This window comes from Methylobacterium oryzisoli (assembly GCF_046557895.1).
GTDB lineage: Bacteria > Pseudomonadota > Alphaproteobacteria > Rhizobiales > Beijerinckiaceae > Methylobacterium > Methylobacterium oryzisoli.
Window position 1 is genome coordinate 1 of the sequence record NZ_JBKIBX010000017.1, and the last position, 110,553, is coordinate 110,553.

Genomic DNA, 110,553 nt, shown 5'->3' on the forward strand with positions numbered 1-110,553 from the left:
GGTGTCGACGCACACGACGTCGTGTCCGAAATCCGCGAAACAGGCTCCCGACACCAGGCCGACGTAGCCGGCCCCCACCATCGCCACGCGCATTGCGACACTCCGTCGACCCGTCGGCACGCTCTAATCAGGTTTGCGCCGCCTTGACCACGCCCGCCCGGACCGATTTGCGGGCAGCGCAGCATTTTTGCCGGCCCGCCGCGGGCCGGGGCTCACCAGAGGCGGAACTGCGCCTTCGCGCGGGCGAAGTTCGGGTTGTAGTAGGGGTCGTTGCGCAGCTGCGGCCCCCAGCGTTCCAGCATGGTGGCGACCTCCGCCTCGAAGCGGGCGCGCTTGGCCGGCGTGTCCTCCTGCCCGCGGCTCTTCGATTCGTGGTGGATGAGGTGCGCGTGCGGCGTCCAGACGATGACGTAGCCGGCCGCCCGGATGCGCAGGCAGAGATCGACGTCGTTGAAGGCCACGGTGAGGCGCGCCGCATCGAAGCCGCCGACCTCGTCGAACACGGCCCGGCGCATCAGCAGGCAGGCGCCGGTGACGGCCGAGACCTCCTGGGCGATCATCATGCGGCCGAAATAGCCCGGGTCGTCGGGCCCGATGCCGAGATGGCTGTGGCCCGCCACGCCGCCCGCGCCCAGCACCACGCCGCCGTGCTGGAGCGTCCCGTCCGGGTAGGACAGCTTGGCCCCCACCGCTCCGACCTGCGGCTCGACCGCGATCGAGACCATCTCGGCGAGCCAGCCGGGCTCGCGCACCTCGATGTCGTTGTTGAGGAAGAGGATCAGGTCGCCGCGCCCCGCCCGCGCCCCCTCGTTCGACAGGGCCGAGAAGTTGAAGGGGCCGGGGCTCGCCAGCACCCGCACGCGCGGATCGGCTGCCATCTCGGCGAACAGGGCGGCGGTCTGCGGCTCGCGGCTGTCGTTGTCGAGGATCACCACCTCGATGGCCGGGTAGGCGGTGCGGTGGAGGAGCCCGTCGAGGGCGACGCGCAGCAGCTCCGCCCGGTCCCGGGTCGGGATCACCACGGTGACGAGCGGGGCGGGATCCGGCAGGGCGCGCACCAGCCGGTTGAAGCCGAGCGGACCGCGCTCCGCCCGGTGCGGCCAGCCGCGGCGGGCGATCAGGTCGGCGAGCGCCTGGAGGCGCGCGGCCTCGGCCCGCGCCAGCGCCTTGTCGGAAAAGGTCCCCGAGCCGATCGCGGCGCGCCAATGGTAGAGCACCTGCGGCAGGTGCCGGATGCGCCCGGGTTCGAGCCGGTCGGCGAGCCGCAGCAGCAGGTCGTGGTCCTGGCTGCCCTCGAAGCCCGGCCGCAATCCCCCGACCGCGCGCACCAGCGCGGTGCGCACCACCGTGAGGTGGTTGACGTAGTTCTGCGAGTAGAGGAGTTCGGGGTTCCAGTCGCTCTTGAAGTGCGGTTCGAAGCGCCGCCCCTTGGCGTCGATCTTGTCCTCGTCGGTGTAGATCAGATCGAGATCCGGCTGGCGCTGGATCGCCGCGGCGACCTCGAACAGCGCGTGGGCGGGCAGCACGTCGTCGTGGTCCATGAAGGCCACGAAGGGTCCTTCGGCGAGTTCGAGCGCCGTGTTGGTGGCCCGGGCGATGTGGCCGTTCTCGGGGCGGCGCACGGCCTTGACGCGGGGCTCCTCCTTGGCCGCGCGGGCGATGAGGCGCGGCACCGCCGGGTCCGTCGAGGCGTCGTCGGCGAGGCAGAGCTCCCAGTGCGGGTAGAGCTGCGCCCGCACGGAGCGGATCGCCTCCTCCAGCACCGCCGGATCCGGATTGTAGACCGGCATCACCACCGAGATCAGCGGCGGCGCCGACATTCGGGCCGCCTCGTCGCGGATGCGCGCCCGGTCGGCCTCCGACAGCGTATCGAAGCAGCGCACCCAGGTGTCGTAGCCGGTGAGGCCTGGGGGCGTCAGCGCTCGGGTGAGGCGGTTGCGCGAGCGCACCTTCTTGCCGAGCGCCCGCCACAGCACCGCCTGCGCGGCGAGGTCGGGCCGGCGCAGCGCCCCGCGCCCGAGGAGGACGAGGCGGCGCTGCACCCGGATGGAGAAGCCGCTGAGGCTCAGATCGGTCTCGCCGAGCATCGGCGTGAGGCGCAGGGCCATGAGGCCGGCGGGCAGCCGCCCGAGCCAAGTGAAGCGGCCGTTGCCGTAGGCGCGCTCGGCGAGGCTGGTGCTCTCGGGCTCCCCGGGCGCGTTCGACAGGGCCGCCAGTTCGACCCGGCTGAAGGAGCCCCGGCCCTCGTCGCGGAACCCGATCTCGACCCAGCGGCCCGCGAGGCCGGTGCCCTGGAGATCGAGGACCAGCGCCGCGGCGTCGTGCGGATCGGGCACGAAGCGGCGCACGACCGGATCGCCGCCGAGCGGCACGATGGATGCCTGCAAACCCGCCACGCTGTCTCCGCGCCCGCTCCCGGCCCGGGGGCCGCCGCCGCGCTCCTACCCCAGCCGCCGCGGCGCGGAAAGATCCGGGCTTCCCCCGAGAACCGGCTTGCCATTCCGGCCGCGTCCCCCTATACGCCCCTCCACACCGGAGCCGCTTCCCGCAACGGCGGCCTCCGCGGGCGCGTAGCTCAGCGGGAGAGCACTACGTTGACATCGTAGGGGTCACAGGTTCGATCCCTGTCGCGCCCACCATCTCCCTCCCGAACAATCGGCAGACATCCTTCCCCGCCAGGGGAAAGCGCCTGCACGGTCGCACCGGAACGAGGCGCGAACCGTGCCCACTTGCCCCGACGAGAGGGAGCGATTCTCCGTTCAATTCAGGCACGATCGCTCGACATACCGTTCGACACGCGCCACGGGCAACCTACAGGATGGCGTCGATTCCCTTGTGGGCAGCGAGCGACAGCAGCTTGAGGGACGGCCCGCCGGGCTTCGCGTCCCCGCGCTCCCACTTGCTCACGAGCGATGTCGTGACGTTGAGTGCGCGGGCGAAGATGGCTTGGCTCATGTGCGCCTTCTCGCGGATCTCGCGGATGGCGCCGGGAGCCATCGGCTCGACCGGTGTGAGGCAGGTCAGGTCGAACCGGCGCATGGTGGCCTTGTCGATGGCGCCAATCGCGTAGAGGTCCTCGGCGCCCTCGTGAAGGGCGCCGAGCAGGTCACTGCGGTACGTCTTCTTCCGGTTCGTCATCCCTGACCACCTTCCATCCCTGCTCGCGTGAGACGCGGTCGAACGCCTCGTCCTCCAGATTCGCCAGGATCCCCGCGAATGTCCGCCCAATCGGCCTTGGCCCTGACGGGGCAGGCGCTGCTTGATCAGGCAGAGGCCGAGTTGGGCATCGATCAGCCCGCTTTCGGCGCGGTGAACGGCCTCCCTCAGGAGATCATCCCCGATCCGCTTCGCCCGATCCCCAACCTATGGGCCGGGCGGCCGGACCCCGCTCTGCATGATCGAGCGCCACGCCAGCGTGAGCGCTCGGCACCGCGCCGAGGCGATGCGGGGCTGATTGGGCACTGGTTGGGCGATTCGCGAATCGGACGAGAGAAACCTGATGCGCGCGGTCCGGCGCGGCCACACTGGCACCGCGCCTTCGATCTGCTACGCCGCGCCCATGCGCGGTGAGCCCTCGGCGGGGCGGGGCGCTGCCGGCCGGTCCGGCGCGAGAGGGCGATCAGAGGGGCGAACGAATGTCCGATGCACCCGATTCGGCGATCCTCGCCCGATTGCTCGCCTTCGCGGACGAGGCCGGCCCGATCGCGCTGCGTCAGCGCGACGCCGGCCTCGCCGTGACCTACAAGGACGGGGGGCTCGGGCAGGCGCTGACCCAGGCCGACCTCGCGATCAGCCGCCTGCTGCACGAGCGGTTCGGCCCGCGGCTGATCGAGGAGGAGACCGCCCCCGATCTCGGCCACGCCGCCGCGAGGCGCCTGCTGGCCGAGGACGACTGGACCTTCGTGGGCGATCCGATCGACGGAACGAAGCCCTACGCGGGCGGGCTGCCGAGCTGGGGCACGATGGTGGCGGCCTGCCGCGCGGGCCGGCCCCGCGCGGGCGTGATCAGCCTTCCCGCGTGGGGCGACGACAAGACCGACCCGTTCCGGACCCCGCCGGTCGAGGAGCAGCGCGGCCTGCTGCTCGCGGCCGTCGACGGCGCGGCGTGCTGGGCGCCGACCCGCGGCGGGCGTCGCGCCGAGGCGCTGCGGCCGCTGGTGCGGCCGGACCGGCGCACCTCCCACGTCGGCTGGCTGCCGGTCGCGGCGCAGCGCTACACGCTCGACTACGATCGCGGCGTCTTTCCGTGGAGCGAGAGCAGCGCGATCGCGGACGCCGCCCTGGTGGCGCTGGGGCGGCTCGACGCGACCTTCCTGAACCACATGTTCTGGGACGCGGCCCCGATCCTGCCGGTGCTGGAGGCCCTCGGCTTCGGCCTCTACCGCTGGCCCGATCTCGCGCCGCCGCCCGCGATGCTGATCGACCTGTTCGACGACCGGTTCTCGGGCCACGACGCGCTCTGGATGCTGTGCCGCGACCGCGAGCAGGCCGAGATCCTCGCCCGGGCCGTGCAGGCGGGTAGGGCCGGAGCGCGGTGAGCGGCCGAGATCCGGTGGCGCGTCGCGGTGCGCGGCAGCGTGCGGGAAGGGCACTGCGCCCCAGGCCTCCTCCGGCAGGACGCCGTGCACGGCCCACCGCCACGCTGGCGCCGAGATAGTTCTCATGTAAACTATCTCGCATGGCCACGACCTCGCCGCGCCCCGCTCCCGACCCGTCGCCCGCGCCCGATCCGATCCGGGCGTGGTTCCGCTTCCTGCGCCTGCACCGGCGCGTCTCGGCGGCGATCGCCGCGGAGCTGAAGGCGCTCGGCCTCTCGATCCCGCAATTCGACGTGATCTCGACCCTCTCCGAGCAGGAGGGCCTGACCCAGCAGGATCTCGCCGAGCGGCTCTACGTGACGAAGGGCAACGTCTCGGGGCTGATCGACCGGCTGGTGGAGGCGGGCCTCGTGGAACGCCGGCCGATCCCGGGGGACCGGCGCTCGCACGCCCTGCACCTGACGCCGGCGGGGCGCGACCTCGCCCGGTCCGGCATGGCGGCCCAGAGCGCCTACGTCACCCGCACGCTCGGCAGCCTGCCGCCCGCGGACGTGGCGGAGCTGGAGCGCGTGGTGATGGCGTGGCGCGCGGCGGCGCGGGCCGACGAAGCGGCGCGGACCTGAGCCCATGTTCGATGCCGTGGCGTTCGCGGGCGGCGGCAACCGCTGCTACTGGCAGGGCGGGTTCTGGGTCGCGGCCGCCGAGCGACTCGATCTCGCGCCCGCCCTCGTCGTCGGCGTGAGCGGCGGAGCCTTCGCGGCCTGCTACAGCCTGCTCGGGCAGGGGCGGGCGGTGATGGAGCGGGTGGCGCAGGGCTGCGCCGAGGGACGCCGCAACATCGACTGGGTGGCCGCCTGCCGCGGCTGCCGGCCCTTCCCGGTCTCCGGCATGTACCGCGACCTCATCGACGCGGTGCTGGGGCCCGCGGGCTTCGCGGCCCTGCGCGGGGGCCGGACCGAGGCGGTGATCGCGCTCTCGCGCCCGCCGCGGCGCCTGCCGCTGGCGCTCGCGGTGCCGCTCGGGATCCTGACCTACCAGGCCGAGAAGAAATGGCGCGCGCCGGTCCACCCGCGCGGCGGCCGGGCGCTCGGCTTCCGGGAAGACTTCGTCGCGGTGCGCGACCTCGCGGCGCCCGAGGAGCTGACCTCGGCGCTTCTGGCGAGCGCGAGCGTGCCGCCCTTCCTGCCGGTGGGCCGGGTCCGGGGCGAGCCCGCCCTCGATGGCGGCCTCGTCGACAACGTGCCGGTGACGCCGCTCGTCCCGGTCGAGGCGGCGGGCGGGCGCACGCTGGTGCTGCTCACGCGCCGCTACCGCGCGCTGCCGCAGCATCCGGGCCGCACCTACCTGCAGCCCTCCGCACCCGTCGCCATCGGGCAGTTCGACATCACGAATCCGGAGGGCATCCGCCGGGCCTTCGCGCAGGGGCTCGAAGACGGCGCGGCCTTCGCGGCCGAGCAGCGCGCCCGCCGGGCGGCCAGCCGTGCGGCCGAGCCGGTGGTCAGGCCGCAGCCCGCACCTTCTCCACCTCCAGGATGATCCCGGCCGGCGTGACCCGCTCGCGGGAGACGAGCCGGTCGCCGGGCACGAATTCGCCGAGCGGCACGTCGCGGTCGGGCAGCACCACCGTGGCCTGCCGGTTGACGAAGACGAGGACGTGGCGCTGGCGCTGCAGCGAGGCCGCGGCCCAGCGCTTGAGCTGCCCGTAATAGGGCTCGCGCCGCCACGCCCCGGCCTGCCCGGGATCGACCTGGACCTGCAGGAAGCGCGTCACGGGGTCGAGGCTCAGCACCATCTTGGCCCTCTCGGGCTTCCATTCCGGCCCGAGCCAGCCCTCCGTCATCCAGAGGCAGTGGAAGGCCCGGCAATGCACCGGCCGCTCCGCGTGGATGGCGCAGCCGCGCCCGCTGCGCGCGTGGCGGCACCATTCGCCGGTGACGCTCTCCACCGCCGGCACGTCGTAGACCTTGCAGCACAGCGTGCAGGTGCCGCAGGTGCGGCCGGGGGCCGGCTGGGAGACGATCTGGGCGGGGTCGATCATGGACCGGAGACCTGAGCAGGGGGCTTGCATGCGCGGGGCCGCCTTGGTGCGGGGGCATCGCGCCGCTAATGTGACGGCGGCCCGATTTCTCCGGTCGGGCTCCCCGGGACTACCGCCCCTTCAGGAAAGCGCTGAGCCGATGCTGTCGAACCTCGCCGTCCGCGACGTCGAAACCCTGATCCACCCCTACACCAACCTCGCGCTGGTGCGCGAGACCGGGCCGCTGGTGCTGGAGCGGGGCCACGGCGTCTGGGTCTACGACACGGATGGGCGGCCCTACCTCGAGGGCATGGCGGGCCTGTGGTGCACCTCGCTCGGCTACTCCAACGAGGAGCTGGTGGAGGCCGCCCGCGACCAGATGGCCCGGCTGCCCTTCTCGCACCTCTTCTCGGGGCGCAGCCACGACCCGGCGATCGAACTCGCCGAGACCCTGAAGGAGATCGCGCCGATCCCGGTCTCGAAGGTCTTCTTCACCTCCTCGGGCTCGGAGGCGAACGACACCCAGGTCAAGCTGACGTGGTACCTCAACAACGCGCTCGGCCGGCCGCGCAAGAAGAAGATCATCGCCCAGCGCAAGGGCTACCACGGCGTCACGGTGGCCTCGGCCTCGCTCACCGGGCTGCCGGCCAACCACGCCGACTGGGACCTGCCGCTGCCGGGCTTCCTGCACGCCGCCTGCCCGCACCATTATCGCGGGGCGGAAGCCGGCGAGAGCGAGGAGGCCTTTTCGGCGCGGCTCGCGGCCGAGCTCGACGCCTTCATCCAGCGCGAGGACCCGGACACGGTGGCGGCCTTCATCGCCGAGCCGGTGATGGGCGCGGGCGGCGCCATCGTGCCGCCGAAGGGCTACTTCGCGGCGATCCAGCGGGTGCTCGCCGCCTACGACATCCGCTTCATCGCCGACGAGGTGATCTGCGGCTTCGGGCGCCTGGGCACGTGGTTCGGCGCGGAGGCGATGGAGGTGCGCCCCCACAGCCTGTCCTTCGCCAAGGCGGTGACCTCCGGCTACATGCCGCTCGGCGGCGTCACCGTGGAGGAGCCGCTCTACCAGGCGATGCTGGACGAGAGCCGCAAGATCGGCACCTTCGGACATGGCACGACCTATTCGGGGCATCCGGTGGCCTGCGCGGTCGCCATCAAGACCCTGGAGATCTACCGGCGCGACCGCATCGTCGAGGGCGTGGCCGAGAAGGCGCCGCACTTCCAGCGCCGACTCTCGGCCCTGGCCGAGCACCCGCTGGTCGGCGAGGCGCGCGGCGTCGGCCTGATCGGCGGGCTGGAGATCGTCGCCGACAAGGCCTCGAAGCGCCAGTACGACCCGAAGGCGGGCGTGGCCGCGCGCTGCGTCGCCTTCGCGCAGGCCGAGGGGCTGATCGTCCGCTTCCTGGCGGGCGACCGGGTCGCGCTCTGTCCGCCCCTCGTCATCGCCCCCGACGAGATCGACACGCTGTTCGACCGCCTCGGCCGCGCCCTCGACCGTACGGCCGAGTGGATCCGCCAGGAGGGCTTGCAGGCGGTCTGAGCGGAGTCGCGGAGAGGGCCGGCGCCGCCGCGCAGCGGCCCCGGCGGCCCTCGTTCATCCCTCGTCCACCTCTGCGGCGGGGGCGCCCCCGTCTCGCCCCGGCCCCGTCGCAATGGCGCCCGACCGCCGACCCGATCGGCCGCTTCATCGGTGCGACCGGCCGCGACGGGCCGAGGTGAGCACAGGATCGAACGTGATGGTGTCGCAAGCGCAGAGCCCGAACGCCACGGCCGAGCGCCGTCCGGCCGCGGCTGGCGTCGCGGTCTGTTTCCGCCCCCTGGCCCTGCCGGCGCTCGCCGCCGCGGTCCGCGCCGCCGCGGGCAAGCCGCGCGGGCCGGCCGGCACGGCGAGGACGCTTCGCCCGGCGGCCCTGCGCTGGGAGCCGGCCGGCGAATAGGAGCCGGCCCGGCCGGGCGGCCCGCACGGGCCCGCCCGGCGATGTCTCCGGATTCCCGTCCGCCCCCTCAGGAGCGCAGCCCCGCGATCCGCAAACCCCCGAGCCATTCGCGGCGGCGCGCATAGGCGATGCCGAGGAGAAGGGCCAGGAGCAGGGCGGCCGGCAGCGCCATCGCCAGGGGATCGTGCGCGCGCAGGTGGCTGCCCACCGCCCCCACCATGATCGCCGCGAGGAGCAGCGCGCCCGCGCCGGCGAAGCCCCGCGTGAGCAGCAGCGCGGCGCCCGCGAGCTGGCCCGCGCCGACCACGTACATGAACCAGGGTGCGTAGCCGAAGCGCGCGAAGCCGGAGACCTCGAATTCCAGGGCCGCGAGCTTCATGCCCGCCGCGATCACGAACACCGCCGCGATCGCGACCCGCAGCGTGCGCTCCGCCCGCTCGAAAGCTCCCGTGCGATTCGTCATCCCGATCCCCTCCCGCATCGGGCCCCGCGCCCGCGATCGAATGGCCTGCCCTAGCGGGCTGCGGTGTCGGGGTGATTGCGTCGGATGTTGCGAGCCGGGCCGCGCGCCACATGCCCTTCCGGACGGCAAGGCGGGCGCGTTAACGCGTCACTAACCACGCATCGGCAATTTTTGCCTACGGGGCCGATCGGCCCCGGGATTGGGTTGGACGCGTCGTGAAGCCGGTTCTCGATCTGGTGACGAAGTTCGGGCCGGCGCGGCTCGCCGCGATGGGGGCCGTGACCCTGGCCCTGATCGGGTTCTTCGCCTTCGTGATCCTGCGCGTCTCGCGCCCCGACATGGGCGTGCTCTACGCCGACCTGTCGATGCAGGATGCGGGCGCGGTGATCCGCGACCTCGACGCGCGCGGCATCCGCTACGAGGCCCGGGGCGATGCCGGGCAGACCATCCTGGCGCCGCGCGCCGACCTCGCGCGGCTGCGCATGGACCTCGCCGGGAAAGGTCTGCCGAGTGCGGGCGGGGTCGGGTACGAGATCTTCGACAAGGGCGACGCCTTCTCGACCACCACCTTCGTGCAGAACGTCAACCACCTGCGGGCGCTCGAAGGGGAGCTGGCGCGCTCGATCCGGGCGATCGGCCGGGTGCAGGCGGCGCGCGTCCACCTCGTCATCCCGGAGCGGCGGCTGTTCGTGCGCGACCGCGAGGCGCCGAGCGCCGCCATCGTGCTCAAGCTCGCGGGCGACCTCGATGCCGGCCAGGTGCGGGCGGTGCGCCACCTCGTCGCCTCCTCGGTGGAGGGGCTGAAGCCCGAGCGCATCTCCATCGTGGACGAGCGCGGGCGCCTGCTCGCCGACGGCGCCCGGGGCGAGGAGAATCAGGGCCAGATCGGCCTCGACGAGCGGCAGGCCAACCTCGAACACCGCCTCCGGGCGCAGGTCGAGGGCATCGTGGCGGGCGTCGTCGGCGCGGGCCGGGCGCGCGTGCAGGTGGCGGCCGAACTCGACGTGAACCGCGTCGAGAGCCGCTCCGAGACCTTCGATCCCGAGAGCCGGGTGGTGCGCTCGACCCAGACCCGCTCGGAGACGCAGCAGAGCCAGAGCGCGCCCGAGGCCGGCGTGAGCGTCGGCAACGAGCTGCCGGGCGCCCGCGACGGCGCGCCGGCCCCGGGTCCGCGCGAGGCCTCGAACAAGAACGAGGAGACCACCAACTACGAGATCTCCCGGGTGACCCGCACCGAGGTGGCGGAGGGCGGCCGGATCAAGCGCCTCTCCGTGGCGGTGCTGGTGGACGGCGCCTACGCGCCGGGTCCGGACGGCAAGCCGGCCTACGCGCCGCGCGCCAAGGAGGATCTGGAGCGCATCGCCGCCCTGGTCCGCACCGCGGTGGGCTACGACAAGGCCCGGGGCGACCAGATCGAGGTGGTCAACCTGCGCTTCGCCGAGAGCCCGGCCCTTCCCGAGTTCCAGGAGGAGGGCTTCGTGGCCTCGCTCCTGAAGCCGAGCCGCGAGGACGTGCTGCGTCTCGTGGAGATCGGCGTGCTGGCCCTGCTGACCCTGGTGGTGCTGCTCGCGGTGGTGCGTCCGCTGCTGCGCCGGGTGATCACGCCCGACGAGCCGCCCGCCCTGCTGGTGGCCGGGGCGCCGGCGCTCGCGGCGCCGGGCGGGTCCGAGCCCGAGATGCTGCCCGACAACCAGACCAAGCGCCTCGTCGAGTACGCCAAGGTCAACGGCAAGGTGCAGGCCGAGACCATCGAGCGCGTGGCCGAGATCGTGCGCACGAACCCGGCCGAGACCGCCGAGGTGCTGCGCAACTGGATCAACGACCGCTGAGCCGGACCGAGAGACGCTGCGAGAGAGCCTGAAGGACCCAGCATGGCATCGACCGCCCAACCCGCCGTCCAGCCCGCCGCGCTCGCGGCCGCGCTGGCGAATTCGCGGCTGGCCGAGCTGCCCGGGCCGCAACGGGCCGCGGCGCTGCTGCTGCTGCTCGGCGACGATGCCGGCGCGCCGATCTGGAAGCTCCTCGAAGAGGACGAGGTCAAGAAGGTCTCGCACGCGATGGTCCAGCTCGGCTCGCTGGAGGTCGAGACGGTCGAGCAGCTCATCGTCGAGTTCGTCTCGAAGCTGTCGTCGAGCGGCGGCGTGTCGTCGAGCTACGAGCGCACCGAATCGCTCCTGCTCAAGATCTTCCCGCCCGAGCAGGTCTCGCTGATCATGGCGGAGGTGAAGGGCGCCTCGGCGCGGCGGGTCTGGAGCAGCCTGACCCAGATCGACCCCGAGATCCTCGCCTCCTTCCTGCGCAGCGAGTACCCGCAGACCGTCGCCGTCATCCTGTCGCGGGTGCGCTCGGACTACGCCGCGCGGGTGCTGACCATCCTGCCGGAGGATTTCGCCATCGACGTCCTCAACCGCATGCTGCGGATGGAGACGGTGCAGAAGGAGGCCCTGCGCCACATCGAGGAGACGCTGCGGAGCGAGTTCGTCTCGACCATCGCGCAGACGACGCGGCGCGACGCGCACGAATTGATGGCCGAGGTCTTCAACGCCTTCGACCGCCAGACCGAGGCCCGCTTCCTCACCGCTCTCGACCAGAACAACCGGGGCGCCGCCAAGAAGATCCGGCAGCTCATGTTCACCTTCGAGGATCTCCTGAAGCTCGACGCCGGCAGCGTGCAGACGCTGATGCGCACCGTCGACCGCGACACGCTCGGCCGCGCGCTCAAGGGCGCCTCCGAGCCGGTGCGGGCGTTCTTCTTCGGCAACATGTCGAGCCGCGCGGTGAAGAACCTGCAGGACGAGATGGCCTCGCTCGGACCGATCCGCCTCAAGGAGGTCGACGAGGCCCAGGCCAAGATGACCGAGATGGCCAAGGACCTCGCCGAGAAGGGCGAGATCATGATCGCCAAGAACAGCGCCGAGGAGGAGCTGGTCTACTGATCCCTCCAGCCCCCGACCTCTCCTCCACTCTCCGGTGACCGATGGCCGCGGCCCAGCGCTTCCTCTTCGACAACGACTTCCGCATCCCCGGCGGCAGCGCGACGCGCGCCCGCGAGGCCGCCGAGCAGGCGGCGGCGGCCGACCGCGCCGAGGCCCAGGCCACGGCCCACGCGCGCGGGCTGCAGGAGGGGCGCGCCCAGGCCGAGGCGCAGGTGCAGGCGCGCCTCGCCGACGCGCTGAACCGCCTCGCGGCGGCGGCGACCGGCATGATCGCGGCGACCGATGCCCGCGACGCCGAGCGCGAGACCCAGGCCCTTGACTTCGCGACGGCGCTCGCGCGCAAGATCGCGGGCGACGCGCTCGCCGCCCACCCGATGGAGGCGATCCTGGAGACCGCCCGCAGCGCCCTCCAGCACCTGCGCGGGGTGCCCCACCTCGCCGTGCGGGTGAACGACGCGCTGGTCGAGGAGACCGAGGCCGCCCTGAAGCGGCTCGCCCGCGAGCGCGGCTACGAGGGCCGGCTGATCGTGCTCGGCGACCCCGACCTCGCCCCGGGCGACGCCCGGATGGAATGGGCCGACGGCGGCGTGGTGCGCGACCGCGCCGCCATCGAGGCCGCCCTCGCGCGCGCCCTCGACCGCTCCTGATCCCCGTTCACCAAGGACCTCCGCATGGCCTCCGACAACGACCTCGGCCTGCCGCAGCTCAGCGAGTCCGATCTCGCCTTCGACCAGGGCGGTCCCGCCTCGATGCGGGACGCGCCCACCTCCGCCAAGAGCGCGGCCGACCTCGAACAGGTCTTCGACGTGCCGGTGGTGATCTCGGCGGTGCTCGGCGCCTCGCGCATGCCGATCGGCGACCTCCTGCGGCTCGGCCCCGGCACCGTGCTCGAACTCGACCGCAAGGTCGGCGAGGCGATCGACATCTTCGTGAACAACCGCCTCGTCGCCCGCGGCGAGGTGGTGCTGGTCGAGGACCGCCTCGGCGTCACCATGACCGAGATCGTCAAGGGCGACGGCTGAGCCGCCTCGTCTTCCTCCATATCCGGCGCCCCTGAGGCGCCGCGCCGCCCGAACCGGAACCCGCGATGCGCCTCCTCATCATCGGCCGCCTGAACGGCGAACTCGTCACCGCCTCCAAGATCGCCATGAGCCGGGGTGCCGCCGTCACCCAGGCGGACGGCGTCGAGCAGGGCCTCGGCGTGCTGCGCGCCAAGGGCGCCGACCTCGTGATGATCGATGTCGGCCTGCCGATCCGGGCCTTCGTGACGGCGCTCGGCGAGGAGCGCATCCGCACCCCGGTCGTCGCCTGCGGCACCGGCTCGGACGCGCGGGCCGCGGTGGCGGCGATCCAGGCGGGCGCCAAGGAATACGTACCGCTGCCCCCCGACCCGGAGCTGATCGCCGCGGTGCTGGAGGCGGTGGCGGCGGATGCCCGCGCCTTCGTGTGGCGCGACCCCGCGATGGAGCGGGTGGTGACGCTCGCCGAGCAGGTGGCGCGCTCGGACGCCTCCGTGCTGATCTCGGGCGAGAGCGGCACCGGCAAGGAGGTGCTGGCCCGCCACGTCCACGCCAAGTCGGCCCGCGCCCAGAAGCCGTTCGTCAGCGTCAACTGCGCGGCGATCCCCGACGCGCTGCTCGAATCCGAACTCTTCGGCCACGAGAAGGGGGCCTTCACCGGCGCGGTGGCGCGGCGCATCGGCAAGTTCGAGGAGGCGAGCGGCGGCACGCTCCTCCTCGACGAGATCTCCGAGATGGACGTGCGGCTCCAGGCGAAGCTCCTGCGCGCTCTGCAGGAGCGGGTGATCGACCGGGTCGGCGGCGCCCAGCCGGTGCGGGTGGACCTGCGGGTGCTGGCGACCTCGAACCGCAACCTCGCGGAAGAAGTCCGCAAGGGCACCTTCCGGGAGGACCTGCTCTACCGCCTCAACGTGGTGCACCTGCGCCTGCCGGCCCTGCGCGAGCGCCCGGCCGACATCCTCGAACTCGCCGGCCACTTCGCCCGCAAATACGCCGAGGTGAACGGCGTGCCGGCCCGGCCGCTCGCGGCGGAGGCGCGCCGCCTCCTCGTCGCCACGCCCTGGCGGGGCAACGTGCGGGAGCTGGAAAACACCCTGCACCGGGCGGTGCTGCTCGCGAGCGGGGCGGAGATCGGCCCGGAGGCGATCCGCACGCCCGAGGGCGACGCCCTCGACGGGCCGGTGGGGACCGCCGCGCGGGCGGTGCAGACCGCCGAGGCGGTGACGCGCAGCCTCGTCGGGCGCACGGTGGCGGAGGTGGAGCGCGACCTGATCCTCGACACCCTCGACCATTGCCTGGGCAACCGCACCCACGCGGCGCGCATCCTCGGCATCTCGATCCGCACCCTGCGCAACAAGCTCAACGAATACACGGATGCCGGCGTCGCGGTGCCGGAGCCCGGGCAGGCGCGGGCGATCGCGGCCTACGGCTGATGAAGGGCGCCGTACCAGCCGTCCATGCGATGGCAGAGGCTTGAAGCGACCGCTGCTGGCGATCGGCCAGCGAGTCTCGACAACGAAACAGGGGCCTTGCGGCCCCTGCAGGGCCGGGGCGTGGAGCCCCGGCCGGCGATGCGTGAAGATCCGATCGCGTCAGCCGCGATCGGTGCCCACCGGCTTGCGGGCCGGCGGCAGGTCGTCGTCGAGGCCGGCGTGGCGCTCGCGGGTGGTACCGGCGAGGCTGTCGCGGTCTGTCGCCTCGTCGAAGGCCCGGGCGGCCGGGGGGGCGCCCGCCGCGTAGGGCGTGCCACCGGTCGGGAGGCCGGCGCCGGTGTGGAGGCCGGTCGTGGTCGAGCCCGCCGCGCCGATCGCGGTGCTGCCGACCTCGCCGCTCGCGACCGAGGCCGGGTTGCTGTAGGACGGGCCCGCCGGGTCGTGGCGCCCGCTCCAGCCCTCGCCGCGCCAGCTCTGGGCGCGCTCATCCATGTCGACCGAGCCGTGCTCCTTGAGCGCGGCGGCGACGCGATCCGCCACGGCATCGTCGGCCCGCACGGTGACGAGGGTGCCGCCGCGGCGCACGCCCTCGGCGTAGGAATGGGCTTCCTCCTCGCTCAGGCCCGCGCCGGTGAGCGAGCCGAGGATGCCCCCCGCCGCCGCCCCAACGCCCGCGCCGGCCAGCGTCGCGACCAGCCAGCCCGCCGCCACCACCGGGCCGACGCCCGGGATGGCGAGGAGGCCGAGCCCCGTCAGCAGACCCGCGCCGCCGCCCAGCACGGTGCCGACGCTGGCGCCGGCCCCGGCGCCGCTCGACGCCTTCTCGGCGGTGTCGTGGTGGTCGGTGCTGTAGTCGGCGTGGCCGGGGGTGTGGCGCGAGTAGCGGTCGCCCTCGTTGTTGGCCACGATGCTGATGTCGGCATGCGGGACGCCGGCCGCCTCGATCTTGCGCACGGCGGCGGCGGCATCGTCGTAATTGTCGAACAGGGCCGAAAGGGTGCGAGTCGCCATCGGGGCGCTCCTCTCAATCGAGAAATCGGGCGAGAAATCAGGTTCTGGCGGGTGTCGGGGCGGCCGCGTTACTGCGTGACCGCGACGTTGCCCTTGAAGTCGAGGCCGACCTGGACCGTCTTGCCCGACTGCATGGCGCTGCCGCGCCAGATGCCCTGGTCGTCCTTCTTGAGTTCCTTGATGTCCGTGAAGCCGGATTGCTCCATCCGGCTGCGGGCCTGCCCCTCGGTGAAGCTGTTCGCGCCGGGCTCCAGCTTGGCGTTGGTCAGCGTGCCGGTGGTGTTGGGGTTGTTGCGGTCGACCGTGTCGGTGTTCGGCCGCGTGACGGCCTCCTGGCCCTGCGACTGCGTGCTGGGCTTGGCATCCCGGGCCGGGTCGCCGGTGACCGTGGTCTGGGCCTGCGCGATCCCGGCTCCCAGGAGGCTGAGCGCCGCGACGGTGATCAGGGTGGTGCGCATGATCTCCTCGACATTGTCCGGTTTGGATACCGTCTCAATCGTTACGCCGCCGCTTGGTTCCGCTTGTTCCGCTGCATCCCGCAGCGCAGCACGTCTTTCCCGGCGTCGTTGCTCAAACTTGACCGTCAAGCATGGCGGTCTGTGCTTCCATTCTGTTGGGAAGTCGGGCCGCGGGGCCGCCAGAATGCTGCACGGCGGCGCAAAGCAGCAAAAAAGATTTTGGCGCCGCGGGGCCTGCCCTTGGCCTATCCCTGCGGCGGCAATTGGCGGAACGGCTTAACGGATCCTTCACCATGCACCCGGCAGGATTTGCCGGGTCGAGGCCGGAGGGCGGGGCGGGATGAGCGGGGCGGGACCGGCGGGGCTGGGGAGCCTGCGCGCCTTCGCGGTGCCGACGCGGGCCGACCTCGTCGCGCTGACCAAGCGCAGCGACCTGCTGCTGGCGATCGCGGTGATGAGCATCCTCGTGGTGCTGATCTTCCCGCTGCCGGCGCTGCTGCTCGACCTGCTGCTCGCGGTCTCGATCATCCTGTCCGTGCTGATTCTGATGACGAGCCTGTTCATCGAGAACCCGCTCGAATTCACGGTCTTCCCGACCATCCTGCTCATCGCCACGATGCTGCGGCTGGCGCTGAACCTCGCCTCGACCCGGCTGATCCTGGGCCACGGGCACGAAGGCACGGCGGCCGCCGGCCACGTGATCGAGGCGTTCGGGCACTTCGTGATGGGAGGCAACTTCCTGATCGGGATCATCGTGTTCGCGATCCTGATCATCGTGAACTTCGTGGTCATCACGAAGGGCTCGGGCCGCATCGCCGAGGTTGCGGCCCGCTTTAGCCTCGACGCGATGCCGGGCAAGCAGATGGCGATCGACGCCGACCTCTCGGCCGGGCTGATCGACGAAAAAACCGCCAAGGCCCGGCGCCAGGCGCTGGAGGAGGAGAGCGCCTTCTTCGGCGCCATGGACGGCGCCTCGAAATTCGTGCGCGGCGACGCGGTGGCCGCGCTCCTCATCACGGCCATCAACGTGGTGGGCGGCATCATCGTCGGCACGATGCAGCAGGGGATGGGCTTCGGCCCGGCCGCCAAGGCCTACACGCTGCTCACCGTCGGCGACGGGCTGGTGAGCCAGGTGCCGGCCCTGATCGTCTCGACCGCCGCGGGCCTGCTCGTGTCGAAGGCGGGCGTGCGGGGCGCGGCCGACCGGGCGCTCGGGCGCCAGATCGCCAACTACCCGAAGGCGCTCGGCATGTCGGCGGCGGTGATGCTGCTGATCGCGCTCCTGCCCGGCATCCCGATGCTGCCCTTCCTGGCGCTGGCGGCCGGGGCGGCCTACATGGCCCGGCGCATCGCCCGGATGCCGAAACCCGTCGATCCCGACGCCCCGGCCGCGGCGGGCGCCGCCGAGGGCGGCGCGGCCGGCGCCAAGGAAGAAACCGTCGCGGACCTCCTCAAGCTCGACGACCTCAAGCTGGAGATGGGCTACGCGCTCCTCTCCCTGGTCAACGGCCCGGGCGGGCAGGACCGGCTCACCGAGCAGATCAAGGCCCTGCGCCGCCAGCTCGCGGCCGACCTCGGCTTCGTGATGCCCTCGGTGCGCATCCTCGACAACGTGCAGCTCGACGCCAACACCTACGTGGTCCGCGTCAAGGAGATCGAGGCCGGCACCGGCCAGATCTTCCCCGGCCAGTTCATGGCGATGGACCCGATGGGCGGCCAGGTGCAGCTCCCCGGCCAGCACCTGCTGGAGCCGACCTTCGGGCTGCCCGCCACCTGGATCGACGCCTCGCTGCGCGATCAGGCGCAGATCCGCGGCTACACGGTGGTGGACGCCGCCACCGTGGTCTCGACCCACCTCACCGAGGTGATCAAGGCCCATGTCTCGGAACTCCTGAACCACGTCGAGGTGCAGAAGCTCCTGAAGGAACTGCCCAAGGAGCACGGCGAGCTGATCAAGGAGGTGGTGCCGAGCCAGATCGCCACCACGGGCATCCAGCGGGTGCTGCAGTACCTGCTCGCCGAGCGGGTCTCGATCCGCGACCTCGGCACCATCGTGGAGGGCATCGCCGAGGTCGCCGGCCACGTGAAGAACCCGCGCGACATCGTCGAGCACGTCCGCGCGCGCCTGGGGCGCCAGATCTGCGCCCAGTACCAGGGACCGGGCGGCGTTTTGCCGATCATCACCCTCTCGCCCGCCTGGGAGGGGGCCTTCATGGAGGCGATCGTCGGCCAGGGCGACGAGCGCCACCTCGCCATGCAGCCCTCGCGGCTGTCCGAGTTCGTGAACGCGGTGCGCGACCGCTTCGAGGAGGCGGCACGGATGGGCGAGATGCCGGTCCTCGTCACCTCCGTGCAGGCCCGGCCCTTCGTGCGCTCGATCATCGAGCGCTTCCGGCGCGAGACCCCGGTGATGAGCCAGGCGGAGATCCACCCGCGGGCGCGGCTGAAGACCGTGGGATCGGTCTGAGTGCGTCACCGGCTCGGCCGTCCCTGTCGGATGAGACCACTGCGCGTGCCGGTGAACCAAGGCACTCGGCCAAGGCACTCGGCGACGAGCGCGGATCTTCTCCTCTCCCCGCGGGCGGCAGGCCTGTCCGGGGAAAAATCCTCGACAAGGATGGCGCGGGATCCCCTCTCCCGAGCGGGAGAGGGGCAGGGGTGAGGGTCCAGGTGGAGCCGCAGTGAAGCGTGGAGCGTCGTGAGGGGAGCGGAACGGTTCAGGCTCAAGCACGAAGCATTGTGCTGGTAGCGGCAGCGTCGTGTCTTCTTGCTGCACCCTCCCGGGACCCTCACGCGGGATCTCCGATCCCCTGCCCCTCTCCCGCACGGGAGAGGGGTTCCCCGCGCCATCCTCGTCGGGGATTTTTCCCGGACAGCCATGCCGCAAGCGGGGAGAGGAGAACGCGCACGAACCACTATGGTCATCCTCATATCCGGGTCCGAGCCTGTCCAGAATTCAGCTGCAGATACAGGCAGACAGATCCATTCTTGTTGAGTCTTCCTGGCCGCAGCGACCGCGGTTTCGGCGGAGACGATGATACGGGGCCGAGATCATCTTTCCTTGACGTAACACCGCTTCGTCGGCGATCATGATGCATCTCCAGGGACTCGGCGGGCCGGCCCCGGCGGGTTCGCGGCGGCCGGTGCGCCGCCGTACATCCGGAGGGCGGCGGCAGCCGCAGGGTAGGGGCCGGTCCTGCCCCGTCACGGCTCTCCCGATGCTCCTCAGCCGCCTGCTCCCCGACCGCACCCCGCTTCTGCCCGGCCCGATCCATCTCGGGATCCACCTCGCCCAGGCCGCCCTCTGCACCGCGCTCGCGGTCGGCCTCGGGCGGGCCTTCGCCGTCCCGGTCTTCGACCTGCCGCTCTCGGGGTTCCTGCGCTTCTTCGCGGGGTTCGTGGCCGGGTGCGGCCTCGTGGCCGTGGCCTTCGCGGTGGCGGTGCGGGCGCTCGCCCGGCGCCGCGGCCTTCCCTTCGTGCCGCGGGCGGAGGCCGAGGCCGGGTTCCAGGCGTGGGTCCAGGGCCTGTCGCGGGCGCGCTGGTGCGCCCTCTACGCCGTTCCGCACGCCGCGATCCTGACGCTGATGCTCACGCAGTTGCAGGAGCGCGAGAACCTGCTGACGCGGCCCGGTCTCGTCCTGGCGCCGATGCCGCTCCTCGCCTTCGCCCTCTTCGTGCTGGTGATCTGCCTCATGCGGCGGCGCCTGGCCGTGCTGGTCTGACGGGGATCGCGGCCATGCCCCGCCCTCAGGGCTGACGTGCGCGGCGCCCGGCGCGGCTGTCCCTGCCTGCGAAATGGTCTAAGTGCCCTCCCGGCGCGCATCGTGCGCTCGACGGTGCGCGGCACGCGCGGTCAGGAGGGCGGGACGTGGCGATCATCCGGGAGGCCGAGAGCGCGGGGCGGCAGGGGCGCGCCCGCACGGACGGCCTGCGCCGGCCGCTCTGGATCGCGCTCGGCCTGCTGCTGATCGCCTTCAACCTGCGCCCGGCGCTCTCCAGCGTCGGCCCGCTGCTGGGGCCGATCCGGGCGGATACGGGGCTCTCGGGCGCGCTCGCGGGCGCGCTGATCACCCTGCCGGTGCTGTGCCTGGGTGTCTTCGGCCGCCTCGGGCCGCCGGTGACGCGCCGGCTCGGGCCGGATGCCGGCGTGCTGGCCTTCCTGCTGCTGATCGCCGCCGGGCTGGTGCTGCGCGGGCTCGGCGGCCTGCCGGCCCTGTTCGCCGGCTCGGTACTGGCGGCCGGCGGCATCGGCGTGGTCGGGGTGATCCTGCCGGGCATCGTCAAGCGCGATTTTCCCGACCGGCCCGGCCTGATGATGGGCCTCTACACGGCGGTGCTGTGCCTCGGGGCGGCGGCGGGGGCGGGGTTCAGCGTGCCGGCCGGGCAGGCCCTCGGCTCGCCCTGGCAGGGACCGATGATGATCTGGGCGCTGCCGGCGCTGCTCGCCGCGCTCGCGTGGCTGCCGCTCGTGCGCGCAGCCCCCGCGGTGGCCGGCACGGCGCCGCGGCGCACCCTCGGGCGCCTGTGGCGCGATCCGTTGGCCTGGCAGGTCACGGGCTTCATGGGCGCGCAATCGTCGCTGGCCTACATCGTGTTCGGCTGGCTGCCCGCCGCGCTGATCGACCGGGGGGCCGACCCGGTCACGGCCGGGCTCGTCGCCTCGCTGTCGGCGATGGCGCAGACGGTTCTGGCGCTGCTCGTGCCGACGCTCGCCGCGCGGCGGCGCGACCAGCGCGCCTGGGTGCTCCTCGTGGTCGGGCTCGCGGCGAGCGGTTTTTGCGGCCTGCTCGTCGGGCCGCCCGGGCTGGTCTGGCCCTTCGCGCTCGCGCTCGGCCTGGGGCTCGGCGGCTGCTTCGGCCTCGCGCTCACGCTGATCGTGCTGCGCGCCCCCGACCCGCAGACGGCGGGCGATCTTTCGGCGATGGCGCAGGGGGTCGGCTACTGCCTCGCGGCGCTGGGGCCGCTCGTGATCGGGCTCGCGCACGACGCGAGCGGGGGCTGGGGCCTGCCCGCCGCGCTCTACGCGGGCCTCGGCATCGCGGCGGCCACGTTGGGGCTCCTCGCCGCGCGCGACCGCACCGTGCTGAGCTGACGGCTCACCCGCGCCGCAGTGCCTCCAGCACCTTGGCGCCGGGGCGCCCGGTCTGGGGCATGCCGAGGCGGCGCTCGACGTCCTTGATCGCCTCGCGGGTCTTGGCGCCGACGCGCCCGTCCGGCTCGCCGACATCGTAGCCGCGCTCGGTCAGCGCGGCCTGCAGCGCCCGGCGCTCGGCGCGCGACAGCGGCGGATCGTCCGTGGGCCACGCGGTCTGGATGCCGGCCCGGCCGCGCAGGCGGTCGGACAGGACCGCGATGGCGAGGCCGTAGGACTCGGCCGCGTTGTAGGAGTAGATCGCGTCGAAGTTCTTGGTCACCAGGAAGGCCGGGCCGTCCACGCCCGCGGGCGCGATGATGCCGGCCGGCCCCTCGCCGGTGAGGGGGCGCCCGTCGAGGCGCGTGACGCCCAGGCTCGCCCAGTGGCCGACCGGGCGCTTGGCCTTGCGCCCCGCCGCCGCGAGGTTGAAGCGCGCCGGCAGGCGCACCTCGTAGCCCCAGGGCTGGCCGTTCTGCCACTTGGCGACGCGCAGGAAGTTGGCCGTGGAGCCGACCGCGTCCGGCACCGAATCGACCACGTCGCGCCGCCCGTCGCCGTCGAGGTCGACCGCGAGGCGATGGTAGGTGGTGGGCATGAACTGGGTCTGCCCGAAGGCGCCGGCCCAGGAGCCGGACAGCCGGCTGGCGTCGATGTCGCCGCGCTGGATGATCTTCAGGGTGGCCATCAGCTCGCCCTTGAAGAACTCCCGCCGCCGCGTGCCGCCGCAGGCCAGCGTCGCCAGCGACTGCACCAGCGGCATCTTGCCGAGGTTCTTGCCGAAGTTCGATTCGACGCCCCAGACCGCCGCGATGGTGTAGCGGTCGACGTTGTAGCGCGCCTCGGCCTGGGCGAGCGCGCTCGCGTGCTGGCGCATGGCCGCGCGGCCGTCCTCCACCCGCTCCTCGTCCACCAGGGCGGCGATGTAGTCCCAGATCGGCGTCTTGAACTCGGGCTGGGCCTGCGAGAGTTCGATCACCTTCTCGTCGAAGGCGATGCCCGCGGTGGCGGCCCGGAAGGTCTCCGGGGACACGCCCTGCTGGGCGGCCTCCTGGCCGAGCCCGGCGAGGCAGGAGCGGAAATCCGCCTGCGCGGCGGCGGGCAGGGCGAGTCCGCCCAGGCACAGCAGGGTCGCGGCCGTGTTGCGCGAGCGGATCGTCATCGGGGCGGCACTCCGTGTGCGGTCAGCCAATCACCCGAATAGGGCAGCATCAGGGTTAACGAAGCCCTGACGTCCGGGTGCCCCGGCCGCGCCGCGACGCGCAAGGCTCCGGCCCGCGCGCCTACGCCCAGGGGCGCTCGGCGAGCTTCGCCTCGTAGGCGTCGATCGCCGGGGCCTTCTCCAGGGTGAGCCCGATATCGTCGAGCCCGTTGAGCAGGTTGTGCTTGCGCCCGGGGTCGATGTCGAAGTGCAGCACGCCGCCGTCGGGGCCGCGGATCTCCTGCCGTTCGAGGTCGACGGTCAGGGTCGCGTTCGACCCGCGCGAGGCGTCGTCGAACAGCTTCTCCAGGTCCTCGGGCGCCACCGTGATCAGCAGGATGCCGTTCTTGGCGCTGTTGTTGAAGAAGATGTCGGCGAAGCTCGTGGAGATGATGCAGCGGATGCCGAAATCGGCGAGCGCCCAGGGGGCGTGCTCGCGCGAGGAGCCGCAGCCGAAATTGTCGCCCACCACCAGGATCTTGGCGTTGCGGTAGGCCGGCTGGTTGAGGACGAAGTCCGGGTTCTCCGTGCCGTCGTCGCGGTAGCGCATCTCGGAGAAGAGGCCCTTGCCGAGACCGGTGCGCTCGATCGTCTTGAGGTACTGCTTCGGGATGATGCGGTCGGTGTCGATGTTGACGATCCGCAGCGGCGCCGCGACGCCTTCGAGAACGGTGAACTTGTCCATGACCTGACGCTTCCCCGGACCTCGCGCCGCCGGACCTGCCGCCGCCGGATTGGCCGGCCCGGCGCGGTGGGGCGGTTCGAGGGTTCTAGCAAGGCGAGGGGAGGGCGCAACCCCCGGCGGGCGGCGAGGAAACCCCTTGCCCGCCTCGCAACTTGTCGGCTCTGACGAGCGGGGTGCGTCCGGCACGCCGGGATCGGGGAAGCGGCCGTCATGGCGGGTGTGCGGGACGAGCGGCTCGGCGCGGTCATCGACCGATTCTACGAGGCCGCGACGCGGCCGGACCTCTGGCAGGCCGTGCTCGAGGAATACGCCGCCGCGCTGGGCGCGGACGGGGCGGTCCTGCTGCCCGCCCCCGCCGCGCCGCTCGCCCCGGCCAACTCGCCGGACCTTGAGGAGGTGGTCGATGTGGGCCTGCGCGACGGCTGGCTCGGGCAGAACCAGCGCATCGCCCGGGGCCTGCCGCTGCTGCGCGACCCGCAGCGCGTGGTCACCGAATCCGACATCTTCACGCCCCGCGAACTCGACCACCTGCCCTTCAACGCCGAGTACATCGGCCGGCAGGGGTTCCGCTGGTTCGCGGGCCTGCACCTCGTCCCTGATGGCCCCCGCAGCGTGATTCTCTCGGCGGAGCGGCGGCGGCAGCGCGAGATGTTTTCGCGCGGCGAGATCGAGGCCATCGCCCGGGCCGTGCCGCATCTCCAGCGCGCCGGGCAGATCGCCCAGGGCCTCGCGGCGGCGCGGGCGGCCGGGATGATCGACGCCTTCGAGACGATGGGCTTCGGAGGCATCCTGCTCGACCGCGGCGGCACGGTGCTGAGCATGACCGAGCGGGCGCAGGCCCATCTCGGGCGCGGATTGGTGGTGACGCGGGGCGCCCTGCTGACGCAGCATCCCGCGGCCGCGGCGGCGCTCGGCGCGCTGATCGGGAGCCTGCTGCACAGCGGCCCGGCGCACGAAAACCCGCCGCTCGGCCCGGTCGGGGTGCCGCGCCCGGACGGGCCGCCCCTCGTCGTCCACGGCGCCCCCCTGGCGCGCGGGGCGGACGCCATCTTCCAGCGCGCCCAGGCGATCCTGCTCGTGACCGACCCGCAGGCGGCCGGGCGTCCCGCGACCGCGCTGCTGCGGCAGGTCTACGGGCTCACCGCCGCCGAGGCACGCCTCGCGCAGACCCTCGCGGACGGGTCGGACCTCGCCGCGGTCGCGGACAGGCTCGGCGTCACCGTCGAGACGGCGCGCAGCCAGCTCAAGGCGGTCTTTTCCAAGACCGGCACGCACCGCCAGCCCGCGCTCGTGGCGCTGCTCGCCCGGTTCTCGCTCTGAGGCTCAGAAGCGCGGACCGCGCCGGGCACGCATGGCGTCGAGGCTGAGCGGCCCCGGCCCCGCGAAGGCGATGTAGAGGAAGACGAAGCAGTAGAGGATCGCCGCGTCGCCGCCGTTCAGGACCGGAAAAAAGTTCCGCGGCGCGTGGGCGATGAAGTACGCGAAGGCCATCTCGCCCGACAGCAGGAAGGCGACCGGCCGGCTGAACAGCCCGAGTGCCAGGAGCGCGCCGCCCACCAGCTCGATCAGGCCGGCGATGCCCGACAGCGACAGCAGGGCCGGCGGGTTCGGATGGGCCGGGAAGCCCAGGATCTTCTGGGTGCCGTGGGCCATGAAGATCAGCGCCGCGACGATGCGCAGGATGCTGAGGACGAGGGGCGCGTAGCGGTCGGCGGCGGCGTAGAATCTCGGGGACATCGGCTCTCCGGTGGGTGGCGCCCGGCACCGGCCGGGCGGATGACGGGTCGTCCCACCCCCTATCGGCCGGCGCGCGGCCGGCCTCAAGGGCGGCGCTCGTCCCCGCGCCGCCCCTGACCCGGCCGTCAGCGCGAACCGGACAGTTCCAGCACGTCCTCGAAGGTGCGCAGGCCCGCCTTCTGGGCGTTGACCAGCACCGCCATGTTGCCCGGCGCGTGCTGGTTCTTCCACATCTTGGTGTGGGCGTGCGGGATCTTGTCCCAGGGAAACAGCTCGCTCATGCAGGGATCGATGCGCTGATCCAGCACGAACTGGTTGGCCGCCGCCGCCTGCTTCAGATGCGCGAAGTGCGAGCCCTGGATCCGTTTCTGGCGCATCCAGACGTAGCGGGCGTCGAAGGTGATGTTGAAGCCGGTCGTGCCGGCGCAGAAGACCACCATGCCGCCGCGCTTCACCACCAGCGCCGAGACCGGGAAGGTCGCCTCGCCCGGATGCTCGAACACGATGTCGACGTCGTTGCCCTTGCCGGTGATGTCCCAGATCGCCTTGCCGAACTTGCGGGCCTCCTTCAGCCACTCGTTATACTCGGGCGAGTTGACCTTCGGGAGCTGGCCCCAGCAGTTGAAGTCCTTGCGGTTGATCACGCCCTTGGCGCCGAGGCTCATGACGTAGTCGCGCTTCGACTCGTCGGAGATCACCGCGATGGCGTTGGCGCCGCTGGCCGCGCAGAGCTGCACGCCGAACACGCCGAGGCCGCCGGAGGCGCCCCAGATCAGCACGTTCTGGCCCGGCCGCACCGTGTGGGGGGCGTGGCCGAACAGCATCCGGTAGGCGGTGGCGAGGGTCAGCGTGTAGCAGGCGCCCTCTTCCCAGGTCAGGTGCTTGGGCCGGCGCATGAGCTGGCGCGACTGCACCCGGCAGAACTGGCCGAAGGAGCCGTCCGGGGTCTCGTAGCCCCAGATCCGCTGGGTCGGCGAGAACATCGGGTCGCCGCCGTTGCACTCCTCGTCGTCACCGTCGTCCTGGTTGCAGTGGACGATGACCTCGTCGCCGACCTTCCAGCGCTTCACCTTGGCGCCCACCGCCCAGACGATGCCCGAGGCGTCGGAGCCCGCCACGTGGTAGGGGGCCTTGTGCACGTCGAACGGCGAGACCGGCTCGCCGAGACCGGCCCAGATGCCGTTGTAGTTGACGCCCGCCGCCATCACGAGGACGAGCACCTCGTCGTCGGCGATCGACCACGTCGGCACGACCTCGATCTGCATCGAGTCCTCGGGAGGCCCGTGGCGCTCGCGGCGGATCGCCCAGGCGTACATCTTGGCCGGCACGTGGCCGAGCGGCGGGATCTCGCCGATCTCGTAGAGATCCTTCAGGTGAGCCGCGCCACCCGCGCTCGGCTGCACCGCAGCGCCCGCACCCATGGCGGACCCTCCCTGCTTTGTTGCACTGCATCGATCCTAGCCCCGAACACCGGGGCGTCAAATAGACCAAAAGCAGGGCAGACACCGCCGAGTTCCTGGGCAACGCGACCAATGTCGTTGCGTCATGCTCCGAGCCGATCTCGCGGCCGGCCGGGGGCTGCTTAGGTCAAGGATGACGCGTTGCGGGAGCGCGTCTACGATGGCGCCCCGCGACGGGACCGGACCGGGACGAGAGGCGAGGGCGGCAGATGGGCCAGCAGGCAACCGAGGCGGCGCAGCGCGACAAGCCGTGGATCATCCGCACCTACGCGGGCCATTCCACTGCGGCGGAGTCGAACGCGCTCTACCGGAAGAACCTCGCCAAGGGCCAGACCGGCCTCTCGGTGGCCTTCGACCTGCCGACCCAGACCGGCTACGACCCCGACCACGAGCTCGCCCGTGGCGAGGTCGGCAAGGTCGGCGTCTCGATCGCGCATCTGGGCGACATGCGGACCCTCTTCCGAGAGATCCCGCTCGCCCAGATGAACACCTCGATGACCATCAACGCGACAGCGCCCTGGCTGCTGTCGCTCTACCTCGCGGTGGCCGAGGAGCAGGGAGCGCCGATGGCCGCGCTCCAGGGCACGACGCAGAACGACATCATCAAGGAGTACCTGTCGCGCGGCACCTACGTGTTTCCGCCCGCGCCCTCGCTCCGGCTCACCAAGGACGTGATCCTGTTCACCACCAAGGCGGTGCCGAAGTGGAACCCGATGAACGTCTGCTCCTACCACCTGCAGGAGGCGGGGGCGACGCCGGTCCAGGAGCTCTCCTACGCGCTCGCCATCGCCATCGCGGTGCTCGACACCGTGCGGGCCGACCCCGACTTCGACGAGGGCAGCTTCGAGGAGGTGGTCGGGCGCATCTCGTTCTTCGTCAATGCGGGCCTGCGCTTCGTCACCGAGATCTGCAAGATGCGGGCGTTCTGCGATCTCTGGGACGAGATCACCCGCGACCGCTACGGCATCAAGGATCCGAAGAAGCGCATCTTCCGCTACGGGGTGCAGGTCAACTCCCTCGGGCTCACCGAGCAGCAGCCCGAAAACAACGTCCACCGCATCCTGATCGAGATGCTGGCGGTGACGCTCTCGAAGCGCGCCCGCGCGCGCGCCGTGCAGCTCCCGGCCTGGAACGAGGCGCTCGGCCTGCCGCGCCCCTGGGATCAGCAATGGTCGATGCGCATGCAGCAGATCCTCGCCTACGAGACCGACCTGCTCGAATTCGACGACATCTTCGACGGCTCCAAGGTGATCGACGCCAAGGTCGAGGCGCTGAAGGCCGAGACGCGGGCGGAGCTGGAGCGGATCGGCGCGCTCGGCGGCGCGGTGGCGGCGGTGGAGACGGGCGCCCTCAAGCGCGCGCTGGTGGAATCGAACGCCCGGCGCATCGCCGCGATCGAGCGCGGCGAGCAGGTGGTGGTCGGCGTCAACCGCTTCGAGAGCGGCGAGCCCTCGCCGCTGACGGCGGGCGAGGGGGCGGTCTTCACGGTCTCCGAGACGGTGGAGATGGAGGCCGAGCAGCGCATCCGCGCGTGGCGCGCCGAGCGCGACGCGGCGGCGGTCGAAAGAGCCCTCGACGACCTGGAGGCGGCCGCGCGCTCGGGCGCCAACATCATGCCGGTCTCGATCGCCTGCGCGAAGGCGGGCGTCACCACGGGCGAGTGGGGCGAGCGCCTGCGCGCGGTGTTCGGCGAGTACCGCGCCCCCACCGGCGTCACGCCCGAGACCGTCACCTCCGGGGCCGCCGAAGAAGCCCGCCTGCTGATCGCGGATCTCGGCGCGCGGCTCGGCGAGACCCCCAAGCTCGTGGTCGGCAAGCCCGGCCTCGACGGCCATTCGAACGGCGCCGAGCAGATCGCGCTGCGCGCCCGGGACGTCGGCTTCGACGTGACCTACGAGGGCATCCGCCAGACGCCGGACGAGATCGTCGCCAAGGCGCGCGAGCGCGGCGCCCACGTGATCGGCCTGTCGATCCTGTCGGGCTCCCACGTGCCGCTGGTGCGCGAGGTGAAGGCGCGCCTGCGCCGCGAGGGGCTCGACCACGTGCCGGTCGTCGTCGGGGGCATCATCTCGCCCGAGGACGAGCAGGTGCTCAAGAACATGGGCGTGGCCGCCGTCTACACCCCGAAGGATTTTTCCATCGACACGATCATGGTAGGGCTCGCCAAGGTGGTGGAGCGGGCGCTCGCCAAGCGCGAGGCCGAGGGCGCGCCGCCGCGGCGGGAAGAGGTGTTCTGACGGGGGCGCCCGGCCCCGCGGCCTCTACTTCCGGCTCGCCGTCGCCTGCCCCAGCATGAAGGACAGGCCGCCCGTCAGCACCGACGAGACGACGAGTTGCGCCCAGCGCCTCGTGTCGGCGGAGGCGGACGGGTCGAACAGCGCGACATAGACGCAGAGCCCCGTGACCGCCGTCAGTCCGATGCAGAACATGGCGAGCGCCACGTAGCGCTTGGCGAGGTCGAACCGGCTGTCCGCCCGCTCGCGCCGCAGGCGTTCGGCCCGGTCGTCGGGGTTCTCGCGCGGCTCGATCCGGATGACGGCATCGCCGAGAGCCTCATCGAGCCTGATCTCGTTCGGCATGGCCGATCCGTCGCGTCAGAGCAGCCCGACGATCTCGGTATCCAGCTTGTCCGGATCGGTCACCAAGCCGATGTGCTTGCCTTTGACCTTGGCCTCATGCGCGACCTTCATGAGCGCAAGGGCCTGCCGGATGACTGCGCTGCGGTTCGTGCCGGTCTCATCCGCGATCTGCTCGATCATCTGATTCAGGTCGGGCGAGATCTGAAGGTTCAATCGGACTACTTCGCCGGCCATGACATTCCCCCTTCGCGGGTTCCTTCCGCGGGCGCGATGATGCGCCATCCATACAGACCCGCATACGGAGCGCAATCATGTACCGTAAAAAAGGCGCAGAAACTGCGTATCTGCTGCGTTGCCGCTGAACCTGCTTCCCGCTACCGTTGCGGAAAGTGGCGGCAAGCAGGTCCGATCGCCGGAAGCGGAGCGCCGGACGGCTTCCCGACCGGCTGCCGACGGCGTAGATCATCCGCATGCCGCCCTACTTCCTCCTCGCCGCCATTCCGCTCGCCGCCCTCCTGGCGGCGGGGCTGATCGTGGCCCTGCGCCCGCTGCTCGTACGCTACGCGCTCGCGCGGCCGAACGCCCGGTCGAGCCATCGGGTGCCGACCCCGCAGGGCGGCGGCATCGCGGTCATCGCGGCGGCGCTCGCCGTCGCCGCGGCGCTGTGGCCGCATTCGCCCGGCCCCGAGGCGCTGACGCTGGTGCTCGCGGTCGTGACCCTCGCCCTCGTCGGGGCCGTGGACGACATCCGCCCCCTGCCGGCGCTGCCGCGCCTCGCGCTCCAGGCGCTGGCGGTCGGCGCCGTCGTCACGGCGAGCGGCCTGCGCCTCGTCCCGGCCCTGCCGGGGAGTCTCGAATGGGGCCTCGCCGTGCTGGCGGGCGTGTGGTTCGTCAACCTCGTCAACTTCATGGACGGCCTCGACTGGATGACCGTCGCGGAGGGGGTGCCGGTCGCCGGCGCGCTCACGCTGTTCGGCCTCGCGGGCCATCTCGCGCCCGAGCCGACGCTGGCGGCGGCGGCGCTGCTCGGCGGGCTTCTCGGCTTCGCGCCGTTCAACCGGCCGGTGGCGCGTCTCTTCCTCGGCGATGTCGGCTCGCTGCCGCTGGGGCTCATTCTCGCGTGGCTGCTCTATCGCCTCGCCGGGGAAGGGGGCTTGGCCGCCGCGATCCTGCTGCCGCTCTACTACCTCGCCGACGCCACCCTGACCCTGGCGCGCCGGGCGCTGAGGGCTGAGCCGGTCTGGCAGGCGCACCGCACGCATTTCTACCAGCGGGCCACCGCCAACGGCCGCACGGTGCCGGAGGTGGTCGGCACGGTGTTCGCGCTCAACGCCGCTCTGGCCGTCCTCGCCGCGGTCACGCTCGCCTGGCCCGCCTGGCCGGTCGCTGGCGCGGCGCTCGCCGCCGGGTCCGTTCTGGTCGCGGGGGTGCTGCGGCACTTCGCGACGCAGAAGTCCGTCGCGGTGACCGCATGACCGGGCCCCTGATCGCGCTCACCGGCGCCACCGGCTTCATCGGCCGCCACCTGCTGCGGGACCTCACCGCGCGGGGCTACCGCGTGCGGGTGCTGCTGCGCCGCCCGGTGGAACTGCCGCCGGGCGCGAGCGGCGCGGTGGTCGGCGACCTCGCCCGGCCGCAGAACATGGCGGCGGCCCTCTCGGGCGTGCACGCGGTGGTGCATTCGGCGGGCCTCGCCCACGCCATGTCGGGCGCGCCGGAGGACGATTACCGCACCTTCAACACCGAGGCGACGCGCGGCCTCGCCCAGGCCGCCGCGAAGGCGCGGGTGCGCCGCTTCGTCTTCCTGTCCTCGATCCGCGCCCAGTGCGGCCCCTCCGCCCCGGCCGTGCTCACGGAGACGGACGCGCCCGCGCCCACCGACGCCTACGGCCGCTCGAAGCTCGCCGCCGAGGAGGCGCTGGCCGAGGTCGGCCTCGACTACGCGGCCCTGCGCCCGGTCCTCGTCTACGGCCCGGGGGTGAAGGGCAACATGGCCTCGCTCCTCGAGCTGGCGGCCTCGCGGGTCCCGCTGCCCTTCGGCGGGCTCACGGGGCGGCGCTCAATCGTCTCGGTGGAATCGCTCGCCGATGCGGTGGCCGCGGTGCTGCGGGCGGAGGGCGACCTGCGCCGGCCCTTCATCGTGACCGAATCCGAGCCGCTGACCGTGCCGGAGATGATCGCGGCCTTGCGCGCCGGGCTCGGCCGCGGCCCGGGCCTGCTGCCGGTGCCGGCGGGCCTTTTCGCCGCGGCCCTGCGCCTCGCGGGGCGCGGCGCGATCAGCGAGCGCCTGTCGGGCTCGCTGGTCGCCCGCGCGGACGCGCTGGCGGGTCTCGGCTGGACGCCGCCGCTGCGCAGCCGCGACGGCCTCACCGCGCTCGCCCGCGCCTCGGCTGGAGCATTGTCCGACGAGGTGGCCACCGGTTCGTCGTAGGAAATGCGTCAATATCGAAGACCGAGAGCAGGATCCGACGGCAACGCGGTCGGATCCTGCTCTGAGGCCGGCGCTCAATCCTCGTCGGAATCGTCCTGACGGATGCCGTAGCGCTGCTCCAGGCTGGCGCTGCGCACGGGCCCGCGCTCGCCGGCCTCCCGCGGGGCATCCGAGGAGGGCCGCAGCGGGCGCGTCGGGCGGTCGCCCTGGTCGCGGCCGATGCGCGGGATGAGCTGCACGATGTCGACGAAGTCGTCGGCCTGCCGCCGCAGCTCGTCCGCGACCATCGCGGGCTGGGTCTGGATCGTCGAGACCACGGTCACCCGCACCCCGCGGCGCTGCATGGCGGCGACGAGCGGACGGAAATCGCCGTCGCCCGAGAAGAGTACCATGTGGTCGATGAAGGGGCTGAGTTCGAGGGCATCGATCGTCAGTTCGATGTCCATGTTGCCCTTGACCTTGCGCCGGCCGCTGGAATCCGTGAACTCCTTGACGGGCTTGGTGACGACCCGATAGCCGTTGTAATCGAGCCAGTCGATCAGGGGCCTGATCGAAGAATATTCTTGATCCTCAACTAATGCTGTATAGTAGAAAGCCCGTATCAGGTTCTCGCGGGCCTTGAAGTCCGCCAGAAGCTTCCGATAGTCGATATCGAACCCGAGAGCCTTGGTGGTCGCGTAAACATTAGCGCCATCGATGAAGAGGGCGCTGCGCGAATGTGTCATTTGATAATCCTGACCGCACGATGGTCGTGCGTGAAAGCGCTTCGCAATTCCTCGAATTTCCGCGTTCGCAACAAGTCAGATGATCGTTGAAACGTCCACCGCTCCGGGTGCGTCGGCCGTCATTCTAGCAATGCGCAACAGCTAAGGACCGCACCCGCGCGGAGTCAAGGACGGATCGCGCGGTCCATCACGCCTTGGGCTGGGCGCGGCTTCCGGGCTTTACGGCCGGGATGGCGGCGAGGTCCGGGGGCAATTGGTCGGCGGGGTAATTGGGGATGTCGAGGGTGGCGAGCGCGACGAGCGGGGCGCCGAGGTCGGCCCGGCCGCCCGAGCGGTCGATGAGGCAGGCGGCGCCCACCACCTCGCCGGGCTGGTCCCTGAGGGCCGCGAGGCACTCGCGCGAGGACAGCCCGGTGGTGACGATGTCCTCCACCATCACGGCCCGGCTGCCGGCCGGGATCTCGAAGCCGCGCCGCAGGGCGAAGGGCCCGCCAGGCTCGCGCTCGACGAAGATCGCCTTCGCGCCGAGCGCCCGGGCGGTCTCGTAGCCCGGCACGATGCCGCCGACGGCGGGGGAGACCACGATGTCGACCGCGCCGTAGCGCGCGCGGATGAGCGCGGCGAGGCCGGCGCAGACCCGGGCCGTGCGCACGGGATCGCTGAAGATCGCCATCTTCTGCAGGAAGACCGCGCTGTGCAGGCCCGACGAGAGGATGAAGTGGCCTTCGAGCAGGGCGCCCGCGGCGCGGAACTCGTCCAGAAGGTCGTCGGGCGTCATCGGGGCGGGCTTCCTCGGCTCGGGCGGGCTGCGAGGCTTGTGGCAGCGGGCGGCCCGGGGCGCAACCGGCGCGGGCCGCTCAGCCGTTGACCCGGTCGACGCGGCTCACCACGCGCTTGGCCCGCAGTTCCGACACGATGGCGTTGAGGTGCTTCAGGTCCCAAACCGAGAGGTCGATCATCACGTCCGTGAAGTCCTGGCTGCGGCGCTTCATCGAGATGTTGTCGATGTTGCCGTCGTGGTCGGCGATCACCTGCGCGATCTGGGCGAAGCTGCCGGGCTCGTTGATCGACTGGAGCGCGAGCCGCGCGGGAAAGCGCTGGTGGCTGTCCCCCTCCACGTCCCAGCGCACGTCGAGCCAGCGGTCGGGCTCGTTGTCGAAGGCCGCGAGCGCGGGGGACTGGATGGGATAGATGGTGACGCCCTCGCCGGGGGTGAGGATGCCGACGATGCGGTCGCCCGGCACGGCGCCGCCGTTGGGCGCGAACCGCACCGGCAGGTCGCCGTCGAGGCCGCGGATCGGGATCGCCTCGCCCCCGTCGGGCGCCGCGTCGGCCCCCTTGCCCGAATCCCTCCCCGGCCCCTTGCCCGGCCAGGTGAGGCGCACGGTCTGGTCCTTGTCGAGGGAGAGCCGGCCCGCACCGTTGACGTGGGGGCGCGGCCCGGTCGGGGCGGGCTGGCTGCGGCGCTCGTCCTTGTAGTCGGGATAGACCGCCTTCACGACGTCGCCCGAGAACATCTCGCCCCGGCCGACCGCCGCGAAGACGTCCTCGGCGGAGGTGCGGGCGAGGCGGGGCAGGGCGCCGCGCAGCTTCTCGTCGGAAAAGTTCTTGCCGGCGCGCTCGAAGGCGCGGTCGAGGATCTGGCGCCCGAGCCCCGCATATTGCCGGCGCACGGCCGAGCGGGTGGCGCGCCGGATGGCGGCGCGCGCCTTGCCGGTGACGACGAGGGATTCCCAGGCCGCGGGCGGGGTCTGCCCGTCGGCGCGGGCGATCTCCACCTCGTCGCCGTTCTGCAGTTCGGTCAGCAGCGGGGCGATGCGCCCGTTGATCTTGGCGCCGACCGCGGCGTTGCCGAGTTCGGTGTGGACCGCGTAGGCGAAGTCGATCGGCGTGGCGCCCCGCGGCAGAGCGATCAGGCGGCCCTTCGGGGTGAAGCAGAAGACTTGGTCCTGGAAGAGTTCGAGCTTGGTATGCTCCAGGAATTCCTCGGGGCTGTCGCCCTCGGCCAGGAGCTCGATGGTGCGGCGCAGCCACTGGTAGGCGCCGCTCTCGGTGGCGAGGTGGGGCGAGCCGTCCTTGTAGAGCGCGTGGGCGGCGATGCCGTACTCGGCCACGTCCTCCATCTCGCGGGTGCGGATCTGGAGTTCGACGCGCTGGCTCTTCGGCCCGATCACCGTGGTGTGGATCGAGCGATAGTCGTTCTGCTTCGGCGTCGAGATGTAGTCCTTGTAGCGCCCCGGCACCATCGGCCAGGTCGTGTGCACGACGCCGAGCGTCCGGTAGCAGGTGTCGACGGAATCGACCACGACCCGGAAGCCGAAGATGTCGGAGAGCTGCTCGAAGGCGACCGACTTCCGCTCCATCTTGCTCCAGATGGAGTAGGGCCGCTTCTGGCGGCCGGTGACGCCGGCCGTGATGCCCTTGGCGGCCAGCCGCTGCACGAGGTCGCGCTCGATGCTCTCCACGAGGCGCTCGTTCTTGGCCGAGAGGTCGGAGAGCCGCTTGCTGATCGTCGCGTAGACGTCGGGCTTGAGGTTGCGGAAGGAGAGGTCCTCCAGCTCCTCGCGCAGCTCCTGCATGCCCATGCGGCTCGCCAGGGGGGCGTAGATGTCGAGGGTCTCCTGGGCGATGCGGGCGCGCTTCTCCGGCGGCATGTGCTGCAGGGTGCGCATGTTGTGCAGCCGGTCGGCCAGCTTGACGAGCAGCACCCGCACGTCCGCCGCGATGGCCAGCAGCAGCTTGCGGAAGTTCTCGCCCTGCGCCGCCTGCTTGGAGACGAGGTCGAGGCGCTTGATCTTGGTCAGGCCGTCGACGAGCGTGCCGATCTCCGGCGAGAAGGTGCGGTTGATCTCGTCGAGGGTGGCGGCCGTGTCCTCCACGGTGTCGTGGAGCACCGCGGCCACGATGGTGGCGTCGTCGACCCGCAGGTCGGTGAGGATGGCGGCGACTTCGAGCGGATGGGCGAAGAACAGGTCGCCGGAGGCGCGTTTCTGGGTTCCGTGCGCCCGCATGGCGTACACGTAGGCCCGGTTGAGCATCGCCTCGTCGGCAGCGGGGTTGTAGGCCTTCACCCGCTCGACGAGTTCGTACTGGCGCATCATCCGCCGGTGGTCTCCTGAACCCCCTCGCGCCGCCGTCGGGCGCGCCATGCGGGGTTGCGCGGGCTCGCGCAGCAGCACGGCACCGCGACGGTGGGGGGATGGACCGACTATCGGGCGGATCGCGCCGCCGCGCCAGACCCTTGTCGTCGCAAGTCCCGCACATCAGCCCCGCCCGAAACGCAAGAACCCGGCGCGGAGGCCGGGTTCTCGGGAAGCGTCGCTGGTGCGATCGGGCTCAGTCGCCCTCGTCGTCCGTCTCGGTCGGCGGCGCGAGGTTCTCCAGGCCGCGCAGGAGATCCTCCTCGCTCATCCGGTCGAACTGGATGTCGCCGTCGTCGCCACCCGCGGATTGGGGCGCCACCGCCGCGGCGGCGGGCGAGCTCGACAGCAGCGGCACGGCCTCGGCCTCCGGCTCGTCGACCTCGACGTACTTCTGCAGCGAGTGGATCAGCTGCTCCTTGAGGTCGTCCGGGGTGATCGTCGTCTCGGCGATCTCGCGCAGGGCGACGACCGGGTTCTTGTCGCGGTCGCGGTCGACGGTGAGGGGCGCGCCGGACGACAGCAGCCGGGCGCGGTGGCCGGCGAGCAGGACGAGTTCGAACCTGTTCTCGACCTTGTCGATGCAGTCTTCAACGGTGACGCGAGCCATGCGCGGCTCCTTCCTTCGTACGGACGGCGTGTCGGGAAAGCGCCTGTCTACACGAGACGACTTTTCTCAACAAGCACCGGGCGCCGCGCGGCGCCCGCCCTCCCGTGTGCGCGGCCTCACTGCGGCGGGGCCGCGCGCGCCGCAGGATCCGACCGTCCCCGAGGTTGGATCATGCCCCGCCGTTTCCGCTGCATCTTCGCTCTCCTGTGCGTGCTCGACGCGATCACGGTCCACGGCCGCGGGCCGCGCCCGGTCTCGCTGTCGCACCCGGAGGCGGCGGAGACGGGCCGGCTGATCCGCCAATCGGCGGCCTGAACCGGCGCCTCACTCCGCCAGCGGCGCGCGCCGGCAGCAGCCGACGTAGTCGCCGTGGACCCAGCCGGTCTCACCCGTGCGCAGGCGCACCTTGAGCCAGAGGCCCTGGCTGCCCTCCACCGTGAACAGCGCCTCCGGCCCCAGCTTGCGCAGGCGCTCGCCCTCCCGCGCGCTCGGCCGGCTGCGCAGCGCGAGCCAGTTGTCGCCCCGGGAATCGAGCATGATCGGGTGGTTGAACAGGGCGGAGCGCGCGTCGCGGGAGGCCGGCCCCTCGGCGGCGGGCGGGGCCGCGGCCGCCACAGGCGCGACCGGGGGCGGGGCGGGGCGCTCGGCCTGGGGCGGGGGTGGTGAGGGCGGGGGCGGCGCCGACGGCGCGATCGCGGCAGGGGCCGGGGCCGGGGCCTCGCGGCCCGCCTCCCCCGAAAGGCTGATGAAGCGGGCGCCGCGCACCTCGTTGTAGTAGGCCGGCACCTGCTTGTGCGGCACCGTCTCGGCGAGCTTGACCACCTCGTCGCGGACCGTCTCGCCGAGGTCGATCAGGTTGAGGCCCGGGCGCCGCAGCTGCTCCACGAAGACGCGGGTGAACACCGAGTTCGGGTTGGCGTCGCGGCCCGGCAGGCGGTCGAGGGCCTGCTGGCCGGCCCCTGCGGCGTAGAGCGAGAAGACGCCCTCGGCCGGTTCCGTGCGCGAGAGCCCACGGGCGAGGCCGAGGCTGCGGGTGCCTTTGCGCGGGAAGGGATTGTCGCGGCAGGCGTCGATCACCATCACGACCACCCGCGCGCCGCGCTCGCGCAGGGCCGCGCTCAGGTCCGCCTCGGCGAGCGCCCGGGTGCGGGCGAGCAGTTCCTGGCCGGGCTCGATCGCCGGGATGTCGGCGGGCAGCAGGTAGTTCGTGCCCTGGAGGGCGATGCCGTGGCCGGCGAAGTAGAACAACGCCGTGTCGCCGGGCTGGACCTGATCGGCGAAGCGGCCGAAGCGGCGCAGGAAGGCCTCCTGGGTCACCGCCGCGGTGAGCAGCGTCACCCGGTAGCCGAGGGCATCGAGGACCGCCCCCACCGCACCCGCATCGGCCACCGGGCGCTCCAGCGTCGCGCCGGCCCCGAGGTTCGGATAGGCGTCGACCCCGACCACGAAGGCGTGGCGGGTGGCCGCCCGCGCCGCCCCGCCCGCCGCGCAGGCGAGAAGCATCAGCCCCACACAGATCAGCCGCCGCACGCCCGCCCTCCGTCACCCGGACGATCCTCCCGCCCGCAGGGCTTTAGACAACGCCAGGAAAGTGGCGTCACGGTGGGGAAACCGCCTATGCTCGGCTCCTCACGACGGGGTGCCGCACCGACCATGACCGCCACCGCTGACCCGACCGACGCCCGCCCGAGCGGCGACCTCACCGTCCGCACCATCGCGATGCCCGCCGACACCAACGCCAACGGCGACATCTTCGGCGGCTGGGTGATGTCGCAGATGGACCAAGCCGGCGGCATCGCCGGGGTGGAGCGCGCCCAGGGACGCGTCGTGACCGTGGCGGTGGAGGCGATGAGCTTCATCCGCCCGGTGCGGGTGGGGGACGTCCTGTGCGTCTACACCCGGGTCGGCCATGTCGGGCGCACCTCGATGAAGATCCAGATCGAGGCCTGGGCGCGGCGGTTCCGCACGCAGCACCGCGAGAAGGTGACGGAGGCGACCTTCACCTTCGTGGCGATCGACGACGAGGGCCGCCCCCGCCCGGTGCCGCCCGCGCCCGCGCCCGACCCCGATTGAGACGGGGAAGGCGGCCGGCGGAGAACCTTTTACGGCTCCGCTGCATTGTCAGAGTCCCGCCGCGTTCCGCGGTCCCGGAGTCCGGCATGTTCGAGTTGTGGGTTCAATCGGTCCTGCTCACCGTCGAGGCGCAGGGCGTGGTCGCGCAGCGCCTCGCGCTGCTCGCGACCTGCGATGCGGCCGCGGCCGCGGAGGCGCACAGGATGGTGAACGAGAAGGTCGGGGCCATGTACGAGGCCTGCGGCACCCTGATGGGCGGCGGCGGGGCCGCCGCAGTGGTGGCGCGCTACCGCGAGCACGTGGCGGCCAACGCGCTTCGCCTCGCCGGGCCGGGTCCCGGCGCCGAGTGACCGCGGCGGCGCTCGACTGCCGGACCTGCGGGGCCTGCTGCGCCTACTCGGCCGAGTGGCCGCGCTTCTCCACGGAGGACGATGCGGCGCTGGCGGCGATTCCCGCCGGCTACGTGGACGATGCCGCCGGGCGGATGCGCTGCGAGGGCGACCGCTGCTCGGCCCTCGCGGGAAGGATCGGGGAGGAGGTCTCCTGCCGGGTCTACGCGGTGCGGCCGGAGGTCTGCCGCACCTGCGAGCCCGGCGACCCGGAATGCCTGATCGCGCGCCGCCGCTTCGGCCTTCCGGCCGCCGCGGCGCCCTGAGCCCTTGTGCGGGCCGGCTAGCGGCGGCACATCGGGCGCATGATCGATCATCCCACCCGAGACGTCGGTTTCGGGGTCTACCTGCACTGGCCGTTCTGCGCGGCGAAGTGCCCGTACTGCGACTTCAACAGCCATGTCCGGCACGCCCCGCCCGACGAGGCGGCGTGGCGCGCGGCCTTCGCGCGGGAGATCGCGCACGTGGCCCGCCTCGTGCCGGGCCGCACGGTCACGAGCATCTTCCTCGGCGGCGGCACGCCCTCGCTGATGCAGCCGGCCACGGTCGGGGCGCTGCTCGACGCGGTGGCGGGCGCCTGGAGCCTCGCCCCCGGCGCCGAGGTGACGCTGGAGGCCAATCCCACCAGCGTCGAGGCGGAGCGCTTCCGCGGCTATCGCGCGGCCGGGGTCAACCGGGTGTCGCTCGGCGTCCAGGCCCTCGACGACGCCTCGCTCAAGGCGCTCGGCCGGCTGCACAGCGCCGAGGAGGCGCTGCGGGCGGTCGAGACCGCCTCCCGGCATTTCGAGCGTTTTTCCTTCGACCTGATCTACGCCCGCCCCGGCCAGACGCCCGCCGCCTGGGCGGCGGAGCTGCGCGCGGCGATCGCGCGGGCGGCCGAGCACCTGTCGCTCTACCAGCTCACCATCGAGGAGGGCACGCCGTTCCACGGGCTCGCGGCGGCGGGCCGGCTCGTGGTGCCGGAGGAGGAGGCGGCCCGCGCGCTGTTCGACGTCACGCAGGAGGTCTGCGATGCGGCGGGCCTGCCGGCCTACGAGATCTCGAACCACGCCCGGCCCGGCGCGGAATCGCGCCACAACCTGCTCTACTGGCGCTACGGCGAGTACGCGGGCATCGGGCCGGGGGCGCATGGCCGCCTCGTCCTGCCGGAGGGCCGCACCGGCACGGTCACCGAGCGCCGCCCGGAGGCGTGGCTCGACCGCGTCGCCCGCGACGGCCACGGCCTCACGGCCACCGAGCCGCTGTCGCCCGCCGAGGAGGGCGACGAGTTCCTGCTGATGGGGCTGCGGCTGCGGGAGGGCATCGACCCGGCGCGCTACGCGGCGCTCTCCGACCGCACCCTCGACCCGGATCGCCTCGCCGCCCTGACCGGGGAGGGGCTGGTGGAGCGCAGGCGGACGGGCCGCCTCGCCGCCACCGCCCGGGGCGCCCCGGTGCTGAACGCCGTGGTGGCCGAACTGGCGGCGTGAGGAATCAGGTCCCGGACGGGCCGAGCGCCCGCGGGGCCGGGCTCACCACCGTGGCGGCGTTGCCGCGGATCTCGAACACCGCCAGTGCCCGGTCGCTCAGGCCCTCCGGCCGGAACCGGAAGGTGCCGTCGACGCCCGCGAAGCCCGAGGGGTTCGTCAGGGTGGTCTCGGCGAAGCGCTGCGACCCGTATTGCCGGTTGAGCGCCGCGGCGAGCGACACGGCGTCGTAGGCGAGCGAGGCGACGCGCACCGGATCGCTGCCGAAGCGGGCGCGGTAGCGCTGGCTGAAATTGGCGTAGCCGGCCGGATCGACGGCCGCGAACCAGCCGCCCTGGAGCGCCGGCAGGGCGAAGGCCCGCGGGTCGTTCCACAGCGCGGTGCCGATCGGCTTGACCCGCGCCGGGTTGAAGCCCGCGCGGGTGAGCGCCCCCGCCGCCGTGCCCAGACCCTCCGGCGTGTCGGGCAGGAAGAGCACGTCGGCCTGCGCGCTAGGCCCGGCGATCAACGGACCGAGCCGCGCCACGGCGGGACCCGGGTTGCCGGACGGGTAGCGTTCGAGCGCGACGACCCGCCCGCCGCGGCGGGCCACCGCCTCGCGGAACTGAGCCTCGACGGCGTTGCCGTAGGTGGTGTCCGGGATCAGCGCCGCGAAGGAGCGCCGCCCGGCCGCCGTCACCTCGTCGACCACGCGGTCGACCTCCGGCTGCGGCAGGAAGCTCAGGAGGTAGACGCCCCGGGCCGCCACGCTGGCATCGGTGGAGAAGGCGATCACCGGCTTGCCGGCCGGGCGCGCGGTCGCCGCCGCGGCCTGGACGCTGCCGGCGAAGAGCGGGCCGATGACGAGTTCCGCGCCCTCGGCCAGCGCCGCCGCGGCGGCCTCGCGGGCGCCCTCGGGCGAGCCGCGGTCGTCCTTGACGATGAGCCGCAGGTCGGGGTTCTGGAATTCCTGCACGGCGAGCTGCGCGGCGTTGCGCATCGCGGCGCCCGCCGCGGCCCCGGGCCCGGTGAGGGGCAGGATCAGCGCCACCTTCACGCTGCCCGCCCCGATCCCCGCGCCGTCCGCGAGGACGGGCGCCTCGGCGACCGGGCGGGTCGCCACGACCGGGCTCTCCATGCCGCCGCAGGCGCCAAGCGCCAGGACCGGCGCCAGCACCAAGCAGACTTGCATTGGCAAGCCAACGCTTCGTCCGCTTGGATTCTTGTTTTGCCGCAGGCTTTCATCGCAGAACCGGCGGCCACTTCTGCGAAGCCTGCTGAGGACCGGCGCCAGCCGCCGCATGCCGGCCACGACGCCGCCCAAGGCGCCGCCCACGCGCAATCCTGCCATCGTCCCGCCCCCCGCTGCGGCCCGTCGCCCCTCGCCGTCGCGGGAAAAAGGTAGCCCACGGCCGGAGCCGGCGCGAGGGGAGGCGGCGTTTCCGGCGCGAGTGCGGCCTGCGCGTCACAGGCCCGCTCCGCCTCCGGTCGCCGGCGCCGGTCCGCCCGCACATTATTGGTCCCGCCGCATGGATGGACCGTTGAGAACAGTTCTACGAAGTTGTTATTGGTCGAAACCGCCACGGCCGTGTAGCCGTCCCCTACGGCCGGCTACGGTCAGGACAGGGGGGACTTCGTCATGGGAACGACACGCATGCTGCGCGCCGGCGCGGTGCTGGCCGCCGCCCTGGCCGCACCGGCCGCGATGGCGCAGGACGCCGATCCGCAGGCCATCGTCGCGGGGCAGTTCGCGATCGGCGGCAACCATTCGGGCGTGCGCGCGAGCGGCGCCAAGGGCACCTGCGTCAGCGGCACCTTCACGCCGACGCCGGAGGCCGCCGGCCTCTCGAAGGCGCCGCACTTCGCCAAGCCGACGCCCATGACGGCGCGCTTCTCGATGGGCGGCAGCAACCCCAAGATCTCCGACAAGACGAAGCCGGTGACCCGCGGCTTCTCGATGCGCTTCAAGGACACCAGCGGCGACTTCGTGCTGGTGTTCATCTCGGCGCCGGTCTTCGGCTCGAAGACGCCGCAGCAGCTCTTGGACGCCCTCACGGTGCGCCTGCCCGGCCCCGACGGGAAGCCGGATGCCGAGAAGGTCAAGGCCTTCGTGGCGGCGAACCCCGAGACCACCCGGCAGGCCGCGTGGCTCAACGCCCGCCCGGTGCCGGCGAGCTTCGCGGGGGTCGATTACTGGGGCGTGCACGCCTACACGCTCACCGACGCCAAGGGCCAGCCCAGCGTGATGAGGCTCAAGGCCGCCGCGGCCGCGGGCCAGCTCGGCCTCTCCGACGACGAGCTGAAGGCCAAGCCCGACAGTTTTTACGCCGACGAACTGAAGGACCGCCTCGCCAAGGGGCCGGCGACGTTCGACCTCGTCGGCATCCTGGCGCAGCCGGGCGATCCCACCAACGATGCCACCGCCGCCTGGCCGGAGGAGAGCCGCAAGACGGTCAAGCTCGGCACGGTCGCGGTGGCGGCGATCGAGCCCGCCTCCACCTGCGACGCGGCGACCTTCGATCCCGTGGTGGACGTGCCGGACGGCGTCGCCGGCCCGGCCGACGACCCGATGTTCGCCATCCGCTCGCCGGCCTACGCGGTCTCGCTGTCGCGCCGCTCGCAATAGGCGGTGCGCGGGCCGCGCTCGCGGCCCGCCGCCTCTGGCCCGGGGTCATGCTTCCGTGCGAGGCTCGCGGCCGCGATGACCCAGCGTGACGATGCCCCCTCCCGCCGCCCCGAGGCCCCCGGCCGCGGGCCGGCCGTGTACACGGCCTTCGGCCTCGCCGCGGAGGCCGAGCCGCTGGCGCCCGGCCTGCACGTCGTGGCGACGCCGATCGGCAACCTGAAGGACGTGACCTTCCGCGCGCTCGCGACGCTCGCCGCCGCCGACGCGGTGCTGGCGGAGGACACCCGCGTCACCCGCACGCTGCTCGCGCATTACGGCATCACCACCCCGCTCGTCGCCTACCACGAGCATTCGGGCGAGGTGGTGCGCGAGCGGATGATCGCCCGCATGCAGGCCGGGGAGGCGCTGGCCCTGGTCTCGGACGCGGGCACGCCGCTGGTGTCGGATCCGGGCTTCAAGCTGGTCCAGGCGGCGATCGCGGCGGGGCTCGCGGTCACGCCGGTGCCCGGTCCCTCAGCGGCGATCACCGCGCTGATGGCCGCGGGCCTGCCCACGGACCGCTTCTTCTTCGAGGGTTTTTTGCCGCAGAAGGCGGGGGCGCGCCGCAACCGGCTCGCTGCCCTGGCGGGGGTGCCCGGCACGCTGGTGCTGTTCGAGGCGCCCCACCGCCTGCCCGAGATGCTGGCCGACGCCGCCGAGGTGCTGGGCGGGTCGCGCCGCGCCGCGGTGGCGCGCGAACTCACCAAGCTGTTCGAGACCGTGCGGCGCAGCGACCTCGCGGGGCTCGCTGCCGACTACGCCGCCTCCGGCCCGCCCAAGGGCGAGGTGGTGGTGGTGATCGGCGCCGCCGTGGAGGCGCCGCCCGGCCCCGAGGCCGATGCCGACCTCGACGCCCGCCTCACCGCCGCGCTCGCCCGCCACTCGATCAAGGACGCGGCGGCCCTCGTCGCCGACGAGACCGGGCAGAAGCGGCGCGACGTCTACGCCCGCGCCCTGGCGCTGACCCGGCGCGCCGATGAGGAGCCGTGAACCACAGGCATCGAGCCCGGAACGCCGACGCCGCGCCACCTACCTGCGCGGGCTCGGGGCCGAGCGGCTGGCGCTCCTGGCCCTGATGTTGAAGGGCTACCGCCCGCTCGCTCGGCGCTTCGCGGCGGCGGGCGGCGAGGTCGACCTCGTGATGCGGCGCGGGAGCGTCGTCGCCTTCGTGGAGGTGAAGGCGCGCCCGACCCTGGACGAGGCCTTCTCGGCGATCGACGCGCGCAAGCGCCGTGCCTTTTCCCGGGCGGTGCGCGCCTGGCTCACCCGTCACCCGGGAGCGGTCGCGCTCACGCTGCGGGCGGACGCGGTGTTCGTGGCGCCGGGCCGCTGGCCGCGCCACGTGGTCTCGGCCTTCGAGATCGAGACCCTGTAGCCGACGTCGCAGTGCCGTTCATCTGCTGTGCATCGCAGCATCGATAGGCTAGACGTCAAGCTCGGCAGGACATCGACCGGAGGTCCTGCGCCGTGGAGGCACCATGCGGAGTGGATTCGGTTGCGACGCCTGCGGCAGCCCGGCCGTGCGGCTGCCGCTGGACTTGCACGAGGATGCACCGATCCACTGCGACGGCTGCGGCTGCACGCTGATGGCCTGGGGCGCCTTCAAGCGCCGCGTCGAGGCCGAGATGTCCCGGGAGGCCGGAGAGCAGGGGACGGAAGCGGCGGCGCACCCGGGCGAGGGGCGCGACTGACACCGTCTACCGGTCTTACTGCCCGTCTTGGAGATCCGCGGGATGCGCCCGCAGCGCGGGTCAGGCGCCGGCGGCCTGGATCGCGGCGATCAGGGTGCGCTTGAGGTCCTGCTGGCTGAACGGCTTCTGCACCACCGGCCGGTCGCGGAACGGTTCGCGGATGCCCGCGCCGCCGTAGCCCGTCGAGAAGACGAGCGGCAGCCCGCGCCGCACCACCGCCTCGGCCACCGGATAGATCGGCTCGCCCGCCACGTTGACGTCGAGGATCGCGACCGCGAAGGTCTCCTTCTCGGCCATCTCCAGCGCGGTGCTCAGGCGGGCGGCTGGTCCGACGACGTCGCAGCCGAAATCGAGGAGCATGTCCTCCAAGAGCATCGAGATCGCCGCCTCGTCCTCCACGACGAGCACCCGGGCCCCGTTCAGAATCTGGTCGCTTGTGTCCGTGCTCACGCCGGAGGCTCTTTCCTCAACGCCTCGCACCGAGGCCAACGTCGTTACCCTGCCGATGTCGGGATCACCGATGACCGGCGGGGCGGCGAACCCGCTCGCCCGCGCCCGCAGTCGAACCGTGCCGTCCCGGGTCGGGAAGGCGGATGAGGCGTCGCCCGGAACGCCGGTCATGTCAAGCGTTGCAGGAGCGCTTCCCCGGCCGGGTCGGGCCGCAAGGTTGCCAGGGGACAAACGATGAACTCCGAACCTCCGGGACGAGGCGGGACGGGCGCGGAGCGGGGCGGCGTTTCGTCCCGGGGGCCGCGGCCGAGCCGGCGCGGATTCCTCGTCGGCGGGCTCGGCCTGAGCGTGCAGTCGGCCCGCAGCCAGGAGCCGGCCGGCCAGCCGGCGGGCCGGCCGGCGGCCGTGGCGGTCGCCTCCAAGGGCGACGCGGAGGGCACGCTCCTGGGCCAGATGATGCTCCAGACCCTGCAGCGCCTCGGCATCCCGACCCGCGACCGGCTCCAGCTCGGCCCGACCCGGATCGTGCGCGCGGCCCTGCTCGCCGGTGAGATCGACGCCTACCCGGAATACACCGGCAACGTCGCGTTCTTCTCCGGCACCGAGACGGACCCGCTCTGGAAGAGCGCGCAGGCCGGCTACGACGCCGCGCGGCGCTTCGACGCCCCGCAGGGCCTCGTCTGGCTCGCGCGGGCGCGGGCGAACAATTCCTGGCAGATCGCCGTCCGGGGGAGCCTCGCCCGGGCGCAGGGCCTCGCCACGATGGCGGATTTCGCCCGGGCGGCGCGGGCCGGGCTGATCCGGCTCGCCGCCTCGGCGGAGTTCGTCGAGAGCCCGGCGGCGCTCGCCGCCTACGAGGCCGCCTACGGCTTCCACCTGCCGCGGGAGGGCATCGTCACCCTGCCGGGGGGCGACACCGCCGTGACGCTGCGGGCCGCCGCGCAGGGCATCAGCGGCGTCAATGCCGGCATGGTCTACGGCACGGACGGGGCCATCGACGCCCTCGACGTGGTGGTGATGGCCGATCCGCAGGGCGCGCAGATCGTCTACGAGCCGGCCCCGGTCTTCCGGCAGGCGGTGCTCGCCCGCCACCCCGCCATCGCGCCGGCGCTCGACCGGATCTTCTCCGCCCTCGACCTGCCGACCCTGCGCCGGCTCAACGCCCGGATCGCCGTGGAGGGCGAGACACCGGAGGCGGTGGCGCGGACCTATCTCGGCTGATCCCGTCTCCGCTTGATCAAAGCGGAGACGGGATCAGCAAGCCGGCGCGGCGGAGCCGGAGGCTCCGCACGCTTGAGCGAAGCCCAAATCCGCCATCCCGAAGGGATCAAGCGGATGCGGGATGAGTCTCCGCCAACCACGCCTGCGCGCGCGCGAGATCCGCCTGGGTCAGGCCGTGGCCGGCCGGCAGCACCTCGTGCGTGACCGCCGCGCCCGCCGTCTGGAGCTGCGCGGCGAGGCGGGCGGCGTTCTGCGCCGGCACGATCGGGTCCAGGCTGCCGGAGAGAATCAGCACCGGCCGGCCCGCGAGGTCGGCCGCGGGCGGCTCGGCGAGCGGCACCATCGCGCGGATCAGCAGGGCGCCGGCCAGCACGTCGGGGTGGAGGAGGAGCATCGCCGCCGCGATGTTGGCCCCGTTCGAGAAACCGACCGCGAGGGGCGCGGCCAGGCCGTACTGCTCCCGCGCCGCGCCCACGAAGGCGGCGAGGTCCGCGGCCCGGCGGCGCAAGTCCGCCTCGTCGAACACGCCCTCGGCGAGCCGGCGGAAGAAGCGCGGCATGCCGTTCTCCAGGACCGGGCCGCGCGGCGAGAGCAGGGCGGCGCCGGGGGCGAGCATCCGCCCGAGGGGCAGGAGGTCGGTCTCGTCGCCGCCGGTGCCGTGCAGCAGCAGGAGCGGCGTGCGGTCCGGCGCGCCGGCCGGCTCGACGCGATGGATGAAGGACTGGATGCTCACGGTGTCGCCCTCTCCTTCGTCGCCTTCTCCAGGAAGCGCACCAGCGCCTCGCGGTCGCCCGGATCGCCGATCGTCTGCTCGGGCATCTTGGTGCCGGGGGTGTAGCGGGCCGGTCCGACCTCGAACAGCTTGGCGATGGTCTCGGCGGTCCAGACGATGTCGAGGCGCTTGAGCGCGGGCGAGTAGGCGTAGTCCGGCGCCGTCGCGATCGGGCGGCCGAAGACCCCGTGCAGGGTCGGCCCGGCGCGGTTGCCGCCGTCCGGCGTGAGGGTGTGGCAGGCGGCGCAGGCCTGGAAGATCTCGGCCCCGCGCTCTCCGGTCAGGCCGGCGAGGAGGTCGGGCGGGCGCGTGAGCGCCAGCGGTCCGATCGGCTCGCCGGTCGTCATGTCCCAGCGCCGCACGAGGCGGTCCGAGCCGCCGGTCAGCAGCTCGCCATCCGGCCGGAAGGCCACCGACCAGACCGGCAGGCCGGGCCCGACCAGGGTGAAGCGCACGGAAGCCGCCTTGCGGTCGATCACCGCCACCGATCCGGCGACCGTCGCGGCGGCGATCCGGGTGCCGTCGGGGGACAGTGCCAGCGCGATCACCGGCCGCGGCCCGAGCGCGATGGCCGCACGCTCGTGCCCGTCCGGCGCGACGAGCCGCACGGTGCCGTCCGCCCCCGCCGCCGCGATCTCGCCGTCCGGCGCGGTCGCCACCGCGTTGAGCGGGGTGGGCAGCGTCACCGCGAGTTCCGGCCCGTCCCCGGCCGGCCACACCCGCAGGGTCGCGTCGTACCCCGCCGTGGCCAGCCGGCCGTCGGGCAGAAACACCACCCCGTTCACGTTGCCCTTGTGCCCGGACAGATCCCGCACCGGTCCGCCCGCGAGCGGCCGCACCCGGGCGGTGCCGTCCCAGGAGGCCGAGGCGAGCCGCACCCCGTCCGGCGAGACCGCGAGTCCGACGACCGGCCCGGTGTGATCGGAAAAGACCTCCAGCGGCTCCGGACGGCCGAGCCGCCAGAGCGCGACGCGCCCGTCCTCGCCGCCGGTGGCCATGCGCCCGTCGGGCAGGGCCGCCACCGCATTCACCGCCCCGTCGTGGAAGCGCAGGACCGCGAGCGCCGCGCCCTCGTCGATGCCCCACAGGATCGCCGACTGGTCGAAGCTGCCCGAGATCGCGAACCGTCCATCCGGGGCCACCGCGAGCGCCCGCACCGGACCGCCATGCCCCCGCATCGGCGCATCGGCCCGCGCGGCCGGGGCGAGGGCGAGGAGGGCCGCGCAGGCGAGGAGGAGGGGACGGCGCATCGGGGACCGGAGGGCTTGAAAGGGTCCCCGCGCTGCCCGCGTCAGGGCGTCCGGCCGGGACAGAATCCGGGCGACAGGCTTAAGGAGGTTCGGCCACGAGAGCAAACCGGGCCGGCCGCGGAACCCCGTCGCGCGCGAGAGGGTCGCGGCCCGAAGGCTCATCCGCGTGGGAACCGGCCGCGCCGACATTCGTAGCCCCGGGGGAGTATCTTGCTCCCTCGGAGATCTGCTCATGTTCATGCGCATCGACCGCCTCCAGGCCGAACTGCCCGAGCCCAAGAAGCCGGATCCCAACGCGGCCGCGGCCCTGCAGGAGCTGCTCGGCGGCAAGTACGGGGAGATGTCGACGCTCGGAAACTACATGTTCCAGAGCTTCAACTTCCGCAACAAATCGAAGCTGCGGCCCTTCTACAGCCTCGTGTCGAGCATCTTCGCCGAGGAACTCGGCCACGTCGAACTCGTCTCGACCGGGGTGGCGCTGCTGAACAACGGCCCGGGCGACCCGACGCCGGACGTCGACGTGTCGAAGGCGCCGTTCGAGGACATGAAGGACATCCGGCTCGCCGGCAGCTTCTTCAGCAACGGCGGCGGCGCGATGCCGATGAACTCGAACGCGGCGTCGTGGAACATGGACATGGTCACGACGACCGGGAACATCATCATCGATCTCCTGCACAACTTCCACCTCGAATGCGGCGCGCGGCTGCACAAGCTGCGGGTCTACGAATCGCTGACGGCCCCGACCGGCCGCGAGGTCTGCGGCTACCTGCTGGTGCGCGGCTCGGTCCACGCCCACGCCTACGCGCTGGCGCTGAAGAAGCTCACCGGCGTCGAGATCGAAAAAATGCTGCCGACGCCCAACATCGACCTCAGCCGCATCCCCGAGTGCCAAAAATACCTCGACGAGGGCAGCCACCGGCGGCTCTACCGCTTCAGCCCGCAGGACTACGCCGAATCGGCGGGCGTCTGGTCGAACGACGAGGTGGCGCTGCCGGGGGATCCGCCGGGCACCCTCGAGGTGGTCGACGGCCTGCCCGAGGGCGGCAAGATCCCGGAACTCGACGGCAATTACGGGGCCTTCGCGCCGAACTACGCGCCCGAGGAGATCTTCGAGATCGCGAGCAAGCTCTACAAGAAGAGCCGCTGAGGCGGCACGCCCGCGGCCGGGGATTCCCCGGCCGCCCGGCCTTGATCGGCGGCCGGCGATGCCGCATCCGGGGCGCATCGGTGATCCATGCCTGACCCCGCTCGCCCCCGATGACGCCCCGCACCGCCTCCGCGACGCTGATGCCGCTCGCCGACGCGGTGGCGCGCCTTGCGCCCCCGCCGGTGCCGGCCCGGCGCCTCCCCGTCGCGGAGGCGGTGGGCGCGGTCGCGGCCTCGGATTGTTTGGCCCCGCACGCCCTGCCGCGCGGGCGCACGGCCCTGCGCGACGGCTATGCCGTGCTGGCCGCCGACGTGGTGGGCGCCTCGCCCTACGCGCCGGTGCCGCTCCCCTCGGCCCCGGACTGGGTGGAGGCCGGAGCGGCGCTCCCGCCGGGCACCGACACCGTGCTGCCGCCGGAGGCCCTGGACGGGGACGAGGCGGTAGCCGACGCGCCGGCCGGTGAGGGCACCCGCGCGGCGGGGGCCGAGGCGCCGGCCGGAAGGCTCCTGGCGGCGGGCGAGCGGATCTCGCCCCTGCACGCCGCCGGCCTCGCCCTGGCGGGGATCACCGCGGTGGAGGCGCGCCGTCCCAGCCTGACCCTGCTCGTCACGGGCGAGCCGGCGCCCGACGCGCTCTCGCCGCTGGTCGCCGCGCTTCTCGCCCGGGAGGGCGCGCGGGTCACGGCGACGGTTTCGGTCCCGGACGATCCGGCGGCGATCGCGGCGGCGATCACGAATGCGGAGGCGGATGCCGTGCTGGTGCTGGGCGGGACCGGCTTCGGGCGCCGCGATCGCAGCGCGGAGGGCCTTGCCCGGGCGGGCAGCCTCGCGGCGCATGGGATTGCCTTGCGGCCGGGCGAGACCGCCGGGTTCGGCGAGGCCGGCGGGCGGCCGGTGCTGCTGCTGCCCGGACGGCCGGATGCCATGCTGGCCGCGACCCTCGCGCTGGGGCGCCCGCTCGCGGCGGCGCTGGCCGGACGCCGGGCGGAGTCTGCCGACGTACGCGCGCCGCTGCGGCGCAAGCTCTCCTCGGTGATCGGGCTTGCCGAAATGGTCTTCCTGCAACGCCAGGACGAGGGCGTGATGCCGCTCGGCGGGGCCGAGATCCCGCTCCACCGCCTGCTGCGGGCGGACGGCGCCGTGCTGGTGCCGCCCGACGTTGAGGGGTATGCCGGGGGCACGATGATCGAGTTCTTGCCGCTGTGAGCGCGTTGTGAGCGACGCCCCGCCCGCCGACGACTTTTCGGCCCGCCTCGCCCGGGCGGCGCGCCAGGAGCAGTTCCTGAGCGTCGCCTCCCGCGAGGAGGCGCTGGCCCGCTTCTGGGCGGCGGTGCCGCACGCCCCCCTGGAGGCGGAGGAGGTGGCGCTGGCCGAGGCGCTGGGCCGGGTGCTCGCCGCCGACGTCGCCTCGCCGATCGACGTGCCGCCCTTCGACCGCGCCCTGGTGGACGGGTTCGCGGTGCGCGCCGCCGACACCGCGGGGGCGAGCGACGCCGAGCCCCGCCTGCTTCGCCTCAACCGGGAGATCCTGGCCTGCGGCGTCGCCCCCCGGCTCGCCGTGGCGCCCGGCAGCGCGACCCCGATCGCCACCGGCGGCGTGATGCCCCGCGGGGCCGACGCCGTGGTGATGGTGGAGGCGACCGAGTTCGTGGAGGGCGCGGAGCCCGCCGTGGAGGTGGCGCGGGCCGCCGGTCCCGGCCAGTTCGTGGGCTATGCGGGGGCCGACATGGCCCGCGGCGAGACGGTGCTGCGCCGCGGCACCCTCGTCACCGCGCGCGAGATCGGCATGCTCGCCGCCTGCGGCCTCGCGGCGGTCGCGGTGGTGCGCCGGCCGCGGGTCGCCGTGCTCTCGACGGGCGACGAACTCGTGGCCCCCGGCAATCCGCTCCCGCCGGCCGCGATCTACGATTCGAACGGGGCGATCGTGGCGGCCTCGGTCGCCGAGAACGGCGGCGTGGCGCTGCCCCGCGGCATCGTGCGCGACGACGAGGCGGCGCTCGACGCGGCGCTGCGGGCCGCGCTCGCGGAGAGCGACGTGGTGGTGCTGTCGGGGGGCACCTCGAAGGGGGCGGGGGACGTCTCGCACCGTATCCTGTCGCGGCTCGGCGCGCCCGGCATCCTCGTGCACGGGGTGGCGCTCAAGCCCGGCAAGCCGCTCTGCCTCGCCGCGGTGGGGACCAAGGCGGTGGTGGTGCTGCCGGGCTTCCCGACCTCGGCGATGTTCACCTTCCACGACGCGGTGGTGCCGCTGATCCGCGCCCTGGCGGGCCTGCCGCCGCGCGAGGAGAGCCGGGTCGAGGCGGTGCTGCCCCAGCGCCTCGCCTCCGAACTCGGCCGCACCGAATTCGTGATGGCCTCCCTGGCCGAGAGCGGCCGGGGCCTCGTGGCGCTGCCGCTGGCCAAGGGCTCGGGCAGCGTCACGGCCTTCTCGCAGGCGGACGGCTTCTTCGCCGTGCCGGCGGCGCGCGCCGGGATCGAGGCCGGCGAGCGCGTGGCGGTGACGCGGCTCGGCGCCGGCATCCGGCCGCCGGACCTCACGCTGGTGGGCAGCCACTGCCTCGGCCTCGACCGGCTGGTGGGGCGGCTCGCCGAGCGGGGGGTGCGGGCGCGCACCATCTGGGTCGGTTCGGCCGGCGGCCTCGCGGCGCTCAAGCGGGCTGAGTGCGACGTGGCGAGCCTGCACCTGCTCGACCCGAAGACCGGGCGCTACAACGAGCCCTACCTCACGCCCGGCCTCGCACTGGCGCCCGGCTGGCGGCGCCTGCAGGGCGTGGTCTTCCGCGAGGGTGATCCGCGGTTTTCGGGCGCGCAGGCCGAGGAGGCTGTGCGGCGCGTGCTCGCCGACCCGCAGACCGTGATGGTCAACCGCAACACCGGCGCGGGCACCCGGGCGCTGATCGAGGGGCTGCTCGGCGGCGCCAAGCCCCCCGGCTACTGGAACCAGCCGCGCTCGCACAACGCCGTGGCGGCGGCGGTGGCGCAGGGGCGGGCCGATTGGGGCGTAGCTATCGCGACCGTGGCCCGCGCCTACAGGCTCGGCTTCCTGCCGCTCTCCGAGGAGCATTACGACTTCGCCTACGCGGTGGAGCACCGGGACCGGCCGGCGCTCGCCGCCTTCCTGGCGCTGCTGGCCGCGCCCGAGACGGCCGCCGACCTGCACGACCTCGGCTTCACGCCGGCCGCGAGGGGGTGAGATGCGCGTGATCGGCTTCGCCGGCTGGAGCGGCGCCGGCAAGACGACCCTGCTGCGGCGCCTGATCCCGGCGCTCACCGGCCAGGGCCTGCGCGTCGCGACCCTCAAGCACGCCCACCACGCCTTCGACGTCGACCAGCCGGGCAAGGATTCGTACGTGCACCGGGAGGCGGGGGCGAGCGAGGTGATCGTCTCGTCGAGCCGCCGCTGGGTGCAGATCCACGAGGTCGGGGAGGGGCCGGAGGCGACGCTGCCCGAATTGCTGGCGCGGCTCACGCCCTGCGACCTCGTGCTGGTCGAGGGCTTCAAGCGCGAGGCGCATCCCAAGCTCGAAGTCTTCCGCGCCGCCAACGGCCGCCCGCCGCTCCACCCGGAGGACCCCCGCATCGTCGCGGTGGCGAGCGACCGGCCCTTTCCCGAGGCCCGCGTGCCGGTGCTGCCCCTCGACGACGTGGCGGCGATCGCCGCGGCGGTGCGGGCGGGGGCGGAGCCGCTCGGCCTCGTCATCGACAGGCTCAACGGCCATGGCGCAACTCTCTGACGATTGCTTCGCCTTCGGCGGGCCGCTGCTCTCGGTGGAGGCGGCCGCCTCCCTGATCGCCGAGCGGGTGCCGGTGATCGCCGGCATCGAGACCGTGCCGCTGTGGCGCGCGGACGGGCGCATCGCCGCCGAGGCCTTGCGCGCCGGGCTCGACCTGCCGCCCTTCGCCAATTCCGCGGTGGATGGCTACGCGGTGCGCTTCGCCGACCTCGGCGCCGAGGGCGAGACGGTGCTGCCGGTGCGCGGGCGCCTCGCCGCCGGCGGATCGCCCGCGGGTCTTTCCGCGGCGGGCGCGGCGGTGCGGATCTTTACCGGGGCGCCGATGCCGGCCGGGGCCGACACGGTGTTCATGCAGGAGGATGTGCGGCTCGCGGGCGAGCGCGTCGGCCTGCCCCCCGGCCTCAAGCGCGGCGCCAACAGCCGCCCGGCGGGCGAGGACGTCGCGCGGGGCGCCGAGGTGATCGCGGCGGGCCAGCGCCTCACGCCCCCGGCCCTCGCGCTCGCCGCCGCCACCGGACACGCCGCGCTCGCGGTGCGCCGCCGCCTGCGGGTCGCGGTGTTCTCGACCGGCGACGAACTCGCCGAGCCGGGCGAGGCCCTCGGTCCCGGCCGCATCCACGATTCGAACCGCGTGCTGCTCGCGACCCTGCTCGCGCGGCTCGGCGCGGAGGTGGCGGATCTCGGCATCCTGCGGGACGACCCTGGCGCGCTGCGGGACCGGCTGAGGGACGCGGCGCGGGACCACGACCTGATCCTCACCTCGGGTGGAGTCTCGACGGGCGAGGAGGACCACGTCAAGGCCGCGGTCGAGGCGGTGGGGCGCCTCGTGCTCTGGCGCCTCGCGATCAAGCCCGGCCGGCCGGTGGCGGTGGGGCTGATCGGGTCGACGCCGGTCGTGGGCCTGCCGGGCAACCCGGTCGCCGTCTACGTCACGCTGCTCTTCGTGGTGCGCCCGCTCCTCGCGCGCTTGGCGGGCGAGGCGTTCGTGCCCCCGCTGCCGCAGCCCGCCCGCGCCGCCTTCCGCTACCGCAAGAAGACGGGCCGGCGCGAATACGTGCGGGTGTCGCTCCGCCGCGCGCCGGACGGCACGGTCGAGGCCGTGAAGTTTCCCCGCGACGGGGCCGGCGTCCTGACCTCGCTCACCGGCAGCGACGGCCTCGCCGAACTCCCGGAGGACGCGACCGGCGTCGAGGAGGGGCAGCGGGTGCAGGTCTTCCTGCACCCGCTGCTGTGGTGAGGGCGCCGCGAGGGGCGCAGGCGTTCCGTGACGCAAGCATCCGAGACCATCCAGTCCGTGCTGACGCCGGCCTTTCGCCCGGGAGTTCGTTGATGCCGTCGATGGAAGACATTCTTGGCGCACCGATCGAGCGTGAGCGCCGGGTGCCCGGCACGCGGCCCGGCGAGAGCGAGACGGTCCGCTACGTAACGTTTCACGAGCCCCGCACGCCATCCGCCACTTTCAGGGAGGTGACCCGCGCAGTGACATCACCCCTGCCGAAGCGGGGCGGCGCGGTGCTGGAAGGCTGCCTCGTCACCCTGCCGGACGGCCAGCGGCTCTGCGCCCTGTCGTTTCACGGCGATATCGAGGGCTGGCAGAGGCAGATCGAAGAAGGCGCCCGGATGCTCGGCCTCGTCGGCGCCCGCCTCGAGGCGGACGTTCTGCACCTCTCCGACGGGCGATCGGTCCCGCTCGACGCCTGTACGATCGCGCTGGATTGAGTCAGGTCCGCCCGCAGGGGGTGGCGCGGGATCGGGATGCGGGCCGTGAGCGACGGATCAGGGCGATGACGAGCCAAATCGGCCGCGGGCCGAATTCCGATACGCTGATCTTCGCCGAGGAGGCTTTCAGCGGGGCGGGCACACGATGCCTCGATATCGGCAGCGGCCTCGACACGAAGGACGCGCTCATCGGTTGGTACGCGGGCGCGCTCCCGTTGCCGGGGTACTGGAGCTGCAACTGGGACGCCTTCGCGGATTTCCCGGAAGACCTGTCCTGGCTTCCCGATCGGGCCATCGACATCCATCACGACGGCCTGCCTCTTGCGGACCGTCCGGACGGGCTCGCGATCTACGTCACCATCCTGCACAGCACGGTGCGGCATTGGCGCCGATTCCCCGAGCACGACGTTCGGGTCGCTTTTCATCCTCGCTGGACGGCTGCGGTGTCCGGCATCACGCTCGATGAGCCTTGAGACGTCGTCCACGCATGGCGCACTTCGTCATCGAACCGGAAGTGGCCGGAGGTCTGGGCGCGAGGACGGTTCTGGATCGCAGCCGCCATCCTCCCGTGGTGCAGAAGCTGCACTACGAGTTCGACGGATGGCTCGGCGATGTCCTGCTGGAGAGCTTCCCGGCCTTCATCGTGACGCAGGAGGCGCAACAGGCCCTCATCGAGGACGGCGTGACCGGTGTTCGCTTCGATGACGTCGAGGTCTCGCTCTCCGCCACGTTTCAAGAGACGCGGCCCGGCGCGGCGCTTCCTCGGTTCGTTTGGTTGCGCCCGGAGGGCGAACCCGGGCGGGACGATATCGCGGTGGCTCGGGACGGACGTCTGGTTCTCTCGCAGCGCGCCCTCGACATCGTCCAGGCTCTCGGTCTGTCGCAGGCGCGCGTTGACCCCTTCACGAAGTAGAACGCCATGAGCGGGGCCGATCGAAACCCGTGGGATGCCCTGAGGCACGCGGTCGAACGGGGCGGTGCGCGCCCCCCTCACGCCGGCCGGTACTCGCCCTCCAGCGCGGGTTCCCCGTCGGTGATCGCACGGCCGCGCGCCACGAGGTCTTCGAGATGGGCGTAGACCGAGAGGGCGGCGGCCCCCGTCAGGGCGGGGTCGAGACCGCGGTAGATCGCCGCCACCAGGGCCGGGATGGTGCGCTCGCCCGCGCTCAGCCGGTCGAGGATCGCCGCCTCGCGGGCGCGGCGGTGGTGGGCGAGCGCCCGCACGAAGCGCTGCGGATCGCGCACCGGGCCGCCGTGGCCGGGCCAGTAGACCGTCTCGGGCCGGCCCTTCAGGCGGTCGAGCGAGGCCATGTAGGGGCCCATCGCCCCGTCCGGCGGCGCCACGATGCTGGTCGACCACCCCATCACGTGGTCGCCCGAGAAGAGCGCCTGGTCCTCGGGCAGCGTGAAGGCGAGGTGGTTCATCGTGTGGCCCGGCGTCTCCAGGGCGGTGAGGGTCCAGCCCGGGCCGTCCACGCTGTCGCCCTCGCGCATCTCCCGGTCCGGCCGGTGGTCGCGGTCGCCCGCGGCGTCGAGGCGGTTCTGCTCGCCGCTCTGGAGGGCGCGGGCGGCGCGGTGCGGGCCGCAGCCGAGGATCGGCGCCCCCGTGGCGGCCTGCAGGCCCCGCGCGCCCGGGGAATGGTCGCGGTGGGTGTGGGTGACGAGGATCGCCGCGACGGTCTCGCCGTCGAGGGCCGCGCGCAGCGCCTCCGCGTGGGCGGACGAATCCGGTCCCGGGTCGATCACCGCCACCCGGCCGCGGCCGACGATGTAGGTGCAGGTGCCGCTATGCGTGAAGGGACCGGGATTGGGGCAGACCAGCCGGCGGACCAGCGGAGACACGGTCTCCGGACGGCCGCTCGGCGGCGCGTCGCGGGTGAAGGCAGGCGCCTCCGAAACATCGGGCTGGCTCAACCGAAGGCCTCCTCTCGCACGGCGCCATCGGGTTAGTCCGCTTTCCTCCGCAGGGGAAGCGCGTTCGCGACGGCCGGCCCAAACTGGACCGTACGCACGGGCCAAGCTAAGCTGCGCGTGTCGGCATGGTTCCGCAGAGGACGGTGTCATGGCGTACCCGATCGACTCCATCGGCATCGGCCCGGTCCTGGCGGACCGGCTGCGCGATGCGGGCATCACCACCACGGACGAGTTTCTCGACCGGGCCGGCGACGCCGCGGCGCGGCGCGGCCTCGCGGAGGCGCTGCGCATCGATCCGGCGATCCTGCTGGCCTGGGCCGGGCGCTGCGACCTGTTTCGCATCCACGGGCTCGGGCGGGCGCGGGCGGAGCTGCTGGAGGCGGCCGGCATTCGCACGGTGGCGCATCTCGCCACTTCGACGCCCGACCCGCTCGCCGCGCGCCTCGCGGAGGTCAACCGCGGCGGCGCCTATTGCGCAGTGACGCCCGGCCCGCGGATCGTCGCCGACTGGGTCGCCCAGGCCGGGCAGCTCGTCACCCGCGTGCGCTGCGGCCCCGAACCGGTCGAGGCCTGAGGCGCGCCGCGGCGGCGGCACCGCGCGCCACTCACCGGAACGGCGAGGGGACGACCACGCGCACGGGCGGGAACGAGGCGTCCGTCGCCAGGACGGCGAAGCCGCCATGCGCGGCGACGCGGATCGGCCGCTGCTCGGCCCGGGCGGTGCGCAGCGTCCGGCGGAACGCCGCCAGGACCTGCTCGCGCCGGCTGACGTCGAGGACCCGGTCGAGGTCGCGGCGGGCACCCGCCGACAGGAGGGGGGCGCGGCGGAAGTCGACGAAGGCCGGCCCGGTGAACACCACGGCGCTCCCGCCGGTGGTCACGGCGTCGCCCGCGCGCAGCGTCCGGTCCCGGTCGATCGGCAGGGCGGCCGCCACCAGGGCGCCGCCGGGCCGGCAGGAGCAGCCCGCGATCGTCCGGGTGCGGTACAGGTAGGCGCCCGGCAGCCGCGCGTAGGGCAAGCCGGCCAGGCTCACCGCCCGGTCGAGTTCCTGGCCCGCCCGCAAGGTGAACAGGGCCGTCGGTGCGCCCGGGCAGGCGGCGGCGCAGGCCGCCTCGTGGTGCCGCATGTCATGGCGGGCAGCCTGGCGGGCAGCCTGCGCAACTCCCGGCCGCCCGTCGCGGCTCGCGAGGGGAAACAGGTAGCCGTCGCAGGTGCGCACGCAGACCGTGCGGTCGCCCGCCTGCAGCGCCGCGGGGCGCAGGCGGGCCGCCCGCACCTGCGCGGCGGTGGGCCGCGGGGTCTGCGGCCCGCGCAGCAGGGCAGGGCGGAGGCGGGGCCGCTCCGCCGGGCGGAGCGACGCGGCCTGCGGCGGCCTCGCCCGTGGGGCATGGGCGCGCGGCGCAGACTCGGTCCGCGGCGCAGGCTGCGGCAGGCCGAGAGCGCGTGCCATGCCGCCCAGCACGACATCGAGGAGGCCCGCATCGTCGGCGGCCCGCACGAGCCCGGTCCCGCCGATCACGCTGCCGAGGCCGATCGCCATCCCGAGCAGAATGGTCCGCAGCACGCCCCGGACAGGTCTGGACTGGCTCGTCATGGCGGCTCCGCGCGGGCAGACTCCCAGCTAGGCCGCCCACCCGATGCGGATCAATCGCGGCGGATCACGCAGACCCGTCCGTTCCGCGCAGCAAAAAGGGCGGCTTCCGGCCGCCCTTCATCCGTCGTCCACACCTATGTGCCAGCCCCCGGGAGCGGGCACCCGCGTCTGCGGGCGGCGGATCAGCGCCGGCCGCGGCGAGCCCGCACGGGGACCGGCACCGGCTTGGGGGCCGGACGCAGGGCGAGCAGCGCGACGCCGGCGGCCGCGAGGGCGATCGCCTGCGGAACGAGCGCGAATGTCGAGAGGCCGACCACGACGAGCCCGGCCAAGAGAGCGAGGGCGGCCTGCAGCACAACGGACCGGTTCATCGTTAAGCCTCCATTCCTGCACGGGGGCAACGTGCGTTGCGAAACACCGGTTCCGGCGCGGCCCGCTGCCCCAACCGAGAGATGGGGATGCACCCGCGGCTTGTCGCTGCGACAAAGCGGAACCGGACTGCAGGCTTGACGTTTATCCGCTCAAGATCGGCCGCGGGCCGATGACTTGATCGGAGAGAGGTTCGCGCCATGCTCGGTTGGGCCGTTACTTTCCTCGTCGTGGCTCTGGTGGCCGCGCTGTTCGGTTTCGGCGGCATTGCCGGAACGGCGGTGGAAGCCGCGAAGATCATCTTCTTCGTCGCCGTGGTGCTGTTCGCGATCTCGGCCATCGTCGGCCTGCTGCGCGGACGCTCGCCCACGCTCTGACGCGGGCCGACCCGCCGCCACGGGCAGACCCGTGGCGCGGCGGGCCTGAGGGCCGGATGTCCCGGCCCCCTGCCGCCCTCCTCGGGAGCGCGGCCAGACATGACCGGACGGCGTTTCGCGCATCCGTCAGGTATCGGCGGGCGGCGTCCTGGTGGCGCGGTCGAGATGGGCGATGAGGTCGACGAATCGCTCGGGGATCGGCTGCTGCATGAGTTCGTCGTAGAGCGCGCGCAGGTGCGAGCCGATGCGGCCCTGCGTGGTGCGGTCGAGGCCGGGCTGTTCGGGCTCGCCGGCCTGCCCGTGGTCCGCGGGCGTCGGCGTACCCTGACTCCCCTTGCAGTCGATCATGCAATTCCCCTGCGCCCTGTCCTCGACAAGCAGGCAAGGCGATGCCATGGCGCCCGTTGGCCGGGTCGCGCGCTTGGGCCGACAACGCGTTCGCGCGGGGTCGGTTCCACGCGCGCCCGGAACGAACGGTCAGGCGCAGCGTTGAGGCACCAAGGCCTTCGCCCGCGCGACAACGCGCGCCAGGGGAACTGCAAGGGGAACTTGATGTCGACAGCACAACTCGTCGTGCAACACCTGCCGTATCTGCGCCGCTACGCGCGCGCGCTCACCGGCAGCCAGGTGGCCGGCGATGCCTACGTGGCCGCGACGCTCGAGACGCTGGTCAACGAGCCCGAGACCCTCGGCCGCAGCGCCAACGTCAAGGCGGATCTGTTCAGGGTCTTCACCCGGATCTGGAACTCCCTGTCGGTGAACGGTCAGAGCGACCAAGTTCAGCACGATCTTCCCGCCGAGGTGCGACTCGGCCAGATCACGCCGCTGCCGCGGCAGGCCTTTCTGCTCTCCTGCCTCGAAGGTTTTTCGGAGGAGGACGCCGCCTCGATTCTCGGCGTCGACGTGTCGGAGGTGCGCGCCCTCGTGGACGAGGCGGGCCGCGAACTCGCCGCCGACATGGCGACCGAGATCCTGATCATCGAGGACGAGCCGCTGATCGCGATGGACCTCGAAGCGCTGGTGGAAGGCCTCGGCCACAACGTCACCGGCGTGGCGCGCACCCGCACGGAGGCGATCAAGCTCGCCGAGACCAAGCGGCCGGGCCTCATCCTGGCGGACATCCAGCTCGCGGACGGCAGTTCGGGCCTCGATGCGGTCAACGACCTGCTCAAGACCTTCGAGGTGCCGGTGATCTTCATCACCGCCTATCCGGAGCGGTTCCTCACCGGCGAGCGTCCGGAGCCGGCCTTCCTGATCGCCAAGCCCTTCCAGCCCGCCAACGTCTCGGCGGTGATCAGCCAAGCGCTGTTCTTCCAGCAGAGCGCACGCCGCCGCGAGGCGAAGGCTCCCGCCTGACCCTCTTCCGGGCCGGCGCTCCCCACCGGCCCCTCTCGCGCCCCGAGAACCGCGGCGCCGACAGTCACGACGCAAAGAAACGGGCCGGATGCGAATCCGGCCCGTTTTTAGTTTCCGGCCAATGCACAAGGGGAATGCGGGGAGGACCAGGTGGCCGGGTTATCGAGTCAACGTTCCCCTGCCCGAACCGGTTCCCGCCGACGCGATTTTTCCGGTACCTGTTGCGCCGATGCCGCACGGTGCGTGCGCTGCCACACCTCCGAAGAGTCAACGAAGCGTTACCGCGATCGCTTGAAACGATGCCCGAAACTGTGCCGTTCTCGCACGGCGGCACGGAACGACTTGGCCCTTCCCGGCGTTGTAAGATCGACGTGTCAAGCTTCGCAGCGGGGAACAGGCGTATGCTTCGCGCTCAGCTCTTCTTCGGCATCACCGTACCGGCGGCATTGCTTGCGCTGATAGCCCAGCCGTTGATCGAGCATTCGATCGAGGCGATGGCGCGCCCGGCCCAGAGCAGCACTCAACTTGTCAAGGGCGACCGCCTCGCGCCTCGGCTGCCGGCGAAGGCGCCGGTGACGCCGGTGGCCGTCGAGATCACCGGTCTCGACGCCGCGAAGGTCACCCTGCGCAACGCCGCGGGCGACGTCGTCTACCACGCCGACTCGACCGCCAACACGACCTGGGTGGCGCGCGACACGGCCGTGCCGCACGTCACGCTGCGCGCCCGGGAGGGCGCCCCGGTGGTCGAGCGCAAGCCCACGCCGCCCCAGCCGCCCGCGACCGAGATCGGCACCCGCCAGCGCATGCCCGAGGGCTGCGAGGGGTCGATCAGCGGGCTGGCCGGCCAGGAGGCCCGGCGCCTTCGGCCGAGCCGCTGCCTCGCCGAGGCCGCGCCGGCCGTCCCGACCCCCGTCGCGGGCTGAGCTCCATCGAGATCCGGAGGACGACCATGCTGGGATATCGCGAGCACGAGGACCCTACGCCGCCGCCCGCCTCCGAGCGGCTCCGTCACGAGGTGGCCACCACCCTGTCGGAGAACGAACGGCTGGAGCGGCTGCTGGCCGGACTGGTGGTCACGCGCCCCTCGGACGACGCGATCTGCAGCGCACTCGTGAAGCGCCAGCTGGTCATGACCGCCCGCGCGGCATAGGCCTGCGTCAGCCCCCCTGAACGACGACGGGCGCCTCTCGGCGCCCGTTCTGTTGTGTGCGGCGGATCTGACGATCAGGCGAGGAGCCCACCCGGATGCCAAGCAGATCGGGAGCCGAGCGGACGCGGATCTAAGGCCAAGTGAATCCGGCGTCGTGAATCCGGCTCAGGGGTGAAGCGGGCGCGAGCGGACACGGCTCGACGCCGCGGTCCGGATCCGGACCGCGGCGCAGCGTTGGTCAAGCCGCCGCTACTCCTCGCTGGAGCGGCCCGAGCCCGACGCCTGGCCGCCCTTGCGGCCGGCGGACGAGGCCAGTTCGCGGTCCTGCGAGAAGGAACGCTTCTCGGCCGGCACGCTGCGACCGCCCTTGCTGGCGATCTCGCGCTGCCGCTCCAAGTCCATCGAGGCGAAGCCTCGCTTCGACGTCGAATTTCCGGTTGCCATGATCGTCTCCTTGGCCGGTGTCCTCTGTGCACTCAACCTTCAGCGCTATTGATGGTTCCTGGGGAAGGCGGCGCCCGGACCGGAACCGGGCGGGCCGGGTGACGTTCGGCAGGGGCCGGCCCGGAGAGGAGCCGGCGCCAGAGGTGCCCCGCCCGGCCGTGAAGGAGCGGATCGGGCCGAACCGGAGCCGCCGCCGATGACCAACCGGGACATGATCAAGCGGGAGGCCGCTGCCCGGCCCGCCACCGCACCGGCCCCGAACTGCGACGCTTCGCCGCCGGTGCCCGCGACCGAGGACAGCCCCCAGCCGATCGCCGCGCACGAGCCGGAGGATTCGCCGCACCCGCAGCCGCCCTACGTCACGCAGCGGGCCGGCGGCCTCACCACGCGGAAGGATTGAGCGGCCGAACGCTCCAGCCCGGTTCCCACGCCCGCCGCCGCGCTCTAGACAGGAGCGGAGGAGCGGGCGCGGGCGATGGCGGAGGCGAGAGCGGCAGCAGGGGACGCAACGGCGCGGCGGCGCGCCGCGGATCTCGCGGCCAGCGACCCGGAGGCGGCCGATGCCGCCGGCGGCCTCGACCGCAGCCTCTTCCGCTACATCTGGCGGCATTCCAAGCGCGACCAGATCCTCATCTGCTGCGTGGTTCTGGCCTCGCTGCCGCTCTACTTCGCCTCCCTCGACCTGCCGCGGCGCATCGTCAACGAGGCGATCCAGGGCCACGCCTTCGAGCACGGCAACACCACCTCCAAGTTCCTCGTCCTGCGCCTGCAGACCCCCGACTGGTTCGGGGGCGCGTGGCCGCTCTTCGACGGCTTCGACGTCGATCGGTTCGAACTCCTGTTCGGCCTCTCGTCGATGTTCCTGGCGCTGGTGCTGATCAACGGCGCCTTCAAGTACTGGATCAACGTGGCCAAGGGCGCGCTCGGCGAGCGCATGCTGCGGCGCCTGCGCTTCCAGCTGTTCGCCCTGATCCTGCGCTTCTCGCCGGAATCGGTGCGCCAGTCGAAGGCGTCCGAACTCGCCACCATCATCCGCGACGAGGTGGAGCCGGTCGGCGGCTTCATCGGCGACGCCTACATCCTGCCGGCCTTCCTGGGCTCCCAGGCCGCCACCGCCATGGCCTTCATCCTGATCCAGAACGTCTGGCTCGGGCTGATGGCGGCGGGCGTGGTCGGGGTGCAGATCGTGGTCATCCCGCGCCTGCGCCGCGAGCTGCTGCGGCTCGGCCGCAAGCGCCAGCTCGCCTCGCGCCGCCTCGCGGGCCGGGTCGGCGAGGTGGTGGACGGGATCGAGGCGGTGCACGCCAACGGCGCCGAACCGTGGGAGCGGGCCGAGATCGGCCAGCGCCTCTACGGCCTGTTCGACCTGCGCCTGCGCATCTACCGGCGCAAGTTCATGGTCAAGTTCCTGAACAACCTGCTCGCGCAGATGACGCCGTTCCTGTTCTACTGCATCGGCGGCTACTTCGCGCTCAAGGGCCAGCTCAGCATCGGCCAGCTCGTGGCGGTGATCGCGGCCTACCGCGACCTGCCCCCGCCCCTGAAGGAGCTGATCGACTGGGACCAGCAGCGGCTCGACGTGCAGGTCAAGTACGAGCAGGTGGTGCAGCAATTCCTGCCCGAGCGCCTGCTCGCCCTGGATGCGAACGGGCGGGACGAACCGCTGACCGGCACCCTCTCGGTGGAGGACGTCTGGGTGCGCGAGGCCCACGGCCCCCTCGTCGAGGGCGTGAGCCTGTCGCTCCCGCTCCCGGTCCGGCTCGGCATCGTGAGCGACGGCAGTCCCTCGGCGAGTGCGCTCGCGCGCGTGCTGGCGCACCGGGCCGTGCCGTCCCGCGGGCGCGTGGCCGTCGAGGGGCACGATCTCGGCGAGTGGGCGCCCTCGGCGCTGGCGCGCCGGATCGCCTATGCCAGCGTCGAGCCGGTGCTCTTCCCCGGCTCGCTGCGCGACAACATCGTGTACGGGCTCCAGCGCCCGCCGGACCCGGAGGCCGTCCCGTCCTCGCTCGAGGAGCGGCGGCGCCTCGCCGAGGCGCGCCGCACCGGCAACCCGCTCCAGAGCCTCGGCGGGGACTGGATCGATTATGGGCAGGCGGGCGTCGCGGATGCCGCCGCGCTCGACGCCCTGATGCTCGACTGGCTGCGCCGGATCGGCATGGGCGAGGAGGTCTACCGCTTCGGCCTGCTGGGGCTGGTGGATCCGGACCGTCACCCCGCCCTCGCCGGGCGGCTGATCGAGGCGCGGGCGGCCCTGCGCGCACGGCTCGAAGCGGACGGCAGGGCGCATCTGGTCGAGCCCTTCGACACGGCCCGCTACAACCGCCAGGCGACGGTGGGCGAGAACCTCCTGTTCGGGGTGCCGACCACGCCGAGCCTGATCGGGCGGGCGCTGGCCGAGCACCCGGTGGTGCGCCGCGTCCTCGACCGCCGCGGGCTGACCCCCGCCCTGGTGACGATGGGCGAGCGCATCGCCGAGACCATGCTGGAGATCTTCCAGGGCCTGCCCATGGGCCACCCGCTCTTCGAGCAGTTCTCGTTCCTCTCGGCGGACGAACTGCCGGAATACGAGGCGATCCTCGCCCGGCGCAGCGCCACCATCGCCTCGGCGGAGAGCCACCACCATTCCTGGCTCACCCGCACCCGCCGCCGCTGGCTCGGGCTCGAACGCTACAGCCGGGCGGATGCGGCCCGCCTGATCGCGCTACCGCTCGCCTATATCGAGCCCCGCCACCGCCTCGGCCTCCTCGACGATGCCTTGCGGGAGGCGATCGTCGCGGCCCGCGCGGCCCTGCACGAGGCCCTCGACGCGGCGGGCGAGGGGGGCGTCGACTTCTACGAGCCCGACTCGGTCTGCCTCGCGGCGCCGTTGCGCGACAACCTGCTGTTCGGCCGCATCAACCATTCCTCGGCCGACGCCGCGCGCCTCGTGACGGCGGCGATCACCGCCACGATCGCGGCGATGGACCTGACCGACGCAGTGGCACGGGTCGGCCTCGACCACCAGGTGGGGCCCTCCGGGCGCTTCCTGTCGGGCGGGCAGCGGGCGAGCGTGAGCCTCGTGCGCGCCCTGGTGCGGCAGCCCGACCTGCTCGTCCTCGACGGCGCGCTCTCGCCGATGGGCGAGACCCGGGCGCGCGCCGTGCTGGACCTGCTGCTCGACCGGTTCGGCGAGACGGCGAGCCTCGTCGTCGTCCTGCCGAACGAGCGGGTGGCGCACCTGTTCGACAGCGTGCTGGAGGCGCGCGGCACGACCTTCTCGCAGCCGGCGCAGGAGGACACGAAGGCCACACCGGAACGCGAAGCCGCGCCGGAACGGGACAAGGCACCCCTCGACCGTTGAGCGGATCGCGGCGCACGGTATGAAGGTTTCGTGGGCCTCGACTGGACGGCCCGCGCGTCCCGGAGCGTTCTCGACAGTCATGCCTCGCTCAAGACCAGTCTCCAGACCGGCAGTCCGCCTCGCCCGGACCGCGGCATTGATCCTGTTCGCCGCCATCGCGGCGGCGCCCGCCCGGGCCGGCCAAGGAAACGGCCAAGGAAACGGGCAAGGAAACGACAAACAGAACGGACAGGAGAACCGGCAGGACAAGGCGCAGGGCAAGGAACAAGGGAACGGACAGGGGAACGGGCAGGGAGACCAGCAGGAACAGGTCGACACCGAGCACCTGTTCGGCTTCTCGGAAGGGGCCGAGACGGGCCAGAAGGGCGAGCAGGAGGTGGTGCTCGACACGGTGACGCGGATCGGCAAGCGGCGCACCGGCCCCGGCCCGTCGGCCTTCCGGGTGCTCGACACCAAGCTCAGCTACCAGTTCGATCCCACGGACGGTTTCAGCATCGAACTCGGCGTCTTCGGCGACCTGCGCCGGGTCCGCAACATCGCCGACCTCGACGATAAGGCGTTCGGCACCTTCGACGGCGTCTCGGTGGAGCTGAAGCACCAGTTCCTGCACGCCTCCGCCGAGCAGCCGGTCGGCCTCGCGCTGGAGCTGCGCCCCCGCTTCGCCCGGGTGCTGCCGGTCGAGGGCAACGGCGCGAACGTCTTCGACATGGAGAGCGTGCTCCAGCTCGACGTCCAGGTGGTGCCGGAGCGGCTCTGGTACGGCGCGAATGTCAGCTTCGAACCGGCGGCCGGGCGGCGGCGCGGGTCGGCGGAGGGATTCCGGTCCTCGACCTTCCTGGTTTCCCAGTCCCTCGTCGGCCGCATCGCCGAAAATACCTTCCTGGGTCCGGAGATCCGCTACCTGCGCGGCTACGACGGCACCTTCCTCAACCGCCTGCAGAGCGAGGCGCTCACCCTCGGCCCGGCCTTCCACCACCGCTTCACCAAGAAGAGCTGGCTGACGTTGGCCTATGCGGGGCAGGTCTGGGGCCGGGACACGGACCGGGCCTACGCGCGGCGCGCGTTCGGCCTGTCGCAGTTCGATCGCCACGCCCTGCGGGTGAAGGTCGGCGTGGAGTTCTGACGCACCGGGCCGGACGGGGCTGGCGCCGGGCGCGGGCCTGCGGCAGTCTCGGGGCCGGGAGCCGGATCGCGGCCGGGATGTGAGGCATGACGCTCGAGACCGAGGTGCAGTCGCTGCGGCAGGTGCCGATGTTCCGGGAGATCGACCCGCCCCGGCTGAAGCTGCTCGCCTTCACGAGCGAGCGCGTCCATTTCGCGCCCGACCAGAAGTTCTTCGACCAGGGCGACGCCGCCGACGCGGCCTACCTGATCCTCGACGGGGAGGCGGCGGTGACGATCGAGGGGCCGGGCGGGGCGAGGATCCGCCTCGCGCTGCTCGGCGCAAACGCCCTCGTGGGCGAGATGGGCATCCTGGCCGACCAGCCCCGCTCCGCCACCGTGACGGCGGTGCAGGCGACGACGGCGTTGCGCATCGACCGCCGGGTCTTCCTCGAACTCCTCACCCAGTTTCCGCAGATCGCCATCGCGGTGATGCGCGAACTCGCCCATCGTCTCGAGATGACGAACCAGCAGCTCGCGCAGCGGCGCGCGGTCTAGAGCAGGCTTCGATCAGGCTGAACCATGAAGCCTGCTCTAGGTTTTTGATTTTGCCGCATTGTCTGCGACGAACCGGCATCCACTTCGTCGGAAAATGCTCTGAAGGGCGCGCCGACACCGACACCACCACGGGGACACGTCATGGATCTCGCAGCCGGTCTCAAGGGCCGCCACGTCCTGGTGACCGGGGCGTCGAGCGGCCTGGGCGATCATTTCGCACGCCTGTGCGCCCGCTGCGGCGCCTCGGTCACGGTCGCGGCCCGGCGCAAGGAGCGGCTCGACGCCCTGGTGGCGGACCTGCGCGCGGCGGGCGCGCCGGAGGCCCGCGCCCTCGCCCTCGACGTGGCGGACGCGGAGTCGGTGGCGGCTGCCTTCGCCGACCTCGCCGCCGGACTGCCGGACGTGGTGGTGAACAATGCCGGCATCGCGGACGGCGGCGCGGCCATCGACACCGACATCGACACCTTCGATCGGGTGATCGCCACCAACCTGCGCGGCGTCTGGGCGATGTCGACGGCGGCGGCCCGGGCGTGGCGGGCGGCCGGGCGCGGCGGCACCATCGTCAACATCGCGTCGATTCTCGGCCTGCGGGTGACCGGCGGGGTCGGCCCCTACACGGTCTCGAAGGCGGGCGTGGTGCAGATGACGCAGGCGCTCGGCCTCGAATGGGCGCGCCACGGCATCCGGGTCAACGCGCTCGCCCCGGGCTATGTCGGCACCGACATCAACCGCGACTTCTTCGAGAGCCCGCCCGGGCAGGCGATGATCAAGCGCATCCCGATGCGCCGCCTCGGCCGCCCGGAGGACCTCGACGGCGCCTTCCTGCTCCTCGCGGGCGACGCCTCGGGCTGGATGACCGGGGCGACGATCCCGGTGGATGGCGGGCACCTCGTCTCGGGGCTGTAGGTCCCGGCGCTGCGAGCCCCGGGGCGCCTGCCGTCCTCACTGCGTGAGGCGGGTCTGGGCCAGGGCCTTGTCGAACAGCTTGTTCAACGCCGTGGTGATGTCGTCGCCGACCTGCACCTCCGTGTACAGGTCGGGCGAGGCGCAGGCCGACATGCGGGTCCCGATCGTCGGCTGGAACGGTGCGATCCAACTCCGGTACCAGTCGTTGTTGATCGGCCGATAGGTCGTGTAGAGCACCGCCACCTTGATGCCGCGGTCCTTGAGCAGCTTGCAGGTCGATTCCTTGATCGGCTCCTGGCAGCGCGTCTTGCCCGACAGCTTCTTCGAGCAGGTATAGGGCGTATTGGCATCCGCAACGCCGTCCGAGACGAAGAAGACCACCTTCAGCGGGCTGGTCTCGGTCGCGCCGTTGCCCGGGCTCTGGATCTTCTCGGACAGCTTGGCGAAGCTGCCGTCGAAATCGGTGCACTGGTCGTCGTAGTAGCCCTGATACGGGATCGTCATCAGGTCGATGTTCTTGGCCTTGTTCTTGTTGGCGTTATGTTCGCCGCTGAGGCCGGCGATCTCGGTCAGGCCGAGCTTGGTGCAGTCGGTGCCCGGCGTGTAGATCGCGGAGCGGAACTGCTTCTTGACCATGGCCTTCTCGTCCATGCGGTCCATCAGGCTCATCGCGGCGTTGCGGACGAGGTCGATGCGCATCTGCACGCCGAGCGTCTTGGCCTTGGCGTAGAGGTCGTTGCCCTTGCTCGACAGATCGTGGCAGGCGAAGGCGCAGCCCGTGTTCTTCTCCATCTTGGTGATGTCGGCCTGGGTCGCCGCGAGGCCCATCGACGGCGAGTTGTCGAGCAGGAGGTAGAAGTCCCGGTAGACCGGCGCCGGCGATTGCGCCTTCGCGATTCCCTCCAGCGGCAGGGACCTGAACCCGAGCAGACTCATGATCGAGGTCGGCGTCGCGGCCGTGAAGCGGATCTCCGCCGAGCGCACACCGTCCTTGTCCTTGACGTCGGCCTTGACGTCGACGGAGAGGGCGGCCTTTCCGCCGCTGACGGTGGAGCGGAAGTACTGCTCGGCGGCGACGCGGGCGTCCTCGGCGGACAGCGCCAGCCCGCTGCGCGTGACGACGGACAGGACCGCCGCGTCGGCCGCCGCGTCGAGTTCGGCGCTCGCCTTGGTGGAGGCGGTGTAGTCGATCCCGAAGCTGATCAGCATCAGCAGCGGCAGGAGGAGGATTCCCAGCATGAGGGCGACGGCGCCGGACGCGTCGCGCCCGAACGAGGCCGCGAGGCCCGACAGGCGGCCCCGGAGCTGGCTCCTGCCGGCCCGCCGAAGAATGCGCAGATCCATGACCCTGGTCTCGTCCCGACGTCATCCGTTCCGCCGCCGGCGGATGGCGCCGCGGCCCGGGACAGTTTTGTGCGCAGCCGCATTGCAGAAGGTTTAAAACGACCAGATAAAGCCTGCGTCTGGACTAGTCATTTTCATCTAAGCCGCTCGCAGTACCGAGGGATCATGCCCTTAAGTCAATCATGAATTGCCAAGCTGGATCGGGGAACCGCTGAATGGCGCCAAGCATCGGCTCGGATGCGAGCATTGAATCGCGGTCGCAGCGCCCGGCCATGTCGGACCCGGCCGCTCGGGTCTGGCGGCAATCCTGTGGTCCGGTGCGGAGGCGCCGCCCCTTAGGGAGTCGGATACGTGATGAATTCCATCAACGAGCCGTCCGGATCGCGGAAATAGACGCTGATGCCGGAACCGGCGGCGCCGTTGCGGGGCACCGGGCCGAGTTCCACCGAAACACCGTGGCGATCGAGGTGGTCCATGACCTCCTCGATCGATCCCGACCAGCGGAAGCAGAGATCGCTGCCGCCGGGCATCACTGGCAGCCGGGCGCGCGGCTCGCCGATCTGGCCGGGACCGTGCACGTTGAGCTGCACGCCGCCGAAGCGGTAGGCGAAGCCCCGGCCCACCGGCACCGGCTCGGCCCCGAGCACGTCCCGGTAGAAGGCGGTGGACCGCTCCCAGTCCGAGACGTGGATCACGCAATGGTCGAGGTGGATCGCCGGGCGCAGGGGCGTGTCGGGCAGCGCCTCGGCGAGTTCGGGCAGCGGCGCGGGATCGGGCATCGGGAAGAGTCCGGCGCCGGACCGCCCGGCTCCCTTCCGAGATAGCGCGTCTCCCGCAGGCGGGAAGCCGGGTTTCCCGCACGCGGGAAACCGGGAGGTCAGCCGACGACGTCGTGCTCGATCGCCCCGAAGATCGAGTGGCCGGCGCCGTCCTTCATCTCGATGCGCAGGCGGTCGCCGGCCGAGAGGTAGGGCAGGCGTGCCCAGCCGCTGCCCAGAACCTCGGCGGCGCGCGCCTCCGCCAGGCAGGCGAAGCCCGCGCCGCCCTCCGCCACCGACCGGCCGGGTCCGCCGTCGATGCCGCGGTTCGAGACCGGCCCGGCGCTGACGAGGCTGCCGGCCCCGAGCGGATGGCGGGCCGCCGCCGCGGCGATGAGCGCGGCGAACCCGGCGCCGAGGTCGGCCCCGGCCTCCGGCCGCCCGAGGAGGGCGCCGTTGCGGGTGACGCAGAGCGGGCGCTGCGGCATGCCGCCCTGCCACGCCGGCCCGAATTCGTCGGGTGTCACCACCACGGGACCGAGGCTCGCGGTCACGCCCGCCGCCAGCGGCCCGTCGAGGTCGAGGCCGTCCGGCCGCAGCCGGTCGCGGCGGATCACCTCGCCCACCAGGGTGACGAGGCGGATGGCCTGCGCGGCCTCGTCGGGTCCGGCGCCGGCCGGAAGGTCGCCCGTGATCACCGCAAGGCCGGCCGCGAGGTCGAGGGAGGCGGTCGGGTCGGCGGGGATCGGATCGCGGGGGCCGAGGAACCCGTCCGAGACCGCCCGCCTCAGGCGGTCGGCCGGGTCGCTGGCGGGCGCCTCCGCCCCTTCCGCCTGCCGCAGCAGGGCCGTGTGGCTCGGCCAGGCCGCCGCGTGCAGCCTGGCGAAGGCCCGCGGCAGCGGCGCCGCGCAGGCATGCTCGTGGAAGCGGAACGAGGGCACCGAGCCGTGTTCGAGCTGCTCGGCCAGGGCCTCCAGGGCCGGCGCGTAGCGGGGCCAGTCGTCGAGGGCCTGCTGCAGGGTCGGCACCACGATGAAGGCGTCGGTGGCGCGGGTGAGGTCCCGCGAGACGACGACGAGGCGGCCGTCCCGGCCGTGCGCGAGGCTGGCGAGTTTCATGGGCGTCGGTGTCCTCCCAGGCCCGGACCCGGCAGCGCCGATGGCGTCGGACGCGCTCCCGCGGGGCTTCGCCTCCCATCATGGACGCGTCCGCAGCGGGACGCTACGGGCTCGGACGCGCCCGGGGGGCCGGGCGCTTCGAGCCTGGAAGGACGCGCCCGGGGCCGGGCTTTTTGGGGCTCGGAAGGACGCGCCCGGGGCCGGGCGCTATGGGGGGGGCTCAGACCCGCCCGTGGACGAGGTCGTGGATGAAGCCGAGCTTGGCGATGACCGGCGGCGCGAGGACGAAGGGATAGAGGTCGTTGAGCCCCATCGCCCGGTTGACGCTGTTGAGGGCGAAGACGACCGGCAGCCACGCGTTCACGATCATCGCGATGTCCTCCGCCGCGTAGGGGTCGAACCCGATGCGGGCGGCGAGCGTCCCGGAGGCGTCGAGGAGCGGCTGCACCTGCAGCCCGAAGCTCGACGCCATCTCCAGGGTGTCGACGATGTGCAGGTAATGCGCCCAGGTCTCGGCGAAATCCTCCCAGGGATGGGTGGTGGCGTAGGCCGAGACGAAGCGCTCCTGCCAGTCCGCGGGCGGTCCCTCGGCGTAGTGGCGTTCGAGCGCCTGCCCGTAATCCTGGGAATCGTCCCCGAACACCGCCCTGCAGGCCTCCAGCTTGCCCCGGTCGCGCACCAGGATGTCCCAGTAGTGATGGCCGACCTCGTGCCGGAAGTGGCCGAGCAGGGTGCGGTACGGCTCGCCCATCGCGGCGCGGCGCTTCTCGCGCTCGGCGTCGTCCGCCTCCACGAGGGCGATGGTGATGACGCCGTTGTCGTGGCCGGTCATCACCTTCGGTCCGTCGGCGGGCGGATCGGCCAGGAAGTGGAAGATCAGGCCGTGCTCGGGATCCTCGGTCCGGGTCTTCAACGGCAGGTTCCAGCGCAGCAGGGAGTAGATCAGCCGGTGCTTGGCGACCTCGATCTTGCGCCACGCTTCGAGATGGGCCGGGTCCGCGATGTCGGGAATCGTGCCGTTGTGGCGGCAGGCGAGGCAGAAGGCGTCGCCCGAGCCCGGCGGCACCAGCCAGTTGCAGGCATCCGGCACGGCGTTGGCGCAGAAGCGGCTCGGCCGGTCCCTGGCGGCGAGCGGCGTCCAGTCCTCGCCCCCGGCCGGCTCCAGCGCCGAGAGCGTGCCGGTCTCGGGCAGGTAGGCGAGCCGATGGCCGCAGCGCTGGCAGGTCCGGTTCTCGAAGTACAGGATGTTGCCGCAGGACTGGCACTGGAACAGCTTCATCGGGGTCTCCTGGCGACCATCTCAGGCGAACGGCCTCTTGGCGAAGGCCTCTTGGCGAAGGCCTCTTGGCGAAGGCCTCTTGGCGAAGGCCTCTTGGCGAAGGCCTCTTGGCGAAGGCCTCTTGGCGAAGGCCTCTTGGCGAAGGCCTCTTGGCGAAGGCCTCTTGGCGAAGGCCTCTTGGCGAAGGCCTCTTGGCGAAGGCCTCTTGGCGAAGGCCTCTTGGCGAAGGCCTCTTGGCGAAGGCCTCTTGGCGAAGGCCTCTTGGCGAAGGCCTCTTGGCGAAGGCCTCTTGGCGAAGGCCTCTTGGCGAAGGCCTCTTGGCGAAGGCCTCTTGGCGAAGGCCTCTTGGCGAAGGCCTCTTGGCGAAGGCCTCTTGGCGAAGGCCTCTTGGCGAAGGCCTCTTGGCGAAGGCCTCTTGGCGAAGGCCTCTTGGCGAAGGCCTCTTGGCGAAGGCCTCTTGGCGAAGGCCTCTTGGCGAAGGCCTCTTGGCGAAGGCCTCTTGGCGAAGGCCTCTTGGCGAAGGCCTCTTGGCGAAGGCCTCTTGGCGAAGGCCTCTTGGCGAAGGCCTCTTGGCGAAGGCCTCTTGGCGAAGGCCTCTTGGCGAAGGCCTCTTGGCGAAGGCCTCTTGGCGAAGGCCTCTTGGCGAAGGCCTCTTGGCGAAGGCCTCTTGGCGAAGGCCTCTTGGCGAAGGCCTCTTGGCGAAGGCCTCTTGGCGAAGGCCTCTTGGCGAAGGCCTCTTGGCGAAGGCCTCTTGGCGAAGGCCTCTTGGCGAAGGCCTCTTGGCGAAGGCCTCTTGGCGAAGGCCTCTTGGCGAAGGCCTCTTGGCGAAGGCCTCTTGGCGAACGGGCTTTTCGCGAACGTGCCGCGACGCCCGAGGTTCAGCCCCCGCAGAGGGCGAATGCCGTGGATGCACGAGAGCGGCCATCAGGGCGGCCATCAGCGCGGCCATTCGTCGGCTGCCGCGGCATTCCCCGCGTTCCCATCCGGCCGAGCGATCCGCCGCCCGGACGACCCGATCCGGGGCGGATCGGCGCTCTCGCAGCGGGACCGGGAACCGCATCGCGTCGCGACCACTCGACGCGGCTAACTGTTAGCTGGCTTCTCGACCTTGCGTAATGATGCTACCTGCCGTTGAGTTCGATGGCCCTCTCGCCGAAGGTCCATGCCGAATTTGCGCCTCCCGCACGCCAATCTAGCGGAGTACCTGCGCCTGATCGACGGCCTCGATATGGTCGGACTCTGGCGCTGGAGCTTCGTGACGAACGAGCAGCATTGGTCGCAGGGCCTCTATCACCTGCTCGGCCTGGACGCGCGGGCGGTCAAACCGGACTTCGCGCTGCTCCTGAGCCTGCTGCACCCGGAGGATCGCCTGCCGCTGCCGGAGTTCCGGCAATCCCTGCTCGACGGGCTCCTCATCGACCGTCGGGTGCGCCTGATCCGCCCGGACGGCACGCTGCGCGTCGTGCGGAGCCGGGCGGAGGTATTCGTCGATCCGATGGGGCGCCCCCTGCGGGCCGCGGGGGCGCTGATCGACGTCAGCAACGAGGAGGCGCTCGCCAAGGCGCGCCGCGCCGAGCAGCGCCAGCGGCAGGCCCTGTTCGAGCAGGCGCAGGTCTTCACCGTCTGGATCGATCGCGTCCCGACCGTCGAGTGGGCGCCGGAATACCTGGCGCTCACCGGCTGCACCAACGAGGAACTGGTCGACGACTGGACCCGCTCGGTGGCGCCGGAGGACCGACCGGCCCTGCACGATTGGCTGTGGACGCATTTCGACACGCACAAGCCCGGCTCGTTCGGCATGACCGTGCTCCTGGCGGATGGGACGGCCCGGCGCTTCACGCACGTGAACGTCCCGTTGCGCCGGAGCGACGGATCGATCGAGGGCTGGGCCGCGGCGAACTTCCCTCAGGGGGTCGCGCCGCCCCGGCCCACGGGCCGCCTGCGCGAGGGGCTGGAGCAGGGCATCGAGCCCCGCCACCTGCGCGCCGCCCGCGCCCTCCTGAGCTGGACGCTGGAGGATCTCGCGCGGGCGAGCGGCCTCTCGCTCTCGACCGTCCGCCGCCTGGAGGAGGATCCGGAGGGCGGACGGCGCAGCCGTCCCCTGGTGCTGGCGGCCCTGCGGGCGGCCGGCATCACCTTCACGCTCGTCGAGGGCAACCGGATCGCGGTGGCGTTGACGGAGTGAGGCTTCCGCCGAACATCTCCCGCGCCGACGGCCGACGCGGCCGAGCGGGCCTTGACGCGGCGCGCGCGAGCGGCAACCGACGAGGCCGCGGGCGAGTTGGCGTGGGTTGCCCGGAGAAGGAGACGCGCATGGCCATGAACGGTGCCGAGAGCCTGGTCCGCACGCTGGTGGCGGGGGGCGTCGAGGTCTGCTTCACCAATCCGGGCACGTCGGAGATGCACTTCGTGGCGGCGCTCGACCGGGTCGAGGGCATGCGCGCCGTGCTGTGCCTGTTCGAGGGCGGGGCGACGGGCGCCGCGGACGGCTACGCCCGCATGGCCGACAAGCCGGCCTCGACCCTGCTCCATCTCGGCCCCGGCCTCGGCAACGGCATCGCCAACCTGCACAATGCCCGCCGCGCCCGCTCGCCCCTCGTCAACATCGTGGGCGAGCACGCCACCTATCACCGGGCCTACGACGCGCCGCTCACCTCGGACATCGAGGGGCTGGCGCGGCCGGTCTCGGCCTGGGTGCGCACCGGCCTGAGCGCGCGGGAGGTGGCGGCGGACGGGGCCGCCGCCGTCGCGGCGTCCCTCTCGCCGCCGGGCGGCGTCGCCACCCTGATCCTGCCGGCCGACACCGCCTGGGAGGAGGGGAGCGGCGTCGCCCCGCCGGTGCCGGTGCCGGCGCGGGCGCCGGTGCAGGAGGAGGCGATCGTGCACGCGACCGCGGCCCTGCGCAGCGGCGAGCCGGTGCTGCTGCATCTCGGCGACCGGGCGGTGCGCGGGGAGGGGCGCCGCATCGCCGCGCGCATCGCGCAGAAGACCGGCGCGCAGCTCCTCGCCATGACCTCGAACGCCCGCATCGACCGCGGCGCCGGCACCGTGCCGATCGAGCGGCTGCCCTATCCGGTCGATCAGGCCCGCGCGGTGCTCGAACCCTTCCGGCACATCATCCTGATCGGCGCGACGCTGCCCGTCGCCTTCTTCGCCTATCCGGGCAAGCCGAGCGCGCTGGCGTCACCCACCTGCGACGTCTTCGCGCTGGCCACCCCCGAGCAGGATCAGATCGACGCGCTGGAGCGGCTGGCCGAGGCGGTCGGCGCTCCCGCGGCGGTCGGTGCGCCCGCGGAGGCCCCGCCTCCCGCGAGCCCCCGGCCGGACCTGCCGGGCGGGGACCGCCTCGACCAGGACGCGATCGCCCGCGTGCTCGGCGCGCTGATCCCCGAGGGTGCGATCGTCTGCGACGAATCGATCACCACCGGGCGCAACTTCTTTCCCGCGACCCACGCGGCGGCCCCGCACGCGTGGCTGCAGCTCAGCGGCGGGTCGATCGGGCTCGGCATCCCGATGGCCACCGGGGCGGCGGTGGCCTGCCCGGACCGCAAGGTGATCACGCTCCAGGCCGACGGCAGCGCGCTCTACACGGCGCAGGCCCTCTGGACGCAGGCGCGCGAGCGGCTCGACGTGGTGACCCTGATCTGGTCGAACCGCTCCTACGCCATCCTGAAGGCGGAACTCGCCAACGTGGGCGCCAATCCGGGCCGCAAGGCCATCGACATGCTCACCCTCGACGATCCGCCGATCGACTGGCCGAGCCTCGCGCGCGGCTACGGCGTCGAGGGGCGGCGGGTCGAGACGCTCGCCCAGTTCATCGACACTTTCCGGCACGCGCTCTCCCGGCGCGGGCCGTTCCTGATCGAGGTGGCGCTCTGACGGCATCTCGATCGTTTTCCGCAAGGAACCGCTGCGCACGCAAAGTATAGCCGTCGAAATTTCAAGATCTCTTAACGACCTCGCAGGCAATCAGGATCGATCACCCTGCACGAGAGATCGATGAGCGACACGGCTGACCCGGTTTTGGCGGAGGCCCTGCTGCGACGCTGGCAATCCGCACGGCTCACCTCGCGTGGCGTTCCGGCCTACGAGGACGTGGTTCTGGGCAATCTCGGGCGCGGGGGCGGCCGCGTCGCCCTGGTGGCCGTCAGGCCCGAGGGGGGCGCGACGATCCTCTGGGGCGGGGACGCGTTCGAGGCCTGGCTCGGCGGCCCTGCGCGCGACGTGGCGGTCGCGGACCTGAGCGAGGGGCTCGGCCATTCCCTGTCTCAGATCGTCGCCGATGCGGGGACGGGCGACGAGCCCGTGCGGACGCGCTGCAACCGGGTGAGCGGCGGCGTCGTGCTCACCACCGACCTGATCGGGCTGCCGCTGCGCGGGCGCGGGGGCGGGCGCTTCGTCCTCCTCTGCCTCGCCGGCGAGACGACCCGGACTAACCTCCTGCGGGCCGTCTTCCGCGCCACCGGGCAGGGCATGCTGGCGCTCGGCGCCCTGCGCGACGAGGGCGGGCGCCCGATCGACTTCCAGGTCGTCGCGCTCAACGAGGCCACCGCGACGATGTTCGGGCGCCGCGTCGAGGAGGTGCTGTGGCAGCGCCTCACCGCCGTGCTGCCGGACCTGCCGGCCGCCACGACGCTCGCGCGGCTGACCGAGGCGCTCGGCCGGCAGGGCCGGCTCGCCTACGAGACGGCGTATCGCCGGGACGACGGAACGCTGCTGCACCTCCGGGTGGAGGTCGCCTCCCTCGGCGACCTGCTCGGCCTCACGCTCACCGACATCGGCGACATGAAGGCCCGGGAGGCCTCCGCCCGCCTCCTGTTCGAGACCAACCCGCTGCCGATGTGGGTGTGCGGCGAGGACGGGCGCTTCCTCGCGGTCAACGACGCGGCCGTGGACCATTACGGCTACGCGCGGCACGACTTCCTGGCGATGTCGGTCGCGGATCTCGGCGCGTCCGGCGCGGACCCGGCGCCCGGGGGCGTGGTGGGGCACCGCCGCCGGGGCGGCGGGGCGATCGAGGTGACGACCTACTCGCGGGCCATCCCCTTCGAGGGGCGGCCCGCGACGCTGACGGCCGTGGTCGACGTCACCGAGATGCGGCGGGCCGAGGCCCGCATCGTCCACATGGCGCATCACGACGCGCTCACGGACCTGCCCAACCGCGTGCTGTTCCGTGCGCGCCTGACCGAGGCGATGGCCGGCCTGCCGGGGCGCGGGGGCCGCGTCGGCCTGCTCTGCCTCGACCTCGACCATTTCAAGGTCGTGAACGACTCGCTCGGCCATCCGGCCGGCGACGACCTGCTGCGGCAGGTGTCTTCCCGCCTGCGCACCTGCGCGGCGCAGGCCGGGACGGTGGCGCGGCTCGGCGGCGACGAGTTCGCGATCGTGCTCGGGGCCGAGCGGCCGGAGGCCGTGGTGGCCTGCGCCGAGGCGGTGGTCGCGGCCCTTTCCCGGCCCTTCGGCCTCGCCGGCCAGGAGGTCACGGTGGGCGTGAGCATCGGCGTCGCCCTCGCGCCCGAGCACGGAACGGATCCCGACCTGCTCCTGCGCAAGGGCGACATGGCGCTCTACGCCGCCAAGGCGGAGGGCCGGCGCACGGTCCGGCTGTTCGAGCCGACGATGGATGCGGCCCTGCAGGCGCGCCGGGCGCTGGAGGCGGATCTGCGCGCCGCGGTGGCGGCGGGTGCGCTCGACGTGCACTACCAGCCGATCCTCTCGGCCCGCAGCCTCGCCGTGACGGGCTGCGAGGCGCTGCTGCGCTGGCACCACCCGGAGCGGGGCCTCGTCTCCCCGGCCGAGTTCGTGCCGGTCGCCGAGGAGGCGGGCCTGATCGGGCAGATCGGCGAGTGGGTGCTGCACACCGCCTGCCGGGAGGCCGCGGGCTGGCCGGAGCCCCTGCGGGTCGCCGTGAATCTCTCGCCGGTGCAATTTCGCAACCCGGGCCTGGCTCTCGGCGTGGCGGCGGCGCTCGCGGCGACCGGCCTGCCGGCGCACCGGCTCGAACTGGAGATCACCGAGACCGTGCTCCTGTCGGAGAACGCCGCCAACATCGCGATGCTGCACGCGCTGCGCGACCTCGGAGAGCGCATCGCCATCGATGATTTCGGCACCGGCTACTCGTCGCTCAGCTACCTGCGCGCCTTCCCGTTCGACAAGATCAAGATCGACCGCTCCTTCACGCGCGCCCTCGGCCTCGACGGCCATTCGACCGCGATCGTGCGGGCCGTGATCGAGCTGGGGGCGAGCCTCGGCATCACCACCGTGGCCGAGGGCGTCGAGACGCAGCAGCAGTTCCAGCACCTGCGCGCCGGCCCCTGCGACGAGGTGCAGGGCTTCCTGTTCGGACGTCCGGTGCCGGCCGCGGAGGTGCGCCGCCTCGTCGCCGCCCGCGCGGCGGGAAGCGCGGCGGCCTGAAGCCGGCGTGACGGATCGGCCGCGCCTGCGGCCCGAATGACACACCCTGGCGGCCCGGGAGCGGTTAGGCAGAGCGCCATGACTCCTCCTGACCGAATCGGGGTGCGTTGATGCTGCCGCGCCGGATCCTCCTCGCCCTCCTGGCGGGCCTGCCGCTCGCCGCCTGCAACGCCCGCGCCCCCGCGCGGGTCGCGGCCGTGGACGAGGACGCCGCGTGGTACATCGGCACGATGCCGGACCAGCCCTTCGACGTGCCTCTCGTCGACCGCAGCCGGATGGACCCCAAGTACCGGCGCCAGACCGTCGCCTACCGGGGGCCGGAAAAGCCCGGCACCATCGTGGTCGACATCGACGAGCGCCACCTCTACCTCGTGCAGGACGGCGGCGAGGCGATCCGCTACGGCGTCGGGGTCGGCAAGCTCGGCTTCTCGTGGAAGGGCACGGCCTCGGTCGGCCGCAAGGGCGTCTGGCCCGATTGGGGGCCGACTTCCCGGATGGTCAGCCTCAACCCCGACCTGCCGCGCTCGCGCAAGGGCGGCGTCGACAATCCCCTCGGCGCGCGCGCCCTCTACCTCTACCAGGGCGGGCGCGACATCCTGTTTCGCATCCACGGCACCAACGAGCCCTGGAGCATCGGCGAGCAGATGTCCTCGGGCTGCGTGCGCATGCTCAACGAGGATGTGGTGGACCTCTACGAGCGCGTGCCGGTGGGCACCACCGTGCTGGTCAAGCGCCACGGCCGGTACCGGGTCTGAGGGACGGCCGCCCAGCCCCTCGACCAGAATCGTGCCCAGCCGATGTCGGTCCGGGGCGGCCCCGTTCGTCTTGACCATGAGGGGCGCGACCGACGCGGCCCCGCCCGATGGGAGAGACCGATGCGCGTGATGGTTCTGGTCAAGGCGACGCCCGAGAGCGAGTCCGGCCTCATGCCGAGCCGCGACCTCCTGGAGGCCATGGGCCGCTACAACGCGGAGCTGATCGAGGCGGGCCTCCTCAAGGCCGCGGACGGCCTTCGTCCGTCCCGGGACGGCAAGCGGATCGTGTTCGACGGCCCGAGCCGCACCGTGGTGGACGGTCCCTTCCCGGCGACGCAGGAACTCGTGGCCGGGTACTGGGTCTGGGAGGTGAAGGACATGGCGGAGGCGGTGGCGTGGGCCGAGCGCTGCCCCAACCCCATGCCGAGCCGGAGCGAGATCGAGATCCGCCCCTTCTACGAACTGGCCGACTTCACCTGACGCATTCTTCGGCGCCCGGCGGACCGGTTCGCTGGTCCGCCACTCAGGACACCCTCACGACGTCTTGGCGAACAGCGCGCCGCTCCTCGCGCCGTCGGCACCGAGGCCGAGCATCTCGGTCTCGAAGCGCCGGCCTGTCCGCCTGAGGCGAAACAGGGGCTGGCCCGGCCGGTATACGGCAACCCCGTAGGCGTTGACCGGCCGTCCGTAGCCGTAACTCCGGAAGGCCACCGTGATCTCCCGGGCCGAGCCCGTCACCTCGCACAGGATCGTGGTGTCGGTCTGGAAGCCGCTGCTGGTGAGCTGGCAGGGCCGCCCGGAGGCGGGCGCCAGCCGCAGGGTGTGAACGACGACGACCGCGCTTCCCCCGGCGGTGCGCCCGCCATCGGCGGCGTACGCGTAGGTGCCCGCCCAGTCTCCCGTCCCATCGGGCGCGGCCCCCGCGGGCGCTCCCCTGAGCGCCGCAGCAAGCATCAGGGCCGGGCCGATCACCGCCTTGGCTGAACGTCGCACCGGATCTCCTTTCGTCGCGGCCTCTCCTGCCGCGGCCTTATCGATCCGGGCCGCCCGCACCGCAACGGCTCCCGCGGCGCGGCGGTCAGCGGCCGGTGGGCGCAGGTGCGGAGCCGATCGGTTCAGCTTGCGTTGTGCCGAGGGATGGTCCAACCCCGGCGAAGCTCACGCCCGAAACCCGGACGAACGGACGAACACCATGACGAAGTGGGTCTACACCTTCGGTGACGGCAAGGCCGAGGGGCAATCCGCGATGCGCAACCTCCTCGGCGGCAAGGGGGCGAACCTCGCCGAGATGTCGAATCTCGGCCTGCCCGTGCCGCCCGGCTTCACGATCACCACCGAGGTCTGCACCTACTTCTACGATCACGGCCGGCAATACCCGCCGGACCTGCAGGAGCAGGTCGACGCCGCGCTGGAGGCGGTGGGCGCGCTCGCCGGGCGGCGCTTCGGGGACGCCGCGATGCCGCTCCTCGTCTCCGTGCGCTCCGGCGCCCGGGCCTCGATGCCCGGCATGATGGACACGGTGCTCAACCTCGGCCTCAACGACGCAACGGTCGAGGCGCTGGCGGCCAGCGCGGGCGACCCGCGCTTCGCCTACGACAGCTACCGCCGCTTCATCACCATGTACTCGAGCGTGGTGCTGGGCGTGGAGCACCACTCGTTCGAGGAGGTGCTGGAGCGCTACAAGGAGACCAAGGGCCTCAACCTCGACACCGAGCTGTCGGCGCAGGACTGGAAGCACCTGATCGGCGAGTACAAGGCGCTGGTGAAGCGCGAACTCGGCGAGGATTTTCCGCAGGACCCGCAGGCCCAGCTCTGGGGCGCCATCGGCGCGGTGTTCGGCTCGTGGATGAACCCGCGGGCGAACAAGTACCGCGAGCTGCACAACATCCCGGCGAGCTGGGGCACCGCCGTCAACGTGCAGGCGATGGTGTTCGGCAACATGGGCGACACCTCGGCCACGGGCGTCGCCTTCACGCGCAATCCCTCGACGGGCGAGAAGGCGCTCTACGGCGAGTTCCTGATCAACGCCCAGGGCGAGGACGTGGTGGCGGGCATCCGCACCCCGCAGGACATCACCGAGGCCGCCCGCATCGAGTCCGGCTCCGACAAGCCCTCGATGGAGCGGGCGATGCCGGAGGCCTACGCGGAGCTGGTGCGGATCTACGGCCTGCTCGAACACCATTACCGCGACATGCAGGACATGGAGTTCACGGTCGAGACCGGGAAGCTCTGGATGCTGCAGACCCGCAACGGCAAGCGCACCGCCAAGGCGGCCCTGCGCATCGCCGTGGAACTGGCGGGCGAGGGCCTGATCACGAACGAGGAGGCGATCGGCCGCGTGGAGCCCGCCTCCCTCGACCAGCTCCTGCACCCGACCATCGACCCCAAGGCCGAGCGCCAGGTGATCGCTACCGGCCTGCCGGCCTCGCCGGGGGCCGCCTGCGGCGAGATCGTGTTCAACTCCGAGGAGGCCGAGGCCGCCAGGAAGGCCGAGCGCAAGGTCATCCTGGTGCGCGTCGAGACGTCGCCCGAGGACATCCACGGCATGCACGCGGCCGAGGGCATCCTCACCACCCGCGGCGGCATGACCTCGCACGCGGCCGTGGTGGCGCGCGGCATGGGCAAGCCCTGCGTCTCGGGCGCGGGCGCGATCCGGGTCGACTACAACGCCCGCACCTTCTCGGTCGGCGGCGTGACGCTGAAGGCCGGCGACATCGTCACCATCGACGGCTCGAACGGGCAGGTGATCCGCGGCGAGATGCCGATGCTGGAGCCCGAACTCTCGGGCGACTTCGCGACCCTGATGAGCTGGGCCGACGAGGTCCGCACCATGAAGGTGCGCGCCAACGCCGAGACGCCCGCGGATGCGCGCGCGGCCCGCACCTTCGGCGCCGAGGGCATCGGCCTGTCGCGCACCGAGCACATGTTCTTCGACGAGGGCCGCATCACCGCCGTGCGGGAGATGATCCTGTCCGACGACGCGGAGGGCCGGCGCGGCGCGCTCGCCAAGCTCCTGCCCTACCAGCGGGCGGATTTCGTGGAGCTGTTCACCATCATGTCGGGCCTGCCGGTCACGATCCGGCTGCTCGACCCGCCGCTGCACGAGTTCCTGCCCAAGGAGGAGGAGGTCGGGGCCTTCGCGGCCGAGACCGGCCTGTCGGCGGACAAGCTGCGCCGCCGCATGACGGAGCTGCACGAGACCAACCCGATGCTCGGCTTCCGCGGCTGCCGCCTGGCGATCCTGTTTCCCGAGATCGCCGAGATGCAGGCCCGCGCGATCTTCGAGGCCGCGGTCGAGGCCGGCAAGCAGACGGGCAAGCCGGTGATCCCGGAGGTGATGGTGCCGCTCGTCTTCACCAAGGCCGAGTTCGACCTCGTGAAGGCCCGCATCGACGCGATGGCGAAGGCCGTGTCGCAGGAATCCGGCACGCCGGTGGAGTACCAGGTCGGCACGATGATCGAGCTTCCGCGCGCGGCCCTGCGGGCGGGCGACATCGCCGAGACGGCGGAGTTCTTCTCCTTCGGCACCAACGACCTGACGCAGACCACCCTGGGCATCAGCCGCGACGATGCCGGCACCTTCCTGGGGCCTTATGCCAAGAACGGCATCCTCAGCGCCGACCCCTTCGTGTCGATCGACCAGGAGGGCGTGGGCGAACTGGTGAGGATCGGAGTCGAGCGCGGCCGGGCGGTGCGGCCGGACATCAAGCTCGGCATCTGCGGCGAGCACGGCGGCGACCCCGATTCGATCGCCTTCTGCCAGGAGATCGGCCTCGACTACGTGTCCTGCTCGCCCTACCGCGTGCCGATCGCCCGGCTCGCGGCGGCCCAGGCGGCGCTCCAGGCGAAGCCGCAGAGCCAGGCCTGAGACGCCAGAGACGCGGGACGGTCGCGGCCGCCCCGCCTTAACCCCCTCTCAACCATGCTCCCCGACAGTGTTCCGGACGCCGTGCGGCGCCCGGACACACCCGGCGCCGGCCCGGCCAGGATCAACGGGTGCGGGACGGGCGCGTGGCCAGACGGGCGGCGAGAGCGACGGGCGGGCGGCGGGCGCGCCGGGGGCGGGGGTTGCGCTGGATCTGCGCGGCGACCGCGCCGTGGGTGCTGGGTGCAGGGCTCCTCGTCTCCTTCACGGCCTCGGCGGGCTTCGACGCCTCGCCCGGGGCGAGCGTCATCCCGGGCCTCACCGCCCGCGCGGTGCCGCCCCTGCCGCCCGGCGGCCTGATCGGTCCGGTCGAGCGCGCGGTCGCGATCCTCGATGCCGCGCCGCTGCGCGACGACCTGAAGGTGGATGCCGAGGCGCTGCCCGCGCCGCACCGGGCCGCCAAGACCGACGCGCTCGCGGGATTCCGGTCCGGCACGGAGCGTCCGCTGCCCGCGCGCGGCTGGATCGGCGGGATCGGGAGCGGCATCGCCGCCTCCCTCACGCCCGGCCCGGCCACGTGGAATCCCGACCTCGACGCCGCGAGCGGCTTCGTGCCCTTCCCGGACGAGGAGGGCGGGGACCGGGCGGCCGAGAGTTCGCCGGCGAGCGCCGCCTCCGACGCGACCCGGGGCGGGGCGGACGGCGCCCGCACCCGCGAGACGCGCCAGGACGGAGCCACGCCCGCGGTGCCGCGCGCCGTCGCCCTGTCCTCCACCACGCCGGCGCCCGCCGACGCCATCCCGGTCGAGGTGCTGGCGGGGGGCCAGTTGCCGGGCCAGTTGCCGGGCCTTGGCTCGCCGCGCCTCGACCGCGCGGCCCGCGGCGGCGAGATGCTGGCGGCCAAGCCGCTCGACCCCACCGACGAGGCGCGGCGGCGCTACGCCGACCTGATCACCCCGGACACCGCCGAGAAGGAGCAGCGCTGCCTCGCGGAAGCGGTCTATTTCGAGGCCCGCGGCGAGCCCGAACAGGGCCAGGCGGCGGTCGCCCAGGTGGTGCTCAACCGCGCCAAGAGCGGCCTCTACCCGTCGAACATCTGCGGCGTCGTCTACCAGAACCGCCACCGCTACCTCGGCTGCCAGTTCTCCTTCGCCTGCGAGGGACGGTCCCTGCGCATCACCGACGATTCCTCGTGGTCCACCGCCACGCGCGTCGCCCGGGCGGTGGTGGAGGGGCGCACCTACCTGGCCGATGTCGGCGGGGCCACCCACTACCACGCCGACTACGTGAAGCCGCGCTGGTCGCGCCGGCTGAAGAAGATGGACGTGATCGGCCGCCACATCTTCTATCAGCTCAAGCCGGGGCAGACCTGAGGCGCTGCGCCCGTCAACCGGTCCGCACCGCCATCCTCACCAGGATCCCGCGTTAAGATTGACAGGTCGATCTGTAGTTGAGCGCAACCCGCCGGGACGGCGTCAGGGCCGGAGATCGACACGCGGGGCTGAGCGGAATCCTGCGCGATGCGCCGAAATACGTAGTATTTTACGAGGGTGACTTTACCCTCCGGCGGGTTTCGACTTGCCGCAGGGGCGGGCACGCGGCTTCCATGGCGGCCAAGCGCGGCGGGTGTTTTTCCCGTGCGCGCGCCCGTCGTCCTGTCTTGCGTGAGGCCCCTCGATGACCGCTGCGGTCACCCGTCTCTCCCTGTCGCTCGCCGCTGCGGCGGGCGCCGTCCTCGTCGCCCTGCCGGCCGCCGCCGGCGGCTACGGCTGCGTCACCGCCGAGTGCTACCGGCGCGTCTCCACGCCGCCGGTCTACGGCACCGTGTCCGAGCAGGTGATGGTCCGCCCGCCGCGCACGGTGACGCAGGTCATCCCGCCGGTCTACGACGTGGTGGCCGAGAAGGTGATGGTCTCGCCGGGTGGCCGGGTCTGGCAGACCTCCTACGACGCCTACGGGCAGCTCGTGGGCTGCTGGGTGACGACGCCGCCGCGCTTCGCCGTGCGCCAGCGCCGCGTGCTGGTCCGCCCGGCCGAGGTGGTGCCGCAGGTGATCCCGCCGGCCTACGCCTCCTTCCAGCGCCGCGTCCTCGTCGAGCCGGCCCGCTCGGCCTGGGTGCAGGCCGGCGGTGCCGGGTACGGCGGTGGCGGGTACGGGGGTCCCGGGTACGGCCGGTACGGCGGCCCCGCGCCCTACGGCGGTCCCGGCTACCCGGGCACCTACGGCCCGGCGGGCGGCGTGGTCGGGGCCGGGCTCGGCCTCGCGGGTGCGGGCGTCGGCCTCGGCGTCGCCACCGCGGGCGCGGCGGCGGGCTTCGCCCTCGGGGGCGGCAACCCCTACGACGGCTACTGAGACGGACCGGCCCCGGAGTGCTCCGGGGCCGCGCACGCCTTGCCGGCCCGGCCCGCCCGCCCCACAAGAGCGGACGGGCGACTTTGGAGGCCGGGATGGCGACGTTCAAGGCGGTGGTGATCGAGAAGGGCGAGGGCGGGCAGCGCGCGGCGCTCACGACCTTCGACGAGGCCGACCTGATGGAGGGCGATGTCACCGTGCGGGTGACGCACTCGACCCTGAACTACAAGGACGGGCTCGCGCTCACCGGCCAGGCGCCCGTGGTCCGCCGCTTCCCGATGATCCCCGGCATCGACTTCGCGGGCGTGGTGGAGCAGTCGAGCCACCCCGCCTGGAAGCCGGGCGACGCGGTGGTGCTCAACGGCTGGGGCACCGGCGAGACGCATCTCGGCGCCTATGCCGAAAAAGCCCGGGTGAAGGGCGACTGGCTGGTGCCGTTGCCGGCCGCGCTCACGCCCCAGCAGGCGATGGCGATCGGCACCGCCGGCTACACCGCCATGCTCTCGGTGCTGGCCCTGGAGCGCCACGGGCTGCGGCCGGATTCCGGACCCGCCGTGGTGACGGGGGCGGCGGGCGGCGTCGGCTCGGTGGCGATCGCGCTCCTCGCCAAGGCCGGCTGGCACTTGATCGCCTCGACGGGACGCGCCGCGGAGGCCGATTACCTGCGCGGCCTCGGCGCGGCGGAGATCATCGACCGTGCGGAGCTGTCGAAGCCGGGCAAGCCGCTCGCCAAGGAGCGCTGGGCGGCGGGCATCGACGCGGTGGGCTCCACCACGCTCGCCAACCTGCTGTCGATGACCCGCTACGGCGGCGCGGTCGCGGCCTGCGGGCTCGCCGGCGGCATGGACCTGCCGACTTCAGTGGCGCCCTTCATCCTGCGCGGCATCGCGCTCTACGGGATCGACAGCGTGATGGCGCCCCAGGCGCTGCGGCGCGAGGCGTGGACCCGGCTCGCGCGCGACCTCGACCACGCGGCGCTCGCCGCCATGACGACGACGATCGGCCTCGACGCGGTGATCGACCAGGGCCCGGAGATCCTGGCCGGCCGCACCCGCGGGCGCGTGGTCGTGGCGATCGGCTGAGCAGGCTGCCTGCGCAAAGGACGGATGGCCACGCTGGAACCTTGACGGTGATTCGCGCATTGCCTGCTTCATGAGCATCGCCTTCGTCCGTGAGCCGGAGGGCGGGGAAGCCTTCGAGGATCTCCCCGACCGTCCGATCTCTCCGCACCCGAACTTCGTCACTCCTCGGGGCCTTGCCCTGATCGAGGCGGAACTCGATCGGCTGCATGCCGAGCACGCCGCGCTGGCTCCCGACGACAAGGCGAACCTCTCCCGGGTCAACCGCGACCTGCGCTACTGGACCGCCCGGCGCAACTCCGCCCAGGTGGTCGAGCCGACGCCCGGCGACACGGTGCATTTCGGCTCGACCGTCACGGTCGAGCGCGACGGCGGCCAGCGCCAGACCTTCCACATCGTCGGCGAGGACGAGTCCGACCCCGCCAAGGGCAGCATCGCCTACGTGGCCCCGCTCGCGCGGGCGCTCACCGGCAAGCAGGCCGGCGACGTGGTGACCGTGGCCGACCACGAGGTCGAGATCATCGAGGTGCGCTGACCGGCCCGCGGCCCTCGATCAGGTCCCGCTCGCGGGCGATCTCAGCCGCAGCGAAGTCGAGGAAGGCCCGCACCCGGGCCGAGTGGCGCAGGTCCGCGTGGGTGAGGAGCCAGAGGCCGGCGGCGAGGTCGGGCTCGGGCGCGGAGAGCCGCATCAGGCCGGGCCGGCGGTCGCCGGTCAGACAGGTGAGGGGGGCGATGCCGATGCCCGCCTCGACCGCCTCCACCAAGCCCGCCACCGTGTCGAGCCGCACCGCGACGCGGGCCGGGTCCGCGCGGGCGGCGACGTAGCGGGCGACCTTCGCGGCCCCGGTCCCTTCCGCGAGCGACACCCAGCGCCGGGCGGACAGGGGCGTCCGCGTCCCGTCCGCCGCCCGCCCGTACAGCGCCCAGGCGATGGTGGCGAGGCGGCGCCCCACCAGCGTGTCGGGCGGATCGTCGGTGGCGCGCACCGCCACGTCGGCGTCGCGCTTCGAGAGGTTGAGCGGCTGGTTCGACAGGACGACGTCGACCTGGACCTCCGGGTAGCGCGCGCAGAACCGCGCCAGGATCGGCGCCAGCAACTCGTTGAACAGCGAATCCGCCGTGGTGATGCGCAGGCCGCCCGAGACGGCGAGCACCTGCCCGTCGAGCTTGCGCGAAAAAGCCGCGACATCGTCCTCCATCCGTCCGGCGACGCGGGCCATCTCCTCGCCCGCGGGCGTCGGCGCGTAGCCGGTGCGGTGGCGCTCGAACAGACTCGTGCCGAGCGTCGCCTCGATCTGGCCGAGGCGCCGGAAGGCCGTGGAGTGGTTGATGCCGAGCCGCTCGGCAGCGTGTCCGAGGCCGCGGTGGTCGGCGATGGCCTTGATCAGCCGGAAATCGTCCCAGGCGAGGGGAGGCGCCACGGCGGTTCGTGCATCCCTGCAAGTTCGGGCTTGCAGACTAGACCATTCCGCTCGGGCGCGCGATCCCCGATGGTACACCCATGGCGGCCCGCGCCATGTGCGGCGGAGGGGGCCATCACGGGGATGTCCGATGGCGAAGGTTCTGGTGCTCTACTACTCCACCTACGGCCACATCGAGCAGATGGCCTACGCGATGGCCGAGGGCGTGCGCGAGGCGGGGGCCGAGGCGGTGGTCAAGCGGGTGCCCGAACTGGTGCCCGAGGCGGTGGCGCGCAGCAGCCACTACAAGCTCGACCAAGCGGCGCCGATCGCCACCGTGGACGAGCTGCCCTCCTACGACGCGATCATCATCGGCACGCCGACCCGTTACGGCAACATGGCGGCGCAGATGAAGAACTTCATCGACCAGACCGGCGGGCTGTGGGCCAAGGGCGCCCTCGTCGGCAAGGTCGGCGCGGCCTTCACCTCCACCGCCTCGCAGCACGGCGGCCAGGAATCGACCATCCTGAGCGTCCACACCGTGCTCCTGCACCTGGGGCTGGTGGTGGTGGGATTGCCCTACAGCTTCCAGGGCCAGCTCGGGGTGGCGCAGGTGATGGGCAATTCGCCCTACGGCGCCTCGACCATCGCGGACGGGGACGGCAGCCGCCAGCCCTCGACCGTGGAACTCGACGGCGCCCGCTTCCAGGGCCGTCACGTGGCCGGCATCGCCGCCAAGCTGGCCGGCTGACCGGCGAAAGCACGCGGCGCGTGGGGTCATCGGGGTGGCGGCACACCGCTCCACCGGAGACCCGGGGCCCGCCGGTCGCGAGCCCCAGGCGGCCTGGATGGCCGGTTCGGCGTCCTCCGTAGACTCAGGCCCCCGGCACAGGCCGTCGTGGGGGAGGGTGTCTCGCGCACCCGTCTTCCCACGTCCTGTCACCGGGACCATCGCGCCCAGGCGACTGACGCGCGACGCATCGGCACTAGATCTGACGTTGCGCCAAGTCAAGCATGACCCTGCGGTAGAGTGGGACGTCAACTGGCCACGCGGAGCGGATAAGCTCCGAACCGATGGCGAAAACTCCGACAATCATGCCGCAACGGCGCGGCTAGACACTGGCGCCGAGAGGGCAGGCCCGCTTTGCACGGCGAATCCGCTCGATTCCGCAGCCCAGCCGCCTTTCCCCCCGCCATGCATCACGACCGCGCGAGCGGCAGGCGGACAAGAAAAAGGCCCGGATCGCTCCGGGCCTCTCGAAGGGGGAAGGCCGATGGGGGCTTAGAGTGGCCTTCAATGGCTCGATAACGCGGCGTCGCGCGCACCGGTTCCGGAGCCGGTACGAAAAAATCGAAGCCCGTCTCAACGCGGCGCGGCGGCGCGCTGCAACCGGTCGGCGATGGCCTCGCCCAGGCCCGTCAGCGGGATCGGCGCGACAGCGATCGTCTCCGCCCCCGAGGCGTCCAGCCGCCGCAGATGGGCGAACAGGTTGGCGGCGGCCTCCGCGAGGTCGCCCGCGGGGCTGAGGTTGAGCCGCGCTCGCGCCCGCTCGACGCCCGGCGGGTAGTCCGGCCCGAACAGCAGCGCCGCCTCGCCGGGGCGGATCTCCCCGGCATCGAGCCGGACGCCCGCGCGGGGCGCGTAGTGCGAGGCGAGCAGGCCCGGGGAGAGGGGGGCGGGGCCTTCCGCCGGCCGGTGCAGCGCCCGGCCGAGCACCGCCTCGATCGCCTCCCGCGGCACGCCGCCCGGCCGCAACAGGCGCGGCGTCCCGTCCAGGCAGGCGACGATGGTCGATTCGACCCCGACCGGGCAGGTTCCGCCGTCGAGCACCGCCGCGATGCGGCCGTCGAGGTCGCCCAGCACGTGCGCGGCCGCGGTCGGGCTCACCCGGCCCGAGCGATTGGCGGAGGGCGCGGCCACGGGCCGGCCCACGCGCGCCAGGAGGTCGCGGGCGAGCGGCGCCGCCGGCACCCGCAGCGCCACGCTGGGCAGGCCCGCCCGGGCGAGGTCGCACACGCGCCCCCCCGCCGCGCACGGCACCACGAGCGTCAGCGGCCCCGGCCAAAAAACTTCGGCGAGGCGCAGGGCGTCGGCGTCGAAACTCCCCTCGCGGCGGGCGGCGTCGCGGTCCGGCAGATGGGCGATGAGCGGGTTGAAGCGCGGGCGCTCCTTGGCGGCGTAGAGGGCGGCCACCGCCGCCGCGTCGGTGGCGTCGGCCCCGAGCCCGTAGACGGTCTCGGTCGGGAAGGCGACGAGGCGCCCGGCGCGCAGGAGCCCCGCCGCCGCCGCGAGTCCATCGGCATCGGGGCCGAGTTGTCGCGTCGCCGCGCCCGTTGACCCGAGATCGTTCACGTCTAAACTATCTTCCCACATGGATGCGGCCCTAGCGTCGCGGGCGCGCTCGCGTCAAATCGGGCCCGCCGCACCGTCGCATCCGGGAGGACAGCACGCCATGACCTATCGCGCGCCCGTGGCCGAGATGGCCTTCACGATCCGGCAGGTGGCCGGGCTCGACCGCGCCGTCGCCGAGGGGCTGCACGGCGACCTCACGGCCGATCTCGCCGAGACCATCCTGGAGGAGGCGGGGCGCTTCGCGACCGACGTGTTGGCGCCCCTCAACCGCGTGGGCGACCGGCACGGCACGCCGCTCCGCGACGGGGCGGTGACGATGCCGCCGGGCTTCCGCGAGGCCTACCGCGCCTGGAGCGAGGCCGGCTGGAACGCCCTGCCGGGGCCGGAGGCGTATGGCGGGCAGGGCCTGCCGTTCCTCCTCAACGCCGCCTGCATCGAGATGTGGAACGCCGCCTCGATGTCCTTCGGGCTCGGGCCGCTCCTCACCGCCGGGGGCGTCGAGGCGCTCTCGCGGCACGGCTCCGAGGACCTGCGCGCCCGCTACCTGGAGAAACTGGTCTCGGGCGAGTGGACCGCGACCATGAACCTGACCGAGCCGCAGGCGGGCTCGGATCTTTCGGCCCTGCGCACCCGGGCGGAGCCGGCGGGCGACGGCACTTACCGGATCCGCGGCGAGAAGATCTACATCACCTGGGGCGAGCACGACCTCACGGACAACATCATCCACCTCGTGCTGGCGCGCCTCGCGGACGCGCCTGCCGGCACCCGGGGCATCTCGCTCTTTCTCGTGCCCAAGGTGCTGCCGGATGGGCGGCGCAACGACCTGCGCTGCGCAGGGATCGAGCACAAGCTCGGCATCCACGGCTCGCCCACCTGCACGATGGTCTACGGCGAGGGGGAGGGGGCGGTCGGCTGGCTCGTTGGCGAGCCCAACCGCGGCCTCGCCTGCATGTTCACGATGATGAACAACGCCCGCCTCGGCGTGGGCCTGCAGGGCGTCGCCATCGCCGAGCGGGCCTATCAGCAGGCGCTCGCCTATGCGCGCGACCGGCGCCAGGGCAAGGCCGGCCCCGCCGCAGAGGGCATGAGCCCGATCATCGAGCACCCCGACGTGCAGCGCATGCTGCTGACCATGAAGGCCTACACGGCGGCCTCGCGCGGGATCTGCTACCTCACCGCCGAGGCCCTGGACCGGGCGCACCGCGCCACCGACGAGGCGGAGCGCCGGGCGGCGCAGGACCGCGCCTCGCTGCTCACCCCCGTCGCCAAGGCTTTTTCCACCGACATCGGCGTCGAGGTCGCCTCGCTCGGCATCCAGGTCCACGGCGGCATGGGCTTCGTGGAGGAGACGGGGGCCGCCCAGCACCTGCGCGACGCCCGGATCGCGCCGATCTACGAGGGCACCAACGGCATCCAGGCCGTCGACCTCGTCACCCGCAAGCTGCCGCTGCAGGGCGGCGCGGTGGTGCGCGCCCAGATCGCCGCGATGCGCGGCATCGCCGAGCGCGTGCTGCGCGAGGGCAGCCCCGCCTTCGGGCACACGGCGCCGCGCCTGCGCGAGGCGGTCGAACACCTCGACCGGGCGACGAGCTTCCTGCTGCGGGCGCTGGCCTCGAACCGGCCCGAGGAGGCGCTGGCCGGGGCGACGCCCTACCTGCGCCTGTTCGGCCTCGCGCAAGGGGGCGCCTGCCTGGCGCAGGCCGCGCTCGCCGCCCACGCCGCGGCCCGCGCCGGCAGCACCGACCCGGCCCACCCGGCTCGGATCGCGCTGGCGCGCTTCTTCGCCGAGAACCTCGCCACCGCCGCGCGCGGCCTGGAAGAAACCGTCACGGCGGGCGCCGGCTCCCTGCAGGACGCGTCCCTGGCGCTGGCGAGCTGAGCCCGGTGCGATCGGGCGCCTCACTCGAACCGGAACGCCCCCGCATCGAGGCTCGCCGCGGTGACGCCGACGAGCGTGACGCTCGTCGCGGCATCGATCGTGATGCGGGTGTCGGCCCCGACCTGCTGCATGGCGCCCTGGACGGCCGCGAAGGACCCGAACAGGCCGCCGTTGAAGGCGATCACGTCCGCGTTGCCGGCACTGCGACCGAAGCCGACGATCAGGTCGCGCCCGTCGCCGCGCCCGAGCGCGTAGGTGTCGTCGCCGGAGCCGCCGGTCAGCACGTCGTCGCCGGAATGCCCGAACAGGAGGTCGTTGCCCTCCTCGCCGTAGAGGGCGTCGTTGCCCGCCCCGCCCAGGACCGCGTCGTTCCCGCTGCCCGCGCCGATGAAGTCGTTGCCGCCTTCGCCGTGCAGGAGGTCGTCGCCGGTCTCGCCGAACATCACGTCGCCGCCCTCGCCGCCGGAGAGCGTGTCGGCGCCGTCGCCGCCGAGCAGGCGGTCGTCGCCGTCCTCGCCGGAGAGCAGGTCGGTGCCGCCCCCGCCCGACGCCGTGTCGGCCCCGAGCCCGCCGGAGAGCCTGTCGTTGTCGAGGCCGCCGTCCAGCAGATCGTCCCCGTCGTCGCCGAACAGGCGATCGTCCCCGCCCTCGCCGTAGAGCGCGTCGCCGTCCGCGCCGCCGTTCAGCGTGTCGTTGCCGCCGCCCGCGCCGATGAAGTCGCTGCCGGCCTCGCCCGACAGGACGTCGTTGCCGATCTCGCCGAACAGCACGTCGTTGCCGGTCCCGCCGTACAGCGCGTCGCCGTCCGCGCCGCCGTTCAGGCGATCATTGCCCTCATCCCCGAAGATCAGGTCGCTGCCGGCCTCGCCGTAGATCTCGTCGGCCTCGTCCCCGCCGGACGCGAAATCGTCGCCGGCTCCGGCCCCGATGAAATCGCTGCCGGCCTCGCCGAAGATCTGGTCGTTCCCGGCTTCTCCGAACAGGACGTCGCCGCCCGCGCCGCCGCGCAGGGTGTCGTCGCCGTTGCCGCCCAGCAGGCGGTCGCTGCCGCCCTCGCCGCGGAGGTCGTCCGGCCCGCCCCGGCCATCGAGGCGATCGTTGCCGTCGCCGCCGGCGAGGACGTCGTTCTGCTCCGTTCCGCGCAGATCGTCGTCCCCCGCACTCGCCTGCGTGCTGGCTCCGGCGCCGTAAAGAATCGTCACGCCGGCACGGTCGCCCTCGGACAGCGCGCCGCTCCCATTCGCCGACCCGATGACCGGGTACATGACGTCGCCGGGATCGTCCGTGTGGCTCAACCCGATCGCGTGGCCGATCTCGTGGGTGACGACCACCTGGAACACCCGCGCGTCGGCGTAGGTGACGTCATCCATCGAGATGGCGGCCTTGGTGATGACCGACCCGCCTCCCGGCGCCAAGGCCGTGAAGAACTGCGCGAAGGAGGAATTGTCCGCGTCGGCGGCCTGTTCGCCGATGCGGATGTCGCTCGTCGCCGAGTCCGGCACCTCGACGAAATCGATCGCGGCCACGCGCTCCCAGGTCGCGAAGGCCGCCCGCACCGCGTCGCGCAGGGCGGACGGGATCGGCCGCTCCAGCGCCGGATAGCCCGGGAACTGCCGGGCGAGGGCGGCCTCCAGATCGAGGTCGGCGAAACTCCACGTGACCGAGGCCGGCGCCCCGTACTGGGTGCCGTCCCATTTCGGACCGAACAGGGTGTACGCCATGAGGGTGCCTCGCAGGGTGCGGTGCGGACCGGGAGGGGCGGCCGTCCGCCGTTCGCATCAGGCCCGGCGCGATCGACCGCCGGATGCCACGCAGTATGGTTCAAATTCATTAAGACCCGGTGCCTGGTGCCGTCCGTTCAGCGAACCGGAACAAGCCGCCATGCCCTTTGATATTCCCGAATAGACCCGAACCAATACAGTGCACAGGAAGCGAATATAGCGTCGAAGATACTTCTGATACGGAGAAGTACGGTTTTTTCAAGGTCGTGCGCCGGATGCCGCCGGATCCGCCCGCCTCCCGGCGGGCACCACGCTGCTCCAAGTCTTTGATGTGCCGCACTTTCTGCGACGAACCGGTCTCCACTTCGTCGGAAATGGCTCCAAGGAGGACGTCCGTGACGGACCATATCGAGATCACCCGCGCCCCCGGCGGCGTCTGCCTCGTCCGGATGGCCCGGCCGGAGAAGAAGAACGCGCTCACCGGCGCCATGTACGACGCCATGCGCGAGGCGCTGGTCGCCGCCGATGCCGAGGGCTCCGGCATCGGCGCGGTGGTGTTCGCGGGCGTCGAGGGCGCCTTCTCGGCGGGCAACGACATCGCGGATTTCGTCGCCCGCGCGAGCCAGTCCTTCGGGGAGGCGCCCTCGCTGCGCTTCATCCGGCAGCTCGCCGTCACCCGCACCCCGATGGTGGCGGCGGTGGACGGGATCGCGGTCGGCATCGGCACGACGCTGACGCTGCACTGCGACCTCGTCTACGCGACGCCGCGGGCGCTCTTCCGGATGCCCTTCGTGGATCTCGGCCTCGTGCCGGAGGCGGGCTCCAGCTACCTGCTGCCGCGCCGCGTCGGCACCGCCAAGGCGACCGAGCTCCTGATGCTCGCCGAGCCCTTCGGCGGCGACGAGGCGGTGCGGCTCGGTCTCGCCAACGCGGTCGTGCCGGCCGACACCTTGGTCGAGCACGCGCTCGCGCAGGCCGCCAAGCTCGCGGGCAAGCCCCGGGCGGCGCTGGCGGCCACGCGGGCGCTGATCCGCGGCGATCACGCGGCCGTCGCGGCCGCGATGGACGCCGAGGCGCGGGCCTTCGACGCAGCCCTGCGCACCCCGGAGGCGCAGGCCGCCTTCCAGGCTTTCCTGGACAAGGGCAGGGCGCGCGCGTGAGGCCCGCCGGCGTCCCGGACCTCGCACACCGCGTCTGCCTCGTCGCCGGAGCGTCGCGGGGCGTCGGGCGCGGCATCGCGCAGGCGCTCGGGGAGGCGGGCGCCACCGTGATCGTCACCGGCCGCTCCAGCGAGAGCGGCCCGCGCACGGACGGGCGCCCGGAGGTGCTGGAGGATACCGCCCGCGAGGTCGACGTCGCGGGGGGCCGCGGCCACCACTACCTGTGCGACCACACCCGCGAGCAGGCGGTGGACGGCCTCGTGCACTGGGCGCTGCGGCGCTTCGGGCGCATCGACCTGATGGTGTCGAGCGTCTGGGGCGGCCACGAGGGCTTCGACGGCGTGCGCTACCCGGACGGGGCCGCCTGGGGGACGCCGTTCTGGCGCCGCGCCGCGAGCCCGCTCGGACACGCCCTGCAATCCGGCCCCTTCGCGGCGCTGCTGCTCGCCCGCGCGGTCGCGCCCGCGATGGTCTCGGCCAAGCGCGGCCTGATGGTGTTCGTCTCGGCGAGCACCGAGGCCTATGCGGGCGACCTGTTCTACGATCTGGCGATGGCCGCGACCAACCGCCTCGCGCTGGCGAGTGCGGCCGAGCTCGGGCCCCACGGGGTCACCGCGCTCGCCCTCGCGCCGGGCCTCGTGCGCACCGAGCGCGTCCGCGACGCGGGCCTGGGCGACACCGCCAGCGAGACCCCGCTCTACGCCGGCCGCGCGGTCGCGGCCCTGGCCGCCGACCCGGCCATCGCCGCGCAGGCCGGCCTCACCCTCCACGTCGCCGACCTCGCACGGCGCTACGGCTTCACCGACGAGGACGGCACGCAGCCGGGGCGAGCAGCGAATAGCGAATAGCGAATAGCGAATAGCGAATAGCGAATAGCGAATAGCGAATAGCGAATAGCGAATAGCGAATAGCGAATAGCGAATAGCGAATAGCGAATAGCGAATAGCGAATAGCGAATAGCGAATAGCGAATAGCGAATAGCGAATAGCGAATAGCGAATAGCGAATAGCGAATAGCGAATAGCGAATAGCGAATAGCGAATAGCGAATAGCGAATAGCGAATAGCGAATAGCGAATAGCGAATAGCGAATAGCGAATAGCGAATAGCGAATAGCGAATAGCGAATAGCGAATAGCGAATAGCGAATAGCGAATAGCGAATAGCGAATAGCGAATAGCGAATAGCGAATAGCGAATAGCGAATAGCGAATAGCGAATAGCGAATAGCGAATAGCGAATAGCGAATAGCGAATAGCGAATAGCGAATAGCGAATAGCGAATAGCGAATAGCGAATAGCGAATAGCGAATAGCGAATAGCGAATAGCGAATAGCGAATAGCGAATAGCGAATAGCGAATAGCGAATAGCGAATAGCGAATAGCGAATAGCGAATAGCGAATAGCGAATAGCGAATAGCGAATAGCGAATAGCGAATAGCGAATAGCGAATAGCGAATAGCGAATAGCGAATAGCGAATAGCGAATAGCGAATAGCGAATAGCGAATAGCGAATAGCGAATAGCGAATAGCGAATAGCGAATAGCGAATAGCGAATAGCGAATAGCGAATAGCGAATAGCGAATAGCGAATAGCGAATAGCGAATAGCGAATAGCGAATAGCGAATAGCGAATAGCGAATAGCGAATAGCGAATAGCGAATAGCGAATAGCGGAATGTGGTTCTGACCAGTCAAGCACGGAAACTCACCATCCCCATTCGCTATTCGCTATTCGCTATTCGCCTAACCGGAGGTTCCCATGTCGCTCCACGGCAAGACCCTGTTCATCACCGGCGCGTCGCGCGGCATCGGCCTCGCCATCGGGCTGCGGGCGGCGCGGGACGGCGCGAACGTGGCCATCGCCGCCAAGACGACGCAGCCGCATCCGAAGCTCGAAGGCACGATCCATTCGGCCGCCGAGGCGATCGAGAAGGCGGGCGGGCGGGCGCTGCCCCTCGTGGTCGACGTGCGCGAGGAGGCGCAGGTGCGGGAGGCGGTCGATGCCGCGGCCGCGCATTTCGGCGGCCTCGACATCGTGGTCAACAACGCCAGCGCGATCGCCCTCACGCCCACGCCCGCGACCGAGATGAAGCGGTTCGACCTGATGCATCAGATCAACACGCGCGGCACCTACATGGTCTCGAAGTACGCGATCCCGCATCTGGAGAAGGCGGAGAACCCGCACATCCTGATGCTGTCGCCGCCCCTCGACATGCAGGAAAAATGGTTCGCGCCCCACCTCGCCTACACGATGGCGAAATTCGGCATGTCGCTGTGCGTGCTGGGGCTGGCGGGCGAGCTGCGGCCGAAGGGCATCGCCGTGAACGCCCTGTGGCCGCGCACCACCATCGCGACGGCGGCGGTGCGCAACCTGCTCGGCGGCGAGGCCCTCGTCCAGGCGAGCCGCACGCCCGAGATCCTGGCGGATGCCGCCTGGCACGTGTTCGCCAAGCCGGCGCGGGACTTCACCGGGCGCTTCCTCATCGACGACACGTTCCTGGCCGAGGAGGGCGTCACGGAGTTTTCGCGCTACCGCGTCACACAGGGCACGCCGCTTGCGCCGGACTTCTTCGTGCCGGATACGAGCGTGCCCCCGCCCCACGCCCTCGACTGAGTTCGCCCTTGATCTTCGTCCACCAGCCGAACGCCTGCGCCAGCACGGGGCAGCCCCTCCTCGAACGCCGCCTCCTCGACCCGAACGAGCCGATCCCGCCGGATTCGCTGTGGATCGACCTCATCGAGCCCACGCGCCAGGAGGATCACCGCGTCGAGGCGTTCATGGGCATCTCCATCCCCACGCGGGAGGAGATGCAGGACATCGAGCCCTCCGAACTGCTCTACGTCGAGAACGGCGCCCGCTACATGACCGGGCGCCTGCTCTGCCGGGTCGAGACCGACGACGCGATGCTCACGGGCGTCACCTTCATCCTGCGCGACAACCGCCTCGCCACGGTGCGCTACGAGGACCCGCAGGCCTTTCGGATGTTCGTGCAGCGCGCCGCGCGGCCGGCCGGGGTGATGCTGGGCGGCGAGGCGATCCTGGCCTCCCTGATCGAGACCGTGATCGACCGGGCCGCCGACGTGCTCCAGCTCCAGGGCGAGCGCATCGACGCGCTCTCCCGGCGCATCTTCGACGAGCCCCACGACCCGGGCGCCCGCAATGCCGAGCTGCAGGAGACCCTGCGGGGCCTCGGGCGCCACAACGAGCTCCTGTCCAAGCAGCGCGAGAGCCTCGTCTCAATGGAGCGCATCCTGCTCTCGCTCTCGGCGAGCTACCGGGCCAGCAAGGCCCCGCGCGAGGTGCGCGAGGAGGTCCGCTCGACCCTGCGCGACCTCCAGTCCCTGGAGGAGCACGCCACCTTCCTGTCGGCCAAGATCCAGTTCCTGCTCGACGCCACCCTCGGGCTGGTGAATCTGGAGCAGAACAACATCATCAAGCTCTTCTCGGTCATGGCGGTGGTGTTCATGCCGCCGACCCTGATCGCCTCGATCTACGGCATGAACTTCGAGGCGATGCCCGAGCTGAAATGGGTGCTGGGCTACCCGATGGCGATCGTCATGATGGTGGTGGCGGCGATCCTGCCCTACGTGTTCTTCCGGTGGAAGCGCTGGCTGTAGCGCTTGGAGGGAGGCGGGTTTCCTGCCAGGGACAGGGCTCAGCGGGGGCCAAGCGGGGCAAGCGCGATGTGCGGCCGGATCGTCATCCTCTCGCCGCCCGACGTGTTTCGGGCGGCCTACGGCTACGCCGAGCAGCCGAACTTCCCGGCCCGCCACAACGTGGCGCCGACCCAGCCGGTGCCGGTGGTCACGGCCGAGCACGGGCGGCGGCGCTTCGCGCTGATGCGTTGGGGCTTCCTGCCGGCCTGGGTGAAGGACCCGGCGGACTTCCCCCTGATCATCAACGCCCGGATCGAGACGGCCGCCGAGAAGCCGAGCTTCCGCAACGCCCTGCGCTACCGGCGCTGCGTCTTCCTGGCGGACGGCTTCTACGAGTGGCGCCGCGGGGCAGGGCGCGGGCAGGCGCCGTTCCTGATCCGGCGCGCCGACGGCCGCCCGATGGCGCTGGCCGGCCTGTGGGAGACGTGGAGCAGCCCGGACGGGTCCGAGATCGACACCGCGGCCATCGTCACCTGCGCGGCGAACGGGATGCTGGCGGCCCTGCACGAGCGCATGCCGGCGATCCTCGATCCCGAGGCCGTCGCGCGCTGGCTCGATCTGCGCGAGGTGGAGGCCGGGGCGGCGGCGGCCCTCTGCCGGCCCTGCCCGGAGGCGTGGCTCACGCTGACCCCTGCCGACCCGCGGGTGAACGACCACCGCAACGACGATCCCGGCCTGCTCTCCGGCCCGGCCGCGCCGCCGCCGCCCGCGCCGGTCGCCCCCGAGGCGCAGGGCCGGCTGCTGTGAGGCCGCGCCGCGCAGCGCCCACCGGCCGCAAGGCCCTGCCGGGGCTGCTCGCCCGCATCCCGGGAGAGTTCGGGGAAGGCGCGCGTTAAGGATCCGCCGCTAGGCTCCGCTCTTCCGAATCGAAGGGTGCAGCCGGTGTCCCTGCGTCTCAACCTCGCCATCGCCTCGCTGTCGGCCTTCGGCGTCGTCAGCGTCTGCGCGGTGTCCGCCGTCCAGCTGGAGCGCAGCGCGGCCGCGCCGCCGCCGCTTCAGGTGGCCGCCGCACCGGCCCCGGTCGGGGCGGTCGCGAGCCGGCAGACCGAGGAGCCGGCCGCCACCGGCTCGATCAGCCCCGTCCCCGTGCCGACCAAGCCCAGGGCCCAAGGCCAGGCGCAGGCCAAGGCCAAGACGGAGCCGAAGCGCGATCCCGCCTTCGATTCCGAGCGTCTCGCCGCCCTGCTCAGCGCCGCGGCGGCCGGGACGGCCAAGCCGGTGGGGCGCTGAGTCCGGACATCCACGCGGCACCCATCGTGGCGGCGGACCACGGGGCGCGGGCGATCCGCACGAGAGGGGCACGATGCTGACGAGAGCGGCGCACGGGGCGGGGCCGGGCAGCGGCGGGGAGGATCCGGCCGGGGCGCTCCTCGGCGAGGCGGGCTTCCACGCCATCGCCGAGCAGCTGCCGGAGATGATGGCGCTCGTGCGCGACGACGACGGACGGCTGGTCTACGCCAACCGCCGCTTCCACGATTTCTTCGGGCCCGTCGCCTGGGGCGGCCGGGCGCTGCGGCAGCGGGTCCACCCCGACGACCTCGCCCGCCTGCGGGCGGGCTGGGGCGCGGCGCAGACCGGCGGCGAGCGGATCCAGGTCGAGGCGCGGCTGCGCCGCCGGGACGCCAGCCATTGCTGGCACCGGATCTCGTTCGGGCCGATCCGCCTCGCGGATGGCGCCGCGGCCTGCCTCGCGACGGCCCTCGACATCGACGACATCGTGGTCGAGCGCGACCGCTTCGCCCAGACGACCGATCTGCTGCAGCTCGCCCAGGAGGCGATCGGCGCGGCGATCTGGGACTGGGACCGGGCGAGCGGCGCGATGCGGCACTCCCCCGAGAGCGCGCGGCTGATCGGCCTCACCGGGCCGTGCGACCCGGACGGCGCCGTGCGGATTCCCCCGCAGGACATCCTCGCGCACATCCATCCGGAGGATGCCGCCGGGGTGCTCGCCGCCTACGAGCGCGCGGTCGCGACCCGGACCACCTTCACCTGCGAGTACCGTGCGGCGCATGCCGGATCGGAGGGCGAGGGGCCGCGCTGGCTGCAATGCTTCGGGCGGCTGGTCTTCGGGCCGGCGCAGGACCAGCCGGTTCGGGTCGTCGGGCTGCACATCGACGTGAGCCAGCGCAAGGCGGCCGAGGAGCGGATCGCACGGCTCGCCCGCCACGACCCGCTCACCGACCTGCCCAACCGGACGATGTTCCGCGAGCGGCTGGACCAGACGCTGGCCGAGGTGCGCCGGACGGAATCCTGCATCGCGGTGCTGTGTCTCGATCTCGACCGCTTCAAGGCCGTCAACGACACCCTCGGGCATCCGGTGGGCGACGCGCTGCTGCAGGCGGTGGCCGCGCGCCTGCGCACTGTGCTGCGCCGCGAGGACACCGTGGCGCGGCTGGGCGGCGACGAGTTCGCGGTGATCCAGACCGGTGCCGACCCGCGCGGCGCCCGGGTGCTGTGCGAGCGGCTGATCGAGGCGCTGTCGGCGCCGGTCGCGATCGGCGAGCACCGGATCACGGTCGGGTTGAGCATCGGCCTCGCGCTGGCGCCCGCCGACGGAACCGACGCCGACACCCTGTTCAAGCGCGCCGACCTCGCCCTGTACCGCGCCAAGGCCGAGGGCCGCGGCACCTTCCGGTTCTACGAGGCGGCGATGGACGAGGCCGCCGAGGCGCGCCGCCGCCTGGAACTCGATCTCGGTGCGGCGCTCGCGCGCGACGAGATCGAGGTGCACTACCAGCCGGTGGCGGCCACGTGCGGCGGCCGCATCCTCGGCTTCGAGGCCCTGATGCGCTGGCGCCACCCGACGCGCGGCCTCGTGTCGCCCGGGTGCTTCATCCCGCTCGCCGAGGAGACCGGCCTGATCGTGCCGCTCGGCGAGGCGCTGCTGCGGCAGGCCTGCCGGACCGCGAAGGCGTGGCCCGACCCCGACCTCAAGGTCTCGGTCAACGTCTCGGCGGTGCAGTTCCAGGGGGAGGGGCTGCTCGCCAGCGTGGCGGCGGCCCTCGCCGCCTCGGGCCTGCCCGCCCGCCGCCTCGAACTGGAGATCACCGAGACGCTGCTGCTGCAGGATTGCGCCGCGGTGCTGCGCCTCCTCCAGGGCCTGCGCACCCTCGGGGTGCGGATCGTGCTCGACGATTTCGGGATCGGCTATTCCAGCCTCAGCTACCTGCGGCAATTCCCGTTCGATAAGATCAAGATCGACCGCTCCTTCGTGGAGGACGCCCAGAGCCCCGTCACCGCGGCGATCATCCGGTCGGTGGTCGGGCTCGGCGGGGAACTCGGCATGGCGATCTGTGCCGAGGGCGTCGAGACGGAGGAGCAGCGGGCCGCGATGGCGCAGGCCGGGTGCGGCGAGATCCAGGGCTACCTGATCAGCCCGCCGCTGCCAGGGGCGCAGGCGGCCGCCCTGGCGGCCAAGGGCTGGCTGACGCGGGCCGCGTGAGCCTCAGAGCCCGGCCGAGCGCCAGAACAGGGCCGTGATGGCGGCCAGGATCGCGAACCAGGCGCCGACGAGCAGCGGCACCGAGCGGCGGCGCGACGAGCGCCGGTTATCGTTGCCGGGGCGCGGCAGCCGTCCGCGCGCCACCCCGTAGCCGTAGGTCGTCGCGACCGCGTCGCGGCGCGGGGGAGCGGGCTTGCGGAGACTCGTCATGGCGGCAAGGTAGCACGCGGCGCGTTGAACGGGAGATGTCCCGTCGCATCATCTTTCGGCGATTTCGCGGCGCCCCGGCCGGCTCAGCAGAGCCAGCGCTGCGCGATCCAGGCGCGCAGCCCGCCCACCGGGTGGCTGGTCTCGCGGGCGTGCCGGTCGATCCAGTGCGGGCTGAGGATGTCGCCGTCCTCGGTGACGATCCAGGGCAGGGCGTCGGGATCTCCGGCGTAGCAGGCGGCCGCCGCGAGCGCCTCGCGCAGGGTGGGGTAGAGCCGCGCCTCGGCCGGTGGCGCGGTGCGTTCCCCGTGCCAGATCATCAGTTCGGCCGGGCGGTCCATCTGCGACATCGGCATCGCTCCGTTCTCGGCATCGCCCGCCCCGGCGGCCGGCGAACCGACGGATCACCGGCCAAGGCGGCGGGAACGACGCGGAAACACGATCCTGGGCGGTCCTGCCCGAGCAGGTCCGCCTCAGGGACGCCCGACGATGCCGCGGCCGAGCTTGGGGCAGCATTGCCGCGACATTGCCATCCGGTAATGTGCGCCCGCCCCGCGGCGGCTCATTCGCCGCCCGTCGCCTCCCGGTGCGGGCGCAGTTCGGGGGCGCCCTGGCCGGGCGCGGCCTGGGCGGCCGGATCGGTGCGGCTCTCGGCCCGGCTCGTGTCGACGAAGAGGCGCGCCTCGCCCTCGCTGATGCCGAGGCTGCGCAGGGCGTAGAGGGTCATGCCGAAGGCGAGTTCCCGCTCGGCCATCAGCACGAGGCCGACGCCCTCGTCCTCGAGATGGCGCCGCTCGGCGTCGCTGTGGGTGCGCACGAGCGTGTCGATGCCGGGATTGGCCTCGCGGGCGATGGCCACGAGGCGACGCGCCTGATGCGCGTCCGGGCTCGCCACCACGAGGAGGCGCGCGCGAGCGATGTCCGCCGCCGCCAGGATGCCCGGGGCGACCGCGTCCCCGAACACCGCCGCGGCGCCGGCCGCGCGCAGATCCTCGACCCGGCGCCGGTCGCGCTCGACCACCACGACGGGCAGCTCCCAGGCTTCGAGCGCCCGCGCGATGCTGCTGCCGACCCGGCCGTGGCCGACCAGCACTGCGTGGCCCTCGCGGCCCGCATGCACCGGGGCGACCGCCGGCAGGGCGGCGGCCCCGCGCCGCTCGACGCGGGCGGCGAGGTCCGGCCGCCCGGCCAGGAAGGCGGCGAGGCGCTCGATCCCGGCGAAGAACAGCGGGTTGAGGGTGATCGACAGGAGCGCGCCCGCCAGGATCAGGTCGCGCCCCTCGGGCGGCAGCAGCTTGAGCGTGATGCCGAGCCCGGCGAGGATGAACGAGAACTCGCCGATCTGCGCGAGGCTCGCCGCGATGGTGAGCGCGGTGCCGAGGGGATAGCGGAAGGCCAGCACGATCGCGACCGCCGCGATGGACTTGCCGACCACGATGATGCCGAGCACCGCCAGCACCGCCAGGGGCTGGCGCAGCAGGATGCCGGGGTCGAACAGCATGCCGACCGAGACGAAGAACAGGACCGCGAAGGCGTCCTGCAGCGGCAGCGAGTCGGCGGCGGCCTGGTGGCTGAGGTCGGATTCCGCCAGGACCATGCCGGCGAAGAATGCCCCAAGCGCGAAGGAGACCCCGAACAGGGCCGCGGACCCGACGGCGATGCCGAGCGCCAGCGCCAGCACCGCCAGGGTGAACAGCTCCCGCGAGCCGGTGCGGGCGGCCTGATCGAGCAGCCAGGGCACGAACCGGCGCCCGCCGACGAGCATCAGGCCGGTGAAGGCCGCGACCTTGGCCAGGGTGAGCCCGAGCGTGACCCACAGATCGCCGCCCTCGTGCCCATGCGCATGCCCATGCCCACCTTGCCCGGCCTCGCCGCCGAGTGCCCCGGCCAGCGCCGGCAGCAGGACGAGGGTCAGCACCATCGCGAGATCCTCGACGATGAGCCAGCCCACCGCGATGCGGCCCTTGTCGGTGTCGAGCAGGCCCCGCTCCTCCAGCGCGCGCAGCAGCACCACCGTCGAGGCCACCGAGAGGGCGAGGCCGAAGACGAGGCCCGCCCCCAACCCCCAGCCCCAGGCGAGGCCGACCCCGAGCCCCATCAGGGTCGCGACCCCGATCTGCACCACCGCGCCCGGCAGCGCGATCGCGCGCACGGCCATCAGGTCGCCGATCGAGAAGTGGAGCCCGACCCCGAACATCAGCAGGATCACGCCGATCTCGGCGAGCTGGCCGGCGAGATCGGCGTTGCCGACGAAGCCCGGCGTGTAGGGGCCGATGGCGATGCCCGCCACGAGATAGCCGACCAGGGGCGGCAGGCGCAGCCGCTGAGCGATCAGGCCACCGATGAAGGCGAAGACCAGCCCGGCGGCGATGATGGCGATCAGCTCGGTGGCGTGCGGCACGGGCACGGTCTCTCCTGCAGGATTCGGACGGGGGGCTCCCGGCCGGCATGCAGGATTACGGGCACGAAGCCAAGGGGCGGTCGCGAGGGCGGCGGCGGGGCCGGCGGCCGGCCGCGGCAGGCCGGTTCAGTGGCGCGGGATCGGCGGCTCGGCGCGCGGCACGCCGTGGTCCTCGAGCCCCGCTCCGGCGGGACGCGGCGCGCGTGAGGCGAGGCGGCGGCGCCCGGGGCGGGCCGCCACGACGATCGCGATCGCGCCCACGGCGCCGGAGGTCATCACCAGGATCTCGATCGGGATCATGCGGCTCGTGCCCTGCGGCCGGCGACCGGGCGGGTCGGGGATCTCGGGAACCGCGGGACGATTGCCCCCCGGCGAGGCCGCTCTAGCTCGTCTGGAGGCGGCGGAGCCATGTGACATCCGGCCATGTGACATCCGGCCCCGAGGCGGTCCATGGGGCCGCACGGTCTCCTCGCGGGTTGCGGCCCCGGCAGGCTGGTCTTAATGCGGCTGCGGCTCCGCCACGGAGGATATCCTGCATGATGAATCCCCTGACCTGCGGTCTGGCCGCCCTCGGTCTGCTGCTGCCGGTCGCGGCCCTCGCCGCGCCGAAAGATCCGAGCGGCGCATGGCTGACCGAAGACGGCCGGGCGCGGATCCGTATCGAGAAGTGCCTGACACGCAGCGATCGGATCTGCGGCTACGTCGTCTGGCTGAAGACGCCCCTCGACGACAAGGGCCAGCCTCGGGTCGACTTCAAGAACACCGACGCCAAGAAGCGCACCCGCCCGTCGCTCGGGCACCAGCTGATCATGGGCCTCAAGCCGAACGCCGAGAACCGGTACGAGGGCCAGATCTACAATTCCGAGGACGGCAAGCTCTACGACGTGTCGATCTGGGTCGAGGATCCGGGCGAGCTGAACGTGCGCGGCTGTCTGCTCGGCTTCCTGTGCGGCTCGCAATCCTGGACGCGGGTGACGAACGTCGCCGCCGGCCAGCTCACCGGCCCGACGAACGGACCGGGCGGTCCGCGCCCGGACGCCGAGTGGACGCCCAAGCCGCCTCCGCCCAAGCCGGCCGCCGCCGCGCCCGGAGCCGCCGGCCCCGCGCCGGCCGGCAAGGCGAACGAGAGCAAGACCACCGAGGCGCCCAAGCCCTGAGGCAAGGGCGGGGGCGCCGGGACGGCGCCCAGAACCCAAGGCGAGGGCGGGGGCGCCGGGACGGCGCCCAGAACCCAAGGCGAGGGCGGGGGCGCCGGGACGGCGCCCCCGCGCGCCCGCTTGTCCACAGCCCGTCCCGACGAGGTAGAGCCACCTGCGGATTCCCGCTCCGGTTGTGGCGACCGTCGCCGTCCGGCAGCCCGGAAATCCGCCCGTGGGCGGTTTCGCTCCCCGCGCGAGCGGTCCTAACGCGGCGCGCCCCGGGCCGCCCGCCGAACCCGCAAACCCCTGATAATTCGAACATTTTGCATCATGATCCGGATGCCGGCGGGCAGATCCGGACCGCTGGCGCCTGCACTCACCGCCACGTTTGACCAAAAAGCATCCAAGAAAAGAGCAAATCCGTTCCTCTCGCCAAAGAACCGAACGAAACAACTCTAGTTTGGAACGTACTTACGGCGGGCCGTTCGGTCCGTCGCCCTTACAAAGAGCAGGTAACAGCGTATCTCGAAATATTCGTTGACTACCTGATTTTTTTCCCGCATCTGCAAATCAGTTTTCCGGCAGGATGCCCCCATGACGCCCGACGTGCCTGAGACCCAAACAGACCTGATCAATCTGTCGGCCGATATCGTCTCGGCATACGTATCGAACAATTCGGTGCCCATGGGTGAGCTGGCCGGATTGATCGTGTCGGTGCATTCCTCGCTGTCGCGCGTCGTGTCGCCGCCGCCGCCCGAGCCGGAGAAGCCGGTGCCGCCGGTGCCGGTCAAGAGGACCGTGACCCCCGACCACATCATCAGCCTCGAAGACGGTAAGCCCTACAAGTCCCTCAAGCGCCACCTCACCACCCGCGGCCTCACGCCTGACCAGTACCGCCAGAAGTGGGGACTGCCCCCCGACTACCCGATGGTGGCGGCGAACTACGCCGCCCAGCGCTCCGAACTCGCCAAGTCGCTCGGCCTCGGCCAGCTCCGGCGCGAGCGCGCCGCCGCCAAGCTGGCGGATGCGGCGGGTGGCGAGCCGAAGAAGCGCGGACGCCCGCCCAAGACGGTGGCGTGAGGGACCTCTCGGCGCGACGAGAGCAAGATCCGAATGCGCTGCATTCGGATCTTGCTCTAAGTCTTTGATGCTGACGCGCTTTCTATGACGATCCGGCGACCGCTTCGTCGGACGATGCGCTGACCGGCAGCCGGCCGGCAGCGCCCATCCGCTCAAGATCGCAAATCTGGTCGTCGCTCTGACGTGCGGCGCCGCGGCTCCGCCGCGCGGAGACCGGCTCCTCGCCGGATCGGTGACGCGTTCGTCGCGAAGCCGGGACGATCGGCCTGAAGCCCTCGGCAAGGCTCGTCGGCCTGCCGCGGCGTCGGACGGCCTGCGAGGGCCGCGGACGCCGGTGGCCGGCGTCGCTACTTCCGGCGGGCCTTGCGGGCGGCGTAGCGGGCGTCGCGGGCGGCCTTGCGCTCGGCCTCCGTGGCCGCTTCCCGCTCCGCGGCGTCGGCCGCTTCCTGCTCGGCGCGGGCGCGGGCTTCGGCGGCCTCGGCCTCCTGGCGCGTCTTCTCCTCCTGCCGCGCCGCCTCGCGGGCCGCCTCGCGGGCGGCGCGCTCCTCGGCGATCCGCTGGCGCTCCGCCCGACGGGCGACCACCTCCGGGTCGTCGTCGGACGGCCGCGCCTTGAACTTCTCCAGCAGCGCCCGCTTGGCCTCGGCGGAGGCGCCCCGCCGCTTGTCGAATTGCTGGTCCTTGAAGCCGGCCATCGTGTTCGTCTCGTGGATCCTCGAATCGGGCACGGGCGCCCGGAAAAGGTGGAGGCTCGTCCTGTAGCGCCCGCGGCGGCAGGATTCAAAGCCAATCCCGCGTTGCACAGGATCAATCGCGCGGAAGCCCATCCGGGTTTCCATCTCGGCTCGGCCCCGCGAGATTCGCCGGGTCGCGGGCAGAACTTGTCAAGGTTTCGCGGGCAAGGTCTCGCGGGAGCGGTTCGGCCGCCAGAGGGACATCGATGCGCGCGCTCGTCCTCGACGATGCCGAGTTGAACAACCTCGTGATGGTGGAGGCCCTGCGCCCGATCCGCGACTGCGCCGCGGAGGCGTTCACCCGGCCGGCCGACGCGCTCGCCCGCATCCGGGCGCAGACCGACGAGATCGGCGTCGTGCTCACCGATTACGAGATGCCGGAGATGGACGGCATCGCCTTCATCCGCGCCGCGCGCGCCGTGCCGGGCTTCGCGCATGTGCCGATCGTGATGGTGACGAGCTACGACGCGCGGGCGCTGCGCCGCGAGGCCCTGGAGGCGGGCGCGACGGATTTCCTCAACAAGCCCTGCGACCCGGTCGAGATCCGGGCGCGCGTCACGAACCTGCTGGCGCTGAGCCGGGCCTACCGCGAGCAGCAGGAGCGGGCGGCATGGCTCGCCCGCGAGGTCGCGGCGGCGGTGGCGCTGGTGGAGGCGCGCGAGCGCGAGATCATCACCCTGCTGATGCGCGCCGCCGAGCACCGCGACACCGACACCGGCAACCACATCGCCCGGGTGGCGGCCTATGTCGGCCTGATCGCCGAGGCCCTCGGCATGCCCCCGGAACGCTGCCGGCTGCTCAGCCTCGCCTCGACCATGCACGATGTCGGCAAGATCGCGATTCCCGACGCGATCCTGCTCAAGCCCGGCCCGCTCGACGCGGAGGAGCGGCGCGTGATGGAGCGCCATGCCGAGCGCGGCGCGCGCATCCTCGAGAGCAGTTCCTCCGAGGTGGTGCGGGCCGCCGCCGAGATCGCCGTCAGCCACCACGAGCGCTGGGACGGCACCGGCTACCCGCGCGGGCTCGCCGAAGAGGCGATCCCGCTCCCCGGCCGCATGGTCGCGGTGGCGGACGTGTTCGACGCACTCACCACCGAGCGCCCCTACAAGCGCGCCTGGAGCCTGGAGGCGGCGCGCGCGCACCTGATCCAGGAATCCGGCACCCATTTCGACGCCGCCGTCGTGCAGGCCTTCCTGAGCCGCTGGGATTCCGTCGCGGCGCTGGCCGGACAGGCCGCGGTCCAGGCGGCGTGAGCCGCGGCTCAGGCGGCGTGAGGCAGCGTCGGACGCCATAAAACCTCGCCGGCAGGAGCTTGCCCCGATGACAGCGCGACACCGCCAGGACGCCACGTCCTCGCGCACCTCGCTCGCCACGCGCCTCGGGCGCGCGGTCGTCGGCGCCGTGCTGGTCGCCCTCGCGGTCGCGGCCGTTCTCGGGACGTGGCGCGAGGCGTCGCGCTACGCCGCCGACAAGCGCGAGTGGCTGCACGGGCTCGCGACGGTCTTCGCCAGCGCCAGCGCTCGCGCCGCCGTGGCGGAGGATGCCGCGGGGGCGCATGCGGCCCTGCGGGCGATCGCGCTCAGGCCCGGCATCGTCTACGCGGCGCTGACGCGGCCGGACGGGTCGGCGCTCGCCGAGCAGGGATTGGGGCTGCGCCTCGCCCGGGACCTCGACCTCGACCGGGCGGAGGGCGTCTCGGTCCTCGACCTCGTCTCGACCCGCACCGTGCGCCTCAGCGTCCCGGTGGTGGAGAACACCCGCGAGGTCGGGCGCGTCACGCTCATCGCCGAGACCGCCGACCTGATCGAGCGCCTCTACGACGTGCTGGCCACCACCGCCATGACGGCGGGGCTCGCGGTGGTCGTGGGGCTCCTCGTCGCGTGGCGCCTGCAGGCGGCGCTCACCCGGCCGCTGACGGCGCTCACGCACGCCATGGTGACCGTCCAGGCCAACCACGATTACCGCCACCGCGTGCCGGTGGAGACCCGTGACGAGGTCGGGGCACTCGCCTCGACCTTCAACGGCCTCCTCGACGCGGTCGACGAGCGCGACCGGCGGCTCGCCGCCCACCGGGCGCGGCTGGAGCAGGAGGTGCAGGACCGCACCGCGGACCTGAGCGAGGCCAAGGAGGCGGCGGAATCCGCCAACGCCGCCAAGTCGACCTTCCTGGCCACCATGAGCCACGAGATCCGCACGCCGATGAACGGCATGCTGGTGATGGCCGAACTCCTGGCCGCGGGCGACTTGCCGACCCGCCAGCGCCGCTACGCGGAGGTGATCGCCCGCTCCGGACAGAACCTGCTGGCGATCATCAACGACATCCTCGATTTCGCGAAGGTCGAGGCCGGCAAGCTGGAGCTGGAGCGCATCCCGGTCGATCCGGCGGAGATCGCCGACACGGTGGCGACGCTGTTCGGCGAGCGGGCGCGGGCCAAGGGCCTCGACCTCGCGGCGCTCGTCGCCCCGGACGTGCCGCGCGCCATCGCGGGCGATCCCGTGCGCCTGGGGCAGGTGCTCGGCAACTTCGTCAACAACGCCCTCAAGTTCACCGAAGCCGGCCACGTGCTGATCCGCATCGAGACGGCCGAGGCCGGCCGCTCCTTGCGCCTCTCCGTCACCGATACGGGGATCGGCATCCCGGAGGCGACGCTGGCGGGCCTGTTCACGGCCTTCTCGCAGGCCGACCACTCCACCACGCGCCGCTACGGCGGCACCGGGCTCGGCCTGTCGATCGCCCAGCGCCTCGTCGCCGCGATGGGCGGCCGGGTCGGCGTGACGAGCCGCGAGGGGGAAGGCTCGACCTTCTTCGCCGAGATCCCCGTGGAGGTGCTGGAGCCGGCCGCTCCGCTCCGGCGCGATCCGGCCGTGGTGGCCGCGATGGTGCTCGGGGTGAGCGGCGCGGCCACCCGCGCGGCCCTGGCGGCCGGCCTGTCGGCGGCGGGCTTCACGGCGCGCGAGGACGGCGCGCCCCGCGACGAGGCGGGTCCTGCGCACTGGATCCTGGCGGCGGGCGATCTCGCGGCGCGCGGGCGCCCGCCGGGTGCCGCGCGGGTGCTCGCGCTCTGCCCGATGGGCGACGCGCACGGGCCGGAGGTGCTGGCCTCGGGCGCCGCCGACGAGGTGCTGCGCTGGCCGCTGGCGCAGGGCGAGTGGCGCGCGGCCCTCGCCATCCTGGCGCGCGGCGGCTCCTTCGCGGGTGCCGCCGAGCGGCGCGAGGCCGCGGCGCCCGCGCCGGCCGGCT

Annotated in this window: 107 protein-coding genes, 1 tRNA gene and 2 pseudogenes; 69 read left to right on the top strand and 41 right to left on the bottom strand. The window is 72.5% G+C overall.

Annotated elements, in window-relative coordinates; translation table 11 throughout:
- Positions 1-93 (bottom strand): NAD-binding protein (locus tag ACKUB9_RS17420; protein WP_407524929.1); only part of this gene is annotated, 93 nt, incomplete at its 3' end.
- A 119-nt stretch (positions 94-212) separates the two neighbouring features.
- Positions 213-2,396, bottom strand: a complete 2,184-nt coding sequence (locus ACKUB9_RS17425) for a glycosyltransferase family 2 protein (protein WP_407524663.1) — start codon at positions 2,394-2,396, stop codon at positions 213-215.
- Positions 2,397-2,564: 168 nt separating this feature from the next.
- Between ACKUB9_RS17425 and ACKUB9_RS17430 the strand changes: the two genes are divergently transcribed.
- Positions 2,565-2,639, top strand: a tRNA-Val gene (locus ACKUB9_RS17430).
- A 172-nt stretch (positions 2,640-2,811) separates the two neighbouring features.
- On the opposite strand, the gene ACKUB9_RS17435 is transcribed toward ACKUB9_RS17430, so the two are convergent.
- Positions 2,812-3,138 carry a helix-turn-helix domain-containing protein gene (locus tag ACKUB9_RS17435; RefSeq protein WP_407524665.1) on the bottom strand — a complete coding sequence of 109 codons (327 nt, stop codon included), beginning with the start codon at positions 3,136-3,138 and terminating at the stop codon, positions 2,812-2,814.
- Positions 3,139-3,276: 138 nt separating this feature from the next.
- Positions 3,277-3,342: pseudogene (locus tag ACKUB9_RS17440) on the bottom strand (hypothetical protein); the annotation flags it as partial.
- Between the two features lie 293 nt (positions 3,343-3,635).
- Here ACKUB9_RS17440 and ACKUB9_RS17445 point away from each other — a divergent pair.
- The 3 genes from ACKUB9_RS17445 (at position 3,636) to ACKUB9_RS17455 (ending at position 6,074) form a co-directional block, all read left to right on the top strand.
- Complete coding sequence (locus ACKUB9_RS17445; protein WP_407524667.1) at positions 3,636-4,538, top strand: inositol monophosphatase family protein; 903 nt, start codon at positions 3,636-3,638, stop codon at positions 4,536-4,538.
- Positions 4,539-4,678: 140 nt separating this feature from the next.
- Complete coding sequence (locus ACKUB9_RS17450; RefSeq protein WP_407524669.1) at positions 4,679-5,161, top strand: MarR family winged helix-turn-helix transcriptional regulator; 483 nt, start codon at positions 4,679-4,681, stop codon at positions 5,159-5,161.
- A gap of 4 nt (positions 5,162-5,165) precedes the next feature.
- A complete protein-coding gene (locus ACKUB9_RS17455) occupies positions 5,166-6,074 on the top strand; it encodes a patatin-like phospholipase family protein (protein ID WP_407524671.1) in 909 nt (302 codons plus the stop codon).
- Here the strand turns inward: ACKUB9_RS17455 and ACKUB9_RS17460 are convergent.
- Complete coding sequence (locus ACKUB9_RS17460) at positions 6,037-6,576, bottom strand: hypothetical protein (RefSeq protein ID WP_407524673.1); 540 nt, start codon at positions 6,574-6,576, stop codon at positions 6,037-6,039. The two genes, ACKUB9_RS17455 and ACKUB9_RS17460, sit on opposite strands and share 38 nt — an antisense overlap.
- Positions 6,577-6,715: 139 nt before the next feature.
- Here ACKUB9_RS17460 and ACKUB9_RS17465 point away from each other — a divergent pair, with 139 nt between their 5' ends.
- Together ACKUB9_RS17465 and ACKUB9_RS17470 are read left to right on the top strand one after the other, a co-directional pair.
- Positions 6,716-8,098 (top strand): aminotransferase, encoded by a 1,383-nt coding sequence (locus ACKUB9_RS17465; RefSeq protein WP_407524675.1) that lies wholly within the window; start codon positions 6,716-6,718, stop codon positions 8,096-8,098.
- A gap of 196 nt (positions 8,099-8,294) precedes the next feature.
- Positions 8,295-8,495: a hypothetical protein gene (locus ACKUB9_RS17470; RefSeq protein ID WP_407524677.1), complete on the top strand. Its 201-nt coding sequence runs from the start codon at positions 8,295-8,297 to the stop codon at positions 8,493-8,495.
- A gap of 67 nt (positions 8,496-8,562) precedes the next feature.
- On the opposite strand, the gene ACKUB9_RS17475 is transcribed toward ACKUB9_RS17470, so the two are convergent.
- Positions 8,563-8,958 carry a DoxX family protein gene (locus tag ACKUB9_RS17475; protein WP_407524679.1) on the bottom strand — a complete coding sequence of 132 codons (396 nt, stop codon included), beginning with the start codon at positions 8,956-8,958 and terminating at the stop codon, positions 8,563-8,565.
- Between the two features lie 215 nt (positions 8,959-9,173).
- Between ACKUB9_RS17475 and fliF the strand changes: the two genes are divergently transcribed.
- From fliF to flbD, 5 genes are all read left to right on the top strand, one after another.
- Complete coding sequence (fliF, locus tag ACKUB9_RS17480; protein ID WP_407524681.1) at positions 9,174-10,787, top strand: flagellar basal-body MS-ring/collar protein FliF; 1,614 nt, start codon at positions 9,174-9,176, stop codon at positions 10,785-10,787.
- A gap of 42 nt (positions 10,788-10,829) precedes the next feature.
- A complete protein-coding gene (fliG, locus tag ACKUB9_RS17485; RefSeq protein ID WP_407524683.1) occupies positions 10,830-11,894 on the top strand; it encodes a flagellar motor switch protein FliG in 1,065 nt (354 codons plus the stop codon).
- Positions 11,895-11,935: 41 nt separating this feature from the next.
- On the top strand, positions 11,936-12,541 hold the full coding sequence (locus tag ACKUB9_RS17490) for a FliH/SctL family protein (protein ID WP_407524685.1): 606 nt from the start codon (positions 11,936-11,938) through the stop codon (positions 12,539-12,541).
- Between the two features lie 24 nt (positions 12,542-12,565).
- The gene (fliN, locus tag ACKUB9_RS17495) at positions 12,566-12,916 is read left to right on the top strand and encodes a flagellar motor switch protein FliN (protein ID WP_407524687.1); all 351 of its coding nucleotides are present in this window, start codon (positions 12,566-12,568) and stop codon (positions 12,914-12,916) included.
- Between the two features lie 65 nt (positions 12,917-12,981).
- Positions 12,982-14,346 carry a sigma-54-dependent transcriptional regulator FlbD gene (flbD, locus tag ACKUB9_RS17500; RefSeq protein WP_407524689.1) on the top strand — a complete coding sequence of 455 codons (1,365 nt, stop codon included), beginning with the start codon at positions 12,982-12,984 and terminating at the stop codon, positions 14,344-14,346.
- Between the two features lie 424 nt (positions 14,347-14,770).
- Here the strand turns inward: flbD and ACKUB9_RS17505 are convergent.
- Positions 14,771-15,357: pseudogene (locus ACKUB9_RS17505) on the bottom strand (hypothetical protein); the annotation flags it as partial.
- Between the two features lie 68 nt (positions 15,358-15,425).
- Positions 15,426-15,815, bottom strand: coding sequence for a hypothetical protein (locus ACKUB9_RS17510; RefSeq protein WP_407524691.1), 390 nt, complete (start codon positions 15,813-15,815; stop codon positions 15,426-15,428).
- A gap of 340 nt (positions 15,816-16,155) precedes the next feature.
- Here ACKUB9_RS17510 and flhA point away from each other — a divergent pair, with 340 nt between their 5' ends.
- The 3 genes from flhA (at position 16,156) to ACKUB9_RS17525 (ending at position 20,907) form a co-directional block, all read left to right on the top strand.
- A complete protein-coding gene (gene flhA, locus ACKUB9_RS17515; RefSeq protein ID WP_407524693.1) occupies positions 16,156-18,282 on the top strand; it encodes a flagellar biosynthesis protein FlhA in 2,127 nt (708 codons plus the stop codon).
- Between the two features lie 751 nt (positions 18,283-19,033).
- Positions 19,034-19,537: a hypothetical protein gene (locus ACKUB9_RS17520; protein ID WP_407524695.1), complete on the top strand. Its 504-nt coding sequence runs from the start codon at positions 19,034-19,036 to the stop codon at positions 19,535-19,537.
- Between the two features lie 146 nt (positions 19,538-19,683).
- Positions 19,684-20,907, top strand: a complete 1,224-nt coding sequence (locus ACKUB9_RS17525; RefSeq protein ID WP_407524697.1) for an MFS transporter — start codon at positions 19,684-19,686, stop codon at positions 20,905-20,907.
- 4 nt (positions 20,908-20,911) lie between these two features.
- Here the strand turns inward: ACKUB9_RS17525 and ACKUB9_RS17530 are convergent, their stop codons facing one another.
- Complete coding sequence (locus ACKUB9_RS17530; RefSeq protein ID WP_407524699.1) at positions 20,912-22,108, bottom strand: lytic murein transglycosylase; 1,197 nt, start codon at positions 22,106-22,108, stop codon at positions 20,912-20,914.
- A gap of 121 nt (positions 22,109-22,229) precedes the next feature.
- A complete protein-coding gene (gene leuD / locus ACKUB9_RS17535; protein ID WP_407524701.1) occupies positions 22,230-22,832 on the bottom strand; it encodes a 3-isopropylmalate dehydratase small subunit in 603 nt (200 codons plus the stop codon).
- A gap of 210 nt (positions 22,833-23,042) precedes the next feature.
- On the opposite strand from leuD, the gene ACKUB9_RS17540 reads away from it, so the two are divergent.
- Complete coding sequence (locus tag ACKUB9_RS17540) at positions 23,043-24,152, top strand: helix-turn-helix transcriptional regulator (RefSeq protein ID WP_407524703.1); 1,110 nt, start codon at positions 23,043-23,045, stop codon at positions 24,150-24,152.
- 3 nt (positions 24,153-24,155) lie between these two features.
- Here ACKUB9_RS17540 and ACKUB9_RS17545 read toward each other — a convergent pair whose 3' ends face one another.
- The gene (locus ACKUB9_RS17545; RefSeq protein ID WP_407524705.1) at positions 24,156-24,569 is read right to left on the bottom strand and encodes a DoxX family protein; all 414 of its coding nucleotides are present in this window, start codon (positions 24,567-24,569) and stop codon (positions 24,156-24,158) included.
- A 125-nt stretch (positions 24,570-24,694) separates the two neighbouring features.
- Positions 24,695-25,990 carry a crotonyl-CoA carboxylase/reductase gene (gene ccrA, locus ACKUB9_RS17550; RefSeq protein ID WP_407524707.1) on the bottom strand — a complete coding sequence of 432 codons (1,296 nt, stop codon included), beginning with the start codon at positions 25,988-25,990 and terminating at the stop codon, positions 24,695-24,697.
- 248 nt (positions 25,991-26,238) lie between these two features.
- On the opposite strand from ccrA, the gene ACKUB9_RS17555 reads away from it, so the two are divergent.
- Positions 26,239-28,266: a protein meaA gene (locus ACKUB9_RS17555; protein ID WP_407524709.1), complete on the top strand. Its 2,028-nt coding sequence runs from the start codon at positions 26,239-26,241 to the stop codon at positions 28,264-28,266.
- Between the two features lie 24 nt (positions 28,267-28,290).
- Here the strand turns inward: ACKUB9_RS17555 and ACKUB9_RS17560 are convergent, their stop codons facing one another.
- Together ACKUB9_RS17560 and ACKUB9_RS17565 are read right to left on the bottom strand one after the other, a co-directional pair.
- Complete coding sequence (locus tag ACKUB9_RS17560; protein ID WP_407524711.1) at positions 28,291-28,608, bottom strand: hypothetical protein; 318 nt, start codon at positions 28,606-28,608, stop codon at positions 28,291-28,293.
- Between the two features lie 15 nt (positions 28,609-28,623).
- The gene (locus tag ACKUB9_RS17565) at positions 28,624-28,842 is read right to left on the bottom strand and encodes a ribbon-helix-helix domain-containing protein (RefSeq protein WP_407524713.1); all 219 of its coding nucleotides are present in this window, start codon (positions 28,840-28,842) and stop codon (positions 28,624-28,626) included.
- Positions 28,843-29,078: 236 nt separating this feature from the next.
- Between ACKUB9_RS17565 and ACKUB9_RS17570 the strand changes: the two genes are divergently transcribed.
- Entirely contained in the window at positions 29,079-30,083 is a 1,005-nt protein-coding gene (locus ACKUB9_RS17570; protein WP_407524715.1) for an MraY family glycosyltransferase, read from the top strand.
- Positions 30,080-31,039: an NAD-dependent epimerase/dehydratase family protein gene (locus tag ACKUB9_RS17575; RefSeq protein ID WP_407524717.1), complete on the top strand. Its 960-nt coding sequence runs from the start codon at positions 30,080-30,082 to the stop codon at positions 31,037-31,039. Before ACKUB9_RS17570 ends, ACKUB9_RS17575 begins: the two co-directional genes overlap by 4 nt.
- Before the next feature lie 74 nt (positions 31,040-31,113).
- Here the strand turns inward: ACKUB9_RS17575 and ACKUB9_RS17580 are convergent, their stop codons facing one another.
- The 4 genes from ACKUB9_RS17580 to rpoZ all read right to left on the bottom strand — a co-directional run bounded on the left by ACKUB9_RS17580 (position 31,114) and on the right by rpoZ (position 35,514).
- Positions 31,114-31,764, bottom strand: coding sequence for a LabA-like NYN domain-containing protein (locus ACKUB9_RS17580; protein ID WP_407524719.1), 651 nt, complete (start codon positions 31,762-31,764; stop codon positions 31,114-31,116).
- 187 nt (positions 31,765-31,951) lie between these two features.
- The gene (gene pyrE, locus ACKUB9_RS17585) at positions 31,952-32,542 is read right to left on the bottom strand and encodes an orotate phosphoribosyltransferase (RefSeq protein ID WP_407524721.1); all 591 of its coding nucleotides are present in this window, start codon (positions 32,540-32,542) and stop codon (positions 31,952-31,954) included.
- Between the two features lie 79 nt (positions 32,543-32,621).
- Complete coding sequence (locus ACKUB9_RS17590; protein ID WP_407524723.1) at positions 32,622-34,865, bottom strand: RelA/SpoT family protein; 2,244 nt, start codon at positions 34,863-34,865, stop codon at positions 32,622-32,624.
- 235 nt (positions 34,866-35,100) lie between these two features.
- Positions 35,101-35,514: a DNA-directed RNA polymerase subunit omega gene (gene rpoZ, locus ACKUB9_RS17595; protein ID WP_407524725.1), complete on the bottom strand. Its 414-nt coding sequence runs from the start codon at positions 35,512-35,514 to the stop codon at positions 35,101-35,103.
- A 171-nt stretch (positions 35,515-35,685) separates the two neighbouring features.
- On the opposite strand from rpoZ, the gene ACKUB9_RS17600 reads away from it, so the two are divergent.
- Positions 35,686-35,829: a hypothetical protein gene (locus ACKUB9_RS17600; protein ID WP_407524727.1), complete on the top strand. Its 144-nt coding sequence runs from the start codon at positions 35,686-35,688 to the stop codon at positions 35,827-35,829.
- Positions 35,830-35,838: 9 nt separating this feature from the next.
- Here the strand turns inward: ACKUB9_RS17600 and ACKUB9_RS17605 are convergent, their stop codons facing one another.
- Positions 35,839-37,044 carry a caspase family protein gene (locus tag ACKUB9_RS17605; protein WP_407524729.1) on the bottom strand — a complete coding sequence of 402 codons (1,206 nt, stop codon included), beginning with the start codon at positions 37,042-37,044 and terminating at the stop codon, positions 35,839-35,841.
- Between the two features lie 123 nt (positions 37,045-37,167).
- Here ACKUB9_RS17605 and ACKUB9_RS17610 point away from each other — a divergent pair, with 123 nt between their 5' ends.
- The 4 genes from ACKUB9_RS17610 (at position 37,168) to hemW (ending at position 39,445) form a co-directional block, all read left to right on the top strand.
- Positions 37,168-37,587, top strand: a complete 420-nt coding sequence (locus tag ACKUB9_RS17610) for an acyl-CoA thioesterase (RefSeq protein ID WP_407524731.1) — start codon at positions 37,168-37,170, stop codon at positions 37,585-37,587.
- A gap of 86 nt (positions 37,588-37,673) precedes the next feature.
- The gene (locus ACKUB9_RS17615) at positions 37,674-37,937 is read left to right on the top strand and encodes a hypothetical protein (protein WP_407524733.1); all 264 of its coding nucleotides are present in this window, start codon (positions 37,674-37,676) and stop codon (positions 37,935-37,937) included.
- A complete protein-coding gene (locus ACKUB9_RS17620; protein WP_407524735.1) occupies positions 37,934-38,242 on the top strand; it encodes a YkgJ family cysteine cluster protein in 309 nt (102 codons plus the stop codon). The genes ACKUB9_RS17615 and ACKUB9_RS17620 overlap by 4 nt, the downstream gene beginning before the upstream one ends.
- Before the next feature lie 39 nt (positions 38,243-38,281).
- A complete protein-coding gene (hemW, locus tag ACKUB9_RS17625; RefSeq protein WP_407524737.1) occupies positions 38,282-39,445 on the top strand; it encodes a radical SAM family heme chaperone HemW in 1,164 nt (387 codons plus the stop codon).
- A 4-nt stretch (positions 39,446-39,449) separates the two neighbouring features.
- Here hemW and ACKUB9_RS17630 read toward each other — a convergent pair whose 3' ends face one another.
- Entirely contained in the window at positions 39,450-40,613 is a 1,164-nt protein-coding gene (locus ACKUB9_RS17630; RefSeq protein ID WP_407524932.1) for a penicillin-binding protein activator, read from the bottom strand.
- Between the two features lie 447 nt (positions 40,614-41,060).
- Between ACKUB9_RS17630 and ACKUB9_RS17635 the strand changes: the two genes are divergently transcribed.
- From ACKUB9_RS17635 to ACKUB9_RS17650, 4 genes are all read left to right on the top strand, one after another.
- Positions 41,061-42,047 (top strand): catalase family peroxidase, encoded by a 987-nt coding sequence (locus ACKUB9_RS17635; protein WP_407524739.1) that lies wholly within the window; start codon positions 41,061-41,063, stop codon positions 42,045-42,047.
- Between the two features lie 75 nt (positions 42,048-42,122).
- On the top strand, positions 42,123-43,076 hold the full coding sequence (rsmI, locus tag ACKUB9_RS17640; protein WP_407524741.1) for a 16S rRNA (cytidine(1402)-2'-O)-methyltransferase: 954 nt from the start codon (positions 42,123-42,125) through the stop codon (positions 43,074-43,076).
- Positions 43,063-43,461 carry a YraN family protein gene (locus ACKUB9_RS17645; protein ID WP_407524743.1) on the top strand — a complete coding sequence of 133 codons (399 nt, stop codon included), beginning with the start codon at positions 43,063-43,065 and terminating at the stop codon, positions 43,459-43,461. Before rsmI ends, ACKUB9_RS17645 begins: the two co-directional genes overlap by 14 nt.
- Positions 43,462-43,564: 103 nt before the next feature.
- Positions 43,565-43,777: a hypothetical protein gene (locus ACKUB9_RS17650; protein WP_407524745.1), complete on the top strand. Its 213-nt coding sequence runs from the start codon at positions 43,565-43,567 to the stop codon at positions 43,775-43,777.
- 60 nt (positions 43,778-43,837) lie between these two features.
- On the opposite strand, the gene ACKUB9_RS17655 is transcribed toward ACKUB9_RS17650, so the two are convergent.
- A complete protein-coding gene (locus tag ACKUB9_RS17655) occupies positions 43,838-44,152 on the bottom strand; it encodes a response regulator (protein ID WP_407524934.1) in 315 nt (104 codons plus the stop codon).
- Between the two features lie 309 nt (positions 44,153-44,461).
- Between ACKUB9_RS17655 and ACKUB9_RS17660 the strand changes: the two genes are divergently transcribed.
- Positions 44,462-45,448 carry a glycine betaine ABC transporter substrate-binding protein gene (locus ACKUB9_RS17660; RefSeq protein WP_407524747.1) on the top strand — a complete coding sequence of 329 codons (987 nt, stop codon included), beginning with the start codon at positions 44,462-44,464 and terminating at the stop codon, positions 45,446-45,448.
- Between the two features lie 106 nt (positions 45,449-45,554).
- Here the strand turns inward: ACKUB9_RS17660 and ACKUB9_RS17665 are convergent, their stop codons facing one another.
- A complete protein-coding gene (locus ACKUB9_RS17665) occupies positions 45,555-46,181 on the bottom strand; it encodes an alpha/beta hydrolase (RefSeq protein WP_407524749.1) in 627 nt (208 codons plus the stop codon).
- Entirely contained in the window at positions 46,178-47,470 is a 1,293-nt protein-coding gene (locus tag ACKUB9_RS17670) for a c-type cytochrome (RefSeq protein ID WP_407524751.1), read from the bottom strand. Before ACKUB9_RS17670 ends, ACKUB9_RS17665 begins: the two co-directional genes overlap by 4 nt.
- Positions 47,471-47,702: 232 nt before the next feature.
- On the opposite strand from ACKUB9_RS17670, the gene ACKUB9_RS17675 reads away from it, so the two are divergent.
- The 8 genes from ACKUB9_RS17675 (at position 47,703) to ACKUB9_RS17710 (ending at position 54,982) form a co-directional block, all read left to right on the top strand.
- Complete coding sequence (locus ACKUB9_RS17675; protein ID WP_407524753.1) at positions 47,703-48,617, top strand: manganese catalase family protein; 915 nt, start codon at positions 47,703-47,705, stop codon at positions 48,615-48,617.
- A gap of 110 nt (positions 48,618-48,727) precedes the next feature.
- Positions 48,728-49,822, top strand: coding sequence for a molybdopterin-binding protein (locus ACKUB9_RS17680; RefSeq protein WP_407524755.1), 1,095 nt, complete (start codon positions 48,728-48,730; stop codon positions 49,820-49,822).
- Between the two features lie 7 nt (positions 49,823-49,829).
- Complete coding sequence (locus ACKUB9_RS17685; protein ID WP_407524757.1) at positions 49,830-51,809, top strand: molybdopterin biosynthesis protein; 1,980 nt, start codon at positions 49,830-49,832, stop codon at positions 51,807-51,809.
- 1 nt (position 51,810) lies between these two features.
- Entirely contained in the window at positions 51,811-52,350 is a 540-nt protein-coding gene (gene mobB / locus ACKUB9_RS17690; RefSeq protein WP_407524759.1) for a molybdopterin-guanine dinucleotide biosynthesis protein B, read from the top strand.
- Complete coding sequence (locus tag ACKUB9_RS17695; protein ID WP_410823561.1) at positions 52,334-53,587, top strand: molybdopterin molybdotransferase MoeA; 1,254 nt, start codon at positions 52,334-52,336, stop codon at positions 53,585-53,587. The genes mobB and ACKUB9_RS17695 overlap by 17 nt, the downstream gene beginning before the upstream one ends.
- A 101-nt stretch (positions 53,588-53,688) precedes the next feature.
- Positions 53,689-54,069, top strand: coding sequence for a hypothetical protein (locus ACKUB9_RS17700; RefSeq protein WP_410825851.1), 381 nt, complete (start codon positions 53,689-53,691; stop codon positions 54,067-54,069).
- The gene (locus ACKUB9_RS17705; protein ID WP_407524765.1) at positions 54,066-54,542 is read left to right on the top strand and encodes a barstar family protein; all 477 of its coding nucleotides are present in this window, start codon (positions 54,066-54,068) and stop codon (positions 54,540-54,542) included. The genes ACKUB9_RS17700 and ACKUB9_RS17705 overlap by 4 nt, the downstream gene beginning before the upstream one ends.
- Before the next feature lie 14 nt (positions 54,543-54,556).
- A complete protein-coding gene (locus tag ACKUB9_RS17710; RefSeq protein ID WP_407524767.1) occupies positions 54,557-54,982 on the top strand; it encodes a hypothetical protein in 426 nt (141 codons plus the stop codon).
- 77 nt (positions 54,983-55,059) lie between these two features.
- Here the strand turns inward: ACKUB9_RS17710 and ACKUB9_RS17715 are convergent, their stop codons facing one another.
- The gene (locus ACKUB9_RS17715) at positions 55,060-55,983 is read right to left on the bottom strand and encodes an MBL fold metallo-hydrolase (RefSeq protein WP_407524769.1); all 924 of its coding nucleotides are present in this window, start codon (positions 55,981-55,983) and stop codon (positions 55,060-55,062) included.
- Positions 55,984-56,131: 148 nt separating this feature from the next.
- Here ACKUB9_RS17715 and ACKUB9_RS17720 point away from each other — a divergent pair, with 148 nt between their 5' ends.
- Positions 56,132-56,557, top strand: coding sequence for a DUF4332 domain-containing protein (locus ACKUB9_RS17720; RefSeq protein ID WP_407524771.1), 426 nt, complete (start codon positions 56,132-56,134; stop codon positions 56,555-56,557).
- Between the two features lie 31 nt (positions 56,558-56,588).
- Here the strand turns inward: ACKUB9_RS17720 and ACKUB9_RS17725 are convergent, their stop codons facing one another.
- Both ACKUB9_RS17725 and ACKUB9_RS17730 read right to left on the bottom strand, forming a co-directional pair.
- Entirely contained in the window at positions 56,589-57,578 is a 990-nt protein-coding gene (locus tag ACKUB9_RS17725; protein ID WP_410824737.1) for a DUF2865 domain-containing protein, read from the bottom strand.
- Between the two features lie 182 nt (positions 57,579-57,760).
- Positions 57,761-57,949: a hypothetical protein gene (locus tag ACKUB9_RS17730; protein ID WP_407524775.1), complete on the bottom strand. Its 189-nt coding sequence runs from the start codon at positions 57,947-57,949 to the stop codon at positions 57,761-57,763.
- 198 nt (positions 57,950-58,147) lie between these two features.
- Here ACKUB9_RS17730 and ACKUB9_RS17735 point away from each other — a divergent pair, with 198 nt between their 5' ends.
- Positions 58,148-58,324, top strand: coding sequence for a DUF1328 domain-containing protein (locus ACKUB9_RS17735; protein WP_238234978.1), 177 nt, complete (start codon positions 58,148-58,150; stop codon positions 58,322-58,324).
- Positions 58,325-58,450: 126 nt separating this feature from the next.
- Here the strand turns inward: ACKUB9_RS17735 and ACKUB9_RS17740 are convergent, their stop codons facing one another.
- Positions 58,451-58,672 (bottom strand): NepR family anti-sigma factor, encoded by a 222-nt coding sequence (locus tag ACKUB9_RS17740; protein WP_407524778.1) that lies wholly within the window; start codon positions 58,670-58,672, stop codon positions 58,451-58,453.
- A gap of 204 nt (positions 58,673-58,876) precedes the next feature.
- Here ACKUB9_RS17740 and ACKUB9_RS17745 point away from each other — a divergent pair, with 204 nt between their 5' ends.
- The 3 genes from ACKUB9_RS17745 to ACKUB9_RS17755 all read left to right on the top strand — a co-directional run bounded on the left by ACKUB9_RS17745 (position 58,877) and on the right by ACKUB9_RS17755 (position 60,830).
- Positions 58,877-59,680 (top strand): response regulator, encoded by an 804-nt coding sequence (locus tag ACKUB9_RS17745; RefSeq protein ID WP_238234976.1) that lies wholly within the window; start codon positions 58,877-58,879, stop codon positions 59,678-59,680.
- Positions 59,681-60,150: 470 nt separating this feature from the next.
- Positions 60,151-60,603 (top strand): hypothetical protein, encoded by a 453-nt coding sequence (locus ACKUB9_RS17750; RefSeq protein WP_407524781.1) that lies wholly within the window; start codon positions 60,151-60,153, stop codon positions 60,601-60,603.
- Positions 60,604-60,629: 26 nt separating this feature from the next.
- Entirely contained in the window at positions 60,630-60,830 is a 201-nt protein-coding gene (locus ACKUB9_RS17755; RefSeq protein WP_407524783.1) for a hypothetical protein, read from the top strand.
- A 249-nt stretch (positions 60,831-61,079) separates the two neighbouring features.
- Here the strand turns inward: ACKUB9_RS17755 and ACKUB9_RS17760 are convergent, their stop codons facing one another.
- Entirely contained in the window at positions 61,080-61,274 is a 195-nt protein-coding gene (locus ACKUB9_RS17760) for a con-10 family general stress protein (protein WP_238234973.1), read from the bottom strand.
- Positions 61,275-61,470: 196 nt separating this feature from the next.
- Between ACKUB9_RS17760 and ACKUB9_RS17765 the strand changes: the two genes are divergently transcribed.
- The 5 genes from ACKUB9_RS17765 (at position 61,471) to ACKUB9_RS17785 (ending at position 67,179) form a co-directional block, all read left to right on the top strand.
- Complete coding sequence (locus tag ACKUB9_RS17765) at positions 61,471-61,674, top strand: hypothetical protein (RefSeq protein ID WP_407524786.1); 204 nt, start codon at positions 61,471-61,473, stop codon at positions 61,672-61,674.
- A gap of 75 nt (positions 61,675-61,749) precedes the next feature.
- A complete protein-coding gene (locus tag ACKUB9_RS17770; RefSeq protein ID WP_407524789.1) occupies positions 61,750-64,614 on the top strand; it encodes an ABC transporter transmembrane domain-containing protein in 2,865 nt (954 codons plus the stop codon).
- A gap of 136 nt (positions 64,615-64,750) precedes the next feature.
- Positions 64,751-65,737: a DUF6662 family protein gene (locus ACKUB9_RS17775; RefSeq protein ID WP_407524791.1), complete on the top strand. Its 987-nt coding sequence runs from the start codon at positions 64,751-64,753 to the stop codon at positions 65,735-65,737.
- An 86-nt stretch (positions 65,738-65,823) separates the two neighbouring features.
- Entirely contained in the window at positions 65,824-66,273 is a 450-nt protein-coding gene (locus tag ACKUB9_RS17780; protein ID WP_407524794.1) for a Crp/Fnr family transcriptional regulator, read from the top strand.
- A gap of 141 nt (positions 66,274-66,414) precedes the next feature.
- Positions 66,415-67,179 (top strand): SDR family NAD(P)-dependent oxidoreductase, encoded by a 765-nt coding sequence (locus ACKUB9_RS17785; protein WP_407524797.1) that lies wholly within the window; start codon positions 66,415-66,417, stop codon positions 67,177-67,179.
- Positions 67,180-67,215: 36 nt separating this feature from the next.
- On the opposite strand, the gene ACKUB9_RS17790 is transcribed toward ACKUB9_RS17785, so the two are convergent.
- The 4 genes from ACKUB9_RS17790 to ACKUB9_RS17805 form a co-directional block, all read right to left on the bottom strand.
- On the bottom strand, positions 67,216-68,523 hold the full coding sequence (locus ACKUB9_RS17790; protein ID WP_407524799.1) for a pilus assembly protein TadG-related protein: 1,308 nt from the start codon (positions 68,521-68,523) through the stop codon (positions 67,216-67,218).
- A gap of 335 nt (positions 68,524-68,858) precedes the next feature.
- Positions 68,859-69,302, bottom strand: a complete 444-nt coding sequence (locus tag ACKUB9_RS17795) for a VOC family protein (RefSeq protein WP_407524802.1) — start codon at positions 69,300-69,302, stop codon at positions 68,859-68,861.
- A gap of 98 nt (positions 69,303-69,400) precedes the next feature.
- Complete coding sequence (locus ACKUB9_RS17800) at positions 69,401-70,399, bottom strand: fumarylacetoacetate hydrolase family protein (protein ID WP_407524805.1); 999 nt, start codon at positions 70,397-70,399, stop codon at positions 69,401-69,403.
- 220 nt (positions 70,400-70,619) lie between these two features.
- Complete coding sequence (locus ACKUB9_RS17805) at positions 70,620-71,678, bottom strand: zinc-binding metallopeptidase family protein (protein WP_407524808.1); 1,059 nt, start codon at positions 71,676-71,678, stop codon at positions 70,620-70,622.
- Between the two features lie 1,162 nt (positions 71,679-72,840).
- Between ACKUB9_RS17805 and ACKUB9_RS17810 the strand changes: the two genes are divergently transcribed.
- The 5 genes from ACKUB9_RS17810 (at position 72,841) to ACKUB9_RS17830 (ending at position 79,327) form a co-directional block, all read left to right on the top strand.
- Positions 72,841-73,863 (top strand): PAS domain-containing protein, encoded by a 1,023-nt coding sequence (locus tag ACKUB9_RS17810; RefSeq protein ID WP_407524810.1) that lies wholly within the window; start codon positions 72,841-72,843, stop codon positions 73,861-73,863.
- 128 nt (positions 73,864-73,991) lie between these two features.
- Positions 73,992-75,557: an acetolactate synthase large subunit gene (locus ACKUB9_RS17815; protein ID WP_407524813.1), complete on the top strand. Its 1,566-nt coding sequence runs from the start codon at positions 73,992-73,994 to the stop codon at positions 75,555-75,557.
- Positions 75,558-75,677: 120 nt separating this feature from the next.
- Positions 75,678-78,092, top strand: a complete 2,415-nt coding sequence (locus tag ACKUB9_RS17820) for a putative bifunctional diguanylate cyclase/phosphodiesterase (protein WP_407524816.1) — start codon at positions 75,678-75,680, stop codon at positions 78,090-78,092.
- Between the two features lie 110 nt (positions 78,093-78,202).
- The gene (locus ACKUB9_RS17825) at positions 78,203-78,847 is read left to right on the top strand and encodes a L,D-transpeptidase (protein ID WP_407524818.1); all 645 of its coding nucleotides are present in this window, start codon (positions 78,203-78,205) and stop codon (positions 78,845-78,847) included.
- Between the two features lie 120 nt (positions 78,848-78,967).
- Positions 78,968-79,327 carry a YciI family protein gene (locus tag ACKUB9_RS17830; protein ID WP_407524821.1) on the top strand — a complete coding sequence of 120 codons (360 nt, stop codon included), beginning with the start codon at positions 78,968-78,970 and terminating at the stop codon, positions 79,325-79,327.
- 54 nt (positions 79,328-79,381) lie between these two features.
- Here the strand turns inward: ACKUB9_RS17830 and ACKUB9_RS17835 are convergent, their stop codons facing one another.
- Positions 79,382-79,840, bottom strand: coding sequence for a DUF5991 domain-containing protein (locus ACKUB9_RS17835; RefSeq protein WP_407524823.1), 459 nt, complete (start codon positions 79,838-79,840; stop codon positions 79,382-79,384).
- Positions 79,841-80,039: 199 nt separating this feature from the next.
- Between ACKUB9_RS17835 and ppdK the strand changes: the two genes are divergently transcribed.
- From ppdK to greA, 5 genes are all read left to right on the top strand, one after another.
- On the top strand, positions 80,040-82,715 hold the full coding sequence (ppdK, locus tag ACKUB9_RS17840; protein ID WP_407524826.1) for a pyruvate, phosphate dikinase: 2,676 nt from the start codon (positions 80,040-80,042) through the stop codon (positions 82,713-82,715).
- 200 nt (positions 82,716-82,915) lie between these two features.
- Entirely contained in the window at positions 82,916-84,085 is a 1,170-nt protein-coding gene (locus ACKUB9_RS17845; RefSeq protein ID WP_407524937.1) for a cell wall hydrolase, read from the top strand.
- 304 nt (positions 84,086-84,389) lie between these two features.
- Positions 84,390-85,064: a hypothetical protein gene (locus tag ACKUB9_RS17850; protein ID WP_407524829.1), complete on the top strand. Its 675-nt coding sequence runs from the start codon at positions 84,390-84,392 to the stop codon at positions 85,062-85,064.
- A 95-nt stretch (positions 85,065-85,159) separates the two neighbouring features.
- Complete coding sequence (gene acuI, locus ACKUB9_RS17855) at positions 85,160-86,146, top strand: acrylyl-CoA reductase (NADPH) (RefSeq protein WP_407524832.1); 987 nt, start codon at positions 85,160-85,162, stop codon at positions 86,144-86,146.
- Between the two features lie 70 nt (positions 86,147-86,216).
- A complete protein-coding gene (greA, locus tag ACKUB9_RS17860; protein WP_407524835.1) occupies positions 86,217-86,678 on the top strand; it encodes a transcription elongation factor GreA in 462 nt (153 codons plus the stop codon).
- Here greA and ACKUB9_RS17865 read toward each other — a convergent pair.
- Positions 86,662-87,564, bottom strand: coding sequence for a LysR family transcriptional regulator (locus ACKUB9_RS17865; RefSeq protein WP_407524838.1), 903 nt, complete (start codon positions 87,562-87,564; stop codon positions 86,662-86,664). The genes greA and ACKUB9_RS17865 overlap by 17 nt on opposite strands.
- A 130-nt stretch (positions 87,565-87,694) precedes the next feature.
- Between ACKUB9_RS17865 and wrbA the strand changes: the two genes are divergently transcribed.
- Positions 87,695-88,294: an NAD(P)H:quinone oxidoreductase gene (wrbA, locus tag ACKUB9_RS17870; protein ID WP_407524840.1), complete on the top strand. Its 600-nt coding sequence runs from the start codon at positions 87,695-87,697 to the stop codon at positions 88,292-88,294.
- 612 nt (positions 88,295-88,906) lie between these two features.
- On the opposite strand, the gene ACKUB9_RS17875 is transcribed toward wrbA, so the two are convergent.
- Entirely contained in the window at positions 88,907-89,917 is a 1,011-nt protein-coding gene (locus ACKUB9_RS17875; RefSeq protein ID WP_407524843.1) for an L-threonylcarbamoyladenylate synthase, read from the bottom strand.
- 79 nt (positions 89,918-89,996) lie between these two features.
- On the opposite strand from ACKUB9_RS17875, the gene ACKUB9_RS17880 reads away from it, so the two are divergent.
- Entirely contained in the window at positions 89,997-91,775 is a 1,779-nt protein-coding gene (locus tag ACKUB9_RS17880; protein WP_407524846.1) for an acyl-CoA dehydrogenase family protein, read from the top strand.
- 20 nt (positions 91,776-91,795) lie between these two features.
- On the opposite strand, the gene ACKUB9_RS17885 is transcribed toward ACKUB9_RS17880, so the two are convergent.
- Positions 91,796-93,496 carry a M57 family metalloprotease gene (locus ACKUB9_RS17885; RefSeq protein ID WP_407524849.1) on the bottom strand — a complete coding sequence of 567 codons (1,701 nt, stop codon included), beginning with the start codon at positions 93,494-93,496 and terminating at the stop codon, positions 91,796-91,798.
- 395 nt (positions 93,497-93,891) lie between these two features.
- Between ACKUB9_RS17885 and ACKUB9_RS17890 the strand changes: the two genes are divergently transcribed.
- From ACKUB9_RS17890 to ACKUB9_RS17920, 7 genes are all read left to right on the top strand, one after another.
- Complete coding sequence (locus ACKUB9_RS17890; RefSeq protein ID WP_407524851.1) at positions 93,892-94,656, top strand: enoyl-CoA hydratase-related protein; 765 nt, start codon at positions 93,892-93,894, stop codon at positions 94,654-94,656.
- The gene (locus tag ACKUB9_RS17895) at positions 94,653-95,504 is read left to right on the top strand and encodes an SDR family NAD(P)-dependent oxidoreductase (RefSeq protein WP_407524854.1); all 852 of its coding nucleotides are present in this window, start codon (positions 94,653-94,655) and stop codon (positions 95,502-95,504) included. Before ACKUB9_RS17890 ends, ACKUB9_RS17895 begins: the two co-directional genes overlap by 4 nt.
- 907 nt (positions 95,505-96,411) lie before the next feature.
- Positions 96,412-97,266, top strand: coding sequence for an SDR family oxidoreductase (locus ACKUB9_RS17900; RefSeq protein WP_407524857.1), 855 nt, complete (start codon positions 96,412-96,414; stop codon positions 97,264-97,266).
- Positions 97,267-97,274: 8 nt separating this feature from the next.
- Entirely contained in the window at positions 97,275-98,270 is a 996-nt protein-coding gene (gene corA / locus ACKUB9_RS17905; protein ID WP_407524860.1) for a magnesium/cobalt transporter CorA, read from the top strand.
- A 66-nt stretch (positions 98,271-98,336) separates the two neighbouring features.
- Positions 98,337-99,056: an SOS response-associated peptidase gene (locus tag ACKUB9_RS17910; RefSeq protein WP_407524863.1), complete on the top strand. Its 720-nt coding sequence runs from the start codon at positions 98,337-98,339 to the stop codon at positions 99,054-99,056.
- Between the two features lie 135 nt (positions 99,057-99,191).
- Positions 99,192-99,539, top strand: coding sequence for a hypothetical protein (locus ACKUB9_RS17915; RefSeq protein WP_407524866.1), 348 nt, complete (start codon positions 99,192-99,194; stop codon positions 99,537-99,539).
- A 73-nt stretch (positions 99,540-99,612) separates the two neighbouring features.
- A complete protein-coding gene (locus ACKUB9_RS17920) occupies positions 99,613-101,751 on the top strand; it encodes a putative bifunctional diguanylate cyclase/phosphodiesterase (protein WP_407524869.1) in 2,139 nt (712 codons plus the stop codon).
- Between the two features lie 3 nt (positions 101,752-101,754).
- Here ACKUB9_RS17920 and ACKUB9_RS17925 read toward each other — a convergent pair whose 3' ends face one another.
- The 4 genes from ACKUB9_RS17925 to ACKUB9_RS17940 form a co-directional block, all read right to left on the bottom strand.
- Positions 101,755-101,961 (bottom strand): hypothetical protein, encoded by a 207-nt coding sequence (locus ACKUB9_RS17925; RefSeq protein WP_407524872.1) that lies wholly within the window; start codon positions 101,959-101,961, stop codon positions 101,755-101,757.
- A gap of 83 nt (positions 101,962-102,044) precedes the next feature.
- Entirely contained in the window at positions 102,045-102,308 is a 264-nt protein-coding gene (locus ACKUB9_RS17930; RefSeq protein ID WP_407524874.1) for a hypothetical protein, read from the bottom strand.
- Positions 102,309-102,520: 212 nt separating this feature from the next.
- Entirely contained in the window at positions 102,521-104,359 is a 1,839-nt protein-coding gene (locus ACKUB9_RS17935; protein WP_407524940.1) for a cation:proton antiporter domain-containing protein, read from the bottom strand.
- 126 nt (positions 104,360-104,485) lie between these two features.
- Entirely contained in the window at positions 104,486-104,659 is a 174-nt protein-coding gene (locus ACKUB9_RS17940) for a hypothetical protein (protein WP_407524877.1), read from the bottom strand.
- 236 nt (positions 104,660-104,895) lie between these two features.
- Here ACKUB9_RS17940 and ACKUB9_RS17945 point away from each other — a divergent pair, with 236 nt between their 5' ends.
- Both ACKUB9_RS17945 and ACKUB9_RS17950 read left to right on the top strand, forming a co-directional pair.
- A complete protein-coding gene (locus ACKUB9_RS17945; RefSeq protein WP_407524880.1) occupies positions 104,896-105,516 on the top strand; it encodes a DUF2147 domain-containing protein in 621 nt (206 codons plus the stop codon).
- A gap of 576 nt (positions 105,517-106,092) precedes the next feature.
- A complete protein-coding gene (locus ACKUB9_RS17950; RefSeq protein WP_407524883.1) occupies positions 106,093-106,578 on the top strand; it encodes a Ros/MucR family transcriptional regulator in 486 nt (161 codons plus the stop codon).
- Between the two features lie 347 nt (positions 106,579-106,925).
- Here the strand turns inward: ACKUB9_RS17950 and ACKUB9_RS17955 are convergent, their stop codons facing one another.
- Positions 106,926-107,273 (bottom strand): DUF6481 family protein, encoded by a 348-nt coding sequence (locus ACKUB9_RS17955; protein ID WP_407524886.1) that lies wholly within the window; start codon positions 107,271-107,273, stop codon positions 106,926-106,928.
- 245 nt (positions 107,274-107,518) lie between these two features.
- Here ACKUB9_RS17955 and ACKUB9_RS17960 point away from each other — a divergent pair, with 245 nt between their 5' ends.
- Both ACKUB9_RS17960 and ACKUB9_RS17965 read left to right on the top strand, forming a co-directional pair.
- Complete coding sequence (locus ACKUB9_RS17960; protein ID WP_407524889.1) at positions 107,519-108,565, top strand: HD-GYP domain-containing protein; 1,047 nt, start codon at positions 107,519-107,521, stop codon at positions 108,563-108,565.
- A 67-nt stretch (positions 108,566-108,632) separates the two neighbouring features.
- A partial coding sequence (locus ACKUB9_RS17965) for an ATP-binding protein (protein WP_410825855.1) occupies positions 108,633-110,553 on the top strand: 1,921 nt, incomplete at its 3' end.

Coding starts and splice junctions, on each gene's coding strand:
- ACKUB9_RS17650 (WP_407524745.1), top strand. CDS start 43,565: ATGCGGAGTGGATTCGGTTGCGACGCCTGCGGCAGCCCGGCCGTGCGG.
- ACKUB9_RS17560 (WP_407524711.1), bottom strand. CDS start 28,608: ATGCCGAACGAGATCAGGCTCGATGAGGCTCTCGGCGATGCCGTCATC.
- ACKUB9_RS17930 (WP_407524874.1), bottom strand. CDS start 102,308: ATGTCGCAGATGGACCGCCCGGCCGAACTGATGATCTGGCACGGGGAA.
- ACKUB9_RS17910 (WP_407524863.1), top strand. CDS start 98,337: ATGTGCGGCCGGATCGTCATCCTCTCGCCGCCCGACGTGTTTCGGGCG.
- wrbA (WP_407524840.1), top strand. CDS start 87,695: ATGGCGAAGGTTCTGGTGCTCTACTACTCCACCTACGGCCACATCGAG.
- ACKUB9_RS17660 (WP_407524747.1), top strand. CDS start 44,462: ATGAACTCCGAACCTCCGGGACGAGGCGGGACGGGCGCGGAGCGGGGC.
- ACKUB9_RS17545 (WP_407524705.1), bottom strand. CDS start 24,569: ATGTCCCCGAGATTCTACGCCGCCGCCGACCGCTACGCGCCCCTCGTC.
- ACKUB9_RS17510 (WP_407524691.1), bottom strand. CDS start 15,815: ATGCGCACCACCCTGATCACCGTCGCGGCGCTCAGCCTCCTGGGAGCC.
- hemW (WP_407524737.1), top strand. CDS start 38,282: ATGATCGATCATCCCACCCGAGACGTCGGTTTCGGGGTCTACCTGCAC.
- acuI (WP_407524832.1), top strand. CDS start 85,160: ATGGCGACGTTCAAGGCGGTGGTGATCGAGAAGGGCGAGGGCGGGCAG.
- rpoZ (WP_407524725.1), bottom strand. CDS start 35,514: ATGGCTCGCGTCACCGTTGAAGACTGCATCGACAAGGTCGAGAACAGG.
- greA (WP_407524835.1), top strand. CDS start 86,217: ATGAGCATCGCCTTCGTCCGTGAGCCGGAGGGCGGGGAAGCCTTCGAG.
- ACKUB9_RS17745 (WP_238234976.1), top strand. CDS start 58,877: ATGTCGACAGCACAACTCGTCGTGCAACACCTGCCGTATCTGCGCCGC.
- ACKUB9_RS17490 (WP_407524685.1), top strand. CDS start 11,936: ATGGCCGCGGCCCAGCGCTTCCTCTTCGACAACGACTTCCGCATCCCC.
- ACKUB9_RS17815 (WP_407524813.1), top strand. CDS start 73,992: ATGGCCATGAACGGTGCCGAGAGCCTGGTCCGCACGCTGGTGGCGGGG.
- pyrE (WP_407524721.1), bottom strand. CDS start 32,542: ATGACGCCCGACGACCTTCTGGACGAGTTCCGCGCCGCGGGCGCCCTG.
- ACKUB9_RS17435 (WP_407524665.1), bottom strand. CDS start 3,138: ATGACGAACCGGAAGAAGACGTACCGCAGTGACCTGCTCGGCGCCCTT.
- ACKUB9_RS17680 (WP_407524755.1), top strand. CDS start 48,728: ATGACGCCCCGCACCGCCTCCGCGACGCTGATGCCGCTCGCCGACGCG.
- fliN (WP_407524687.1), top strand. CDS start 12,566: ATGGCCTCCGACAACGACCTCGGCCTGCCGCAGCTCAGCGAGTCCGAT.
- ACKUB9_RS17820 (WP_407524816.1), top strand. CDS start 75,678: ATGAGCGACACGGCTGACCCGGTTTTGGCGGAGGCCCTGCTGCGACGC.
- ACKUB9_RS17570 (WP_407524715.1), top strand. CDS start 29,079: ATGCCGCCCTACTTCCTCCTCGCCGCCATTCCGCTCGCCGCCCTCCTG.
- ACKUB9_RS17950 (WP_407524883.1), top strand. CDS start 106,093: ATGACGCCCGACGTGCCTGAGACCCAAACAGACCTGATCAATCTGTCG.
- ccrA (WP_407524707.1), bottom strand. CDS start 25,990: ATGGGTGCGGGCGCTGCGGTGCAGCCGAGCGCGGGTGGCGCGGCTCAC.
- ACKUB9_RS17675 (WP_407524753.1), top strand. CDS start 47,703: ATGTTCATGCGCATCGACCGCCTCCAGGCCGAACTGCCCGAGCCCAAG.
- ACKUB9_RS17710 (WP_407524767.1), top strand. CDS start 54,557: ATGGCGCACTTCGTCATCGAACCGGAAGTGGCCGGAGGTCTGGGCGCG.
- ACKUB9_RS17825 (WP_407524818.1), top strand. CDS start 78,203: ATGCTGCCGCGCCGGATCCTCCTCGCCCTCCTGGCGGGCCTGCCGCTC.
- ACKUB9_RS17960 (WP_407524889.1), top strand. CDS start 107,519: ATGCGCGCGCTCGTCCTCGACGATGCCGAGTTGAACAACCTCGTGATG.
- ACKUB9_RS17885 (WP_407524849.1), bottom strand. CDS start 93,496: ATGGCGTACACCCTGTTCGGTCCGAAATGGGACGGCACCCAGTACGGG.
- ACKUB9_RS17635 (WP_407524739.1), top strand. CDS start 41,061: ATGGGAACGACACGCATGCTGCGCGCCGGCGCGGTGCTGGCCGCCGCC.
- ACKUB9_RS17780 (WP_407524794.1), top strand. CDS start 65,824: ATGACGCTCGAGACCGAGGTGCAGTCGCTGCGGCAGGTGCCGATGTTC.
- ACKUB9_RS17790 (WP_407524799.1), bottom strand. CDS start 68,523: ATGGATCTGCGCATTCTTCGGCGGGCCGGCAGGAGCCAGCTCCGGGGC.
- ACKUB9_RS17900 (WP_407524857.1), top strand. CDS start 96,412: ATGTCGCTCCACGGCAAGACCCTGTTCATCACCGGCGCGTCGCGCGGC.
- ACKUB9_RS17540 (WP_407524703.1), top strand. CDS start 23,043: ATGGCGGGTGTGCGGGACGAGCGGCTCGGCGCGGTCATCGACCGATTC.
- ACKUB9_RS17655 (WP_407524934.1), bottom strand. CDS start 44,152: ATGCTCTTGGAGGACATGCTCCTCGATTTCGGCTGCGACGTCGTCGGA.
- leuD (WP_407524701.1), bottom strand. CDS start 22,832: ATGGACAAGTTCACCGTTCTCGAAGGCGTCGCGGCGCCGCTGCGGATC.
- ACKUB9_RS17450 (WP_407524669.1), top strand. CDS start 4,679: ATGGCCACGACCTCGCCGCGCCCCGCTCCCGACCCGTCGCCCGCGCCC.
- ACKUB9_RS17925 (WP_407524872.1), bottom strand. CDS start 101,961: ATGACGAGTCTCCGCAAGCCCGCTCCCCCGCGCCGCGACGCGGTCGCG.
- rsmI (WP_407524741.1), top strand. CDS start 42,123: ATGACCCAGCGTGACGATGCCCCCTCCCGCCGCCCCGAGGCCCCCGGC.
- mobB (WP_407524759.1), top strand. CDS start 51,811: ATGCGCGTGATCGGCTTCGCCGGCTGGAGCGGCGCCGGCAAGACGACC.
- ACKUB9_RS17785 (WP_407524797.1), top strand. CDS start 66,415: ATGGATCTCGCAGCCGGTCTCAAGGGCCGCCACGTCCTGGTGACCGGG.
- ACKUB9_RS17760 (WP_238234973.1), bottom strand. CDS start 61,274: ATGGCAACCGGAAATTCGACGTCGAAGCGAGGCTTCGCCTCGATGGAC.
- ACKUB9_RS17765 (WP_407524786.1), top strand. CDS start 61,471: ATGACCAACCGGGACATGATCAAGCGGGAGGCCGCTGCCCGGCCCGCC.
- ACKUB9_RS17795 (WP_407524802.1), bottom strand. CDS start 69,302: ATGCCCGATCCCGCGCCGCTGCCCGAACTCGCCGAGGCGCTGCCCGAC.
- ACKUB9_RS17940 (WP_407524877.1), bottom strand. CDS start 104,659: ATGATCCCGATCGAGATCCTGGTGATGACCTCCGGCGCCGTGGGCGCG.
- ACKUB9_RS17735 (WP_238234978.1), top strand. CDS start 58,148: ATGCTCGGTTGGGCCGTTACTTTCCTCGTCGTGGCTCTGGTGGCCGCG.
- ACKUB9_RS17600 (WP_407524727.1), top strand. CDS start 35,686: ATGCCCCGCCGTTTCCGCTGCATCTTCGCTCTCCTGTGCGTGCTCGAC.
- ACKUB9_RS17460 (WP_407524673.1), bottom strand. CDS start 6,576: ATGATCGACCCCGCCCAGATCGTCTCCCAGCCGGCCCCCGGCCGCACC.
- ACKUB9_RS17830 (WP_407524821.1), top strand. CDS start 78,968: ATGCGCGTGATGGTTCTGGTCAAGGCGACGCCCGAGAGCGAGTCCGGC.
- flbD (WP_407524689.1), top strand. CDS start 12,982: ATGCGCCTCCTCATCATCGGCCGCCTGAACGGCGAACTCGTCACCGCC.
- ACKUB9_RS17670 (WP_407524751.1), bottom strand. CDS start 47,470: ATGCGCCGTCCCCTCCTCCTCGCCTGCGCGGCCCTCCTCGCCCTCGCC.
- ACKUB9_RS17955 (WP_407524886.1), bottom strand. CDS start 107,273: ATGGCCGGCTTCAAGGACCAGCAATTCGACAAGCGGCGGGGCGCCTCC.
- ACKUB9_RS17530 (WP_407524699.1), bottom strand. CDS start 22,108: ATGACGATCCGCTCGCGCAACACGGCCGCGACCCTGCTGTGCCTGGGC.
- ppdK (WP_407524826.1), top strand. CDS start 80,040: ATGACGAAGTGGGTCTACACCTTCGGTGACGGCAAGGCCGAGGGGCAA.
- fliG (WP_407524683.1), top strand. CDS start 10,830: ATGGCATCGACCGCCCAACCCGCCGTCCAGCCCGCCGCGCTCGCGGCC.
- ACKUB9_RS17695 (WP_410823561.1), top strand. CDS start 52,334: ATGGCGCAACTCTCTGACGATTGCTTCGCCTTCGGCGGGCCGCTGCTC.
- ACKUB9_RS17590 (WP_407524723.1), bottom strand. CDS start 34,865: ATGATGCGCCAGTACGAACTCGTCGAGCGGGTGAAGGCCTACAACCCC.
- ACKUB9_RS17470 (WP_407524677.1), top strand. CDS start 8,295: ATGGTGTCGCAAGCGCAGAGCCCGAACGCCACGGCCGAGCGCCGTCCG.
- ACKUB9_RS17725 (WP_410824737.1), bottom strand. CDS start 57,578: ATGACGAGCCAGTCCAGACCTGTCCGGGGCGTGCTGCGGACCATTCTG.
- ACKUB9_RS17555 (WP_407524709.1), top strand. CDS start 26,239: ATGGGCCAGCAGGCAACCGAGGCGGCGCAGCGCGACAAGCCGTGGATC.
- ACKUB9_RS17805 (WP_407524808.1), bottom strand. CDS start 71,678: ATGAAGCTGTTCCAGTGCCAGTCCTGCGGCAACATCCTGTACTTCGAG.
- ACKUB9_RS17565 (WP_407524713.1), bottom strand. CDS start 28,842: ATGGCCGGCGAAGTAGTCCGATTGAACCTTCAGATCTCGCCCGACCTG.
- ACKUB9_RS17610 (WP_407524731.1), top strand. CDS start 37,168: ATGACCGCCACCGCTGACCCGACCGACGCCCGCCCGAGCGGCGACCTC.
- ACKUB9_RS17475 (WP_407524679.1), bottom strand. CDS start 8,958: ATGACGAATCGCACGGGAGCTTTCGAGCGGGCGGAGCGCACGCTGCGG.
- ACKUB9_RS17800 (WP_407524805.1), bottom strand. CDS start 70,399: ATGAAACTCGCCAGCCTCGCGCACGGCCGGGACGGCCGCCTCGTCGTC.
- ACKUB9_RS17580 (WP_407524719.1), bottom strand. CDS start 31,764: ATGACACATTCGCGCAGCGCCCTCTTCATCGATGGCGCTAATGTTTAC.
- ACKUB9_RS17920 (WP_407524869.1), top strand. CDS start 99,613: ATGCTGACGAGAGCGGCGCACGGGGCGGGGCCGGGCAGCGGCGGGGAG.
- ACKUB9_RS17520 (WP_407524695.1), top strand. CDS start 19,034: ATGCTCCTCAGCCGCCTGCTCCCCGACCGCACCCCGCTTCTGCCCGGC.
- ACKUB9_RS17465 (WP_407524675.1), top strand. CDS start 6,716: ATGCTGTCGAACCTCGCCGTCCGCGACGTCGAAACCCTGATCCACCCC.
- ACKUB9_RS17740 (WP_407524778.1), bottom strand. CDS start 58,672: ATGATCGACTGCAAGGGGAGTCAGGGTACGCCGACGCCCGCGGACCAC.
- ACKUB9_RS17645 (WP_407524743.1), top strand. CDS start 43,063: ATGAGGAGCCGTGAACCACAGGCATCGAGCCCGGAACGCCGACGCCGC.
- ACKUB9_RS17575 (WP_407524717.1), top strand. CDS start 30,080: ATGACCGGGCCCCTGATCGCGCTCACCGGCGCCACCGGCTTCATCGGC.
- ACKUB9_RS17630 (WP_407524932.1), bottom strand. CDS start 40,613: ATGCAAGTCTGCTTGGTGCTGGCGCCGGTCCTGGCGCTTGGCGCCTGC.
- ACKUB9_RS17810 (WP_407524810.1), top strand. CDS start 72,841: ATGCCGAATTTGCGCCTCCCGCACGCCAATCTAGCGGAGTACCTGCGC.
- ACKUB9_RS17875 (WP_407524843.1), bottom strand. CDS start 89,917: ATGTGGGAAGATAGTTTAGACGTGAACGATCTCGGGTCAACGGGCGCG.
- ACKUB9_RS17945 (WP_407524880.1), top strand. CDS start 104,896: ATGATGAATCCCCTGACCTGCGGTCTGGCCGCCCTCGGTCTGCTGCTG.
- ACKUB9_RS17850 (WP_407524829.1), top strand. CDS start 84,390: ATGACCGCTGCGGTCACCCGTCTCTCCCTGTCGCTCGCCGCTGCGGCG.
- flhA (WP_407524693.1), top strand. CDS start 16,156: ATGAGCGGGGCGGGACCGGCGGGGCTGGGGAGCCTGCGCGCCTTCGCG.
- ACKUB9_RS17720 (WP_407524771.1), top strand. CDS start 56,132: ATGGCGTACCCGATCGACTCCATCGGCATCGGCCCGGTCCTGGCGGAC.
- ACKUB9_RS17770 (WP_407524789.1), top strand. CDS start 61,750: ATGGCGGAGGCGAGAGCGGCAGCAGGGGACGCAACGGCGCGGCGGCGC.
- ACKUB9_RS17700 (WP_410825851.1), top strand. CDS start 53,689: ATGGAAGACATTCTTGGCGCACCGATCGAGCGTGAGCGCCGGGTGCCC.
- ACKUB9_RS17615 (WP_407524733.1), top strand. CDS start 37,674: ATGTTCGAGTTGTGGGTTCAATCGGTCCTGCTCACCGTCGAGGCGCAG.
- ACKUB9_RS17455 (WP_407524671.1), top strand. CDS start 5,166: ATGTTCGATGCCGTGGCGTTCGCGGGCGGCGGCAACCGCTGCTACTGG.
- ACKUB9_RS17445 (WP_407524667.1), top strand. CDS start 3,636: ATGTCCGATGCACCCGATTCGGCGATCCTCGCCCGATTGCTCGCCTTC.
- ACKUB9_RS17880 (WP_407524846.1), top strand. CDS start 89,997: ATGACCTATCGCGCGCCCGTGGCCGAGATGGCCTTCACGATCCGGCAG.
- ACKUB9_RS17755 (WP_407524783.1), top strand. CDS start 60,630: ATGCTGGGATATCGCGAGCACGAGGACCCTACGCCGCCGCCCGCCTCC.
- ACKUB9_RS17730 (WP_407524775.1), bottom strand. CDS start 57,949: ATGAACCGGTCCGTTGTGCTGCAGGCCGCCCTCGCTCTCTTGGCCGGG.